The 115,343-nt window shown below is 33.6% G+C and carries 109 protein-coding genes (2 of these 109 cut by a window edge); 48 read left to right on the forward strand and 61 right to left on the reverse strand.

The genetic code is table 11. The features are described 5' to 3' along the window. Nucleotides 1-1,228: the 3' portion of a D-arabinono-1,4-lactone oxidase gene (locus F6P99_RS10110; protein WP_152287358.1), read on the forward strand. Its footprint begins 77 nt before the window's first position; only the last 1,228 of its 1,305 coding nucleotides appear in the window; the start codon falls outside the window, past its left edge; the stop codon is at nucleotides 1,226-1,228. Further along, the gene (locus tag F6P99_RS10115; RefSeq protein ID WP_152287359.1) at nucleotides 1,218-1,895 is read left to right on the forward strand and encodes an HAD family hydrolase; all 678 of its coding nucleotides are present in this window, start codon (nucleotides 1,218-1,220) and stop codon (nucleotides 1,893-1,895) included. The genes F6P99_RS10110 and F6P99_RS10115 overlap by 11 nt, the downstream gene beginning before the upstream one ends. On the opposite strand, the gene F6P99_RS10120 is transcribed toward F6P99_RS10115, so the two are convergent. Next, nucleotides 1,888-2,367: a hypothetical protein gene (locus F6P99_RS10120; RefSeq protein ID WP_152287360.1), complete on the reverse strand. Its 480-nt coding sequence runs from the start codon at nucleotides 2,365-2,367 to the stop codon at nucleotides 1,888-1,890. The genes F6P99_RS10115 and F6P99_RS10120 overlap by 8 nt on opposite strands. Nucleotides 2,368-2,480: 113 nt before the next feature. Continuing rightward, nucleotides 2,481-2,642, reverse strand: coding sequence for a hypothetical protein (locus tag F6P99_RS10125; RefSeq protein WP_193316058.1), 162 nt, complete (start codon nucleotides 2,640-2,642; stop codon nucleotides 2,481-2,483). A gap of 242 nt (nucleotides 2,643-2,884) precedes the next feature. Between F6P99_RS10125 and fumC the strand changes: the two genes are divergently transcribed. Next, the gene (gene fumC / locus F6P99_RS10130) at nucleotides 2,885-4,282 is read left to right on the forward strand and encodes a class II fumarate hydratase (protein ID WP_152287362.1); all 1,398 of its coding nucleotides are present in this window, start codon (nucleotides 2,885-2,887) and stop codon (nucleotides 4,280-4,282) included. 233 nt (nucleotides 4,283-4,515) lie between these two features. Here the strand turns inward: fumC and F6P99_RS10135 are convergent, their stop codons facing one another. Further along, a complete protein-coding gene (locus tag F6P99_RS10135; RefSeq protein WP_152287363.1) occupies nucleotides 4,516-5,124 on the reverse strand; it encodes an alpha-ketoglutarate-dependent dioxygenase AlkB family protein in 609 nt (202 codons plus the stop codon). Between the two features lie 6 nt (nucleotides 5,125-5,130). Then, nucleotides 5,131-7,227, reverse strand: coding sequence for a S9 family peptidase (locus F6P99_RS10140; RefSeq protein WP_152287364.1), 2,097 nt, complete (start codon nucleotides 7,225-7,227; stop codon nucleotides 5,131-5,133). A gap of 132 nt (nucleotides 7,228-7,359) precedes the next feature. Here F6P99_RS10140 and F6P99_RS10145 point away from each other — a divergent pair, with 132 nt between their 5' ends. Next, on the forward strand, nucleotides 7,360-7,671 hold the full coding sequence (locus F6P99_RS10145) for a YbaB/EbfC family nucleoid-associated protein (protein WP_152287365.1): 312 nt from the start codon (nucleotides 7,360-7,362) through the stop codon (nucleotides 7,669-7,671). Here the strand turns inward: F6P99_RS10145 and cmk are convergent. After that, entirely contained in the window at nucleotides 7,668-8,366 is a 699-nt protein-coding gene (cmk, locus tag F6P99_RS10150) for a (d)CMP kinase (RefSeq protein ID WP_152287366.1), read from the reverse strand. The two genes, F6P99_RS10145 and cmk, sit on opposite strands and share 4 nt — an antisense overlap. Before the next feature lie 4 nt (nucleotides 8,367-8,370). Beyond that, nucleotides 8,371-9,384, reverse strand: coding sequence for a type IX secretion system protein PorQ (gene porQ, locus F6P99_RS10155; protein ID WP_152287367.1), 1,014 nt, complete (start codon nucleotides 9,382-9,384; stop codon nucleotides 8,371-8,373). A gap of 183 nt (nucleotides 9,385-9,567) precedes the next feature. Between porQ and mnmE the strand changes: the two genes are divergently transcribed. After that, nucleotides 9,568-10,959 carry a tRNA uridine-5-carboxymethylaminomethyl(34) synthesis GTPase MnmE gene (gene mnmE, locus F6P99_RS10160; protein WP_152287368.1) on the forward strand — a complete coding sequence of 464 codons (1,392 nt, stop codon included), beginning with the start codon at nucleotides 9,568-9,570 and terminating at the stop codon, nucleotides 10,957-10,959. Nucleotides 10,960-11,150: 191 nt separating this feature from the next. On the opposite strand, the gene F6P99_RS10165 is transcribed toward mnmE, so the two are convergent. The 3 genes from F6P99_RS10165 to F6P99_RS10175 all read right to left on the reverse strand — a co-directional run bounded on the left by F6P99_RS10165 (nucleotide 11,151) and on the right by F6P99_RS10175 (nucleotide 15,349). Beyond that, on the reverse strand, nucleotides 11,151-11,813 hold the full coding sequence (locus tag F6P99_RS10165) for a class I SAM-dependent methyltransferase (RefSeq protein WP_152287369.1): 663 nt from the start codon (nucleotides 11,811-11,813) through the stop codon (nucleotides 11,151-11,153). A 137-nt stretch (nucleotides 11,814-11,950) separates the two neighbouring features. Next, nucleotides 11,951-14,551, reverse strand: a complete 2,601-nt coding sequence (locus tag F6P99_RS10170; protein WP_152287370.1) for a chondroitinase-B domain-containing protein — start codon at nucleotides 14,549-14,551, stop codon at nucleotides 11,951-11,953. Between the two features lie 150 nt (nucleotides 14,552-14,701). After that, nucleotides 14,702-15,349 carry a DsbA family oxidoreductase gene (locus F6P99_RS10175; protein WP_152287371.1) on the reverse strand — a complete coding sequence of 216 codons (648 nt, stop codon included), beginning with the start codon at nucleotides 15,347-15,349 and terminating at the stop codon, nucleotides 14,702-14,704. Between the two features lie 168 nt (nucleotides 15,350-15,517). Here F6P99_RS10175 and F6P99_RS10180 point away from each other — a divergent pair, with 168 nt between their 5' ends. Next, nucleotides 15,518-16,201 carry a pseudouridine synthase gene (locus F6P99_RS10180; RefSeq protein WP_152287372.1) on the forward strand — a complete coding sequence of 228 codons (684 nt, stop codon included), beginning with the start codon at nucleotides 15,518-15,520 and terminating at the stop codon, nucleotides 16,199-16,201. A gap of 58 nt (nucleotides 16,202-16,259) precedes the next feature. Here the strand turns inward: F6P99_RS10180 and F6P99_RS10185 are convergent, their stop codons facing one another. From F6P99_RS10185 to F6P99_RS10200, 4 genes are all read right to left on the reverse strand, one after another. Then, nucleotides 16,260-17,222, reverse strand: coding sequence for a family 16 glycosylhydrolase (locus F6P99_RS10185; protein ID WP_152287373.1), 963 nt, complete (start codon nucleotides 17,220-17,222; stop codon nucleotides 16,260-16,262). 2 nt (nucleotides 17,223-17,224) lie between these two features. Beyond that, entirely contained in the window at nucleotides 17,225-19,765 is a 2,541-nt protein-coding gene (locus F6P99_RS10190; protein WP_152287374.1) for a sugar-binding domain-containing protein, read from the reverse strand. 173 nt (nucleotides 19,766-19,938) lie between these two features. After that, nucleotides 19,939-20,790 (reverse strand): AraC family transcriptional regulator, encoded by an 852-nt coding sequence (locus F6P99_RS10195; protein ID WP_152287375.1) that lies wholly within the window; start codon nucleotides 20,788-20,790, stop codon nucleotides 19,939-19,941. Between the two features lie 8 nt (nucleotides 20,791-20,798). Then, on the reverse strand, nucleotides 20,799-22,412 hold the full coding sequence (locus tag F6P99_RS10200; protein ID WP_152287376.1) for a sulfatase: 1,614 nt from the start codon (nucleotides 22,410-22,412) through the stop codon (nucleotides 20,799-20,801). 197 nt (nucleotides 22,413-22,609) lie between these two features. On the opposite strand from F6P99_RS10200, the gene F6P99_RS10205 reads away from it, so the two are divergent. Continuing rightward, nucleotides 22,610-23,260, forward strand: a complete 651-nt coding sequence (locus F6P99_RS10205) for a hypothetical protein (RefSeq protein WP_152287377.1) — start codon at nucleotides 22,610-22,612, stop codon at nucleotides 23,258-23,260. Between the two features lie 44 nt (nucleotides 23,261-23,304). Here F6P99_RS10205 and F6P99_RS10210 read toward each other — a convergent pair whose 3' ends face one another. From F6P99_RS10210 to rpsF, 8 genes are all read right to left on the reverse strand, one after another. After that, a complete protein-coding gene (locus tag F6P99_RS10210) occupies nucleotides 23,305-23,571 on the reverse strand; it encodes a heavy-metal-associated domain-containing protein (RefSeq protein ID WP_152287378.1) in 267 nt (88 codons plus the stop codon). Next, entirely contained in the window at nucleotides 23,572-24,978 is a 1,407-nt protein-coding gene (locus tag F6P99_RS10215; protein ID WP_152287379.1) for an MBL fold metallo-hydrolase, read from the reverse strand. 1,250 nt (nucleotides 24,979-26,228) lie between these two features. Continuing rightward, nucleotides 26,229-26,897: a TrmH family RNA methyltransferase gene (locus F6P99_RS10220; RefSeq protein ID WP_152287380.1), complete on the reverse strand. Its 669-nt coding sequence runs from the start codon at nucleotides 26,895-26,897 to the stop codon at nucleotides 26,229-26,231. A 6-nt stretch (nucleotides 26,898-26,903) separates the two neighbouring features. Beyond that, nucleotides 26,904-27,380 (reverse strand): DUF6495 family protein, encoded by a 477-nt coding sequence (locus F6P99_RS10225; protein ID WP_317162582.1) that lies wholly within the window; start codon nucleotides 27,378-27,380, stop codon nucleotides 26,904-26,906. Between the two features lie 17 nt (nucleotides 27,381-27,397). Then, nucleotides 27,398-28,018 (reverse strand): hypothetical protein, encoded by a 621-nt coding sequence (locus F6P99_RS10230; protein ID WP_152287381.1) that lies wholly within the window; start codon nucleotides 28,016-28,018, stop codon nucleotides 27,398-27,400. A 71-nt stretch (nucleotides 28,019-28,089) separates the two neighbouring features. Beyond that, entirely contained in the window at nucleotides 28,090-28,536 is a 447-nt protein-coding gene (rplI, locus tag F6P99_RS10235) for a 50S ribosomal protein L9 (RefSeq protein ID WP_152287382.1), read from the reverse strand. A gap of 15 nt (nucleotides 28,537-28,551) precedes the next feature. Next, nucleotides 28,552-28,848, reverse strand: coding sequence for a 30S ribosomal protein S18 (rpsR, locus tag F6P99_RS10240; protein ID WP_152287383.1), 297 nt, complete (start codon nucleotides 28,846-28,848; stop codon nucleotides 28,552-28,554). 5 nt (nucleotides 28,849-28,853) lie between these two features. Continuing rightward, the gene (gene rpsF / locus F6P99_RS10245) at nucleotides 28,854-29,195 is read right to left on the reverse strand and encodes a 30S ribosomal protein S6 (protein WP_152287384.1); all 342 of its coding nucleotides are present in this window, start codon (nucleotides 29,193-29,195) and stop codon (nucleotides 28,854-28,856) included. Between the two features lie 339 nt (nucleotides 29,196-29,534). Here rpsF and pepT point away from each other — a divergent pair, with 339 nt between their 5' ends. From pepT to F6P99_RS10285, 8 genes are all read left to right on the forward strand, one after another. Beyond that, complete coding sequence (gene pepT / locus F6P99_RS10250; protein ID WP_152287385.1) at nucleotides 29,535-30,761, forward strand: peptidase T; 1,227 nt, start codon at nucleotides 29,535-29,537, stop codon at nucleotides 30,759-30,761. Between the two features lie 153 nt (nucleotides 30,762-30,914). After that, nucleotides 30,915-32,120, forward strand: a complete 1,206-nt coding sequence (lysA, locus tag F6P99_RS10255; RefSeq protein ID WP_152287386.1) for a diaminopimelate decarboxylase — start codon at nucleotides 30,915-30,917, stop codon at nucleotides 32,118-32,120. A 455-nt stretch (nucleotides 32,121-32,575) separates the two neighbouring features. Continuing rightward, complete coding sequence (gene thrA, locus F6P99_RS10260) at nucleotides 32,576-35,026, forward strand: bifunctional aspartate kinase/homoserine dehydrogenase I (protein WP_152287387.1); 2,451 nt, start codon at nucleotides 32,576-32,578, stop codon at nucleotides 35,024-35,026. Nucleotides 35,027-35,091: 65 nt separating this feature from the next. After that, nucleotides 35,092-36,015, forward strand: a complete 924-nt coding sequence (locus F6P99_RS10265; protein WP_152287388.1) for a homoserine kinase — start codon at nucleotides 35,092-35,094, stop codon at nucleotides 36,013-36,015. 76 nt (nucleotides 36,016-36,091) lie between these two features. Beyond that, complete coding sequence (thrC, locus tag F6P99_RS10270; RefSeq protein ID WP_152287389.1) at nucleotides 36,092-37,390, forward strand: threonine synthase; 1,299 nt, start codon at nucleotides 36,092-36,094, stop codon at nucleotides 37,388-37,390. An 84-nt stretch (nucleotides 37,391-37,474) separates the two neighbouring features. Beyond that, nucleotides 37,475-38,557 (forward strand): glycine cleavage system aminomethyltransferase GcvT, encoded by a 1,083-nt coding sequence (gene gcvT / locus F6P99_RS10275; protein ID WP_152287390.1) that lies wholly within the window; start codon nucleotides 37,475-37,477, stop codon nucleotides 38,555-38,557. 10 nt (nucleotides 38,558-38,567) lie between these two features. Further along, nucleotides 38,568-39,257 carry a helix-turn-helix transcriptional regulator gene (locus F6P99_RS10280; protein ID WP_152287391.1) on the forward strand — a complete coding sequence of 230 codons (690 nt, stop codon included), beginning with the start codon at nucleotides 38,568-38,570 and terminating at the stop codon, nucleotides 39,255-39,257. 67 nt (nucleotides 39,258-39,324) lie between these two features. Beyond that, the gene (locus F6P99_RS10285) at nucleotides 39,325-39,783 is read left to right on the forward strand and encodes a GyrI-like domain-containing protein (protein ID WP_152287392.1); all 459 of its coding nucleotides are present in this window, start codon (nucleotides 39,325-39,327) and stop codon (nucleotides 39,781-39,783) included. A 25-nt stretch (nucleotides 39,784-39,808) separates the two neighbouring features. Here F6P99_RS10285 and F6P99_RS10290 read toward each other — a convergent pair whose 3' ends face one another. From F6P99_RS10290 to F6P99_RS10300, 3 genes are all read right to left on the reverse strand, one after another. Continuing rightward, complete coding sequence (locus F6P99_RS10290) at nucleotides 39,809-40,075, reverse strand: hypothetical protein (RefSeq protein ID WP_193316054.1); 267 nt, start codon at nucleotides 40,073-40,075, stop codon at nucleotides 39,809-39,811. Continuing rightward, the gene (locus F6P99_RS10295; protein ID WP_152287394.1) at nucleotides 40,062-41,111 is read right to left on the reverse strand and encodes a flavin monoamine oxidase family protein; all 1,050 of its coding nucleotides are present in this window, start codon (nucleotides 41,109-41,111) and stop codon (nucleotides 40,062-40,064) included. Before F6P99_RS10295 ends, F6P99_RS10290 begins: the two co-directional genes overlap by 14 nt. 64 nt (nucleotides 41,112-41,175) lie before the next feature. Beyond that, nucleotides 41,176-42,294, reverse strand: coding sequence for a DEAD/DEAH box helicase (locus F6P99_RS10300; RefSeq protein ID WP_152287395.1), 1,119 nt, complete (start codon nucleotides 42,292-42,294; stop codon nucleotides 41,176-41,178). 95 nt (nucleotides 42,295-42,389) lie between these two features. On the opposite strand from F6P99_RS10300, the gene F6P99_RS10305 reads away from it, so the two are divergent. Beyond that, complete coding sequence (locus F6P99_RS10305; protein WP_152287396.1) at nucleotides 42,390-42,911, forward strand: cyclase family protein; 522 nt, start codon at nucleotides 42,390-42,392, stop codon at nucleotides 42,909-42,911. A gap of 45 nt (nucleotides 42,912-42,956) precedes the next feature. Here the strand turns inward: F6P99_RS10305 and folE are convergent, their stop codons facing one another. The 7 genes from folE to nadC all read right to left on the reverse strand — a co-directional run bounded on the left by folE (nucleotide 42,957) and on the right by nadC (nucleotide 50,310). After that, nucleotides 42,957-43,643 carry a GTP cyclohydrolase I FolE gene (folE, locus tag F6P99_RS10310; RefSeq protein ID WP_152287397.1) on the reverse strand — a complete coding sequence of 229 codons (687 nt, stop codon included), beginning with the start codon at nucleotides 43,641-43,643 and terminating at the stop codon, nucleotides 42,957-42,959. Nucleotides 43,644-43,665: 22 nt separating this feature from the next. Further along, nucleotides 43,666-45,042 (reverse strand): histidine--tRNA ligase, encoded by a 1,377-nt coding sequence (gene hisS / locus F6P99_RS10315; protein WP_152287398.1) that lies wholly within the window; start codon nucleotides 45,040-45,042, stop codon nucleotides 43,666-43,668. Nucleotides 45,043-45,205: 163 nt separating this feature from the next. Next, nucleotides 45,206-46,600, reverse strand: a complete 1,395-nt coding sequence (locus F6P99_RS10320; RefSeq protein WP_152287399.1) for an NAD(P)(+) transhydrogenase (Re/Si-specific) subunit beta — start codon at nucleotides 46,598-46,600, stop codon at nucleotides 45,206-45,208. 48 nt (nucleotides 46,601-46,648) lie between these two features. Next, nucleotides 46,649-46,957, reverse strand: a complete 309-nt coding sequence (locus F6P99_RS10325; protein WP_152287400.1) for an NAD(P) transhydrogenase subunit alpha — start codon at nucleotides 46,955-46,957, stop codon at nucleotides 46,649-46,651. A 10-nt stretch (nucleotides 46,958-46,967) separates the two neighbouring features. Beyond that, a complete protein-coding gene (locus F6P99_RS10330; RefSeq protein WP_152287401.1) occupies nucleotides 46,968-48,068 on the reverse strand; it encodes a Re/Si-specific NAD(P)(+) transhydrogenase subunit alpha in 1,101 nt (366 codons plus the stop codon). Between the two features lie 470 nt (nucleotides 48,069-48,538). Then, on the reverse strand, nucleotides 48,539-49,432 hold the full coding sequence (locus tag F6P99_RS10335; protein ID WP_152287402.1) for a YihY/virulence factor BrkB family protein: 894 nt from the start codon (nucleotides 49,430-49,432) through the stop codon (nucleotides 48,539-48,541). Between the two features lie 20 nt (nucleotides 49,433-49,452). Next, on the reverse strand, nucleotides 49,453-50,310 hold the full coding sequence (gene nadC / locus F6P99_RS10340; protein ID WP_152287403.1) for a carboxylating nicotinate-nucleotide diphosphorylase: 858 nt from the start codon (nucleotides 50,308-50,310) through the stop codon (nucleotides 49,453-49,455). A gap of 131 nt (nucleotides 50,311-50,441) precedes the next feature. On the opposite strand from nadC, the gene rlmH reads away from it, so the two are divergent. Then, on the forward strand, nucleotides 50,442-50,915 hold the full coding sequence (gene rlmH / locus F6P99_RS10345) for a 23S rRNA (pseudouridine(1915)-N(3))-methyltransferase RlmH (protein ID WP_152287404.1): 474 nt from the start codon (nucleotides 50,442-50,444) through the stop codon (nucleotides 50,913-50,915). Nucleotides 50,916-50,921: 6 nt separating this feature from the next. Here rlmH and F6P99_RS10350 read toward each other — a convergent pair whose 3' ends face one another. Continuing rightward, on the reverse strand, nucleotides 50,922-52,163 hold the full coding sequence (locus F6P99_RS10350) for a glycosyltransferase family 4 protein (RefSeq protein WP_152287405.1): 1,242 nt from the start codon (nucleotides 52,161-52,163) through the stop codon (nucleotides 50,922-50,924). Further along, nucleotides 52,160-54,451, reverse strand: coding sequence for a DNA topoisomerase 3 (locus F6P99_RS10355; protein ID WP_152287406.1), 2,292 nt, complete (start codon nucleotides 54,449-54,451; stop codon nucleotides 52,160-52,162). Before F6P99_RS10355 ends, F6P99_RS10350 begins: the two co-directional genes overlap by 4 nt. A gap of 183 nt (nucleotides 54,452-54,634) precedes the next feature. Between F6P99_RS10355 and F6P99_RS10360 the strand changes: the two genes are divergently transcribed. Continuing rightward, complete coding sequence (locus F6P99_RS10360) at nucleotides 54,635-55,309, forward strand: hypothetical protein (protein WP_152287407.1); 675 nt, start codon at nucleotides 54,635-54,637, stop codon at nucleotides 55,307-55,309. Here F6P99_RS10360 and F6P99_RS10365 read toward each other — a convergent pair whose 3' ends face one another. Continuing rightward, complete coding sequence (locus tag F6P99_RS10365; protein WP_152287408.1) at nucleotides 55,310-55,858, reverse strand: TlpA family protein disulfide reductase; 549 nt, start codon at nucleotides 55,856-55,858, stop codon at nucleotides 55,310-55,312. 119 nt (nucleotides 55,859-55,977) lie between these two features. Here F6P99_RS10365 and F6P99_RS10370 point away from each other — a divergent pair, with 119 nt between their 5' ends. The 3 genes from F6P99_RS10370 to F6P99_RS10380 all read left to right on the forward strand — a co-directional run bounded on the left by F6P99_RS10370 (nucleotide 55,978) and on the right by F6P99_RS10380 (nucleotide 58,499). Then, nucleotides 55,978-56,610: an NUDIX hydrolase gene (locus F6P99_RS10370; RefSeq protein WP_152287409.1), complete on the forward strand. Its 633-nt coding sequence runs from the start codon at nucleotides 55,978-55,980 to the stop codon at nucleotides 56,608-56,610. A 51-nt stretch (nucleotides 56,611-56,661) separates the two neighbouring features. Further along, the gene (locus F6P99_RS10375) at nucleotides 56,662-57,471 is read left to right on the forward strand and encodes a lysophospholipid acyltransferase family protein (protein WP_152287410.1); all 810 of its coding nucleotides are present in this window, start codon (nucleotides 56,662-56,664) and stop codon (nucleotides 57,469-57,471) included. Between the two features lie 83 nt (nucleotides 57,472-57,554). Continuing rightward, nucleotides 57,555-58,499 (forward strand): hydrogen peroxide-inducible genes activator, encoded by a 945-nt coding sequence (locus F6P99_RS10380; protein ID WP_152287411.1) that lies wholly within the window; start codon nucleotides 57,555-57,557, stop codon nucleotides 58,497-58,499. Between the two features lie 44 nt (nucleotides 58,500-58,543). Here the strand turns inward: F6P99_RS10380 and F6P99_RS10385 are convergent, their stop codons facing one another. The 4 genes from F6P99_RS10385 to kdsB all read right to left on the reverse strand — a co-directional run bounded on the left by F6P99_RS10385 (nucleotide 58,544) and on the right by kdsB (nucleotide 60,602). Continuing rightward, nucleotides 58,544-58,738, reverse strand: coding sequence for a hypothetical protein (locus F6P99_RS10385; RefSeq protein WP_152287412.1), 195 nt, complete (start codon nucleotides 58,736-58,738; stop codon nucleotides 58,544-58,546). Nucleotides 58,739-58,846: 108 nt separating this feature from the next. Beyond that, nucleotides 58,847-59,113 carry a hypothetical protein gene (locus F6P99_RS10390; protein WP_152287413.1) on the reverse strand — a complete coding sequence of 89 codons (267 nt, stop codon included), beginning with the start codon at nucleotides 59,111-59,113 and terminating at the stop codon, nucleotides 58,847-58,849. A 65-nt stretch (nucleotides 59,114-59,178) separates the two neighbouring features. Then, entirely contained in the window at nucleotides 59,179-59,883 is a 705-nt protein-coding gene (locus tag F6P99_RS10395) for an HAD family hydrolase (RefSeq protein ID WP_152287414.1), read from the reverse strand. Then, entirely contained in the window at nucleotides 59,874-60,602 is a 729-nt protein-coding gene (gene kdsB, locus F6P99_RS10400; protein ID WP_152287415.1) for a 3-deoxy-manno-octulosonate cytidylyltransferase, read from the reverse strand. Before kdsB ends, F6P99_RS10395 begins: the two co-directional genes overlap by 10 nt. 258 nt (nucleotides 60,603-60,860) lie before the next feature. On the opposite strand from kdsB, the gene aqpZ reads away from it, so the two are divergent. The 5 genes from aqpZ to F6P99_RS10425 all read left to right on the forward strand — a co-directional run bounded on the left by aqpZ (nucleotide 60,861) and on the right by F6P99_RS10425 (nucleotide 64,640). Continuing rightward, nucleotides 60,861-61,544 carry an aquaporin Z gene (aqpZ, locus tag F6P99_RS10405; protein WP_152287416.1) on the forward strand — a complete coding sequence of 228 codons (684 nt, stop codon included), beginning with the start codon at nucleotides 60,861-60,863 and terminating at the stop codon, nucleotides 61,542-61,544. Nucleotides 61,545-61,561: 17 nt separating this feature from the next. After that, nucleotides 61,562-62,170: a DUF975 family protein gene (locus tag F6P99_RS10410; protein ID WP_152287417.1), complete on the forward strand. Its 609-nt coding sequence runs from the start codon at nucleotides 61,562-61,564 to the stop codon at nucleotides 62,168-62,170. A 437-nt stretch (nucleotides 62,171-62,607) separates the two neighbouring features. Then, a complete protein-coding gene (locus F6P99_RS10415; protein ID WP_152287418.1) occupies nucleotides 62,608-62,976 on the forward strand; it encodes a hypothetical protein in 369 nt (122 codons plus the stop codon). 85 nt (nucleotides 62,977-63,061) lie between these two features. Then, nucleotides 63,062-64,312, forward strand: coding sequence for a DEAD/DEAH box helicase (locus F6P99_RS10420; RefSeq protein WP_152287419.1), 1,251 nt, complete (start codon nucleotides 63,062-63,064; stop codon nucleotides 64,310-64,312). Between the two features lie 136 nt (nucleotides 64,313-64,448). After that, a complete protein-coding gene (locus tag F6P99_RS10425) occupies nucleotides 64,449-64,640 on the forward strand; it encodes a cold-shock protein (RefSeq protein ID WP_152287420.1) in 192 nt (63 codons plus the stop codon). Between the two features lie 64 nt (nucleotides 64,641-64,704). Here F6P99_RS10425 and F6P99_RS10430 read toward each other — a convergent pair whose 3' ends face one another. Together F6P99_RS10430 and F6P99_RS10435 are read right to left on the reverse strand one after the other, a co-directional pair. Beyond that, entirely contained in the window at nucleotides 64,705-66,303 is a 1,599-nt protein-coding gene (locus F6P99_RS10430) for an ABC transporter substrate-binding protein (protein WP_152287421.1), read from the reverse strand. Nucleotides 66,304-66,307: 4 nt separating this feature from the next. Further along, nucleotides 66,308-66,625 (reverse strand): antibiotic biosynthesis monooxygenase family protein, encoded by a 318-nt coding sequence (locus F6P99_RS10435; protein ID WP_152287422.1) that lies wholly within the window; start codon nucleotides 66,623-66,625, stop codon nucleotides 66,308-66,310. A gap of 104 nt (nucleotides 66,626-66,729) precedes the next feature. On the opposite strand from F6P99_RS10435, the gene mtaB reads away from it, so the two are divergent. Genes mtaB through F6P99_RS10460 form a run of 5 tightly spaced genes read left to right on the forward strand, consistent with a single transcriptional unit; the run spans nucleotide 66,730 to nucleotide 70,463 of the window. Continuing rightward, complete coding sequence (mtaB, locus tag F6P99_RS10440) at nucleotides 66,730-68,049, forward strand: tRNA (N(6)-L-threonylcarbamoyladenosine(37)-C(2))-methylthiotransferase MtaB (RefSeq protein WP_152287423.1); 1,320 nt, start codon at nucleotides 66,730-66,732, stop codon at nucleotides 68,047-68,049. 21 nt (nucleotides 68,050-68,070) lie between these two features. Beyond that, a complete protein-coding gene (locus F6P99_RS10445) occupies nucleotides 68,071-68,724 on the forward strand; it encodes an alpha/beta hydrolase (RefSeq protein ID WP_152287424.1) in 654 nt (217 codons plus the stop codon). 60 nt (nucleotides 68,725-68,784) lie between these two features. Continuing rightward, a complete protein-coding gene (locus F6P99_RS10450) occupies nucleotides 68,785-69,675 on the forward strand; it encodes a lytic transglycosylase domain-containing protein (RefSeq protein WP_152287425.1) in 891 nt (296 codons plus the stop codon). Nucleotides 69,676-69,688: 13 nt separating this feature from the next. Further along, nucleotides 69,689-70,060, forward strand: coding sequence for a TSUP family transporter (locus tag F6P99_RS10455; RefSeq protein ID WP_152287426.1), 372 nt, complete (start codon nucleotides 69,689-69,691; stop codon nucleotides 70,058-70,060). A 4-nt stretch (nucleotides 70,061-70,064) separates the two neighbouring features. Then, complete coding sequence (locus F6P99_RS10460) at nucleotides 70,065-70,463, forward strand: sulfite exporter TauE/SafE family protein (protein WP_317162583.1); 399 nt, start codon at nucleotides 70,065-70,067, stop codon at nucleotides 70,461-70,463. Nucleotides 70,464-70,471: 8 nt separating this feature from the next. Here F6P99_RS10460 and F6P99_RS10465 read toward each other — a convergent pair whose 3' ends face one another. The 4 genes from F6P99_RS10465 to F6P99_RS10480 form a co-directional block, all read right to left on the reverse strand. Continuing rightward, the gene (locus tag F6P99_RS10465) at nucleotides 70,472-71,410 is read right to left on the reverse strand and encodes an NAD(P)H-dependent flavin oxidoreductase (protein WP_394349541.1); all 939 of its coding nucleotides are present in this window, start codon (nucleotides 71,408-71,410) and stop codon (nucleotides 70,472-70,474) included. Between the two features lie 36 nt (nucleotides 71,411-71,446). Next, on the reverse strand, nucleotides 71,447-73,066 hold the full coding sequence (locus F6P99_RS10470; RefSeq protein ID WP_152287427.1) for a S8 family serine peptidase: 1,620 nt from the start codon (nucleotides 73,064-73,066) through the stop codon (nucleotides 71,447-71,449). 84 nt (nucleotides 73,067-73,150) lie between these two features. Beyond that, on the reverse strand, nucleotides 73,151-75,607 hold the full coding sequence (gene lon, locus F6P99_RS10475; protein ID WP_152287428.1) for an endopeptidase La: 2,457 nt from the start codon (nucleotides 75,605-75,607) through the stop codon (nucleotides 73,151-73,153). Nucleotides 75,608-75,776: 169 nt separating this feature from the next. After that, nucleotides 75,777-77,096, reverse strand: coding sequence for a PDZ domain-containing protein (locus tag F6P99_RS10480; RefSeq protein ID WP_152287429.1), 1,320 nt, complete (start codon nucleotides 77,094-77,096; stop codon nucleotides 75,777-75,779). A 134-nt stretch (nucleotides 77,097-77,230) separates the two neighbouring features. Between F6P99_RS10480 and F6P99_RS10485 the strand changes: the two genes are divergently transcribed. From F6P99_RS10485 to F6P99_RS10495, 3 genes are read left to right on the forward strand one after another with little or no spacing between them, the layout of a single operon-like run. Then, nucleotides 77,231-78,427: a pyridoxal phosphate-dependent aminotransferase gene (locus tag F6P99_RS10485; protein ID WP_152287430.1), complete on the forward strand. Its 1,197-nt coding sequence runs from the start codon at nucleotides 77,231-77,233 to the stop codon at nucleotides 78,425-78,427. A 7-nt stretch (nucleotides 78,428-78,434) separates the two neighbouring features. Then, a complete protein-coding gene (gene murB, locus F6P99_RS10490; RefSeq protein WP_152287431.1) occupies nucleotides 78,435-79,442 on the forward strand; it encodes a UDP-N-acetylmuramate dehydrogenase in 1,008 nt (335 codons plus the stop codon). 1 nt (nucleotide 79,443) lies between these two features. After that, nucleotides 79,444-80,631, forward strand: a complete 1,188-nt coding sequence (locus F6P99_RS10495; RefSeq protein WP_152287432.1) for a BaiN/RdsA family NAD(P)/FAD-dependent oxidoreductase — start codon at nucleotides 79,444-79,446, stop codon at nucleotides 80,629-80,631. Here the strand turns inward: F6P99_RS10495 and F6P99_RS10500 are convergent. The 6 genes from F6P99_RS10500 to sucD all read right to left on the reverse strand — a co-directional run bounded on the left by F6P99_RS10500 (nucleotide 80,628) and on the right by sucD (nucleotide 85,068). Then, a complete protein-coding gene (locus F6P99_RS10500; RefSeq protein WP_152287433.1) occupies nucleotides 80,628-81,461 on the reverse strand; it encodes a prohibitin family protein in 834 nt (277 codons plus the stop codon). The genes F6P99_RS10495 and F6P99_RS10500 overlap by 4 nt on opposite strands. Nucleotides 81,462-81,507: 46 nt before the next feature. Further along, nucleotides 81,508-81,750, reverse strand: coding sequence for a hypothetical protein (locus F6P99_RS10505; protein WP_152287434.1), 243 nt, complete (start codon nucleotides 81,748-81,750; stop codon nucleotides 81,508-81,510). 32 nt (nucleotides 81,751-81,782) lie between these two features. Beyond that, nucleotides 81,783-82,250 carry a MaoC family dehydratase gene (locus F6P99_RS10510; RefSeq protein ID WP_152287435.1) on the reverse strand — a complete coding sequence of 156 codons (468 nt, stop codon included), beginning with the start codon at nucleotides 82,248-82,250 and terminating at the stop codon, nucleotides 81,783-81,785. A gap of 18 nt (nucleotides 82,251-82,268) precedes the next feature. Further along, complete coding sequence (locus F6P99_RS10515) at nucleotides 82,269-83,252, reverse strand: type I phosphomannose isomerase catalytic subunit (protein ID WP_152287436.1); 984 nt, start codon at nucleotides 83,250-83,252, stop codon at nucleotides 82,269-82,271. Nucleotides 83,253-83,315: 63 nt separating this feature from the next. Further along, nucleotides 83,316-84,065 (reverse strand): 3-oxoacyl-[acyl-carrier-protein] reductase, encoded by a 750-nt coding sequence (fabG, locus tag F6P99_RS10520; protein WP_152287437.1) that lies wholly within the window; start codon nucleotides 84,063-84,065, stop codon nucleotides 83,316-83,318. A 130-nt stretch (nucleotides 84,066-84,195) separates the two neighbouring features. Further along, nucleotides 84,196-85,068 carry a succinate--CoA ligase subunit alpha gene (gene sucD / locus F6P99_RS10525; protein WP_152287438.1) on the reverse strand — a complete coding sequence of 291 codons (873 nt, stop codon included), beginning with the start codon at nucleotides 85,066-85,068 and terminating at the stop codon, nucleotides 84,196-84,198. Nucleotides 85,069-85,365: 297 nt separating this feature from the next. On the opposite strand from sucD, the gene F6P99_RS10530 reads away from it, so the two are divergent. The 7 genes from F6P99_RS10530 to F6P99_RS10560 all read left to right on the forward strand — a co-directional run bounded on the left by F6P99_RS10530 (nucleotide 85,366) and on the right by F6P99_RS10560 (nucleotide 92,620). Then, nucleotides 85,366-86,544, forward strand: coding sequence for a hypothetical protein (locus tag F6P99_RS10530; RefSeq protein ID WP_152287439.1), 1,179 nt, complete (start codon nucleotides 85,366-85,368; stop codon nucleotides 86,542-86,544). A gap of 104 nt (nucleotides 86,545-86,648) precedes the next feature. After that, nucleotides 86,649-87,878, forward strand: coding sequence for an ABC transporter permease (locus F6P99_RS10535; protein WP_152287440.1), 1,230 nt, complete (start codon nucleotides 86,649-86,651; stop codon nucleotides 87,876-87,878). A gap of 10 nt (nucleotides 87,879-87,888) precedes the next feature. After that, nucleotides 87,889-89,124: an ABC transporter permease gene (locus F6P99_RS10540; protein ID WP_152287441.1), complete on the forward strand. Its 1,236-nt coding sequence runs from the start codon at nucleotides 87,889-87,891 to the stop codon at nucleotides 89,122-89,124. 15 nt (nucleotides 89,125-89,139) lie between these two features. Next, nucleotides 89,140-89,832, forward strand: a complete 693-nt coding sequence (locus tag F6P99_RS10545) for an ABC transporter ATP-binding protein (RefSeq protein WP_152287442.1) — start codon at nucleotides 89,140-89,142, stop codon at nucleotides 89,830-89,832. Between the two features lie 4 nt (nucleotides 89,833-89,836). Continuing rightward, nucleotides 89,837-90,952, forward strand: coding sequence for an efflux RND transporter periplasmic adaptor subunit (locus F6P99_RS10550; protein ID WP_152287443.1), 1,116 nt, complete (start codon nucleotides 89,837-89,839; stop codon nucleotides 90,950-90,952). 1 nt (nucleotide 90,953) lies between these two features. Next, nucleotides 90,954-92,273, forward strand: coding sequence for a TolC family protein (locus F6P99_RS10555; protein ID WP_152287444.1), 1,320 nt, complete (start codon nucleotides 90,954-90,956; stop codon nucleotides 92,271-92,273). Between the two features lie 2 nt (nucleotides 92,274-92,275). Continuing rightward, nucleotides 92,276-92,620, forward strand: a complete 345-nt coding sequence (locus F6P99_RS10560) for a DUF1801 domain-containing protein (RefSeq protein WP_152287445.1) — start codon at nucleotides 92,276-92,278, stop codon at nucleotides 92,618-92,620. A gap of 239 nt (nucleotides 92,621-92,859) precedes the next feature. On the opposite strand, the gene F6P99_RS10565 is transcribed toward F6P99_RS10560, so the two are convergent. Beyond that, complete coding sequence (locus F6P99_RS10565) at nucleotides 92,860-93,444, reverse strand: RNA polymerase sigma factor (RefSeq protein ID WP_152287446.1); 585 nt, start codon at nucleotides 93,442-93,444, stop codon at nucleotides 92,860-92,862. A 278-nt stretch (nucleotides 93,445-93,722) separates the two neighbouring features. Between F6P99_RS10565 and uvrA the strand changes: the two genes are divergently transcribed. Beyond that, a complete protein-coding gene (uvrA, locus tag F6P99_RS10570; protein ID WP_152287447.1) occupies nucleotides 93,723-96,542 on the forward strand; it encodes an excinuclease ABC subunit UvrA in 2,820 nt (939 codons plus the stop codon). 53 nt (nucleotides 96,543-96,595) lie between these two features. Here the strand turns inward: uvrA and guaB are convergent, their stop codons facing one another. Together guaB and F6P99_RS10580 are read right to left on the reverse strand one after the other, a co-directional pair. Continuing rightward, nucleotides 96,596-98,062 carry an IMP dehydrogenase gene (gene guaB, locus F6P99_RS10575; protein WP_152287448.1) on the reverse strand — a complete coding sequence of 489 codons (1,467 nt, stop codon included), beginning with the start codon at nucleotides 98,060-98,062 and terminating at the stop codon, nucleotides 96,596-96,598. Nucleotides 98,063-98,205: 143 nt separating this feature from the next. Further along, a complete protein-coding gene (locus tag F6P99_RS10580; RefSeq protein WP_152287449.1) occupies nucleotides 98,206-98,436 on the reverse strand; it encodes a VF530 family protein in 231 nt (76 codons plus the stop codon). Between the two features lie 52 nt (nucleotides 98,437-98,488). On the opposite strand from F6P99_RS10580, the gene F6P99_RS10585 reads away from it, so the two are divergent. The 5 genes from F6P99_RS10585 (at nucleotide 98,489) to F6P99_RS10605 (ending at nucleotide 102,626) form a co-directional block, all read left to right on the forward strand. Then, entirely contained in the window at nucleotides 98,489-99,805 is a 1,317-nt protein-coding gene (locus tag F6P99_RS10585) for a DEAD/DEAH box helicase (RefSeq protein WP_152287450.1), read from the forward strand. Next, entirely contained in the window at nucleotides 99,805-100,962 is a 1,158-nt protein-coding gene (gene argE / locus F6P99_RS10590; RefSeq protein ID WP_226913058.1) for an acetylornithine deacetylase, read from the forward strand. Before F6P99_RS10585 ends, argE begins: the two co-directional genes overlap by 1 nt. A gap of 5 nt (nucleotides 100,963-100,967) precedes the next feature. Further along, nucleotides 100,968-101,255 (forward strand): hypothetical protein, encoded by a 288-nt coding sequence (locus F6P99_RS10595; RefSeq protein WP_152287451.1) that lies wholly within the window; start codon nucleotides 100,968-100,970, stop codon nucleotides 101,253-101,255. Next, complete coding sequence (locus F6P99_RS10600; protein ID WP_152287452.1) at nucleotides 101,248-101,586, forward strand: hypothetical protein; 339 nt, start codon at nucleotides 101,248-101,250, stop codon at nucleotides 101,584-101,586. The genes F6P99_RS10595 and F6P99_RS10600 overlap by 8 nt, the downstream gene beginning before the upstream one ends. 71 nt (nucleotides 101,587-101,657) lie before the next feature. Beyond that, nucleotides 101,658-102,626 carry a sterol desaturase family protein gene (locus F6P99_RS10605; RefSeq protein WP_152287453.1) on the forward strand — a complete coding sequence of 323 codons (969 nt, stop codon included), beginning with the start codon at nucleotides 101,658-101,660 and terminating at the stop codon, nucleotides 102,624-102,626. Nucleotides 102,627-102,690: 64 nt separating this feature from the next. Here the strand turns inward: F6P99_RS10605 and F6P99_RS10610 are convergent, their stop codons facing one another. From F6P99_RS10610 to F6P99_RS10625, 4 genes are all read right to left on the reverse strand, one after another. Further along, nucleotides 102,691-103,140, reverse strand: a complete 450-nt coding sequence (locus F6P99_RS10610) for a heme-binding domain-containing protein (protein WP_152287454.1) — start codon at nucleotides 103,138-103,140, stop codon at nucleotides 102,691-102,693. Between the two features lie 11 nt (nucleotides 103,141-103,151). After that, on the reverse strand, nucleotides 103,152-105,614 hold the full coding sequence (locus F6P99_RS10615) for a TonB-dependent receptor domain-containing protein (RefSeq protein ID WP_152287455.1): 2,463 nt from the start codon (nucleotides 105,612-105,614) through the stop codon (nucleotides 103,152-103,154). Nucleotides 105,615-105,685: 71 nt separating this feature from the next. Next, a complete protein-coding gene (locus F6P99_RS10620; protein ID WP_152287456.1) occupies nucleotides 105,686-106,804 on the reverse strand; it encodes an imelysin family protein in 1,119 nt (372 codons plus the stop codon). Nucleotides 106,805-106,905: 101 nt separating this feature from the next. After that, nucleotides 106,906-108,174 (reverse strand): DUF4856 domain-containing protein, encoded by a 1,269-nt coding sequence (locus F6P99_RS10625; RefSeq protein WP_152287457.1) that lies wholly within the window; start codon nucleotides 108,172-108,174, stop codon nucleotides 106,906-106,908. A gap of 247 nt (nucleotides 108,175-108,421) precedes the next feature. Between F6P99_RS10625 and F6P99_RS10630 the strand changes: the two genes are divergently transcribed. Beyond that, on the forward strand, nucleotides 108,422-111,712 hold the full coding sequence (locus tag F6P99_RS10630) for a DUF4955 domain-containing protein (RefSeq protein WP_152287458.1): 3,291 nt from the start codon (nucleotides 108,422-108,424) through the stop codon (nucleotides 111,710-111,712). Between the two features lie 35 nt (nucleotides 111,713-111,747). On the opposite strand, the gene F6P99_RS10635 is transcribed toward F6P99_RS10630, so the two are convergent. The 4 genes from F6P99_RS10635 to pheT form a co-directional block, all read right to left on the reverse strand. After that, nucleotides 111,748-112,563 carry a beta/alpha barrel domain-containing protein gene (locus tag F6P99_RS10635; RefSeq protein WP_152287495.1) on the reverse strand — a complete coding sequence of 272 codons (816 nt, stop codon included), beginning with the start codon at nucleotides 112,561-112,563 and terminating at the stop codon, nucleotides 111,748-111,750. A gap of 357 nt (nucleotides 112,564-112,920) precedes the next feature. Beyond that, the gene (locus F6P99_RS10640; RefSeq protein WP_152287459.1) at nucleotides 112,921-113,418 is read right to left on the reverse strand and encodes a ferritin; all 498 of its coding nucleotides are present in this window, start codon (nucleotides 113,416-113,418) and stop codon (nucleotides 112,921-112,923) included. A 71-nt stretch (nucleotides 113,419-113,489) separates the two neighbouring features. Next, nucleotides 113,490-114,521: a quinone-dependent dihydroorotate dehydrogenase gene (locus F6P99_RS10645; protein ID WP_152287460.1), complete on the reverse strand. Its 1,032-nt coding sequence runs from the start codon at nucleotides 114,519-114,521 to the stop codon at nucleotides 113,490-113,492. A gap of 248 nt (nucleotides 114,522-114,769) precedes the next feature. Beyond that, on the reverse strand, nucleotides 114,770-115,343 hold the final stretch of the coding sequence (pheT, locus tag F6P99_RS10650) for a phenylalanine--tRNA ligase subunit beta (protein ID WP_152287461.1). The gene runs 1,853 nt beyond the window's last position; the window shows 574 of its 2,427 coding nt (coding positions 1,854-2,427); its start codon lies beyond the right edge, outside the window; it ends in the stop codon at nucleotides 114,770-114,772.

The following is a 115,343-nucleotide window of genomic DNA, read 5'->3' on the forward strand; positions in this document are numbered from 1 at the left end:
TCAAACTGAAAAAGAGCTACAAGAAGTTGTAGAAAAATCTGAAAAATTAAGAATCTTCGGGAACAAACAGTCTTCAGCAGACATCAGTGCTGGGCTAGAGACACTAGTCGATATTCGAAATTATAATAAAATACTTTCTTACGACGATACAAAATTACAAATTACTGTAGAAGCAGGTATCACGCTAGAAACACTTATAGAAGCAATTGAAAATAAAGGGTGGTGTATACCATGCTTACCTGATATCAATACTGTTACTCTAGGAGGAGCTTTGGCCACAGGTACACACGGAACAAGTGGAAAAATCTTAGCACAATACGTACAATCGTTTCGAATCGTACTCGCTGATGGTACATTGAAAGAGGTAATCGATGGAGATGAATTGATGGATGCATTGAGAGTTTCAATGGGGGTATTAGGCGTCTTTTCTACGATTACAATAGCCTGTGAACCTAATTATACACTTCATGTAAAAGAAGCTCCACAAAAGGATGCCATTTGGACAAAAAATTTAAAAGAAAAAATTGATCAATATGACTTTTTAAGAGTCTTATGGATGCCTCATACTGATAAAGGATATGTGATTACTGGTGATAAAATTGCACCAGAAAAAAACATCATAGAAAAAAATGGACCATCCTACTTAAAATATCGAAGAGATGTTTCCAAAATTTTATACAAACACACACATACCTATCCGTGGTTCACATCAGTAGCCAATAAAATACTGGCCCTTGCTTTTTTCAATAGCAAAAAAGAACACAAAGGTAGTTTATATCAAGCAACTGTAACCAAATCGAGAGGATCTACCTTAGAACTAGCAGAATGGACCATTGCCTTAGATGATTTTCAAAAGGTTTTTGAAGAACTCAAAGCTGAGATCAACAAATGGAGCAACAAATCGTTTATCCATATTCCAATGGATGTTCGATTTATAAAAGCCGACAACTCTTGGTTAAGTTACGCTTACAAACAAGATACCGTTACCGTAGGCTGTGTCTCTAGAAATGCACAAACTGCTGATAGCTATGAAGCCTTTAAAACAGTTGAAAACATTTTCATCAAACACGGTGGTCGCCCGCATTGGGGAAAACGTTTCAAAGCGAGAGATCCTGAAATGGAACAACTCTACCCTAAATGGAATGATTTCAAAAATTTAAGAAAGAAATTAGACCCAAATAATAAATTCTTAAACACCTATTTAAAAGAATTATTCGATGAAAAATAATGATTTTCCTGTTGGCTTTTTATTTGATTTTGATGGCGTTATAGTCAATAGTGTAGATAGCCATGTCAACGCTTGGAAAGAAGCCTTTGAAAAAATATTCCATAAAAAACTCACTTATTTTCCGCACGAAGAATTGGCTGGAAAATCACCACATTTGATTTCAGAGCATTTAGCAAATGCAGCTGGCTCTATTGAAAAAAGCCTTGAACTGTATTTATTAAAAGGCGATATTTTGCATAGTAGTAACACACCTCCTATTCTATTGCCTGGTGTCAAAGAAATACAACAATTTTTAGCTAATAGAAGTATTCCACATGGAATTGCAAGCAATGCTACTCGAATGTTTGTAAAAAACAGTGTGGCACAACTTGATTTAGGTTTCAAACATATTTTCGGATTAGAGAATTACAAATTTCCAAAACCAAATCCTGAAGCCTATATCACTTTAGCAAACCATTTAGAGATTCCGGCTAGGGAATACAAAAATGTTTGGGTTTTTGAAGATAGTCTTACAGGAACAAAAGCTGCCGTAGATGCAGGAATGGTTCCTATTGGAATTTTAACCATGAACACGAAAGAACAGATGGAGGCAGCTGGAAGTAAACACACCTTCCCTACACTATTGGAAGCATTTGAGTATATAGAAAACCCGGCAAATTTTAATTAAAATACAACTCTTTTAACTGTTGATTGTATTCGAATTGTAAGTCTTCGTGTACCACTTTAATTTTTTTCTCTAAACTTAACAGCTCTCGGTTGTATAAATTCTTTAAAACCAAACTATGCCGAATAGAAGGTTTTACATTTTTTAAAGATTCACAAAAATAAAGAAGTAGCTCTATCTCTGTAGGTTTCTTTTTTGAATAACGTATGTTTGTTTTCACCATTCTTAGAATCTTTCGAACGGTCTTTTTCATGTAAAAATAGCTGCTGGTATTTATCGTTTCAAACAAAGCGTCCATTTCTGCTTGAACGGTTTCAATATACCCCTCTTCGTTCTCTGCTTCTAGCAAAAGATATGTCAATAATTCCTTATTTTCTTTTTTAAATTTTGCCAAATGCAAACAAATCTGCAACAACTCATCTTGAGTGGCATGAGATAATTCTGACTTTAATTCTTTTAAACTCGCTGCTTTCATAAATTCAATCCGATAAAAGTTGTAGCATTGAAATGTACCTAAACTATTTCACAAAAAAAAGGGATTGCAATCCATTGCAATCCCTTTGTATATTTTTTTTTGGAAAACTCTATTTACTCTTTAGATTTTTCTTGTTTTTTCAACATTAAGTTTTCAAATATTGTTCCTCCAATCCAATAAGGAACTACAAAAGTCAATAAGAAAATTAACAACCAAAAACCTGCTGTAAAAACAAAAAGAAATAATAAAAATCCTAAATATTGAGAAACGTCCATAATAATTTTATCTATGTAATAATTTATTCGCAGCAAAAATAATATTTTTTTCAGAGTATGCCTATTTTTTACAACATATTTTTAGAGGTCAATAAAAGAGTAATTCATCTTAAAAAAAGACTTGTTTGGCAATGTAAAAAGAGGCTGATTGCTTATATTTGTGTGGCTTTATAAAATGGGTTTTTCGTTTATAGAAAAGCACATTTGTTAAGACCTCTATCGCACAATAAAATAATAGTATTATGGAATATAGAATTGAAAAAGACACCATGGGTGAGGTTAAAGTACCTGCCGACAAATATTGGGGTGCACAAACAGAACGTTCAAGGAATAATTTTAAAATTGGTCCTGCTGCTAGCATGCCATTAGAAGTGGTTTATGGTTTTGCTTATTTGAAAAAAGCTGCTGCTCATGCCAACAGTGAATTAGGCGTTTTATCTGAAGAAAAAAGAGATTTAATTTCTGCTGCTTGTGATGAAATTTTAGCTGGAAAACACGACGATCAATTCCCTTTGGTTGTTTGGCAGACAGGTTCTGGAACGCAGTCAAACATGAATTCGAATGAGGTAATTGCAAATCGTGCACAAGAATTGGCAGGACGTGTAATTGGTGAAGGCGAAAAAGTAATTCAACCTAATGATGATGTAAACAAATCACAATCATCTAACGATACTTTTCCAACAGGAATGCACATTGCGTCCTACAAAATGGTTGTCGAAACTACCATTCCTGGTGTTGAACAATTAAGAAATACTTTAAAAGCTAAATCAGAAGCTTTCAAAGATGTTGTAAAAATTGGACGTACGCATTTAATGGATGCAACTCCTTTGACAATTGGTCAAGAGTTTTCTGGTTATGTTTCTCAGTTAGATCATGGCTTAAAAGCCTTAAAAAACACGCTTCCGCATTTAGCAGAATTAGCTTTGGGAGGAACGGCTGTAGGTACAGGTTTGAACACACCTGCTGGATACGATGTATTAGTAGCTGAAAAAATTGCTGAATTTACTGGGTTGCCTTTCGTAACAGCTGAAAATAAATTTGAAGCTTTGGCTGCACATGATGCCATTGTAGAAACTCACGGTGCATTGAAACAAATTGCTGTTTCTTTAAACAAAATTGCTAACGATATCCGTTTGATGGCCTCAGGTCCAAGATCTGGTATTGGTGAATTGATCATCCCAGCAAACGAACCTGGATCTTCAATCATGCCAGGAAAAGTAAACCCTACTCAATGTGAAGCTATCACCATGGTTGCTGCCCAAGTAATGGGAAATGACGTTGCTATTGGTGTGGGTGGTTTACAAGGACATTATGAATTGAATGTTTTCAAACCAGTTATGGCAAAAAATTTGATTGAGTCTGCAAGGTTGATCGGAGATGCTTGTGTTTCTTTTGATGTAAACTGTGCGGTTGGTATCGAACCAAATCATCCAGTAATTGAAAAACTATTGAACAACTCATTGATGTTGGTAACTGCATTGAATACTAAAATTGGTTACTACAAAGCTGCTGAAATTGCAAACACAGCACATGCTAATGGAACAACATTGAAAGAAGAAGCTGTTCGTTTGGGTTATGTAACAGAAGCTGAATATGACGAATGGGTAAAACCAGAAGACATGATCGGAAGTATGAAATAATACTTTTGTATTCTTATATACCAAAACCTCCTGATTCTTATCTAGGAGGTTTTTTTATTTAAAAACGAGGCTTCGACATGCTCAGCCTCCTTTATTATACCCTGATTCAAATATTTAAACTGAATTCCCAACCTTGTCCCCTTCGACGCATGTTTAGCTTACTTTTTTATCCTGAATCCCATATGTTATACCCTGTATTAACCACCTCGTACCCTGATCCTGTCGAAGGGTACTTAGTCAAATTTATGGATTGATCTGAATGTCAAATTAATTCTAGGGAATTTCACTTTTTTAGATTTAGGTAAACTATGCAACCATTGCTCTTGTGTTGAACCTTTCATCACCAATAAATCGCCTTTTTCCAATGTAAAAGTTACTTTATGTTTGTTTTCTTTATGTTTGAAAACAAAATTTCTTGCTGCCCCTAAGCTCAATGATGCGATTGCAGCATGTTCTTTCATTTCCTTTTCACCATCAGAATGCCATCCCATTCCCTCTTCTCCTGAATGATATAAATTCAACAAACAAGAATTATAAGACGTACCTGTCTTCGTTTCTACCAAAGATTTCAATTCCAAAAGTTCTTTAGTCCACGGTATTGTATGCCTTTCTACACCAGCATAGGTATAAGTTAAACTCTTTTCAGAATACAATGCTACCTTTCTGTCTAACGTAATTTTTTTTCCGAACAACACAGAAGAATCCCTTTTCCATGCAATTTTTGAAAGCAATATATCAAAATAATTCAATGCTTCTTTTTGACTTAGTATCGCTCCATGATAATACACCTCTCCATCAAAAGGTAATTTATTTGATAATGGGTTGCTATCAAACAAATCCATCAGTAATTAGTTTGTTTTCCCTTCTAAATCTAAAAAGAAAGAATAATCACGTGCCACTTCTTTCAAAGCATCAAAACGTCCAGATGCACCACCATGCCCTGTTTCCATATCTGTATGCATCATAAGCTTGTTAGTACCTGTACTGTATTCTCTTAATTTTGCAATCCATTTTGCAGGCTCCCAATATTGCACTTGTGAATCGTGCAAGCCAGTAGTAATAAATAAATTTGGATATGCTTGTCTCTTCACATTGTCATAAGGAGAATATTGACGCATATAATCGTAATATTCTTTGACATTCGGATTTCCCCATTCATCATATTCACCTGTAGTTAACGGAATCGTTTCATCAAGCATCGTAGACATTACATCTACAAAAGGTACTGCAGCAATAACCCCGTTGTACAATTCAGGGTTTAAATTAATCACAGCTCCCATCAACAAGCCTCCTGCTGATCCTCCCATCGCATATAAGTGCTTTTCAGAAGTATAATTCTGTTCTATCAAATATTTACTACAGTCGATGTAATCGTAAAATGTATTCAGTTTGTTGAATAACTTTCCGTCTTCATACCATTCACGGCCTAAATATTCACTTCCACGAATATGTGCAATTCCATATACAAAACCTCGATCTAACAAACTGAGACGAGTTGTGCTAAATCCAGCATCAATTGTATGTCCATAAGAGCCATAGGCATATAATAAAAATGGTGTGTTTTGATTTAGCTCCGTATCTTTTCTATACACCAAAGAAACAGCAACTTTTTTACCGTCTCTAGCGGGAACCCAAATACGTTTCGATTGGTAGTTTTCTTTATTGAATTTTCCTCCTAGAACTTCCTGTTCTTTTTTTATTTCTTTCGACTGATCGACCATGTTAAAATCAATCACAGAACTAGGGGTTGTCATAGAATTGTATCCATAGCGAATGGTCTCTGTATCAAATTCAGGATTTGCATAAACATATGCTGAATAGGTTTCTTCTCCGAAGTCTAAATAATAGTCTTCGCTACCATCCCATTTTTTAATTCTGATACTGTTCAATCCATTATTTCTCTCCTCTAAAACCAAATGATTTTTAAAAATAGAAATATCTTCTAACAATACATCTTCACGATGCGCAATTACTTCCTCCCAATTTTCTTTGGTTGTTTTTGATATTGGTGTACGCATCAACTTAAAATTCTTTGCATTGTCTTTATTGGTAACAATGTAAAAGTGCTCATCAAAATGAGATATACTGTATTCTAAATCTCTTTCTCTTGGTTGAAAAACGCGAAAAGTTCCATTTGGATTATCGGCCTCTAAAAACTGATATTCTGTAGAAACAGTGCTATACGAACCAATCACTAAATATTCATGAGATTTCGATTTTGTAACATAGGTGCTAAATGTTTCATCTTTCTCTTCAAAAACGACAACATCATCCTTCGCCTCAGTTCTTAATTCATGTTTTTTTATTTGTGAACTTCGAAGTGTTTCAGGATCTTTTTTGGTGTAAAAAAACGTATTGTTATCATTTGCCCAAACTGCACCACCAGTAGTGTTTTCAATGGCATCATTAAATACCTCTCCAGAAATCAAATCTTTCACATATAAGGTATATTGGCGTCTACTTACGGTATCTACAGCAAAGATAGCTTTTGTATTATCAGGACTAATAGACAATCCACCTAATGCATAATAATCATATCCTTCTGCCATGACATTCACATCAAAAAGCAACTCTTCTTCTGCATCTAAACTCCCCTTCTTTCTAGTGTAAATAGGGTATTGTTTCCCTACTTCATATCTCGTGATATAATAATATCCATTCTTTTTATAAGGAACAGAAGCATCGTCTTCTTTGATTCTCCCCTTCATTTCTTCAAACAACGCTTCTTGAAAATCTTCTGTATGCTTTGTCTCTTCTTCAAAAAATGAATTCTCCGCATTTAAATAATCTAAAACTTCTAGTGTTTGTTCATCTTTAACCTCAGCATTTTTCTGTTCATCAGTTAAACGCATCCAATGGTAATTGTCTACACGTACATCTCCATGCTTTTCAAAAGTAGTTGGAATCTTCTTTGCTACCGGTGCTTGAGTACTAATTTTAGTCATGTTATTTTTATTACAAGAGAGCACAAAAATAAGACTAAAAAGCGCCAAACCTAAATTTATTTTATACATTTATGCTATGGTTATTGGTGTTCTACCAATTTAGTTATTATTACTCGAAAAAAACTTCACACTATGGAAAAAAATGCAAAGGAAATATTATCAGAATTAGAAAAAACACAGGCTAAAATCGTTAGTAAAAAAGAACATTTAAGAACTGTATTTATCGATGGAGAATCAGGTAATGGTTTGGTAGTAGCGACGATTACAGGAAACAAAAAAGTAGTGAATATTGCAATTGACGACAGTGTTTTAAACAACCGATCGGTATTAGAAGAGCATCTAATTACTGCTTTGAATGATGCATTAGACAAAGCATCTGATATTCGTGAGAAAGAAATATCAAATATTAAAAAAGAAGAGTTTCCGTATGTCTTAAATTTTTAAGACTGTATGGCTGTTAAAGCCAGTTGGTAAATTTTATCAAACTGTTCTTCTCTTGTGAGATTTGAATTGTCGATCTCAATGGCATCTTCTGCTTTTACAAGAGGAGAGTCTTTTCGTGAGGTATCTTGTGCATCTCGAGAAGTTACATTTTCTAATATAGCTTCAAAAGTTACATCATCTCCTTTCGCTATCAGCTCATCATATCTTCTTTGCGCTCTAGTTCGAGCTGAGGCAGTCATAAATAATTTTAATTCTGCTTCTGGAAAAACAACGGTACCTATATCTCTACCATCCATTACAAGCCCTTTTTGCTGACCTAATCTTTTCTGAATTTCAACCAGCTTAGCACGAACCTCAGAGACTGATGCTACTTTGCTTACAAACCCAGAAATCTGTAACGAACGTATTTCTGACTCAACATTCACATCATTCAAGTACGCTTCAGCAAACCCTACCTTTTCATTAAAAATAAAATTTACGTTGATTTGATCTAGTAGTCCCACTAATTTTTCAACATCAAAAGTATTGTCATCTATGCAATTGTTTCGAAAAGCATACAAAGCCACCATTCGGTACATCGCACCAGTATCTACATACACATATCCTAGTTTATTGGCCAACTCTTTCGCTACTGTACTTTTACCTGTTGAAGAAAAACCATCTATAGCAACTATTATTTTTTTATTTTGACTCATGCAATTAATTAAGATTGACTACCAAACTAAATGTGTTCGAGTTCGCACTCGGATGATATTTAGTCACAGCATAATTGAAGGTGATTTTTTTTAAATTCAAACCGAATCCGTAAGAAAAACCTCCATAAGAATTCGTTCCATTTAAAGCCAGCTCTTTTCCTCTTCTAAAGTTATACCCGCCTCTAATAGAGATCTTTTTATCAGAAAACAACTCTGCTCCCACAACCAAATGACGTAAAGCGTTGTCTGCAAAAGAAATTTCTTCAGCAACAACATTTTGATCGATATCGATAATTTCATTTGACGGGTTAGGTTCAGAAATATTCCACTGTTGTAAATTATCGATGTTCAAATACCATGTCAATGGCAAATGTTCTAATTTTGATGAAACTCCAAAATTTATTTGCATCGGTAACTCTTCTTTCAATCCATCGTAGGTTTTTAGCTGCGTTCCCAAATTTCTAACTGTTAAAGAAATAAGTGTTCGCTCGTTAGAGTGACGATACAAAGCAGCAAAATCCGCTGCGATACCCAATGACGAATATGTATCAATTCGAGAACTAATAAATTTCACATTTGCTCCTATGGTAAAATTACTCGCTTTTGAGGTGTAAGCATATCCAACATTCAATGCCAAATCTTGTGCACTAAATTCTCCGATAATACTTCCGTTTTCATCTGCTCGTGTGAAAGTCCCGTAATCTAAATACTGAACTCCTCCATAAAACAATCCAACTTTCTCGTTAAATTGAGAAACAAAACTTACAGACCCAAGAGAAATTCCAGCCAAATAAGACGTATAATTAACTGCAAATTTATTTTGTAAAGACGCATCTATCATCGCAGGATTCCATAAAGGAATATTCACATCATCTTCAATTGTATTGGCTGCACCTCCAAGAGACATCTGATGTGCCGATGAGGGTAAATTTAGAAAACTATAGACTTTCTCTCCTCCGACCTGAGCATAGCTGAGGCATGAGATTGACAAAAGAAAGATTAGTAAAAGTTTTCTCATTAAAGTAGTCGTCTTGTATGGCTTATAAACAAGAACGTAAAAATACTATATTATTTTAAAAAGGGAAGTAAAAAAAGAGATTCTTACATATGTACACGAGTGATGCGACAAATAGTATCTTACTATCAATTCAACTTATCATAGGCATCAATTGAATCAAAATAAAAAGTTATTTTTGCAGCTATGAATCATAAAGATACCATTGTTGCCTTGGCTACAGCATCTGGAGTGGGTGCCATTGCCGTTATTCGTGTTTCTGGACCGAAAGCTATTGAAATTGTAAATAACAATTTTCAATCCATAAAAAAACAGAAATCACTTACAACACAAAAATCACATACCTTACATTTAGGCCATTTGGTTAGCGAAGGAAAAACGATAGATCAAGTATTGGTATCTGTGTTTAAAAACCCTAATTCTTATACAGGTGAAGATACCATCGAGATATCTTGTCATGGATCGAGCTATATACAACAAGAGATTATTCAGTTATTGCTGAAAAATGGTTGTCGTATGGCAGATGCTGGTGAATTTACTTTAAGAGCATTTTTGAACGGAAAATTAGATTTAAGTCAAGCCGAAGCCGTTGCAGATTTGATCTCTTCAGACTCTGAAGCTTCTCATCAAGTAGCCATGCAGCAAATGCGAGGTGGATTTTCTAATGAAATTCAACTATTAAGAGAACAACTTTTAAATTTCGCTTCTTTGATAGAATTAGAATTAGATTTTGCTGAAGAAGATGTTGAATTCGCAGACAGATCTGAATTCAAAACTTTAATTGCAAGAATACAATTGGTGTTAAAACATTTGATAGATTCTTTTGCTGTGGGTAATGTAATTAAAAACGGAATTCCAGTAGCTATCGTAGGAGAACCCAATGTTGGTAAATCAACCTTATTAAATGCTTTATTGAATGAAGAAAGAGCAATAGTATCTGACATTGCAGGAACTACGAGAGATGCGATTGAAGATGAAATAATAATCGACGGTGTTACCTATCGCTTTATCGATACAGCAGGAATTAGAGAAACATCGGATGTTGTTGAAAATATCGGGATTCAAAAAACTTTTGAAAAAATTACTCAGGCACAAGTGGTGATTTATTTATTTGACTCAGAGAAATACAAAATCAAAAGTGATATTTTAAAATTGGAGTTGGAAGTAATCAAAAACAAATATCCACAAAAGCAATTGATCATTATTGCCAATAAGGCTGATAAAATATCTGATAAGGAACGTGCAAAAATTGAAAATGAAATCCCTGAAATTATTAGCATTTCGGCTAAAGAAAAATCAGGTATTGAGACCTTAACCAATGAACTAACCAAGTTAGTAAACATTGGTGCTTTGAATAATAACGATACCATTGTTACCAACTCTCGTCATTATGATGCTTTGCTGAAAGCCTTGAATGAAATAAACAAAGTTGACGAAGGAACACAATTAGGAATTTCTAGTGACTTATTGGCTATAGATATACGTGAAGCTTTGTACTATTTTGGATTAATTACTGGTGAAGTTACCAATGATGAACTGCTAGGGAATATTTTTGCAAATTTTTGTATTGGAAAATAAACTTCAGAATCCAACTAATTCAAACAGCGAAATTCCAAATATCCTCACTTATACCCTATTATTGTTGAAGGGTGCGCCATATGGATACCTTTACTGAAGTGAGACTTCGACAGGCTCAGTCTCCATTCTTAAAAAACATCTTAAAATTTGTACCCTGAGCTCGTCGTAAGGTACGATAGACTGCATACATCTCAACTCAGAAATAAAGTCGTTACAATACTTCCTTTGTTATTTTCTAAATCAACAGAACACAATACTTTTGTTTCTGAGAATTTCAAATCAAAAGGAGCTTTCATCAAGTCTACTCCACTCTGTTTTTTCAAACGAATACCTTGACCAGAAATGATATCTAAATTTGGTACAAATATTCCATTAGGAAGATGTTCTGTAATAATAAGATATTTATATTTTGACAATTTTTGAGTCACCGCTTGAATTTCTCTATTCGACAAATGTTGCAATACTTGCCTTAAAACAACACAATCACCATCAGGTAAATCGTCCTTTGCAATATCTAAACATAGAAACTCTAAATGATCCTCCTTAAAACGCGATTTGTTATGTTCAATTAACCTAGGTACGATATCTACACCAATATAGTTTTCAGCATAGCCCATCAGTTGTCTACCAATATTGAAATCACCACAACCTAAATCACAAATAGTGATCGCTCGGTCAAATTCAGATAAAAAATTTTGAACGGCTTGTATATAGGGTTCTACAATTTTTAAATCATGTGAGCCCTCACCTGAATAAAACTCATACGCATTACCACCCCACAAATGCTTGTCGTAAATTTGTACCATAGCATCTTTTGTTGGCCAAGGAGTTTTCTCTTTCTTTGGTTTATTCATCTAAATCATGAGTTTCGTACAAATTAAATGACAATATGATGAAACTAAAAACCAATCATCATTTTTTTTCCTGACCAAAAAAGAAAAAGCATCCAAATCGAAAAATGGATGCTTTCTTTCAAAAAAATAATACGTTTCTATTTTTGAATCAAAATCAAACGAGATACTTGTGTGTTGTTTGTAAGTAACTGAACAACATAAACACCACTCGCAAAATCAGCAACGATTAAAATACTTCTCGTAGTTTCCACATTTTTCTCTACAAGTTTCTTCCCCTCAATACTATATAAAGCGTAAGAATTTACGTTTGATAATTGGTCTAAATGTAAGCTTTCGTCAGCAGCAACATAATAAATAGAAACTTCTTCTAATTGATTCGACGAAGTTGACAAATTTCCGTTTTTTGAATAAAAATCAATTTCAGTTATCGTATTCCATTTACTCGGTCTTTTCGGTTGTCCAAACCCAAGGTATTTAACATATTTCGCACCAATAATCGGACTTGACAAAAGGAATGATTTATAAGAGCCATCACTATTACTCTCTAAGTTTCCGCTTGCATTTTCTTGATCTGTAAATGGATTTACAAAATCACCAGCTGCAGTTCCTGAAGTTGACACCCAAAACTGAAATTCATAGGTTTTACCATTTGTAGCGGCAAGGTCAATTAAACTTAAATCATGTGAACCTCCTAAATCAAACAATACCTCACCTCCTGTTTCGTAATCTACAGATTCACCAGACCATTGCGTAGAAAGGTTTTTATCGAGCATATTACCAGCTACATTATTTTTTGTAGCAGTAACTTCTTCTGCAAAGAAATACGCAATACTTACATTGTCATTTTCAGATGCATCATTAATTAATGTCATATTATCTTTCGGGTCAGCTGCTTGTTGCGTAATTGTTAGTGACTTTACTATATCGTCACCACCTGTCACTTCAGAAAAAGTAACGGTTCCTGATCTTGTTGTATAAGCCGTATTTTTTGCCACCGTAATTGTTACGGTTCCATTATCTGTACCAGAAGTTGGACTAATTGAAATCCAATCATCATTTGATTCTGCCGTCCAACTCACATTTGCTGATACTGCAGCATCACTATTCCCGCCATCTGCTGAAAATTCCGGAACACTCGCTACTGTTAAAAAATTTCCTTGCTCAGGAATAACAATGGTACAATCACCATCGTTAATTGTTACTCCGGCATAGTCAACAAAGCAAGCACCAATTCCATACCCCACATCAGCATCTGTCGCTGGCAAATAACTTCCCATATTTGCACCTTTCCCAGAAGTATTGGTAAACGTAAAAATCTCACCACTAGCTGTGGCTGAAATTGCATTATCTTCGCTAAAACCGGTATTAGTCGCTCCAAGAGTTGTCCCTTTATAAACATTTCTCTCGTAGGTTAAAGCAGTTCCTAGACTACTATATTCACCGTTAATTACATCGGTAATATTTGCGTTTCCATTTTCAAAATAAATTAAGTTATCACTAAAATTCCCTAGAGGATCTGTTGAGCCTTTATCTGTATTGTAATACAAAGGTGCATTTGTGTTGATTATTGTATTGTTGATTACCTCAATATCTTCTGTTTTCTGATATCCGTTTGAAACATCCGTTGATGTACATTCAACAGATGAATTTGCAGATCCTCCAATAAAAGTAATTCCATTGTTCCATTTCGCTTGATTGATTACAGCGATACAGTCTTGAATGTAATTGTTCTTGACTAAATGGTCGCTATCCGTTATTCTGATCCCTCCTGTACCATCTACATTTTGTCCTAAAAAATAGTTTTGCTCTACTGTTGCATGAGATCCATGACGTAAAACTAGAGAACCTCTACAACGTCTAAATGTGTTTTTAAAGTATTTGTTGTTTTTACTTTTGTTGGTAATGATTTCATTTTCACCATCTGATTGAACAAAGTAATTGTTGCTTACAGTTGCACCAGAATTTACCATTTGATACTCACTAGTACCGATACGGATGGTTTCACTATCTCCAGCATTACTTAAACTAGAGTCCATTTTCTCAAAGTTATAGAAGTAATTGTTACTGATCGTATGCCCTACCAATTCACAACTATTATTAACTTCTGGCTCTCCATCAGGAACATTTGGAAAAGCATTGTATGAATATTCTGCTAAAATAAGTGCTCCTGCTGTAGTTTTATTCATAAAAGAACAATTGATAACAGTATTATAAGTACCATATAATACAATCCATCTATGTTTTGTAATCTGACCATCTGCCAAATCTTCTGCAAGTTCTGAAGGTTCTGCAGCTAACCCATCAATTACACAATTTTGAATCGTACTGTGGTGTGCGTAATCGTAACCATTCCTAAATTCAATAAAGTTACTAGCACCATAACCACCTTTCCAATGAAAGCCATCAACGATCAAATATTCTCCGGTGGCATTTATTCCGTCGTCCGTTTCTCCCCCTATGGTTAATCTAGGTCCACCTGTAAAAATAACACCTCCAGGTGTTTCAGCTCGAAAAGTTACTGGATTTTCTTCGGTACCTGAACCTAAGAACCTCATACGTTCATCGGTAGTATAGGTCCCGTTTTTTAAAATGATTTCATCTCCAGGCTGATAAAAAACGTTTCTTAAATCTTCAGGATCATCGATTAAATAAGTTTTGTTCTGTGATGTTCCAATGAACGACACAAACAATGTACTGAACAACGTCAATACTAACAATTTTTGGTAATGGTTTTTCATATGAGTTTAGTTTTTGGTTTTCCAATTTGGTGAACCAAACTGGAAAACCAAAAATATAAAAAATATCATTCAAACCAATACAATCATCAAAAAAAACACTCTTACCAACTGACTGTCATTCTACTACCTTAAATTAAACGCAAAATTACTTTACGATTGTTGCAACTGCTCTGACAATACTTGCTTGAAAACAGCAATAGGTTGTGCTCCCGTTACGGCACTTTTTCTATCAAAAACAATTGTAGGAACAGAGTTAACCCCTAAACTTTTCCAATAATTTTGTGCATCCGCAACTTGAGTCCTTTTTTCATCAACATCTAATTGTTTTAATGCTTCGTCAGCATCTAACCCAACCTCTAGTAACGCTTCTTTTAATACCTCTCTTTTCGAAACATTTTTCCCTTCACTAAAATAAGCGGTTGTCAAACGCATTTTTAATGCTGTTTGTTTGCCGTATTTTTTAGCATATTCTAACAATACATGTGCTTCGAATGTGTTCACAATCTTCATTCCGTCAAAATAATCAAACTTAAAACCAAGATCTTCTCCAGCTTCTACCAACATATTCTTTGATGCCTCTAGTTGATCACTCGTAGATCCATATTTCTCAGTTAGATGTTCGTTTAAATCTTGTCCTTCTATAGGCATGTTTGGATTCAATTCGAATGGTTGCCATTCAATTTCTATTTGATCTTCTACACCCAATTCTTGGATTGCTTTTTCTAACCTTTTATATCCGACTGTACACCATGGACAAACCACATCTGATACAATATCTATTCTTAATTTTTCTTTCATCTTTTTGTTGTTATTCTAATTATGTATGAATTGTCGTATGTTGTCAACTAAACTTACCATTTTTCATAATGATTAACATTGTACAATCTTTCAACACTAAAACCTAAAAATTAACATTATTTTTGAGCGGCAACATTCAAATTGAATGTTAATTCTTTTTATACAGTTATGTTACAAATAATTTATGAAGACCCTTATTGTATTGCGATCCATAAACCAAACAATGTATTGGTTCATCATTCGGTAATGGCAAACAATCAGTTGGATGAAAAATCTATGGTTCAAATGTTAATGGAGCAACTTGATCGCAAATTGTACCCCGTGCATCGTTTGGACAGAAAGACTTCAGGAATTGTTTTATTCGCTACTAAAAAAGAATATGTAAAAAATTTTCAAGAACTGTTTTTAAACAATTTAATTGAAAAAACTTACATCGGTTTGATAAGAGGGTTTATTCCTGAATCTGGTACCATTGACAGTCCTGTAAAAGGTAGAGATGCAAACAACCATAAAGATGCACTTACACTATACGAAAGAATTGAAACCTTTACCATTCCCATTTCTGTGGGGCCGTATAAAAATTCACGTTATAGTTTGGTAAGACTGCAACCCAAAACTGGAAGATTGCATCAATTAAGAATTCATATGAATAAAATAAGTCACCCTTTGATTGGAGATGCTAAGTACGGGGATCGCTTTCACAATCGTATGTTTGAAAAAGAATTTCAAAACGAAGCTATGTTTTTGCATGCAAAAACTTTGTCCTTCATTCATCCATTTACTTTAGAAGCAATTGAATTGGAAACTGATTTCCCTGAAAATTGGAAACGAATTATTAATTTATTAAAATAAACAGGTACCAATGGTTTTTGATATTAGATGTAAACACAAAAAAATCTAATTATCAAAGTCATTTTTTTTGCCATACTCTAACATAATCAATAGAAAAATCCATACGTCCATTTCTCTTTTCTTCTTCAGTACCGTTTAATGTTAGCTCTTCTTCGGATTTAGGAATCCCATGCCAAGGAAATATTTCATTATCCAACCAAATGCTTATTGAATTGACAGCAACATATCCGTCATATCCTTTTTCAATTTTCCTGTTTTTTAGTGCCCATTCTGTAGCTTGTGCAGCAGTTACCGAAGAAAACAACTTTCCATCAACATAGTATTTAATACCATCTTTACTCCAATCAATTCCATACACATGAAAATCATCTGCCCCTCTAAAACCAAGATTTTTTCTTTCGGTATAAGAAGGTTTACCTCTTAATTTTTTCCAATCACGTATTGACCACCAAAGTTCACTATCTAAATGTTCTTTGTTCTTTTTCCTTCCATCTCCATACATCTCGAAAAAATCGAACTCTAAATTTTTTCCCATAGACCAAAACCCACTTGTAACCTCAGCATCTGCGGCTTTGCTTCTAATTTCTATATAGCCATACTTAAAATATTTTCTACCAATAAAACATGCTGTAGTAATATTTTCATAGGGCAATGGTTCTCCAAAAACAGGAATCCTAATTTCTTCTATAAACGGGAAATCTGGTTCCCAACGTGTTTCTAAATGTAACATTCCATCTTGCAACCTATAATTTCGACCTGAAAATTGAGAAGGAGCTCTACCGGTCCAAACTTTTTTATTTGGTTTGTCTGGATGCTTATAAAAAGGTTTTCCGTCTTTGAATTTCCCAACAATATACCATCGATTTTCATCAATTTCATCAGAATTAAATTCGTCACTAACTTCAGTGTTTATAACCCATCCTTCTTTATTTTTTGGATCTGATTTTGGATAGATTTGCGCAGTAACTTTTTGAAAGCTTATTAAAGTCAGTATTATGCCTACAATATTTCTGTGCTTCATTTTTAATTAATTTTTATTCTTAACGGTTCTGAAATTACATTCCCCTTTTTGTTCTTAGCAATTACGGTAACTGTACCAGCATTTTTCGTAGCTTGAATCATCAATAAACTCCTACCAAATACTGTAGGTACTGATTTGTTTTTAAACGAATCTAATTTTCTAGTATCTCCGCAATCCGTTCCTAAAAACCTATAACGTCCTTGTATTTCAAATGAAACCTCATCTTCAACATGTTTGACCTCATGACCATTTTTATCTATCAATTGCGCTACAATATGAGCTACATCTGTATTATTAGATTTCAATTGACTTTTATCAACAGTTAATCTAATTGCTACAGGTTTCTTCACGCTAGTCAACTTTATCGAAGCTTTTTTATGCCCCTTTTTTCCTTTCGCTTCAAGTTTTCCCTTCTTATAATCTACAGCCCATTTATAGGTATAATCTTGTTGATTTTTCAAATATTTTTTACCCAATGATTTACCGTTTTGGTAGAGTTCCACTTCTTCACAATTTGAGTATACCTCTACAATCGTTCTTACACCTTCTTTGTAGTTCCAATACGGGTTTACTTCTTGCCATTCTCGAGGAGCCAACTTCCAATAATCTTTTTTCTTCTCAACCACTTCTCCATTTGTAGCTAATTTATAGATTGATTTTTGTTCGGTTTGTGTATACATACTGATGACAGCTAAATCATTTCTCCACAATGATTTGAACATATAAAATGACCCTCTCGGAAAACCCGCGATATCTAATGGACCATGAGGTGTAACCTTCTGTGGCCAAAAATCCGCCCTGCATTCACCCATATAATCTACTCCGGTCCATAAAAAAAGTCCAGCTATAAAATCATGCTCCATCACAGCTTTCCATTCATAATAGCGAGGAACGTTTTCTGTTCCCATCATGCATTTATCAGGATAAGTTTCTTTGAAATATTTATATTTATGAGGTTTGTAACTAAAACCTACTACATCTAAGACATCTGTATAGCCAGTTTCAAAACTAGAAGTAGGTAAAATACAATTGGCTGTGACAACTCTGGTTGTATCCATTGCTCTCGTCCAATCTGCCAATTTTTTAGCAGTTTCTCCTATATTGAAAGTTTGCTCAGGAAATTGTTCCCAAAAAGCTCTTACCTGCTTTGGACTGTGCGGTGGAATCTTTGTTCTCCACAATGTCCAATCCATTTTATCATCCTTATTAGTTTCTTTAAATATTCCGGTTGCTCCACGATTTCCAGGATACGTCCATTCTATTTCATTACCAATACTCCACTGAAAAATGCAAGGATGATTTCTACTACTTTTCATTGTGTTTTTTAGATCTTTCTCAGCCCATAATTGAAAATGTTCTGAATGCCCTCTCGTAATATAATCCACTTCTTTATCGTGCATATTATATCTTTTGTCTTTTGGTAAATCCCATTCATCATAAAATTCGTTTTGCACTAAAAATCCAAGTTCATCGCATAAATCTAAAAATTCATCAGAAGCAGGATTGTGTGAGGTTCTTATTGCATTGCACCCACCTTCTTTAAGTTTCAACAATCTTCGTTTCCAAACATCTTTAGGCACGGCAGCTCCAACCACTCCAGCATCATGATGCAAACAAACTCCTTTTATTTTCATGTTTTCCCCATTAAAGAAAAAGCCCTTATCCTTGTCAAAACGAAAAGTTCTAATACCAAAGCGCGTTAGTCTTGGAGCTTTATCAATTCCCTCAAAATATGTTTTTACGGTATACAAAGTGGGATTGTCAATTTTCCATAATTTTGGTTTTGACACGACAAAGCTTTGGAATATTTTACGAGTTGTTTTCCCAGATAACAGAACTTTATTTCTTTCTGTTGCGACAATTTCCCCTCCATCATCAATTATTTCAGAAATCACAACAGCTTCTTTATCATGTTCGTAGTCATTTTTAAGCTCTAACTCAATTTTAACTTGAGCTTCTTTTTTACTAACTTTAGGGGTAGTTACAAACGTTCCCCATGCCGGAATATGCAATTTATCTGAAATCAACAATTGAACGTTTCTATATATCCCTGAACCTGTATACCATCTAGAATCTGCATACCTACTATGATCCACCCTAACCGAAATTCTATTGACCTCTCCTTTTGGTTTCAAGTAATTTGTTAAATCATAAAATATAGGAGCATATCCGAAGGGATGATTTCCAATTCGATAACCATTCAGCCAAAACTCCGCATTGTTGTAAACACCATCAAAAATAATATAACACTTTTCATTACTGGTAATTGGTGTTCTGAAATTCTTTGAATACCAACCAATTCCACCAGGCGTAAATGCGGTTGCTCCTTCTAATTCTTGAGAAAAACCTAGTTCAATCGTCCAATCATGTGGAAGATCCAATTTCCTCCAATGAGAAATGTCGTAGGTTGTCAATGCATAATTTTTGGAATCGGAAAGCGTAAAAAACCAATCATCATTAAAACTCAATAGTTGATTCTTTTGTCCTTGACTTATCAACGTTGCAAAAACTAGAAATAAGGTAAATAATTGGGTTCTTCTCATATCATAATATTTTTAGTAAACTGTGTTTTTTTGTTTCAACAACAAATGAATTACAAAGATTAGCATTCAAAAAGACTCATACATAAAGTATATTCACATAAATATGAACTATTATGTTGTTAGCTTCATTAGTTATAACTAACTATTAGTTCCTACAAAAAATGAAAACGACTTCAAGTCAAATATTGATCATTCGAATGAATTTTTCGATACTTATAAGGTGTCACATTCTGAACTTTTTTAAACTGTTTGTAAAAAAAAGATAAGGATTCGTAACCACAAGAATAACCTATTTCTGAAACAGTTTTATCTGTTTCAACCAACATTCGAGTAGCCATATTAATTCTATATTCATTCAAATACGTAAAAAAGGGTCTCCCCATTAGTTTACTATAAAACCTAGAAAAAGATTGCTCAGACATCCCTACAACATTGGCTATTTGCAATAAACTAATTCTCTCTTGAAAATGTTTTTCGACATAATTGTGAATCTTAACAATTCTATTTTGTTCGTTCACAACTGTTAGATCGTCAAAACTATTCTGAGACAAAGAGCTACCTTTTTCTTTTGATAGAAAAATCAATACTTTGAGAAGTCGTACGTATTTTTCTTGCTTATCAAGTGATAAGATTTCCATCAAATCTTGTTTCAATTTTCTTGCTGTGCTTTTAGAAAATAAAATTCCCTTATTTGCTTTCTTCAACAAATCAAACACTTTAGTTAACTCAGGTCTTTGCGCAAATGCGTCACTACTCCACTGAATAACGATTGATTCACACAAATCTTCATCACTATGTGTATTCCTCCAAAAGTGAGGAAGATTACCTCCTAGTAAAACGAGTTCCCCTTGCTCGTAATCTCCAACAAAATCACCAATAAACTTTGTTCCCTTACTTTGTACAATATAAATTAATTCCAACTCTGGATGCACATGCCAAGGAGTAACAAAGTCCGTGGCAACATATTTAAAAGCCTTTATTGAAGACTCTCCATCTGTATTTATATTTTCTAGAATTGGTTTCAAAAAAAATTCTATTTTCCTTGCCAACCCGACTTTTCCATTCGTTCTAACAATTTGGCGACCAACTCGGGATTATTCTCTGCAATGTTTGTTGTTTCATTCGGATCTTCTTGATGATCATATACTTCAACAAACAAAGGTTTCTCTTCTGGTTTTCTTCTGTCTTTCCATACCACGGTTCTATAACGATCTGTACGCATCGCATACCCCATTACAAACTGTTCAAAGGTTTCTCTATTCCATTTATCTCCCATTTGAGCAGCAATTCGATCTTCAATTTTAACAATTAATGGAGCATAGAATGCAGTTCTAAAAGGAGGCGTAAAAGGACGAGCAGCCCACTCTCTTAATGCTGGTGTCGGAAAAATGCTAAAGGCATCTTCCTTCCATTTTTTTGAAGGTTTTTTCAATAATGGTACTAAACTAGTTCCTTCTAAATGATTAGGTTTCTCTAAATCCGCCAAATCACACAACGTTGGAAATAAATCTACCAATTCAACCAAAGCATCTGATTTCTGACCTTTAACTTTATTTGAAACCTCAGGAGCAACTATAATAAAAGGAACTTTCGTCGCCACTTCATAATTCGTCGCCTTTCCCCAGTAGCCCATTTCACCAAGATTAAATCCATGATCCGACCATAAGACGATAATGGTATTCTCATATGCGCCTGATTCTTTCAATGCCTGAATCATGTTTCCTATCTGTGCATCAATGTAGCTAGTACATGCATAATAGCCATGTCTTAATTTTTTTTGTAAAGCTTCTGAAAACGGTGCTGTTTTCGGCATATCTGCTGCAACACGGACTTCCATTGACTCAGACAAGCCCATAGCAGCACCATTTATAGGAGCTTTTGTATGTGTTGCAAGTGGAATTGCATCTCTATCGTACATGTCCCAATACTTTTTAGGAGCAATCCAATCTAAATGTGGTTTTTTAAACCCTAAACCTAAAAACCAAGGTTTTTCATTTTCAACCAATTCATGTAACGTAGCAATTGCTGCTTTTGTATTATAACCATCTTCATAAGTATCGTCAGGTACGTCTGCACATTCGGTTACGGGTCCTTTCGCCAACCAGTTTTCTCTAATAACCTTAGCACCGTATCTTTCTTCTAGAGCTTTTTTATTTTTTATGTACAATTCTTGACTTTCTTTCAAAACATATCCTCCTTTTGTTTCAGGGGCATTTGCACTTCGTTTAGGTTTCAACGCTTTTCTAGACCATGACATTTCATCATCTGTATACTTACCGTGAAAAACTTTACCTGCATATACAGTTTCGTACCCATTTTCTCTAAAGTGCTGTGGGATTGTTTTTATGCTAGGAACATTTGCCCTAAAATCTTGGAATAAATCTGTAACATTAATTGATTCTGGTCTCGCTCCGGTCATAATACTAGCTCTAGATGGACCACAAATGGCTTGCTGACAATAAGCTCTGGTAAATAAAACTCCACTTTGAGCAAGCTTATCAATATTTGGTGATTTTACAATCTCAGATCCATAACAACCTAATTCAGTTTTCAAATCATCTACTGCTAGAAACAATATATTTTTCTGTTGTTGCGAATGCGCAACCATTGTAAAACCGATAGCTAGTAAAATAAGTAATTTCTTCATGAAACATTTTTTAATTTGTTAAACAAAAATAAGAAGTCTAGTTTCTTTTGATTGGAATATATTACCAAATACAACTACTATATTACCTGTTTTATACCCTAATTCTACCCAATTATTTCAATAATTGTAGATTGATTTTAAAGTAACCTTGACAAACTAAAGCATTGTTTGTATTTTTACTACAAACCTATTTATCTATGAAAAATCTAATTGCCTCTGTTTTAATGTTAGGAACTCTTAGCATTTTTGCTCAAAACGACACCACTGCTACAACTATTGAAGTGCCAGACAATCAAAACAACACACAAAATGAGCAAGTTGAAGCACCGCCAAAACAGACTACCGCTAAAGATGAAAATGATAAAAAGGCGGCTGTTCCTTTTCTAAAAAAAATATATGTAGGTGGAACATTTGGTGCAACATTCGGAAATTATACATCCATAACCGTAGCTCCCACAATAGGCTATAGATTAAAACCTTCTTTATATACTGGGCTTAAGGTATACTATACTTATTCTACACAAAAAATTCAAGGTCAAAAATACGACTACCACAATTATGGGTTTGGTACATTTTTACGTTGGTTCGCATTTAGTGACTTGTATGTACATATTGCCCCAGAAATCTATAGTTACGAATATTTAAGTTTAGATAACAATGCCAATGTAACCTCTACTACCGAGTGGGTGCCTTATTTATGGGCAGGTGCCGGTATTAGAAAAAGAACAAGCAAACGTTCATGGGTATCTGTGCACGTGCTGTTCGATTTGTTAAACGATAAAAATTCTCCGTTTGAACAATGGGAACCAAATGTGGTAATTGGAGCTGGTACAAGCTTTGGTAGATAAACTTAGCGCATTAATCTAACTAGGTTAAATCGTCAAAATGATCCTTACAGCGTTGTTTTTCCAATTGCACAACTAACAAATGATTTAACTTTTGTAGTCGTTGCGTTGGCATCTCCCTCTTTTGGGTACCCGGCTTTTAATAACATTTCTTCTACTGAGACAATGGTGTTATCATTGCTATATTGAAAAGTAATGGTACTTTCTTCTATATTGATGTTAATATCTGAAACATCTGCATGCGCAATCTTTTTACGAATGGTATTGGCACACCCATTACATTTTAAGTTTTGAACTATAATTTTTGCTTTCATTTATTTAAGTGCTGAAGGGCAAACAAATGCCGTAGTTTTAATAGCTGTTTTTTGTATTGCTGCAAAGCCTCCTTTTACATCAATAAAGTTATGAATACCTCTTTGTTTCAATATTGAAGCCGCGATCATACTTCTATAACCACCTGCACAATGCAAATAAAAAGTTTCAACTTCTGGAAATTCTTTTAAAAATGAATTCAAATTACTCAAAGGTGTATTTTTAGCGTTTTCAATTCGCTCAGATGCAAATTCAGTTTCTTTACGTACATCAAATATTTTTGATTCCGAAGCTACTTCTGAAAATTTAACAGCATCTATACCTTCTACTTTTTCTACTTCTTTCGATGCATTTTCCCAAGCTTTCATTCCTCCTTTCAAAACACCCAAGGTATAATCAAAACCTACTCGTGATAAACGTGTAATAGCTTCTTCTTCTTTCCCTTCTGGAGCTACTAATAGTAGTGGTTGTTTTACATCACCAATTAAGGCACCAACCCAAGGTGCAAAACCACCATTTAATCCGATGAAAATAGAATTCGGTATATGGCTGTTTGCAAATTCATCTTGCGTTCTAACATCCAAAATCAAGGCATGACTATTTTCAGCAATCTCCTGAAACTCATCAGGTGTCAATTCATGTGTCCCTTTTTCAATAACTTCAGAAATATCTGCATACCCTTCTTTATTCATTTGAACATTCAATGGAAAATAAACTGGAGGAGCCTGTAACCCAGTAGTCACTTCTTTTACGAACTCTTCTTTTGTCATATCCGACCTCAAGGCATAGTTAGTTGCTTTTTGATCACCGAGTAAACCAACAGTTTCTTTACTCATATTTTTTCCACAAGCAGACCCTGCACCATGACCCGGATACACCAAGACAGAATCTGGCAAGGTCATAATTTTATTTCTCAAACTATCGTATAATGTTTCAGCTAACAATTCTTTTGTCATACCCGAGGATTTTTGAGCTAAGTCTGGCCTTCCTACATCACCCAAAAACAGCGTATCTCCAGTAAAAATCGCATGTTCTTTTTTAGCTTCATCGAAAAGTAAGAAAGTACTACTTTCCATTGTATGTCCTGGAGTGTGTAAAACCTTTATGACAATATTACCCAATGTAAATTCTTGACCATCTCTTGCAATTACTGCATCGAAATTAGTTTCGGCATTTGGTCCATAAATAATTCTAGCTCCAGTTTTATTTGCCAAAGTAACGTGCCCACTAACGAAATCAGCATGAAAATGAGTCTCGAAAATATATTTAATTTTCGCACCATGAGTCGTTGCCTTATCCATATATGGATGTACTTCTCGTAGTGGGTCAATAATTGCCACCTCTCCATTACTCTCGATATAATATGCTCCTTGTGCAAGGCACCCCGTATAAATCTGTTCAATTTTCATTTGTGTCATTTTTTATACTACAAAGTTACAATTCAAAATTCTTGTAACTTGTAACCTTTGTTACACTTGTTGTTTTAAAACAAAAAATCCCAGTTAAATTAATAACTGGGATTATTACATTAAATGTTTCTATTTTTCTATGCATCAAAGGAACCTAACAACCTTTGAAGCAATCATCAAAGAAACAGAAACAATTTAAAAACTAACCAACCTAACTTTATTTCTTATGATACTTCAAAGATACTCCTAACCTCTCTTCACAAATGCGCAAACTAAGTGAAACGTCTTTTTTGATAGGTGAAACGACTTATGAGATAATTGAAACAAATTATAAGAAAAAACAAGCTCTTTCTACCTAACTTTTAGGCATAAAAAAAATCCTGGAACCTAACAACCAGGATTTTTTTACTTTAAAATTCTTTCTGAAAATTCTATGAAAAACAAGAACCTAACAACTTCTTTTTCAATTCTCAAACAATCAGTGAACCTTAAATACTAAACCAATCTAAATATGAAAATTATTATTTTTCTATACCCCAAAGATATTTCTAACTTCTCTTCACAAATCTATAAACTAAGTGAAACGTCTTTTTTGATAGGTGAAACGACTTATGAGATAATTGAAACAAATTATAAGAAAAAACAAGCTCTTTCTACTTCACTTTTAGGCATAAAAAAAATCCTGGAACCTAACAACCAGGATTTTTTCACTTTAAAATTCTTTCTGAAAACTCTATGAAAAACAAGAACCTAACAACTTCTTTTTCAATCCTCAAACAATCAGTGAATCTTAAATACTAAACCAATCTAAATATGAAAATTATTATTTTTCTATACCCCAAAGATACTCCTAACCTCTCTTCACAAATGCGCAAACTAAGTGAAACGTCTTTTTTGATGCGTGAAACGACATTTTTAACATCCGAAGCGATTGAAACAAAAAATCTCTAAAAAAGAGAAAAGACCTAACAAAAATTTGCTCGGCCTTTTCGGTCTCAGGGTAGTTTAGATTGTTGTAATAGTACGATCTAACAGCATAATAAAACACCTTCTCTAAACCATACTAATCCTGAAAAAAATCAACTAATATTAACTTACAAAAATGACCTCAACTAAAAATCAGATTTGTATTTTAAAGATACAATAGTCTGTAACTGATCTTTCGGATTCTAATATGAAGTGGATAAAAAACCTGATGAAACACCCTTTTGGCAAGGCAAAAAAAATCCACTCAATGAAGTGGATTTTTTTTAATTTGTTTCTTCGTAACGTTTCATTACACTGTCGATACTTTTAATAGACTTCTTGAGCCAATTCAAGTAGATTTCTTCACTTTCTTTTTCAGACAATTCCCAATCTACGCCACTTTTTCTCATCCTAGTTGAAACATCTTGCAATACAATAGCAGCAGCGACTGATACATTCAAACTCTCGGTAAAACCATACATAGGTACTTTTAAATGACCGTCTGCTTGTTCCAACATCATTTTAGAAACACCTTCTTTTTCAACACCAAATACAAAAGCAGATTTTTTTGTAACATCAAAATCACCAACAAATCTAGAAGTTTCATGTGGTGTTGTAGCAATGATTTGATAGCCCTGTGCCCGAACAGCATCTATACAAGCTTGTGTATTGTGTTCTTGTTGGTTGTACCTATGAAATGTCAACCATTTTTGTGAACCTTTACCTACTTGATTCGAAACATAGGTTTTGTACTTATTTTCTATAATATGCATGTCTTGAATTCCGAAAACCTCGCAACTTCTAGTAATAGCACTTGTATTGTGTTTTTGGTACAAATCTTCCAAAATTACAGAAAAGTGACGCGTTCTATTTTTCAACACTTCCTGAAAAATTTCTTTGCGTTCTTCTGTAACTAAATCCTCTAAAAAAGCAGTTAATTTCTTAACATCCATTCGAACTTATTTTTTTATTATTTGAGCAATTGATTTGTATAAATGTCCTTTAGTCATAATCCCTCCTTTTTCAACCAAATCAAACAATTCTTCATTTCGTTCTTTGGTATAATTTTTATGCGCGTAGAAATACTCTAAACTTGTATCACCTGCATTTTTGCTCAACCATTCAATGCCTTCTTTTTTCAAAAAATTTATAGAAGAATTTGTTGTTTTCACCATAATACGTTCTATTAATGTAGACTGACATTTAAATAAATTGATACTCGTTTGCGAATAATGCTCAATAAATTCTGTTTTGGTCAACACATCATCCCAAACAACATCGCTAAATATATTCAATTCTTCTTCAGCAACTTCTGGCTTTTCTATTTTAATGGTATCCCATTCTTTTACGTCAATTTTTTGAGACGCTAAAAACCTTGCAAACTCCTCATGTAGTTCTTCAAATTGTTCTTTGGTTAGTTGTCTATATTTCATCATTCTTATTTATTAACGTCTTATTTCAGTTGTTTTAAAATTGTTTTTACTCCATAAGCGGGACTTGTGTAAATTTCTTTACTATACCCCTTAGCTTTTTCTATAGCACCCTCCATTGATGCTTGTGCTAAAAACACTACGTCCACGGCATCTTGTTTTTCCAATAAACATTTTGCTATTTCCGATTCATATCGTTCAAAATCATTCTGCAGGTAATAGGTCCAAGCAGAAGAACAATCTATAGGGATAATCTCTATTGATTTACCCTGAGATTTAGCTGCTTCAGATAGTAAAACCGTACTTGCTAATTTGGTTGAATTCGCTGTGAATGCCAATCCGATTTTTTTATAATTCTCCGATAAATAATTTGCAATGGGTCTATCGATTCGATGTACATTTTGTGTTGCGTCACAGGCAGTTCCTAAAGTTGAACATGTGCAAATAACCAACATTGGATCTGTTTTTTCAATCTTATTAATTTGATCTACAAATTTTATTTGATTGACTTCACCCATTTCTATCGCTTCAGCAAGTAAGGACTCATTTACAAAATGCTGTATCTCAATATCAGAATTGAATTCTCTAACTAGGTTTTCGAATTTCGGAATGTGAATTTTAGAAGTATGTAGAAATGCTATCATAACTATGTCAATATAAATAAAAAATCCACTAGCTCAATGAGTAGTGGATTTTTATATGATGTAATGTAAAATTACTCAGCGATGATATCGAAAGTAAACTCAGCAATAACAGTTCTGTGCAATCTTGCAACAGCATTGTATTTACCAGTTCTTTTGATCAATCCACCAGTTACTTTGATGAATTTTTTATCGATCTCAACACCTGCTTTAGAAATTGCCTCAGCAACATCTATATTAGAAACAGAACCAAATAATTTAGTTCCCTCACCAACTTTAGCAGCAATTTTAATTTCTAATCCTTTGATAGCTTCTGCTACTTTCGCAGCTTCTTCTACAACTTTAGCCTCTTTAAAAGCACGTTGCTTTAAGTTTTCAGCTAATACTTTTTTAGCAGATCCTGTTGCTAAAACTGCATGTCCTTGAGGAATCAAAAAGTTTCTTCCGTATCCGTTTTTCACAGTTACGATATCATCTTTAAATCCTAAGTTTTCTACGTCTTGTTTTAATATAACTTCCATGTCGTATCTACTATATTATTTTAATAAATCTCCAACATAAGGCATTAAAGCCAAGTGACGAGCTCTTTTGATAGCTACAGAAACTTTACGTTGGTACTTTAAAGATGTTCCAGTCAAACGACGAGGTAAAATTTTACCTTGCTCATTTACTAAATACATTAAATAATCTGCATCTTTATAGTCAATGTACTTAATTCCATTTTTCTTAAATCTACAGTATTTAGATTCTTTTTTAGTATCGATATCTAATGGAGTAAGGTATCTTACATCACCTTGTTTACCTCCTTTTGCTTGTTGATCAATTGACGCCATAATTCTTATTTTTTAGCAGATTTAACACGTTCTCTTCTTTTCTCAGCCCAAGCAGCAGCGTGTTTGTCTAACTTTACAGTTAAGTAACGCATAACGCTATCATCTCTTCTGAATTCTAATTCAAAAGCAGCTAAGTTAGCTCCTTCTAAGTTAAACTCAAATAAGTGATAAAACCCACTTTTTTTCTTTTGAATTGGGTAAGCTAATTTCTTAAGCCCCCAGTCTTCTTTGTGAATCATCTTGGCACCTTTAGAAACAAGATAGTCCTCAAACTTCTGTACTGTTTCCTTTACCTGAACATCAGATAAAACGGGATTCAAAATGAAAACAGTTTCGTAATGATTCATAATTAATTAATTTAATATTATTTTTAAGGCTGCAAATATAGTGAAGTTTCTTTAGTTAACAATACCCAAATACAAGTTTTTATTTCCCAATTCACCAAAGGACAAATCTCATAGAAATCAGTGCGTTACCCAAAAGGTCGGGCTTTCACTACTCGCTTTTTATAACATGGTCACTTCGACAGGCTCAGAGAACAGATTATAAAAGAGCTCAAACACAACGTTCAATCCCTAACGCAAAAAGAACTCCCTATAAAACCAATGGACACTGAGCTTGCCGAAGTGACCATGCTATAAATCACCAATGATTCCTTATTTTTGACAAAAATTAAATTCCATCACATGCAAGCGATATTAGACCGTTTTATAAAATACATAAAAATAGATACGCAATCAGATCCTAACAATCCTGAATTCCCGAGTACTAAAAAACAATGGAATTTAGCAAAATTATTAGTTGAAGAATTGAATTCTATTGGCATGACTGATGTTACACTTGACAAAAACTGTTACATCATGGCTACACTGCCTAGCAATATCGAACACACGGTACCAACCATCGGTTTCGTGGCGCATATAGATACGAGCCCTGATTTTTCAAGCACAAACATCAATCCTCAAATCCATGAAAATTACGACGGAAAAGACATTGTACTCAACAAAGAACAAAACATTATTCTTTCTCCTGATTATTTTGAAGATCTGTTATTGTACAAAGGTCAAACACTGATCACGACAGATGGTACTACTCTACTGGGTGCCGACGACAAAGCAGGAGTCACGGAAATTGTTTCTGCGATGGAATACCTTATCAAACATCCAGAGATCAAGCATGGAAACATAAGAATTTGTTTCACTCCAGATGAAGAAGTCGGAAAAGGCGCTCATTTATTTGATGTAGAAAAGTTCGGAGCAGATTGGGCATACACCATGGATGGTAGTGAAATCGGAGAATTAGAATATGAAAATTTTAACGCAGCGAGCGCCAAAATAACAATACACGGTAAAATTGTACATCCAGGATATGCCAAAGATAAAATGGTAAATGCAATTACACTCGGCAACGAATTCGCATCAAGACTTCCACAAAACGAAGTACCTGAAAAAACGACTGGTTACGAAGGATTTTTCCATCTTCATACATTCAATGGCTCTATAGAAAAAACAGTTTTAGAATATATTATTCGAGATCATGACAACGATTTGTTCGAAAACAGAAAAGCATTGATACGTAATATTGCAAAAGAAATGAATACAGAAAACGATTCAGCAACTATCGATATTGAAGTAAAGGATCAGTATTTCAATATGAAAGAAAAAATAGAACCCGTAATGCATATAGTCACTATTGCAAAAAACGCCATGGAACAAGCAGGCATTAAACCAATTATAAAAGCCATTCGAGGCGGAACAGATGGTTCACAGTTGTCTTATAAGGGATTGCCTTGCCCTAACATTTTTGCAGGTGGACATAATTTTCATGGCAAATATGAATATGTACCTGTAGAATCTATGCTCAAAGCAACCGAAGTAATTGTAAATATTGCACAAATAGTAGCTCAGCGATAAATTTAACACATCAATCTGCGAATACAAATTAAGACTCAAAAAATCACTTGTTTAAATTTCAACATTCTGTGTTATTTTGATAAAATCAGCTAAAAACACGTTATATTTTAAAGAATAGTTGAATCTTTGCATAAGAATTACAATTATATAAAAATGGAAAATCAACACCTTTTATCTTTAGTCGAAAAATATGGAGCACCTCTTTATATTTACGATGCAAACAAAATTGAATCACAGTATAACCGCATGATGAATGCATTTTCTGGGGTAAAAAATGTAAAGATAAATTATGCGATAAAATCAAATACAAATATCAATGTATTAAAAATATTAAATCGTTTGAACTCAGGTACAGACTGCGTTTCTATTCAAGAAGTAAAATTATGTATCCATGCAGGTTTTGATGTCAAAAATATTTCTTACACGCCTAACGGAGTTTCGTATGAAGAAATCGTAGAAGCAAAAAATTTGGGTGTAAAAATTACTTTGGACAACTTATACAGCTTAGAAAAATTTGGTAAAGATTTTCCAAACTATCCTGTTGCAATTAGAATGAACCCACATGTGATGGCAGGTGGAAATGCGAAAATTTCTGTAGGTCATATCGATTCTAAATTCGGAATCTCGGTATCTCAAATAGATACTATTTTAGAAGTAGTTTCTAGAACCGGAATGACAATCAACGGAGTGCATATGCATACTGGATCTGATATTTCAAATTTAGAAGCTTTTGTAGAAGCAACAGAAGTTTTATTAGGAATCGCCAAAAGATTTGATACCATTGAGTTTGTAGATCTAGGTAGTGGATTCAAAGTACCATACAAACCAGGTGACAACGAAACAGATTTAGAGCAATTGGGTGTATTACTAGGTACTAGTTTTAATGCATTCTGCGAAGCATATGGAAAAGAATTGACTTTGATTTTTGAACCTGGTAAATTCTTAGTGAGTGAGGCTGGTAAATTCTTGGCTACAGTAAACGTAATCAAAGAAACACCAAACATTACTTTTGCAGGTATTGACAGTGGATTAAACCATTTGATTCGCCCGATGATGTATGATGCATACCAACATATTACAAATATTTCTAACCCTGAAGGTGAAGAAGAAGAGTACTCTGTTGTAGGTTACATCTGTGAAACTGACACCTTTGGTGCAAAAAGAAACTTAGGCAAAGTTACAGAAGGTGATGTTTTGTGTATTCACAATGCTGGAGCTTATTGTTTTTCTATGGCTTCAAATTACAACTCTCGTTTTAGACCTGCTGAAGTAATGGTTTACAACGGACAAGATTATTTGATACGTCAAAGAGAAACGATGGAAGACATCCTTAAAAATCAAATAGAAGTTGCTTTTTAATAGCCGATTCTATATAAAAAACACAAGCGACTAAAATCGAATTTTTAGTCGCTTTTTTTATTTATACACTTGTTTTTACTAGAATTTCAAACGCAAACTTTCCATTTGTATTTTATTCTTTAGAAAAGGATATAATTATGTACATATTTTTCAAGTATAAAAGTGCATTTTTAATAGATTTATTTATATTTGCATCATGATTTTTTCAAAAGAAAACATACTTACTACAAACACTCCTAATACGTTAGGAAATATTTCTACATTTTCTACTAGAAATACGATTACCCTTTGGGGTTAATTCATCATTACATATCAATAAATCCTGCGTCTATATCGTTAGACTCACGTGTTAGCACAGGTGAAATACTTAATGAAACTATTCATCGTATTTCTTTCAAAATCAATGCAAATTCAAATACTCTTTCTATTTTTGAGGGAGTTAAAAAAAATAAAAAATGAAAGTTTTAAAATTCGGAGGAACTTCGGTAGCAAATGCAGAAAACATATCAAAAGTAATCAACATCCTTAAAGATAGTGCTCAAAAAGATAAACTAGTTGTAGTTGTTTCAGCACTAGGAGGAACTACAGATACTTTGTTAGAAGCAGGAGATTTTGCTCAGAACGGAAACAACGCTTACAAAGTTAGTTTCGAAACGATCGAAAAAAGACATATTGAGGCAGTTCGTGAATTGATTCCTATTGACAAACAATCTGGTGTCTTAGGAGGATTGAAAAAAATCTTAAACGAATTAGAAAGTACCTTAGAAGGCGTTTCATTATTAAAAGAGCTATCAAATAGAACACACGACAAGTTGGTTAGCTTCGGAGAACGTTTATCTTCTTATATAGTTATAAATGCACTTCAAGTAGAGGTTGAAAATGCCGAACTAAAAGACAGTAGAGAGTTAATCATTACAAACGACGATTTTACTCAAGCTATCGTAGACATTGATACAACAAATAAAAACATAGAAGTTTTCTTTAACAAAAACAATGCTCAAATTGTTGTTATGCCAGGTTTTGTTGCTGCAAATAAAGCAGGAGACACAACTACGCTAGGTCGTGGAGGATCAGATTACACTGCTGCCATTGTTGCATCTGCTTTGAATGCATCTATTTTAGAAATTTGGACGGACGTGAGCGGAATGTTCACTGCGAATCCTAAAATTGTAAAAGGAGCTTTCCCCATAGAAAATATTTCATACCAAGAAGCAATGGAATTGTCTCATTTCGGAGCCAAGGTTTTGTACCCACCAACAGTACAACCAGTTTTAAAGAAAGAAATTCCTATGGTAATCAAAAATACTTTTGATGCGACAGCTCCTGGAACTTATATCTCTAAAAACAACAATGTTAGTAAAACTTTGATCAAAGGAATCAGCCATATCAATGAAGTAAGTTTGATTACTCTTGAAGGAAATGGAATGATTGGTATTCCTGGTTTTTCAAAACGTTTATTTGAAACACTATCTCAAGAAAAAATTAATGTTACGTTAATTACGCAAGCTTCATCTGAACATTCGATTTGTATCGGAATCAATGATGCAGATGCTGAAAAAGCGAAATTAGTGATTGACGAAGCTTTTGCATACGAAATCGCGTTGGGTAAAGTAGAGCCTTTATTGGTTGAAAGCGGATTGGCAATTATTGCTTTGGTTGGTGACAATATGAAAAACCATCAAGGTATTAGTGGACGTATGTTTAGCACACTAGGAAAAAACAATGTAAACATCAGAGCAATTGCTCAAGGTGCGTCTGAAAAAAATATTTCAACGGTAATTTCAAGTAAAAACATCCAAAAAGCATTGAATTCTTTACACAATGAATTTTTTGAAAACCAAATAAAACATTTAAACTTATATGTTGTAGGTGTAGGTAATGTTGGTGGTAAGTTAATTGAACAAATTGCTGCTCAAGAATCATACTTGTTAGAGAAATTACAATTAAAAATAAATGTAATTGCCCTTTCTAACTCAAAGAAAATGTTATTCAAGCAAGAAGGTATTGATCTTTCTGATTGGAAAAACGATTTGTTAGAAAATGGAGTTTCGTTAGACATGGAGCAATTCAAAGCGAACGTGGTAGAATTCAACTTAGCCAATAGTATTTTTGTTGACAACACAGCAAACTACGACATTGCTCAATTATATGCAGGGTACCTAAAAGAAAGTATCGCAATTGTTACTTGTAATAAAATTGCTGCTTCTTCTGATTACGAAATTTACTCAGAATTAAAATCTTTATCTCGCGAATACAACGCTCCTTACCTATTCGAAACAAATGTAGGTGCTGGATTACCGATCATTAACACATTGAACAACTTGGTTCAATCAGGTGATGTCATTAAAAAAATCCAAGCGGTAGCCTCTGGTTCCCTTAATTTTATTTTCAACTCTTTTGTGGGTGATGCTGACTTTGCAAAAATTGTTGATGAAGCTGGAGAACTTGGATTTACCGAACCAGATCCAAGAATTGATTTAAGTGGTGTTGATGTAGCTCGTAAGATTTTAATTTTAGCTCGTGAGAGTGGTACGAAAATGAATCTAGAAGATATCGAAAACATATCTTTCTTGCCTAAATCTAGTCTTGAAGCAGATTCTATTGCCGACTTTAAAAAGACATTGATTGCAGAAAAAGCGCACTTCGAAGCAATCAAAGAAAAGGCTGCAGCAAATAATGCAGAATTAAAATATGTAGCTGAATTTGTAGATGGAAAAGCAAATGTTTCTTTACAAGAAGTAGACAACAAACATCCTTTCTCTAACTTACAAGGTAGCGACAATATCGTGTTGTTCTTTACTGAAAGATACCCAGAATTCCCTCTTATAGTAAAAGGTGCTGGTGCAGGAGCCGACGTTACTGCATCGGGAATATTTGCAGATATCATTAGAATTGGAAGAGGATAAAAAAGAAATTCTTTTGAACCCTGAGCATGTCGAAGGGTACAACAAGAATATAAAGTTGATTAATTATGGAAGAAATTAAATTATTCTGTACAGCAACGATTGCAAACGTTTCTTGTGGTTTTGATGTATTAGGACTTGCATTAGACAATGTTGGTGATGAAATGATCATCAGAAAAGTAGCAAAAAAAGGAGTTACGATTACAAAAATTGTCGGTCAAGACTTGCCGCTTGAAACACATAAAAATGTTGCTGGAGTAGCCGCCTTATCGATGCTTTCTAAAGTAGATACAGAATTTGGTTTTGAAATTGAAATCTATAAAAACATCAAACCAGGAAGTGGTATCGGATCAAGTGCTGCAAGTAGTTCTGGAGCTGTATTTGGTATCAACGAACTATTAGGTCGTCCTTTTTCAAATCACGATTTAATAGAGTTCGCCATGCAAGGTGAGCGCCTAGCGAGTGGTGTTGCGCATGCCGACAATGTTGCCCCTGCCCTTTTAGGTGGCTTTACTTTGGTTAAAACTACTGAACCCTTAGAAGTTTTAAAAATTCATACTCCTAGCGAATTGTATGCAACGGTAATTCATCCTCAAATAGAAGTGAAAACATCTGACGCAAGAGAAATATTAAGAGGATCTGTTCCTTTAAAAACTGCCATCAAACAATGGGGTAATGTAGGTGCTTTAATTAGCGGCTTATATACAGAAGACTACGAATTAATCGGTAGATCTTTGGAAGACCACATCGTAGAACCGATTCGCTCTATTTTGATTCCGGCTTTCGATGCTGTAAAACAAGATAGCATCAAAGCAGGTGCTTTAGGTGCAGGTATTTCTGGTTCAGGACCTTCTATTTACGCACTTAGCAAAGGAGAAGAAACAGCCAAAAAAGTAGCTGATGCAATGAAAAAAGTGTACGAAAATGTGGGTATCGATTATGATGTACATATTTCAAAAATCAACACAGAAGGAATAAAAGTTATTCAATAGAATTCGAAAAACTAAGCATCCAAATAATTACAAACAATCGCTCCTAATAAATTGAGGAGAAAGAAATATACATACTATGAACTATTTTAGTTTGAACAAAAAAGCCGCTAATACAACATTTGAAAACGCTGTCGTTAAAGGACTCGCTCCTGACAAAGGGCTTTATTTTCCAGAAAGCATCACTCCGCTATCAAAAGAGTTTATTGATAATATTGAAAACTACAGCAACAACGAAATTGCCTTCGAAGCAATCAAACAATTCGTTGGTGATGAAATTCCTGAAAAAGAATTAAAAAGAATTATTGAAGAAACATTATGTTTCGACTTTCCAGTAGTTCCTGTTGATGAAAACATCTCTTCTTTAGAGCTATATCATGGCCCTACAATGGCATTTAAAGATGTTGGTGCACGTTTTATGGCTCGTTGTTTAGGCTATTTCAATAGTCAATCTAAAACGCCTGAAGATGTAACCGTTTTGGTAGCTACTTCTGGTGACACAGGTGGTGCCGTTGCAAGCGGATTTTTAGGTGTTGATGGAGTTGATGTTGTTATTTTATATCCAAGTGGAAAAGTCTCTGATATTCAAGAAAAACAACTGACTACGCTCGGACAAAACATCAAAGCTTTAGAAGTAAACGGAACTTTTGACGATTGTCAAGCAATGGTTAAAAAAGCATTTTTAGATAGTGATCTTACGGATTACATGAAACTTACCTCTGCAAATTCAATAAACATTGCACGTTGGTTACCGCAAATGTTTTACTTTTTCTTCGCTTACAAGCAATTAAAAGACAAATCGAAAAAATTAGTATTCTCTGTACCTAGTGGAAATTTTGGTAACATTTGTGCAGGAATGATGGCTCAAAAATTAGGATTACCGATAGAACATTTCATCACCGGAACGAATGTAAACAAAGTTGTACCTGATTATTTGGCAACTGGTACATACGAACCAAAACCATCTATTCAAACAATTTCTAATGCCATGGATGTCGGGGCACCGAGTAACTTTATCAGAATAGAAGAAATTCATAACAATAATCTTGAAGCATTAAGAGCAAATCTATCGGGTTATAGTTATACAGACGAAGAAACAACTGCTGCAATGGGTCATTTATTGAAAAGTTGTAATTATGTAGCTGAGCCTCATGGTGCTATTGGATATTTAGCTTTAAAAAATTATTTAAAAACGAATACCGATACCCAAGGGATTTTCTTAGAAACTGCACATCCTGTAAAATTCTTAGATGTCTTATATCCGGGTGTTGCTGAAAATATAGAAATTCCTACTCAAATTCAAGCTGTGATAAATCTTGAAAAAGAGGCTACTGAAATTTCTGAATACGAAGAACTAAAATCTTTCTTAAAAGCCTAGTTTACAAATCAAACATTAAGTCAAATAATATTTCATACGAATTTTTGTTTGGCTATTTTGTAATTTACTTTGATATTAAAAAACATGAAAAACATTCAACTACACAATGTTCACGAAGCTCTAGGAGCAAAAATACTTCCTTTTGCTGGGTACAACATGCCTATTCAATATGAAGGTGTAACTATTGAACACGCAACTGTAAGAAACGGTGTGGGTGTATTTGACGTTTCTCATATGGGAGAATTTTTGGTAGACGGACCTGCTGCTCTCAGTTTGATTCAGAAAATAACATCAAACGATGCTTCAAAATTACAAATTGGCGATGCACAATACAGCTGTCTACCAAATGATATTGGTGGGATTGTAGATGATTTATTGGTTTACAAGATAAAAGAAGAAACCTACTTATTGGTTGTCAATGCCTCAAACATTGACAAAGACTGGGATTGGATCAACAAACACAATACAGAAGGAGCTACATTAAGAAATCTTTCTGACGATTATTCTTTACTCGCCATCCAAGGTCCTAAATCTGTAGAAGCAATGCAAAGTTTGACTTCAGTAGATTTGAAGAGTATTCCTTTTTATAAATTTAAAGTCGGTGACTTTGCAGGAATCGAGCATGTGATTATTTCAGCTACCGGATATACAGGTTCTGGTGGATTTGAAATTTATTGTAAAAATTCAGAGGTTGAACAGATTTGGAACAAAGTTTTTGAAGCTGGAGCCGAGTTCAACATCAAACCTATTGGTTTAGCCGCAAGAGATACATTGCGTCTAGAAATGGGCTATTGTTTGTATGGTAACGATATCAACGATAACACATCTCCTATTGAAGCAGGATTAGGATGGATTACTAAGTTTAACAACTCATTCATTAATTCAGAGAATTTAAAAATTCAAAAAGCAAATGGTGTTTCTAAAAAACTAGTTGGTTTTGAATTAGTAGACAAAGGAGTTCCTAGAAAAGATTATGAAATCGTTGATCAAGAAGGAAACCCAATCGGAATTGTGACTTCTGGAACCATGGGGCCATCCGTAAAAAAAGGTATTGGTATGGGTTATGTTTCGACTGAATTTTCTACCGTGGATAGTGAAATTTATATTCAAGTACGTAAAAAACAACTGAAAGCTACGATTGTTAAATTGCCTTTCTACAAAGGATAAAACTTTTTTTATGGAAGAAAAACCAAGATTAGCGCGTCTGACTTCCATAATTACGCAATTACAATCTCGTAAAATTACTACTGCCACAAGTTTGGCTCAAAAGTACCAGGTAAGTGTTCGAACCATTTATAGAGATATTAGAACACTTGAAAAATCTGGGATTCCTATTTTCACAGAAGAAGGTAAAGGATACGCTTTGATGGAAGGTTACAAACTTCCTCCAGTCATGTTTTCTGAAGAAGAAGCCAATGCACTAATTACTGCAGAACAACTGATTCTAAAAAACAAAGATGCCTCCTTATCGAAGCATTACAGTGAAGCCATTTTAAAAATAAAATCCACACTTAGAACTAGCCAAAAAGAGAAGTCAGAATTACTTTCAAATAGAGTGTATTTTAATGCCAACGAGCAACACAGAAAAACGAGTAACTATCTTATGTTACTTCAAACTGCAATCACAAATTTTGAACTTCTTGATATTGCCTACACTTCTCTAAAAGGAATTTCTTCTAACAGAAAAATAGAACCTTTTGCCTTATATAGCACTCAAGAAAACTGGCTCCTTATTGCTTTTTGCAGATTGCGGAATGAATTTAGAATGTTTCGTATCGACTGTATTCAAAAAATTTCACAGACTCAGGAATATTTTGAATCACACAACATGACTTTAGAAGAATTCTATAAAAATCATTATTCATAAACTACCCCTGACACACCTCTGTCATTACACTCCTTTATTTTTGAATTCAAATATAAAAATCTAACAAATGAATTCACTCACGAAAGAAACACTTACGATTGTAGGTATCAGCACAAGAACATCTAACGCCCCAGGAAATGCAGAAAATGACATACCAAAGTTATGGCATGAGTTTATGGAAAATCAATCTATTAAATCGATTCCAAACAAAACAAACGATACGATGTATGCTTTGTATACAGATTATGAATCTGATCACACAGGTGCATACACCGTTTTGTTGGGTTATGAAGTAGATAGCTTAGATCAAATACCTGAAGCCTATACAGTCAAGATTGTTCCTAAAACAAAGTATCAAAAATTCACGGCGAAAGGTGATCTAACCAAAGACGCGGTAATCAATGCCTGGAAAGAGATTTGGAGTAAGGACTTGAAAAGAACTTATACCACAGATATTGAAGTATACGGTGAAAAGGCGATGAACCCAAAAAATGGAGAAGCCGACATTTATATTGCAGTCGAATAATATTTAAATCTGCGTAGTCTCGAAACTACGCAGATTTTTTTATTTTATATGTATATAGCCACATCAAAGTAAAAGTTGGAACAAAATCTATTGGTAAAGCTTCTTCAATAAAAGAAATGACACCAGCCACTTTTCCATCTGTACCTTTGTACATTTTCACCATGATATACAATGATAATGGAGCCCAAACAACATCAAAAAACTCGCCCGCTCCAGGAATTAGATACGATCCCATTCCGATTATATCACAAATAATTCCGATTATCAATTTATTCGTTTTATGAAATTTCATTTGAAAGAATCTTAAATGCATTGATACCACTTCTTACTGCTCCCTCTAAATATCCTCCAAAAAAATCAGAGGTTTCAGTACCTGAAAACAATAGTTTTGATTCGAAAAATAATTTCTGAAAAATTGGATTGCCATATTGAGGACTTAAATAATAAGATTTCAATTGCGCTACAGAGGTAAACATATCTTGCGACCAATCTTTTTCTTGGTATCTAATATAATTACGAATCTCTTTCCCAAAATATTTCTCTAAGAAATTAATTATTTTTATTTTCCTCAACTCTGGTGACAATTCTCTCAAACTTTCATTTACAAAGCCTTTTAGTACAAATATATCTGATGCAAAGTTCGTATGATCATATAGTTCAACTAACGGACTTGCTTGCCCAATAATTGTACCTGACAAACCTTTTTCTCTCCAAAATGGAGTTTTGAATTGAATCCCAACCTTTATCGCATTACTCATCCATGTGTGTGTACCTTTCATAACTTCAATCAAACGATCCGGAAGATTAGGTACATATGTAACCTCTGAAGCCAACAATGGCGGAAGCGTACATACTACTTTTTCCCCCTTTAGTTTCAGGTTTTTGGTTTCCAAAAGAACGGAATCACCTTGATCATGCATAGCTACTACTTCTTCATTGAGCACTATTTTTTCCTTGACTTTGTTATACAAACCATCAAGCAACGCTTTCGTCCCTCCTACTATTCGTTTTGACGAAGGCTGAGAGGTATCCATTTCAAAATAATGGGCAGGTGACATCGAACTGTACACCAAAACACTTTTCCCTTTAGAATACTGTTCAAACGTATGTACATTTAACTCTTGAAGTAACTGAAGCAATTCGGTGTGAGAGTTTTGTAACCATGTTGCTCCTAAATCGATATGATTGTTGGTGAAAATTCTTCCTCCAACCCTCGATCTTGACTCTAAAACAATAAAATCTTCTTCACCGTTTTGAAGTAATTTATAAGCTGTTACCAATCCTGACAAACCAGCACCAACTATAATGTATTTGTATTTTTTCACCATTTTATCTAAGATACAAAAAGCCCGTTTATTGGATAAACAGGCTTTTTTATAGTCGTATTTAAACTTAGAAACTAACTTGTTGTGCTCTAATATCTAAATCTCTTTCAATTTCTCTTAATCTACCTAATTCCGTTGCTGTAACCAAAGCCAATGAAATTCCTTTTTTTCCCGCTCTAGCCGTTCTTCCACTTCTATGAGTATAATACTCTAATTGTTCAGGTAGTTGGTAATGAATTACAAATGCCAAATCTTTTACATCTATTCCTCGAGCTGCAACATCTGTAGCAACCAAAATTTGTCGACTTTCATTTTTAAACGCTCTCATCACTTTATCACGATCACGCTGTCCCATATCACCTTCTAACCCACCTACAGAAAATTCATCCTCTTTTAAATATTCTGTCAGATTTTGTACTCCTGCTTTCGTCTTGCAAAAAATAATCCCTCTACCGTTTGGATTTTGCTCTAAAAACGATACAAGGTTGTCATATTTTTCTTTACCATTAACAACGGCATATTGGTGTGTAATATTCTTGTTAACTAAGGTATCTACATCTACACTCACTCTATGCGCATTCGGAGACATATAGGTGTTTATAATTCTCTGAATACCCTCTGGCATCGTTGCAGAAAACAACCATGTATTTCTAGTACCATTGGTATAGTTTAATATACGATTCAAATCTTGCTTGAATCCCATACTTAACATTTCATCAGCTTCATCCAATACAATGGTGTTAATTTTTGTCAAATCTAAAGCTCCACGTTCTATCAAATCTACCAACCTACCTGGAGTAGCAACAATGAAATGTGTTGGTCTTTTCAAACGTTCTATTTGAACATCTATTTTTACACCTCCATACAACTCTTCAGAAAATATCTTTGTAGTTGCATATTTCGTAAATCGAAATAATTGCTTATTTATTTGTTGTACCAACTCTCTTGTAGGTGACAAAATCAATGCTTGAATTTCGTTTTTTGTTGGATCAATATTTTGCAAAATCGGCAAGCCAAATGCTGCTGTTTTTCCTGTACCTGTTTGTGCCAATCCGATAAAATCAGTTTTTTGTTTTAGCAGTAATGGTATCGCTTTTATTTGGATATCGGTAGGAGTAATAATAGTGTTCTCTTTTAATGCCTTCTGAAAATCTTTAGCAACTCCTAAACTTGAAAATGTAGTCAAAATAATATATTTTTAGACTGCAAAGATAGTTTTAATTAAAGGTTTATGATAGAATTCATAAAAAAATAATCTGAGGCTTGACTATATATACAGCTATGAAAATAATTGATTTAAGTTTGCCTATTTATTCAGGAATGCCTGTTTACCCTGGAGATCCAGAATGCTTTATCGAACCTGTTTTTACTCTTGAAAAAGATAATTGGAACATGCATCGACTGCACATAAACACGCATGATGGAACACATGTAAATACACCTAGTCATTGTTTTAAAAATGGAAAAACCATTAGTGACTACCAGGTAGACGAATTCCAGGGTGATTGTATCTTGTTTGAAAAACTATCGGATATTTCACATGAAAAAGGTGTACTATTCCAAGAAAAAATCACACAAACTATATTAGCTAAACTCATTCAGAGACGGCCAAAATATATTGGAACAAGTATAACTATTGACGAAAACATTGAACGTTTGTTGCTTCAAAACGATTTTTTAGTCTATGAGAATCTTTACAACCTAGAACAACTACCCAAAACTTTTTACTTTTCAGGAGTCCCATTACATATTAAAAACGGAGATGGAAGTCCTGTTCGTGCCTATGCTATTATTAACACATAAAAAAAGCCGCAATAATTGCGGCTTTTTATTATTTTAAAAATATGATTATACGTTTGTTTCTAACTTGATATAATCTAACAATTCTCTTCGTACTTCTTTCTTTTTGAATGCACCACCATACTCTGCTGTTACCGTACTACTTTCGATATCTTGAATTCCTCTTGAATTAACGCATAAATGTTTCGCATCAATTACACAAGCAACATCATCTGTACCTAAAGCTTCTTGCAACGCTTGCACAACTTGCATTGTCAAACGCTCTTGCACTTGAGGTCTTTTCGCAAAATGCTCAACGATACGATTCATCTTAGACAAACCAATTACTTTACCTTTTGAAATATAAGCTACATGAGCCCTACCGATAATAGGCAATAAATGGTGCTCACATGTTGAATAAACAACTATATTTTTTTCAACCAACATTTCTCCATACTTATAGGTATTTTCAAAAGTTGACAACTCTGGTTTATTTGCTGGATTTAACCCTGCAAACAACTCATTTACAAAAGCTTTAGCTACTCTCTTTGGAGTTCCTTGTAAGCTATCATCTGTCAAATCCATACCTAAAGTAATTAAGATGTCTTTTACTTTATCTTGAATTATTGAGATTTTTTCTGAATCAGATAGTTCAAATGCATCTTCACGCAATGGTGTTTGCGCAGATGTTGCAATATGATTTTCTCCTATCTCATCAATATTATCGATACTCATTCCGTTTTTACCTTCAAACATTGTTCTTAATTATTTTGCAAATTTACGAATTAATCACCACTTCAAGTAATTCTTGTAAACTACATTCATGTTGTTCTCCGCTTTGCATATTCTTTACTGTATATGTATTTGCTTCTATTTCTTTTGAACCTACCAAAATCACATATGGAATACCTCTTTTATTGGCATAGTTCATTTGTTTTTTCATTTTCGCTGCGTCAGGATACAATTCTGATTTTATTCCTTTTGCACGTAATTCTTTTATTGCTTTGGTCGCATATAAAGCTTCCTCATCACCAAAATTGATAAACACCACTTCAGGTCTAGGTTGTTCGAACTTATCGAACAAATTCAATTCTTCTAAAACCAAATAAATTCGATCCAATCCAAATGAAATACCGACACCACTCATGTTTTTCAAACCAAAAATACCCGTTAGATCGTCGTAACGACCACCTCCTCCGATCGAACCCATTTTTACACCTTCTGGAGCCGCTACTTCAAAAATGGCACCTGTGTAATAATTTAGTCCTCTTGCCAACGTTACATCAACATCTAATTTGGCAGATGACAACCCTAAAGTATCTATTTTCTCTACAATGAAACGCAATTCTTGCACACCTTGCAAACCTTCTTCAGATCCTGCTAGCATTTCTTGCAATTGTTCTAGCTTCTCTGAACTTGAACCATCAAAAGAAAACAAAGGAGCTACTTTTTCAATAGCTGCTTCAGAAATCCCTTTTGAAATCATCTCGTTTGTGACACCTTCTGCTCCAATTTTATCTAGCTTATCTAAGGCAACTGTAAAATCAATTAACTTGTCTTTTGCTCCAATAATTTCAGCGATACCTGCCAAAATCTTTCTATTATTCATTTTGATAGTCGTTCCTGCAAGACCTAACTTACTAAAAACGGTGTCATACAATTGAATAAACTCAACTTCTTGCCATAACGACTTACTCCCAACTACATCTGCATCACATTGATAAAATTCTCTAAAACGACCTTTTTGAGGACGATCGGCTCTCCATACAGGCTGAATTTGAAATCTTTTAAAAGGCAATTCTAAATCGTTTTGGTGCTGCACAACATACCTTGCAAAAGGCACTGTTAAATCGTAACGCAAGGCTTTTTCAGAAATCTGAGTCGTAACTTTAGTGCTTTGCTTTTCTGCTAACAAAGTAGCATCTGCTTTTTTTAAATAATCACCAGAATTTAAAATTTTAAATATCAGACGGTCTCCTTCTTCACCATATTTCCCCATCAGTGTTGATGAATTTTCAAATGAAGGAGTTTCAATTGGTTGAAAACCGAATGTCTGAAATACTTGTTTTATGGTACTAAAAATATAGTCGCGTTTTGCAACTTCAACAGGAGAAAAATCTCTAGTTCCTTTTGGAATACTTGGTTTTTGTGCCATCTTAAAAAAATAAGCTGCAAATATCCGAAAAAATCAGATGTAATACACCAAATAACACATGAAAATTTTGAGAGTTTATCTTTCTAAACTCTATATTATTTCAAAAGAAAAACCCGATAAAACAAAAGACTTATCGGGATCTAAAAAGTTTTGTATTTTTCTATTACATTCCTTTCAACTCAGCGACTAAATCTGTCAAAGCATCTTTAGCATCACCGAACAACATAGATGTTTTAGAATTGTAAAATAATTCGTTTTCAATTCCAGCATATCCAGCTTTCATACTACGTTTATTTACTACAATATGTTTTGCGTTTTCTACATCTAAAATAGGCATTCCATAAATCGGACTCGACGGATCATTATGAGCCGCTGGATTCACCACATCATTGGCACCAACTACCAATACAACATCTGCATTGTTAAATTGTGGATTGATATCATCCATCTCTGCCAACAAACTATACTCAACATTAGATTCTGCCAATAATACATTCATATGACCTGGCATACGACCTGCTACTGGGTGAATGGCATACTTCACATTCACTCCTTTACCTGTCAATAACTCTTCTAATTCGTGAATAACATGCTGCGCCTGTGCTACTGCCAAACCATATCCCGGAACAATAATTACGTTTTGAGCATAATTCATCATAATCGCAGTATCACTGGAAGTTGTTTTCTTAATCGTACCCAATGTTTTATTCACTCCTTCTTCTCCTACAGCTGTTGCTCCGAAAGAGCCAAAAATAACTGAACCTAAAGTTCTATTCATCGCTTTACACATAGCAACTGTAAGAATTATACCTGCAGAACCCACTAAGATACCTCCTACTAGCATTACCATGTTATCGTATAAAATACCTGTAATAGCAGCAGCAATTCCTGTCAAAGAGTTCAATAACGAAATCACAACTGGCATATCTGCTCCACCGATTGGCAATACAAATAAAACACCATATAAAAGACCACTTGCTAATAACCCATACAATAATATTTGATTGTCATTACCGGTTACAACAAAATAAGCTGAGAATGCAACAATCCCAATAATCACTAGGTTGTTGATGATATTATATTGAGGAATTTTAACAACACTCTTCAATGATCCATTTAATTTTCCCCAAGCGACCAAACTTCCAGAAAACGTAATGGCGCCAATTGCAATTGCCGATAATATTGTTGAAACAATCGTTGCTTCTGTTCCTGCTATGTTATCATTTCCAATAAACTCAACAACTCCGATCAAAGCAGCACTAGCTCCTCCAAAACCATTGAACAACGATACCAATTCAGGCATTTTTGTCATCTCAACCTTCATGGCAATCAACCAACCTAAAACAGCTCCAACTGCGATTGCAACTCCGATCAACACATAAATAATTGTTGGCACTTCAATATCATTGATAAAAATTGTTCCAACAATTGCCAATCCCATACCAATTGCTGCAATTAAATTTCCACTTTTTGCAGTTTCTGGATGTCCTAACTTTTTCAAACCGACGATAAACGTAACCGTCGCGATTAAATATATTATACTTAATAAAACACTCATATTTCTATTTTTTTATGATACTTATTACTAAAACCTTAGCTGTATCTTTTATTTTTTCTTCTTAAACATTTCTAACATTCTATCGGTAACGGCAAAACCACCAACTACGTTTAGTACACCAAGTACCACTGCGACAAAGCCTAATGCAAGCGCAACATAATCTTCAGGATCTGAATGTAACATCACCAAAATTGCTCCGACAATCACCACCCCACTCAATGCATTCGCACCAGACATCAAAGGTGTGTGCAAAACTGCAGGTATACTTTTTATCACTTCGATTCCAACAAAAGTTGCTAAAATTAATATGTAAGTAATTTGTAAATTATTGCTAATAAATTCTATCAATTCGTTCATAATGTAAATTTTATTTTTTTCTAATAGTTCCGTCTTGCACGATAAGAGTTTCGTCTGTAATTTCTTCTTCTAAATCCCATTTAAATTGGTTTTCTTCAGTTAAATGGATCAAGAAATTATATATATTTTTCGCGAATAACTCACTGGCATTTGTTGAAACACTTTCCGGGGCAATGGTTGTACCGATTACTTTCACACCATTTTTTACAATAGTCTTGTTCATTTCACTTACTTCACAGTTTCCACCTTGTGCAGCAGCCAAATCAACGATAACCGCACCGTTCTTCATTTGATTCACTTGTTCTTCTGTGATCAAGACCGGTGCTTTTCTACCAGGAATATTTGCTGTAGTAATCACCAAATCTGCTTGAAACAAAGATTTATCTACTGCTACTTTCTGTCTTTTAGCATAATCTTCAGATGCTTCTTTTGCATACCCTCCTTCAGATTCTTCACCTGAATTATCGACTGAAATAAATTTAGCCCCTAAAGACTCCGCTTGTTCTTTTGTTTCGGTACGTATGTCCGTTGCTTCAACAACAGCTCCTAAACGTTTTGCTGTAGCAATGGCTTGCAAACCTGCTACTCCTACTCCATATATTAAAACCTTTGAAGGAGTAATAGTACCAGCAGCCGTCATCATTAATGGAAATATTTTTGTCATTTCATAAGCTCCAAGAATTACTGCTTTGTAACCAGCTAGATTGCTTTGAGAACTTAGTACATCCATATCTTGTGCTCTGGAGATTCTTGGAATTGCATCCAAAGAAAATGCAGTTGCACCTTTTTCTGCAATAGCATTGATTAAATCTGGACTTGATTTGTGATACAATTGACTGATCAAAACTTGACCTTTATCAACCAGTTTTAAATCTTCTTCGTCAAAAGGGTTGATTTTGACCAAAACATCAGCATCTTTAAATACGACACCTCTTTTTTCTACCTTGACATCTACATCACGATAGTCAGAATTTTTATACGAAGAGCTTTTCCCTGCATTTTCTTCAATGATAACATCAAATCCTATGGCTACTAACTGCTTTGCTATATTTGGAGAGATTGCAACGCGTTTTTCACCTTTTTGTGTTTCCTTCAATATGCCTATTTTCATATTTTCTGGTAGTTTAGTTTTAATTAATATTTATGTTTAATTCAATGATTTCCGAAATTGACCTTGCTGATTTTTTAAATTGGGTAATTTCGAGAGTAACATGGATAAAATCCATTTATTTTAAGTTGGCTAAGTTAGCTAAAATGAAAACACAGCAATAAGCGTGATTGATTTTTACGGAAACTTCAAAAACAATCAATTTTAGATATAAAAAACTCAAAAAACCATCAGATAACGGTAGATTCTTAGAAATATTTATAAAAGAATTGAAATATCAAAAAACCAAAATACAATCGATTGGCATAACTACATCGATTTCGAAAACTAGCAAATATTCCGAAATTCTCAAAACTTGAAAATTCTTGAAAAACTAGTTCAACAAAAAAATGTCATTTTTCAATGAAAAAATTAAAATTCTAGTATTAGATTATTCGATAGAAGTATCATTCATCGAATTGAGATTACCTTCTCTAAAGATCAACGTCTCTTGTTGTCTTTTTCAACTTTGTCATACTCGCATTGAGTTCAAAACCTAGCAACAGAATTATTGAATTCAACCAAATGAACAACATCATAATCAAAAGTGTACCAATAGAGCCATACAATTCGTTGTATTTAGCGAATTTTTCAACATAAATTCCAAATCCGTAAAACGTAAAAATATACAGCAAAGTCGTTAAAATAGCTCCCGGAGAGAAAAACGAAGAATGTTTTCCTTCTTTCGTGCCAAAATAATACAACAGTGACACTGTAGTAAAAATCATAAAAAGAAATATGAGGTACCTAATATTCTCTAACCATAAAAAATCACTGCTAATCCAATCTTTTTGAATCATTAAATCCAAACCAAATTTAAATGATATCGTTACAACTACAGTAAGAATTAACAACACAGACATCAACAAGGAGGTTCCTAATGAAACAACATAAGCTCTTACAGCACTTCTAACTTCTGTAACATGATAAGAGTACTCAAAACCACCAAAAATTGCATTCACACCATTTGTCATCAAAAATATCGACACTAAAAAACCGAATGACAGCAAACCTCCATATTTATTGGTAGCAATATCATTAAAAATAGGCACAACAGCTTCATAGGTTTTTGGAGGTACGGCTTCAGAGATCATCTCCATGAAACTCTCTTGAAAACCATCTACCGGGATATAAGGTATCAGTGTCAGCATAAAAAGCATGAAAGGAAAAATTGCCATAAAGAAACTATATGAAATTCCTCCAGCTCTAGAGGTCAATCCACCTCTAATGATTCCCAAGACATACATATGCAACAAATCGTACAAAGACATTCCTTCAAGTCCCGGAACTTTAATTCTCTTTCCTATATCGAAAATTTTTTCTAGCATATTTTTTTTAGAATCTTGACCTACATTGCTTTTAAACTTAAATCCATATTGTACACAGAATGTGTCAAAGCACCAGATGAAATAAAATCCACACCACATTCTGCATAAGAACGTAATGTCTCTTCATTGATACCTCCTGAAGACTCCGTTTGGCATTTTCCATTAATCATCATTACAGCTTTTCTTGTGTCTTCAAAAGTAAAGTTATCAATTAATATTCTGTGAATACCATCGGAGTTCAAAATTTCACGTATTTCCGTCAAATCACGCGCTTCTATAATAATCTTCAAATCTTTGCCCGTTTCTTTTAAGTAGGCATGTGTTTTATCAATTGCTTTGGTAATTCCACCTGCAAAATCAATATGATTGTCTTTCAACATAATCATATCATACAAGGCAAAACGATGGTTCACTCCACCTCCTATTTTTACTGCCCATTTTTCAAGAGCTCTAATACCAGGTGTAGTTTTACGTGTATCTAAAATTTTTGTGTTTGTACCCGACAACAAATCAGTATATTTTTTGGTTTTTGTTGCGATCGCACTCATTCTTTGCATCACATTTAACACCAAACGTTCGGCTTTTAAAATGGCATGTGACGTTCCTTCCACTGTTAAAACAACATCTCCATACTTAACAACAGTGCCATCTTCAATCAATACGTTTACTTTGATCGAAGGTTCAACATATTTAAAAACTCTTTCTGCGAATGCCACACCTGCAATAACACCTTCATCTTTTACCAATAACTGTGCTTTACCAGTAACTGAAGCAGGAATACAAGCTAAAGAACTATGATCTCCATCTCCAACATCTTCACGAATTGCGTTTTCAATTATTAATTCTAATTCTTTTTCAAATTGAGCTTCAGTAATCATAGGTATTAATTTAAGAGTAACAAAAGTACATTTTCTGTTTGAAGTCTGAAAAAGAATTACATGTCAAAATTCAAACTTTTATTCGAGTTATTTTAACTTCAAAATTTTGATTGATTTTCTATCTTTGTGGCATGAAAATAAAACTTTTGGCCATCGGTAAAACAGATGATAAAAATCTGAATACTTTGATTACTACCTACCAAAACCGTCTCAAACATTATGTAAAGTTTGATTTGGAAATTATTCCTGATATAAAAAATGTCAAAAATTTATCTGAAAGCCAACAGAAAGAAAAAGAAGGTGAACTCATATTAAAAAAATTACAGCCTACCGATCAGTTGATTTTATTAGATGAAAAAGGAAAAGATTTTCGTTCATTAGAGTTTGCGAATTATTTGCAAAAAAAAATGAATTCTGGCATCAAACAGTTGGTTTTTGTTATTGGAGGTCCTTACGGTTTCTCTGAAGCAATTTATAAAAAATCTATGGGAAAAGTTTCTTTTTCGAAAATGACTTTTTCACATCAAATGATTCGATTGTTTGTTGTAGAGCAAGTTTATAGAGCTTTTACAATTTTAAAAAACGAGCCCTATCATCATGAATAAATAAACCTATTGTTTTTTATTCTTCTCTTCTATCCACCTGGACATAAATTCTGTACTTCGCATGCTATGAAACAAAAGCATTGAACCGATAAAATTTGAATTTCTATGCCTTTTTATGTCTTCTTGAATTACAGAAATATTTTTAAGCAACTCTTTTGAAAATTTCTCTTTAGAATAGCATTGTTCAATAATCTTGAAACCTTTTTGTTGAGCTTTATTCCAGTTCTCTTCGTCAGTATATAAATTTTCAGCAGCAGAGACGATAGTAACGATTTCGTTTTCTACAACTCCACACCAAGGTAAATTCTCATGCATCGCTTCTGCTCCAATTTCTGTGGTAACGCTCGGCAAACCATTTTGCATGGCATCTACAAATTTTCCCTTTAAACCTGCCCCAAATCGCAAGGGAGCTAATAAAACTCGTGCAGATTTTAAAACTTCTGAAGCGTCTTCTGCCCAGCCCTTAATGAAAAAATTTTCTGAAGGTTTGTGCAACTGCATCGCCTTTTCAGGTGGATAAGATCCGTATATATGCATTTCCGCCTGAGGCAGCTTTTTTCTCAAAACGGGCCATATTTCTTGCTTTATGAACAAGACACTATCCCAATTGGGCTCATGTCTAAAGCTACCAATTGTCACAAAATGAGCTCTCTCTTCAAATTCAGGCAAGTCACTTTTTTGATGCTCATCTATAGCTTCCAGTAAAAATGGAACATAGCATATTATAGATTTCGGCACATGAAAAAAACCGTGTAACAAATCCATTTCGTAGCTAGAAATCATCAAAGACAAATCACTTCGAAAAATACTAGCAACTTCTCTTTTTGCGATATCTGAATTTAAATCTTCTAGAGAAAATTTTCGCTGTTCTTTGGTTGCTAATTGTCTTGCTTTTCTAAGGCAATGCAAATCTTCTGTATCTAGAATCCTAATTGAATTAGGACTGTTTTTTTCAACACGCCAACCAAATTGTTCTTCAGTCATAAATCGATCGAAAAGGACCACTTCTGGATCTAAATTATTTACATAATCATCAAAGCTAATATCGTTTAGTTCAATTTCCTTTATTGATACACCTAACTCTTCTAGTGGATATCTGTATGTGCTTTCTGCAGTTGCCGTTGCAAATATAACAGCATAGCTCTCTTCAATGAATAGCTGAATCAACTGCATCATTCGGCTTCCAGCAGCCGAAGAATTTGGCTCTGGCCACACACTGCCAATTATGAGTACCTGTTTATGATTCATACGTTGGCTAACAATAACTTTTCTACTAGTTCTTTGGTGATTTGTTGATCTCCGGCATTGGTTCGAATTGCATCAAAAGGATAACGATAATCACAGCCATCTTTGTAACCAGAACAACCATACGAAGAACTTCCTTTGATAATTTCTCCTTTTTTACATTTAGGACAAATCAACGCGCCTGATTTCGTGTGAGTTTTTTGTTGTTCTTGCTGGAGTGTCAATTCAAATGCATCATCAAAAGCAACCGAACCATTTATTTTTTTCCCTTCAATTTTAAAACCTTTTAAAACAACAGTAGCTCCTTTCGTCAATAATCTTTTTAATTGATTTTCAGAAATTTTCTTACCTGCGAATTCAAAAGGCAGTCGAAATTTACAGCCCGATTTGTATGCTGAACATCCATATGCACTTGTTCCTTTTAACAGACTACCTTGTTTACATTTAGGACATTCTTTACCGATTAAACCAGCATTGGTACTTTTCTTTTTGGTGGCAACTACTTCCACCGGATCAGTCGAGAACCTTCGTACGTTTTTTTCCATTCGAACTTCAACAACCAAGTCATCTACCATTTTTTTCATCTCATTGATAAACTGGCCTGCACTATAAGCACCTTCTTCAATTTCTTTCAATTTCTTCTCCCACTGACCTGTAAGCTCGGCAGATTTTAGCAATTCATTTTGTATGGTATCAATCAGCTGAATTCCCATTTGCGTGGGTAATATTTGCTTTTTATTTCGTTCAATATATTTTCTTCTAAAAAGAGTTTCAATAATATTTGCGCGTGTCGAAGGTCTACCAATTCCATTCGCTTTCATCAAGTCCCTCAATTCATCATTTTCAACTTGTTTTCCCGCAGTTTCCATAGCTCTCAACAAAGTTGCTTCAGTATAATTCTTTGGAGGTTTTGTCGTTTTTTCAAGAAACGAAGGACTGTGTTTTCCAGATTCACCTTTTTCAAAAGTAGGCATCAATACTTCATCTTTATTAGAAACTTTAGATTTCTCCGTTTTAAAGACATCGCGCCATCCTTCAGACAAAATTTCTTTTCCGGTTGCTTTAAAATTAATTTTTGCGGCTTCACCAATCACTGCCGTATTTGAAACTTCACATTCTGGATAAAAAACAGCAATAAATCTTTTTACAATAATGTCATATACATTTTGATCGTATTCACCCAATTGCGATTCAAACCCTGTCGGAATAATTGCATGGTGGTCAGTGACTTTTTTCGAATCGAAAACTTTTTTCGATTTTTTTAGAGGACTACCTTTCAAAGGAGCTGTTAAGGCAGCATATTGCGTTAGTTTACCCAAAATACCCGGTACTTTAGGAAAAATATCATCAGGTAAAAATGTTGTATCAACTCTTGGATATGTAACCAGTTTTTGCTCGTATAATTTTTGAACAATTTTTAAAGTCTGTTCTGCCGTATAACCAAATTTCGTATTGCAATAAACCTGCAATCCTGTTAAGTCGAAGAGCTTGGGAGCGTATTCTTTTCCTTTCTTTTTGGTTACAGAACTAATTGTAAAATCCGCATCTTTTACTTTATTCAAAGTTGCTTCACCATCTTCTTTCTTTAGAAACCTACCTTGTTCGTTGTTGAAAATAGTTCCTCTATACTCTGTTTGCAATTCCCAATATGGCTGTGGTTTAAAATACGTTATTTCTTTATAGCGGTTTACCAACATTGCCAAAGTCGGAGTCTGTACGCGACCAACAGACAACACTTGCTTTTGTGCACCATATCGTAAAGTATACAAGCGAGTTGCATTCATCCCTAACAACCAATCACCAATCGCCCGAGAACTACCTGCATAATACAACAAATCGTAATCTTCACCATTCTTTAAATTTTCAAAACCTTCTTTTATAGCTTCTGGAGTCAATGATGAAATCCATAATCTCTGCACTTCTCCGGTGTAATTCGCCTGTTTTATTACCCAACGCTGAATCAACTCCCCTTCTTGCCCTGCATCACCACAATTTATAACAACCGTAGCTTTGTCGAACAAGCTTTTTATGGTATTGAATTGTTTTTGTACTCCCTCATTTCCAACTAGTTTTATGTCGAATTTTTCTGGGAGCATCGGTAAAGTATTCAAGTCCCAACGTTTCCAATGCGGCTTATAATCATCCGGTGTAAACAAAGTACACAAGTGACCAAATGTCCAAGTTATCTGATAACCATTCCCTTCGAAATACCCGTCATGCTTTTGATTTGCGCCTAAAATAGCAGCAATTTCTCTTGCAACACTTGGTTTCTCAGCAATACACACCTTCATAAATAATTGGATTTATTTCTATTGGGAAAGTCACAAACTTACACAACTATTTTGAAATAGAAAACTATTCATTTTTTCAAAAAATAAGAGCAGTAATAACGTAGTTTCTTTTAAAGTTTTTGATATTCTTAACGCGATTGAAAATTCTATAGCTTAATTTTGTCTCTTGAAAACAATTGTCTTGTGAGAACATACCTTACATCATTATATTTAATGCTATTCTTTTTGGGTACGCAATATTGCGCATGGTCACAAATCGAATCTATGCGTCCAGGAACAGGAGCAGATAACTCTGACTTCGTGATTCCCTCTATTCCAAACAGCCCGAATGCAACATTTGACTTTATCAATCCAGAAAATGAAGAAGAGAAATTTGAAAATGCTTTATTTCAACGTTTACAACAACAAATTGCTGCTGAAGAATTAAAAGCCTTAAACAGCAAAGGAATTGTAGATAAAGAAAAATTTTACAAACAGCGAATGAAAGCTGAAATGGATGGTTTAACTGGTAAAATGCCCATTATAGATAAAGATCTAGGAGGTTTTAGTACCACGAGTAAAACTATAACAATATTATGTAGAGATTTTTCTGCCCCAGACGGAGATGTAGTGGCTATTCTTTTAAATGAAGAAACCATCATTCGACATATTGAGCTTACCACTAGTTACCAACAATATACAATCCCGTTAAATGTTGGATTGAATACGGTTTCATTTTTAGCTCTAAATCAAGGGCAATCTGGTCCAAATACAGCTGCTTTTTCTGTATTTGACGAATCAGGAAACTTGTTATCATCAAATATGTGGAATCTAGCGACCGGTGCCAAAGCGTATTTAAGCATCGCGAGAGATCAATGACTATTGAGCAATCAACTGATCAAATAGTTCAAATGAATCTTTGCTATCCCAAGCGGCAGCACCTGTTTTTGAAATTACAATATTCCCTCTTTTATCGATCACATACGTTGCTGGAATACTGTTTGTAGTATTTAACTGAATCGGAACTCTACTGCCAGAGTTGTATACAGGCAAATCATATCCATAATTTTCAAAAAAAGTGGCTACTTTATTTTTATTCTCTTGTGTGACAAATAAAAAAACTACATCGTCTTTGTATTGATTGTACAAATTCTGTATCGCAGGCATTTCAGCACGACAAGGTGGACACCATGTAGCCCAAAAATTGACAAACACTACTTTACCTTTAGCGCTAGAAAGTAATACATCTTGTGTATTGACTCCTCTTAATTGCCATTGGTAATTGTCCAATACTACGGACTCATCTGTTAGGGATGGTGATAATGCAATAGTGCGTAACAAAACTTCTTTAGAGGTTGGATGCAATACCAAGCCCATCGCAATTACAAAAACTATATTACTCCAATGTTTTTTAATAAATTTCTTCATTTCACAAAATTACATCCATTCAAGTGTGATTAGTGTAACATAGATTACATTACTTACAAAAAGTTCTTCATTAAAAATGGTAATTAGTAAATTTGAATATTCGATATTTTACAATCAATATGCAACATCTTAAATTTTTAAATTTAAAAACAGACATACAAAACATAGCACTTGGAGGTTCGACAGCTCAGAATAAAATGGTACCTGATGAACGAAAAAAGAGTCTTTTAAAAACTCCTGTAACCAAAAAAACAAAAAAGGCAGCAGTTTTGGCACTTTTTTACCCCAACAGCCATGGAGAAACCTGCTTGGCTTTAACCTTAAGAGCGAAATACAAAGGCACGCACTCAGCTCAGGTTAGTTTGCCAGGAGGAAAAGTAGAACCTTCGGATAAAAACTTAAAAGAAACCGCGCTTCGAGAAACTTTTGAAGAAATTGGCATTGAACAACATAAAATTCATGTGCTACGAGAGATTACAAATGTATACATACCACCGAGTAATTTTTTAGTAACACCATTTATAGGTGTCATTGATTTCCATCCAAAATTTATTCCCAATCCAGAGGTTGATAAATTGATTGAAGTACCTCTAAAAAACATTCTCGATGAGAAACTCGTTCTTATGGATGAGAAAAAAACCTTTTATGCCGAAAACATAAAAATTCCATATTATAATTTTGAAAATCACATGGTTTGGGGAGCTACTGCCATGATAATCAGCGAGATTAAAGAACTACTAAAAAGACTTTGAAAACCATTTCTTTTTGGTAAATTTGTTGCCACTAAAACTAAACACTTCTCGATGAAACTCATTAAAAAAAATCCTTTTGGTCATATTTTATTTTTAAAAAAATGGCTCATTAGAATCGTTGGGGTTATCTCACATAGAAGATACAATAAGTTTAATAAATTACAGATAGAAGGCTCTGAAATCATAAGAGACTTGCCTGATTCCAATGTGCTTTTTGTAGCCAATCATCAGACTTACTTTGCTGATGTTGCTGCCATGTATCATGTTTTTAATGCATCCTTAAAAGGTAGAGTCGACACTATCAACAACATCGGATATATTTGGAAACCCAAATTGAATATGTATTATATCGCAGCTGCGGAAACAATGAAAGCTGGTTTCTTACCAAAAGTTTTTGCTTATATGGGTTCCGTTTCTATTCAAAGAACTTGGAGAAGCGAAGGTAAAGACATCAAGAGACAGGTGAAGATGTCTGATATTAGCAATATAGGTACTGCACTTAATGATGGTTGGGTTATTACCTTTCCTCAAGGAACCACCAAACCTTTTAACCCGATTAGAAGAGGTACTGCACACATCATAAAAACCTACAAACCGATTGTAATACCAATTGTTATTGATGGTTTTAGACGCTCATTTGACAAAAAGGGTCTTTTGATCAAAAAACGTGGTGTATTACAGAGCATGGTGATTAAAAAACCATTAGATATTGATTACGAAAACGATTCTTTTGATGACATCGTAAAACAAATAGAATTTGCTATTGAGCAACATCCTTCTTTCCTGAAAGTACTCTCTTTAGAAGAATACAAAAAACAAGAAGACGAACTCAATAAACAACGTGAATTTTGGCAATCTTAATTTACTAAATCTTTGATCTTTTTTTGATATTTGATAGATGAAATCAATAGTTTTGTTTATTTTTATCGCAAAAAATTATCAAGATGACCATCACACAACTTAAATACATTCTTGCCGTTGCAGAGCACAAGAATTTTACTGTAGCTTCTGAGCATTGTTTTGTTACACAGCCTACTCTTAGTATGCAAATACAAAAGCTCGAAGACGAATTAGATGTGGTAATTTTTAACCGTACAAAAAAACCAATTACACTTACTGATATTGGTGAGAAAATTGTTTTTCAAGCAAAGACAATCGTAGAAGAAAGCAATCGAATTAACGACATTGTGGACCAACAAAAGGGCTATATTGGAGGCGAGTTTAAAATTGCTATTATACCTACTATCATGCCCACCTTGTTACCGATGTTTTTAAAAACGTTTAACAAAAAGCACCCCAAAGTCAACCTTCAAATAGAAGAACTAACAACTGAAGAGTGTATCAAAAAATTATCCGATGGATATATTGATGTTGCCATTGCTGCAACTCCACTTGAAAACCCAAATATAAAAGAACGCCCATTGTATTATGAACCGTTCATGGGATTCGTACCTGATTCTAACAAATTGGCTTCTAAAAAATTATTATCTGTAGATGAATTAGACTCAGATGATATTTTATTATTAAAAGATGGTCATTGTTTCAAAGAAAGCATTTTAAACATGTGTGGCTCGTTTGCTTCTCCAAATGCAAAGTCATTTCGTCTGGAAAGTGGAAGTTTCGATACATTGATCAAATTAGCCAAAGAAAATTTAGGGATGACATTATTACCATACCTACATAGTATGGATTTATCAGAACCTGATAAAAAATTCTTGCGTGAATTTGAAAAACCCGTTCCGGCTAGAGAAGTGAGTTTGTTGTATCACAAATCTCAACTAAAGATGCATATGATAGAAGCTTTAAAAGATACTATTGATGGAATTGTTAGAGGTGCCATCTCTTTTAGCGATGTCAAAATTATCAGCCCACTTGCAAGTAAAAAATAACTGAAATAAAAAAGACTATAGAATAAACTATAGTCTTTTTTATTTTATGCTACCAACGATAAGCTTTGCCTTAACTCTGGTTTTCCATGCGTGTATTCATTTAACCAAATCTTAAGCTCTTCTACTTCGTAAGGCAACAATTTCTTCAACGCTTTTTCTAGTTCCTTCTGAAACAATTCAGCATTGAAGCTTACCTTTTGTAAAACTTCTTTTGTGTAATCAAATACTGCTCTTGCCATCTTTATTTTTTTTGGGGTATTGTACTTTTTCAACACCCAAATATAATCAAAAAAAAAGCCAGAATAATTGTCTGACTTTTAATTTTAACATATTGTTATTAACATTTGTTATAATGCATTGATTTTTTCTGCAAGTCCGTTCGAAACCGATATCAATTCCGCCTTAATAGCTGAAAAATGTGCTTTTTTACTTTCAACATCTTTCACGTGAATTTTATCCATTAAACCATCAAAAGAAGCAATTGCTTCGTTGATAATCTCTTGTGCTTTTGAAGCATCTGCATCTGGATTGTCAAATTCCCAAACATAACATGCTTCGATCAAATCACCTAAGATATTATGTATGTCTTTTTTTAAATTTTTAATTGCTGCCATATTGTATGTTTTTATTTAATGCGTAAAATTACGTCTTTTATCTCATATAGTTGTACAACGAACCGTTAAGGTATTATTTTTAAAAGTTCATGAATAGACTTAAAGGTTTTAAAAGAACCTTCTTTACAGTCTGAAGAAGCAACCTGTTCGTGTAACCAAGTGGTATGATAAGGAATATGAATAGCAGATGCACCGATAGAAACCAACGGTAAAATATCAGACTTTAACGAGTTTCCAATCATTAAAAACTCCTCTGGTTTGATATCTAGATGTTTCACAATTTTCAAATAATCCGACTCCTTTTTATCACTCATTACTTCCACATGGTGAAAATAATTCAACAAGCCCGACTTTTCTAGTTTCCGTTCTTGATCTAACAAATCTCCTTTTGTCGCAACAATCAACCTGTATTTTTTATGAAAAGTTTTGAGCACTTCTTCTACTCCATCTAACAACTCTATCGGTTTTTGCAACATGTCTTTTCCCAGAGCAACGATTTCTTCAATTACCGAAGCGGGTACATTTTTGTTAGAAATTTCAACAGCCAATTGAACCATCGATAAAATAAAGGCTTTTACACCGTATCCATATATTGGCAAATTATCTATTTCTACTCTATACAATTCTTGCCCGATTTTATTTTCTGTTTCGTACGGAGACAACAAACGGGCTACCTCGTGTTCGGCTTCTCTAAAATAGGGTTCATTAACCCAAAGCGTATCGTCAGCATCAAAGGCAATAACTTTTATTTTATCAAAATCTATTTCCATAATTTATTTGCTGTAACTAAATCCTCTTCTGTATCAATCCCGATCACTTTGAAAGGAGTTTCTACCATTTTTATTTTTTTACCATACTCTAAAAATCGAATTCCTTCTAACTTTTCTGTAGCCTCGTTTTGCTGCATTGGCATTTGAGTAAATGCCGTGAGCGCCGATTTACGAAAAGCATAGATACCTATATGCTTGTAATAAGTTGAGTTTATTTCTTTGTTTTGTGGGTAAGGAATTGGGGATCTAGAAAAATACATCACGCAATTTGAAGAATCCATCACTACCTTTACGTTGTTAGGGTTTTCAATTTCATCCCATGTATTCATAGGATGTACCAAAGAGGCAAGGTCTATTTGTTTCTTTGGATCAGCTTTGAAAACGTCAATCAAATCCCTCAACGGCTCCATTCGTGTAAAAGGTTCGTCTCCTTGAACATTTACAACAATATCAACATCTAGGTTTTCGGCAGCTTCAGCAATTCTATCAGAACCTGTTTCGTGCTCTTTGAGACTTCTAAAAACCTTTCCTCCAGCAGCAGAGACTTCTTTCTCTATCACATCACTATCAGTCACCACATATACCTCATCAAAAAGTTTTGTTGCTTTTACAGCCTCATAAGTTCTTACTATTACGGGTTTGCCTGCCAAATCTTTCAATAATTTCCCTGGAAACCTAGAAGCTCCATACCGAGCAGGAATCATAGCTATAACTTTCATAAAAATATCTGTCTACCTGAGTTAAATTAGTCTTTCTATATATTTTTCAAAGATAAAGAAAAGGGAAACACCTCAGTTAATTGTAATCGTAAATAAAGTAAGTATCTTTTTTTTTGTACTTTAGAGCAGTATGAAAAATTAAAAACCTAAAAATGGTTGTCTTCAAAAATTGTTATCATCATACTTTTAATTTCAAAATTAACAGGCATTTTGACATGTCTGAATTTTCGTTTACAACCTTAACTTAACATTTATTTTATGAAAAAATTAGTAGCAGAATTTATCGGAACTATGTGGCTTGTATTAGGAGGCTGTGGAAGTGCAGTTTTAGCAGCAGGCTATCCTGAATTAGGAATTGGTTTTGTAGGAGTATCGCTTGCATTTGGTTTAACCGTTGTAACCATGGCCTATGCCATTGGACACATCTCAGGGTGTCATTTAAATCCAGCTGTTTCAATCGGTTTGTGGATGGGAGGTAGATTCGAAGCCAAAGAATTAGTCCCTTATATAATTTCACAAGTTTTAGGAGGAATTGCTGGTGCAGGAATTTTATACATCATTGCAAGCGGAAAAGCAGGATTCGAATTGAACGGGTTTGCTTCAAACGGGTACGGTGCACATTCACCAGATGGTTATGGTATGACAGCTGCATTAGTTACAGAAATTGCTATGACATTCATGTTTTTAATTGTAATTTTGGGTGCGACACACTCTAAAGCTCCAAAAGGGTTTGCTGGATTGGCGATTGGATTGGCTTTGACTTTGATACATTTAATAAGTATCCCTGTTACCAATACTTCTGTAAACCCTGCAAGAAGTACGAGTCAAGCGATCTTTAATGGTGGCTGGGCGATGGATCAGTTATGGCTGTTTTGGGTTGCTCCAATTATTGGTGCTATTTTGGCAGGAGTCGTTTATAAATATTTATCACCTGAAGAATAACAACTAATCTAACAAAAATGAACATCGACCTTACAGAGTTAATGAAATCTTCTAAAGACAGTTTAGAAGGGAAATGGGGACTTGCAATTGGTACCTTTTTAGTATTTATTTTAATTTCTACCGGATTACAACTATCCGCTGAAAAATATCCTATGTCTGGATTCATAACTTTATTGATATCAGGACCATTCGGAGTTGGTTTATCTGGTTTCGCGTTAAAACTTTCAAGAAATGAAGAAGCTCGATTTGAAGATTCTTTCGCGGGTTTCTCTAATTTTCTGAATTCGTTTTTAGCATACCTCTTGATTTTAATCATCGTTGCTGGAGGAATCATTCTATTTATTATTCCTGGTATCATTGCAGCTATGGCTTTAAGTATGACCTATATTATCCTTTCTGAAGACCCAAATATATCTGCTTTAGACGCATTGAAAAAGAGCCATAAAATGATGGATGGCTACAAAATGAAATATTTCTTTTTATCATTAAGATTCTTCGGGTTAGGACTTTTATGTATACTAACATTAGGTATAGGATTTTTTTGGCTGATGCCTTATATGTACGTTACCAATGCCAAATTTTATGATCAAATCAAAGATGTACACACTATAGAAATCATTGATTAACAAATTAACTAACGTTTATCTTTTGTTAAAAAAAGCATAGATAAGCTATGGGTAACAAATAAATTCATTACATTTGAATCACGATGAAAGAAATCTTTAACATAGCACAACTTCAACAAGTCGTTTTAACCGCATTAAAAGCAATTTTTAATATGGATAAAAAAACTATGTCTCCTATTTGTATTAAAGTAGAAAAACAAAAAAGCCCTTTCAATCGCTTCGATAGATAATATATAATTTATACAACAATATAAAGGTGCTTTTTTAACGAAAAGCACCTTTTTTTATTTCATTAATTTAAAACAACAAGTATGAAAACAACAATTCAAAAAATCAAAATCACCATGAAAAATTTTATTGCAACGGTATCCTTATTACCTAATTACACTGAATACAAATACCTAAAAATCTACAATTCAAATTGAAAATAAAAAATTATGAAAACAACATTTGCAACTCAAAGAAATACCTATTCGTTTAACATTACTAAAAATGACGTAAACGAAAATAAAAAACTAACACCTTCTGTTCTTTATACAAAAATGCAAGCTATTGCAACCAATAGCTTGAAAGAATTAGAAGCTGACAAATCTATACATCAATATCTCTTTAAACTAAATATGCTAAAAAATGCATCGTTAAGAGATAGACTGAAAATCACACATACAGTGCAAAAATACAACGACACTGAAATCGTGTTTTCTGTGCGTGTTTCAAAAGAAAACAGCAAGGAAAACCCTCTTATTTGTGATGCAATATTTGGATTCAAATTACTAGATAAAGTCGCATTACATAGTGCTTCTTAATATAAAAACCGATGTACAGTACATCGGTTTTTTAATTTTTAACTGTTACTTTTGAATAGCCTATCTTTGCAGCTTAATAAAACATATGACATTCAAAGATTTAGAGATCGTTGCTCCTATTCAAAAAGCATTAGACTCAAAAGGGTACACACACCCAACCCCCATTCAACAACAAGCTATCCCGTTATTATTAGAAGGACAAGACTTATTGGGTTGTGCGCAAACGGGAACTGGTAAAACAGCTGCATTTGCTATTCCAATCATACAAAAGCTTTTCAATAGCTCAAATACAAAAAAACGCCCAAAACGCATAAAAGCTCTTGTGGTAACACCCACTAGAGAACTTGCCATTCAGATTGAAGAAAATTTTGAAGAATATTCTAAACATACCCACCTAAAAAACACTGTTATTTTTGGTGGTGTAAAACAAGGAACACAAGTAAATCGGTTAAAACAAGGTGTAGATATATTAATTGCTACTCCTGGCAGATTGTTAGATTTGATCAACCAAAATATTATCTCTCTTCGATATATAGAATATTTCGTTTTAGATGAAGCAGATCAAATGTTAGACATGGGATTTATTCATGATATCAAACGAATCATAAAACTATTACCCGAAAAGCGACAATCCTTATTTTTTTCAGCCACGATGCCGCAAAACATCAAAGAATTGTCTGAAACCATATTAAACAATCATCAAACAATTACGATCCAACCTAAACAAGCTACTGCAGAAAAAGTTGGACAATCTGTTTATTTCGTCAAAAAAAGCGACAAAATAAATTTACTGATTGAATTATTACAAAAAGAACCTAAAGCGACCACCATTGTTTTTTCAAGAACCAAACACGGTGCGGATAAAGTGGTAAAAAAATTGATGAAAGCAAATATAAAAGCTGCTGCTATTCATGGGAATAAGTCACAAAATGCACGTCAAAGAGCTTTAGGAGCATTTAAAAAAGGAGAACTCAATGTTTTGATTGCAACAGATATTGCAGCCAGAGGCATTGACGTCTCTGATTTGGCATTCGTTATCAATTTTGATTTGCCAAATATTCCTGAAACTTACGTACATCGGATAGGAAGAACTGGTAGAGCGAAAGCAAGTGGTGAAGCTATCTCATTCTGTGATATGGAAGAAAGAGCTTATTTAAGAGATATTGAAAAACTTATCAATCAAAAAGTACCGGTAATCTCTGATCACTCTTTTGTTGATGATTCTAAAGAAACCAACGAAAAGAAAAAACCTTCAAAACAAAAACAACAATTTAGAAGAAAAGGTAATGTAAATAAAGGCAAACCTAAGAGATCTTCAAATGGACCAAGAGGTTAACGACAATCTTTTCCATTAAAATATTTGTAAAGTTTAAGTTAATCTATTAGCATTTTTACAATGTTTTAAATATTTATTAGTTTTTTTAGCAATATAATACTACATTTATAGCAACTAAAATTAATTATTACAAAAAATGAGCAAAGGAACAGTAAAATTCTTCAATGAAACTAAAGGTTTTGGTTTTATTACTGAAGAAGGATCAAACAACGAACATTTCGTTCACGTAACAGGTTTAATCGATGAAATCCGTGAGGGTGACGAAGTAGAATTTGAATTACAAGAAGGAAGAAAAGGTATGAATGCAGTAAACGTAAAAGTTATCTAAGCACATATTTTAAAGTATTAAAAAAGCCTATCAAAATTTGATAGGCTTTTTTATTGCTTTTGACTTACAGCTTCTTAACACGCTTCAACGACAAATGATTGATAGGATTCATACCTAAACCACGCACATTTTTCTGAGTAAAACGAACAACCTCATCATAATACAATGGAATCACGGGGGCTGATGACATCAACAAACTATCCATTTTTTGATACAACTTCTGACGCTCTTTTTTATCTACAGTTTGAATAGAAGTTTCAAACAGTTTATTAAAATCTTTATTTTTGTAATGGGTATAATTAGGGCCATTCGGAGAAAATTTATCGCTATGAAAAATAAACAAATAATTTTCTGCATCAGGGTAATCGGCGACCCAACTCCCTCTAAAAACACTTAATTGACCATTCACTTTAGTTTGACGTAAAGTCGAAGGCGGCATCACATCTATCTCTATATTCAAACCTGTTTTTTCAACCTCTCTTTGAATGTATTTACACAAATCTAAATATTGACTATTCGTACTAATCGTAACTGAAGGTTCCCTAGCTCCTGTTTCTTCCATATACGACTTCACTAATTCTTTTGCTATTTTCGGTTGATAATCATACCCTTTCATATTACAAAATGAAGGAAGTCCTTTAGGAATAAAACCATTGACTGCAGGAGTACCTATGCCATTTCTTAAATACAGAATCATTTTTTCACGATCAAAAGCATAATTGAGCGCTTTTCTAATCTTTAGTGACTGCACTTCATCTTCCTCAGAGTCTAAATAAACACCTAAATATTCTGTGTTCAAATACGGACCTCTCATCATATAAATTTTATTCTTGTAACGCTCCGTTAAACTTCCATCAGTCGTTAACAAATCATCTTTATAAGAAGCATCGATGCTATTTAAAAAGTCAAGATTACCTTGAACAAATTGTAAAAATTCACTTTGTTTATCAGATAAAAAACTAATCGCTACAGCTTCCATGTATGGCAAACGATTTCCTTCTTGATCTCTTTCGTGGTATTGCTGATTCTTTCTGAAAACCAATTTCGTATTTTCTACCCATAATTTAAACTGAAACGGACCTGTACCTATCGGGTTTGATCTAAATTTATCTTTGAAAAAAAGTATTGCTTCCTCCGGCACAACTGCACAATATCGCATACTCATTAAACTTAAAAATGGCGGAAAAGGTTCGTGTAACTCAACTTTAAAAGTGAAAGAATCCAACGCCCGATACTCTTTTACGTGTTCTAACACCCATTTTCCAGGTGAGGCAACAGATGGATCTTTCAATCTGTTAAAACTATACACAAAATCTTCTGCAACAACTGTCCGCGTAGAATCTGAACCAAACAAGGGATGCTTATGAAATAACACATCAGTTCTTAAATGAAAAATATACGTTTTACCTCCGTTTAAAACGTCCCAAGAACTTGCAATATCGGGCAGCACTTCTAAAGAATCATTGAGTTGAACCAAACCATTGAACAATTGATTTGTCGCCCATATAGTTCGTAAATCTTTTGCAAAAGCAGGATCTAATGTAGTTATATTGGATGCCTCGTTGTACCTAAAAACTTTATTTAAATTGTTCTTTTTTTTATTCGTCGAGCAACCTACTACAAATAGCGTTATCGCAAAAACCGTAAGAAATCGCTTCATCATATATTTACAATCCAAAACCATAGTCTTTTTCAACTTTACATATTCTCACCTTAAAAGACTTGTACCACAAATCACGACCTTTATTTCTAGCCACTGAATGTTCCTCTTCCTCTTTCCATTTTTTTATAGCTTCTAAACTCTCCCAGTAAGATACGGTAATTCCTAACTCTTCACGAGCAGATTCAAACCCTAAAAATCCCTTTTGTTTGTTTACCAGCACCTCCATTCTTGAAGCCATGTCGCCATAACCTTCAGTAGTATCAGTAAGTATACTTGTAAAAATCACAGCATAATAGGGTGTATTCAGCGTCTCAGCAATCATATAATTCTATTGTTTTTTAATTTCTACATGCAAATATTTACTCTATAATCTTGCAAAAAAATTAAGTTTAAAGGCGTACTTTTGTACTCGCTAAAAGTACAAGAATGAATGCACAAAAAAAAGTAGCATTTTACACCTTAGGATGTAAATTAAATTTTTCTGAAACATCGACAATTGCAAGAAGTTTCCAGAACGAAGGATTTGATCGTGTCGAATTTGAAGAGAAGGCTGATATCTACGTGATTAACACTTGTTCAGTTACCGACAATGCTGATAAACGTTTCAAATCTATCGTAAAAAATGCCTTGAAAAAAAACGAAGATGCTTTTTTAATCGCAATTGGTTGCTATGCTCAATTAAAACCTGAAGAACTGGCAAATGTAGAAGGAGTTGATTTGGTTTTAGGTGCTACTGAAAAATTTAAAGTGACAGATTATATCAATGATCTATCTAAAAACGACCTAGGTGAAGTACATTCTTGTGAAATTGGAGAAGCTGATTTTTATGTAGGCTCTTATTCTTTTGGTGATCGAACGAGAGCTTTTTTAAAAGTACAGGATGGATGTGATTATAAATGTACTTATTGTACGATTCCTTTGGCAAGGGGAATTTCAAGAAGCGATACTTTAGAAAATGTATTAAAAAATGCTGAAGAAATTTCTAAAAAGAACATCAAAGAAATTGTACTAACAGGTGTAAACATTGGAGACTACGGAAAAGGTGAATTCGGAAACAAAAAGCACGAACATACTTTTTACGAATTGGTGCAAGCATTGGATGAAGTTGATGGTATTCACCGATTGAGAATTTCTTCTATTGAGCCGAATTTGTTAAAAGATGAAACTATCGATTTTGTTTCAAAATCTAAAACCTTCGTTCCTCATTTCCATATTCCTCTGCAAAGCGGAAGTGATACTTTATTGAAATTGATGAAACGCAGGTACCTTAGACAGGTTTATACAGACCGAGTTACCAGCATCAAAGAAAAAATGCCAAATGCTTGTATAGGAGTTGACGTAATTGTTGGATTCCCTGGAGAAACAGACGAACTTTTCTTGGAAACCTACAACTATCTAAATGAATTGAACATCTCGTATTTACATGTATTTACCTATTCAGAAAGACCCAACACTGAAGCAGAACACATGGAAGGTGTTGTACCTGCAAATGTTCGAAAAAAGCGAAGTAAGATGCTACGCGGGTTGTCTGTAAAAAAGAGACGTGCCTTCTACGAGAGTCAACTTAACTCTGAACAAACTGTTTTGTTTGAGAGTGAAAACAAAGAAGGATACATTCAAGGTTTTACCGAAAATTATGTCAAAGTAAAAACACCTTGGAACCCGAGTTTAGTCAATACAATTCACGCTGTAAAATTAACAGAAATTGATGAAGACGGACTCGTTAGGTTTGATTGGATGTCATAATTTTTTCTGTAACTTACCAGAATGAAAAAGCATGTTTATTTTGTTCCCGGTACCGCTGCCAATTCAAAAATATTTGAAAGGATCGCATTGCCGAAAGAACAATTCGAAATGCATTTTCTCGAATGGATTTCACCCATTTCAAAGAATGAAAATTTGGTCTCTTATGCCAAACGCTTTTCTGAACGAATCAGACATAAAAATCCAATTATAATAGGTGTTTCATTCGGTGGTGTACTCACACAAGAAATTAGCAAAATTTTACCCTGTGAAAAAGTTGTTATCATTTCAAGCATTCAAAACAAATACGAATTACCTGCTAGACTTAAATTAATTAAATTTTCTAAACTCTATCGATTAGCCCCGATAAAACTTATTGACCCTATAGAAAAATTAATTGCATTATTGTACGGAAAAAAAGCAAAAAATAGAATCGACGCATACAAAATGTACTTGTCTATTCGAGCCCCATTATACTTGAAATGGGCAATACATGCTGTTCTAAATTGGGAACAAAAAATCTCTCTGCCGAATACGATCCATCTACATGGAACCAATGACAAAATATTCCCTATAGAAAATATACATCATTGCATCCCGATTCAAAAAGGATCTCATATCATGATTATCAACAAAGCGCATATAATCAATAAAATTTTATTAGAAAAACTTCAATAATGGCTCGAAATTTGTAACTTTAAAAATAGTGACAATACCATTTTTTCAATTACTTACACCATGACTACGTTTAATAAAATTCTTTTTGCCTTTTTACTGATTTGTACCACATCACTGCTGTTTATAAATAGTACCAATGAACCCGAAAAAAACACGAGTGATTCGTATCAGATAAAAGCCTTAAAAATTCCGAATAATATCGATTTCTGCGGAGAAAGAGTTCCACTAGAAAAAAAAGATATTCGAGAACGAATGGATAAAGAATTATTGGTCAATACATATTGGCAATCAAATGCATTGTTGTTGATTAAAAGATCTCATAAATACTTCCCAATCATTGAGCCTATTCTAGAAAAACATGGTATCCCAAATGATTTTAAGTATTTGGCTGTTATTGAAAGTGGACTAGAAAACGTTACCTCTTCAGCAGGTGCGAAAGGTTTTTGGCAATTAATGCCGCATACTGCTAAAGAAAGAGGACTAGAAGTAAATAGCAATGTTGATGAACGTTACCATATAGAAAAAGCTACGGAAGCTGCATGTATGTATCTAAAAAAATCAAAAGAACTATTTGGAAATTGGACCATGGCTGCAGCTGCTTACAATGCTGGAAATAGAGGAATTACTCGAAATTTAGAACAACAACAAGTGAATGATTATTACGACTTACTGTTAAGTTCAGAAACCCAGAGATATGTACCTCGAATTATCGCTATTAAAGAAATTTTGAGCTACCCAGAACATTATGGTTTTGTTTTTGAAAAGGAAGATTTGTACCAATTGGAAAAAACAAAGTTGGTTCGCGTAGATACCGCAATTTCGAATATCGCTTTGTTTGCTAAAACTATGGACTGCAACTACAAAGAATTAAAACTGCACAACCCATGGTTGCGAGAGAATAAACTACACAATAAATCAAGAAAAGAATATTTAATCAAAATACCTCAATAAGTAAAAAACATACATGACAGTAACAACAACCATCTTAATACTCATCTTTATAGGGTTGTCGGCAGGTATAATTAGTGGACTTGTTGGAATTGGTGGTGGAATTATTATGGTTCCTTTATTCGTCTTCTTACTTGGTTATACCCAACATAATGCTCAAGGTTTGAGTTTGGCAATTATGCTGCCACCTGTCACCTATTTTGCAGTCGCTAACTATCACAAAGCAGGTGAAGTCAATTGGAAGTATACAATAATTGTTGCCCTTTTCTTTACAGTAGGTGGTTTTCTAGGTTCAGAAATAGCTTTGAGTATTGACCAGGTCTCTCTTAAAAAAGTTTTTGGGGGAGTGATGTTTCTTGCAGGTATAAAAATGCTTTTTGGTAAATAAATCGATGATGCTACAAACGAAATCTAAAAATACATCAGATTACAAACGTATTCTAATTCTCATTGGAATTGGAATACTGGCTGGTATCATGAGTGGACTAGTTGGAGTTGGTGGTGGCATTGTCATGGTGCCATTATTTGTATATCTACTAAATTTCACCCAACACAACGCACAAGGATTAAGTTTGGCCGTAATGTTACCTCCAGTAACTTATTTTGCTGTGAGTAACTACAACCATAATGAACCTATCAATTGGTATTTTATGGCTGCCATCGCCATCTTGTTTTCGATAGGAGGTTTTATCGGTTCAAAAATTGCACTAAGGATAAACCAAAAGTCACTAAAAAAAATATTCGCTGTACTTCAACTTATTGTAGCAACAAAAATGATTTTCGATTTTTAAGGCAATTATCAAAATAAAGGACTACTTCTAATAACATTGTATTCTTCAATCATATCATTAATTATCGCTTCCGCTGATTCTACATTTTTTATCATCCCCGCTATTTGACCTATTTCTAACATCCCGTTTTTTAAATCACCCTCAAACATTCCTTTTTTCAATCTTCTTCTTCCAAGAAACTCTTTCAGTTCTTCTACGGAATGACTTTTTGCATAAGCAACCAATTCTTGATAAAACTCATTCTTAATCATTCGTACAGGAGCAATTTCTTTTAAAGTTAACATTGTCTCTCCTTCTCGCGTTTCTACAACTTTATTTTTAAAATTTTCATGTGCTGAAGATTCTATGCTAGCTGCAAAACGACTTCCAACTTGTACTCCATCAGCCCCCAAAACCATAGCAGCCAACATACCTCTTCCGGTAGCAATACCTCCTGCAGCAATAAGAGGTATTTTTATTTTACTTTGAATAAGTGGTATCAAAGTAAATGTCGTACTCTCTTCTCTCCCATTATGCCCTCCTGCCTCAAAACCTTCAGCAACGATAGCATCAACACCTGCTTCTTCTGCCTTGAGCGCAAACTTTAAACTACTAACTACATGAACCACAATAATACCATGTTCTTTTAAACGCTTTGTATACAATTTGGGATTCCCTGCAGATGTAAAAACTATTTTTACATTTTCTTCAATGATAATATTGATCAACTCCTCGATATTAGGGTAAATCATTGGGATGTTTACACCAAAAGGTTTATTCGTTGCTTTTTTACATTTTTGCACATGCTCTCTAAACATGTCTGGATACATCGAACCTGAACCGATCAAACCTAATCCACCTGCATTGCTAACTGCAGCCGCCAATTTATATCCACTTACCCACACCATACCACCTTGAATGATAGGATATTTTATTTTAAATAATTCTGTTATTGTACTCTTTATCATTGCTACAAAAATAAGAGATGATGTTAGAACTGTTAGCTATTTCTTCACTATTTTTACAAGCCTTTTTTCTCCATACAATTTAAACTCAACAAAGTAAATATTGGGAGTCAGCTCACTAATATCTATAGTTTGATCTGAAGGATGGTTCACAATCACCTTGATGGTCTTACCTAACACATTTCTTATTAGTATCGAGTCGTACACAACAGGCGTTTCAGTTGAAATAATAAACTGACTATCAACTGGATTTGGAAACAGTTTGTTTTTTTTGGAAGAAGTATTGGAAACGGATAATGAATTATACACTGATTGAAAATCAGGTACGCCATACCCTTTTTGGTCGGTAGGATTCTGAAATAAATCTCCAGAACTTACAATCAATTGTTTGATTTGCTCTGCTGTTTTATTTGGAAAAGCTTCCCATAAACAAGCAGACATTCCTGCCATGATAGGAGAAGAAAACGAAGTTCCATTTGACAAAGCAATATTTCCTAAACTATTGATGACATATACATTTCTTCCCTGTGCCAAAACTTCTGGTTTTACCCTCATATCAGCTGTAGGTCCAAAAGAACTAAAACTAGCAATTATTTCATTGGCATCTACCGCACCAACGGTTAATACAGATGCCACATCAGCCGGAGCAGAAATAAATTTCCATGAGCTATTACCTTCATTACCTGCTGAAGTAACTAATAACATTCCCTTCGACCCTGCAACGCTAGCACCTCTTGAGATAAACGTAGTTGCACCATTCATATCAGCATAGGTATAATTGTAGGAACTATCGTCGAAAGTAGTATAACCTAAAGAAGTATTAATAATATCAACTCCTAAACTATCTGCTTTTTCCGCAGCCTCTACCCATAAACTCTCTTCTAAAGTAGATTCTGAACTAGGATTTTCTGTTACAAACAAATAAAACTGTGCATCTGGTGCTGTCCCAACAAATTGATTTTCTAAAAAACCTGCTATTGTCGACAATACAGATAGCCCATGAGTACTTCCCGTATTTACATAAAAATTATTTGTACGATTCAAATAATCGAATCCACCCAAAATCTCACCATTATCCATATTGTTATCATGCAGCTTTGAAAATGCTGCAAATGACTCTACTCCCTTAAAACCTGCATCTAAAACTGCTATTTGTAATCCTTTTCCAGTATACCCAAGTTCATGCAAGAAATCTCCCTGTAGCATCTCAACTTGATTTTGGGTAACACCATAATCTATTGAAGTGTTTTCAACTGTTTTTTCTATTAAAAACTTATTCCTTTTTTTGAATTGCGCTTTGTTTAATGATGTGTCACAAAACTCAACAAGACTCACAATATTTAACGATAAAAGTGCTTGAATATCAGATTCCGTTCCTTGAATATGTAGTGCATTGAGCCATTTAGATTTTGCCTTTACTACTATTCCTGAGGCAGCCGTAATTTGATTTATATAACTCGATTCAACAGGAACATCCTTACTGTCAATTGCAATTCCTTGTTTCACCCTTCTATCGATAGAGCGTTGCGACAACATTAAAATTGGGTTATTCAAAAAACTTGCCTCAGACGGTTTGTCTTTAAAATACACCCATGCATCTTCGGTTTGGGAAACGCCAAAATAACAACTGAATAAAAAGACATATACAAGAGACTTCATCAACACAAAATACAATTTTATTGTGAAAAAAAAATACCCTTCGACTAGCTAAGGGTACTTTTAATATTATTATCAGATTGTTACTTAAACCAACTTCTTGGCATTTTTTACCTTTTGTTTGGTCAATGCAATTTCAATAACATCTTTCATTTCAGTAACATAATGAAACTTCAAACCTTTCAAATACGATTCTTTAATTTCATCTATATCTCTTTTGTTTTCAGCGCAAAGAATAATTTCTTTGATATTTGCTCTTTTCGCTGCAAGTATTTTTTCTTTGATACCTCCCACAGGTAAAACTTTACCTCTTAAAGTAATTTCTCCGGTCATTGCAAGATTTGATTTCACTTTCTTTTGCGTTAATACAGACACCAAAGAAGTCAACATCGTAATACCTGCACTTGGTCCATCTTTTGGTGTAGCACCTTCTGGTACATGGATATGGATTTTATAATCATCCAGAACTTTTTGATCAATACCGAATTCCTCAAGATTTGCTTTGATATATTCAAGAGCAATCGTAGAAGATTCTTTCATTACTTTTCCAAGATTTCCTGTTATCGAAAGCTCTCCTTTCCCTTTAGAAAGAATTGATTCGATGAACAAAATATCTCCTCCTACACTCGTCCATGCCAAACCGGTAACAACGCCAGCTACACTATTATTTTCGTATTTATCTCTTTCTAAACGAGAAGCTCCTAGAATGGTTTCTATATCCTCGTCTGAAAGTTTTACGTTGTATTCATCTTCCATTGCGATTGACTTTGCAGCATATCTCACAACTTTCGCAACTTGTTTCTCTAAAGTTCTTACTCCAGATTCTCTTGTGTAACCTGTTACAATTTTCTCTAACTGTGCTTTACCTACTTTTAAATGTTCCGTAGTTAAACCGTGTTCTTTTAATTGTTTTGGAAATAAGAATTTTTTGGCAATTTCCGTTTTCTCTTCAATCGTATATCCTGAAACATTGATCAATTCCATTCGATCTCTTAGCGCCCATGGAACTTCACCAATGTTATTTGCAGTTGCGATAAACAAAACTTTTGATAAATCGTATCCAACCTCTAAATAGTTATCGTAAAACTCTGTATTTTGCTCTGGATCTAACACTTCTAACATCGCCGCAGAAGGATCTCCGCTATGACTTGAAGCCAATTTATCAATTTCATCTAAAACAAAAACTGGATTTGAAGTTTTTGCTTTTTTCATATTCTGAATCAACCTACCTGGCATTGCACCTATATAAGTTTTTCTGTGACCTCTAATCTCAGATTCATCTCTCAAACCACCTAAAGACATACGAATATATTTTCTTCCCAATGCCTCAGCAACGGACTTCCCTAAAGAAGTTTTACCTACACCAGGAGGGCCATACAAACAAATAATTGGCGATTTCATATCACCTTTAAGTTTCAAGACAGCCAAATGCTCGATAATTCTTTCTTTTACTTTTTCCAATCCGAAATGATCTCTATTCAGAATTTTCTCAGCACGCTTTAAATCAAAATTATCTTTAGAATATTCATTCCAAGGCAACTCTAGCAACAACTCTAAATAATTTCTTTGGATAGAATATTCAGGCATTTGAGGGTTTATTCGTTGCAAACGAGAAACCTCTTTATCGAAACGTTCTTGCACTTCTTTGCTCCACTTTTTGTCTTTCGCTTTGGCTTTTAACTCATTCAACTCTTCGTCATGCGAAACACCACCCAATTCTTCTTGAATTGTTTTTAATTGCTGTTGCAAATAATATTCACGTTGTTGTTGATCCATATCAACACGTGTTTTAGATTGAATATCGTTACGCAAAGCCAAACGTTGCAATTCTTTATTCAACTCTTTTAAGGTAGTAATCGCACGTTCTTTTAAACTGCTCTTCTCTAATAAGTTTTGCTTTTTCTTCACACTTAAATTCATGTTCGAAGAAATAAAATTCACCAAAAAAGATTGACTTTGAATATTTTTAATCGCAAAACCAGCTTCAGAAGGTAAATTCGGATTTTCTTTAATCACTTCAAGCGCAGACTCTGTTACAGAAGCCATAATTTCTTTAAATTCTTCTGTGTCTTCAATAAAACTATCCTCTAAAAAGTCTTGTGTCGTTGCTTTTAAATAAGGTTCTTCTTGAATCACTTCCTTAATTTGGAATCGTTTCTTACCTTGAATAATAACGGTTGTATTTCCATCAGGCATCTTCAATACACGCAATATTTGTGCAACTACTCCAACTTTATGAATGTCTTTTTCTGTAGGTGTTTCAATAGAATCATCAATTTGAGATACAACTCCCAATACCTTATCTCCTTTGTTAACATCTTTGATCAACTGAATCGACTGGTCTCTACCTGCTGTAATCGGAATTACAACTCCAGGAAAAAGCACAGTATTTCTCAAAGGAAGAATAGGCAATACTTCAGGGATTAACTCTTTGTTGATTTCTTCCTCATCTTCAGCCGTCATCAATGGAATCAATTCAGAATCTTCATCCAACATATTTTGTAAAGACAAACTGTCTATTTTTATTACTTTAGAATTACTCATAAGCGTATTTTACTGTCAAACTGACACTATATTTATATTCAAAAAAATCGCTCAACGAATCACATATTCGTTAAGTCCTTATAAAACAAAGGCTTTACTAAAAAGCAGTCTTATGTTACATTAAGTATTTCAATTCTCGTGCCAATTACAAAAGACCAATGCGCCCCTCCTAATCTAATTCATCTACTAACTGAAATTCAAAAAGCAATTCTTCATCGTTTCGTTCTATTAACAAATCAACATTTTTATTTTTCTTTTCATAAAAATGCTCAATAATATCAGCATATGATTTTTCATGAACAGGAATTCCATCTATCTCAAGCAAAACATCTCCTTCTTTAAGTCCACCCAAATCGCCCGGAGATCCTTTGCGGACATTTGCGATAACATAAGATGGTTTCAATGCAAAATAGTAACCCAATGAGATCGTTTGTCCATTTTCAAGTGTTGTGCGTCCGTTTTGTAAAAATTCAAGCACCATCACACTACCATTATAATTAATTTCTAATCCACTCATGTTGTAATAAAACGCATCTCTATAATCAGAATTTTTTTTCAAATACATTTTTTGCAGTCTATAATCAAACCATACGGTAAAACGTTTCAGAATTCCTGCACCGACAGTACCACTTCTTCCTTTGATTTTCTTTGCCCTTTCTGCTACATCTTCATTTAAAAATGAAACAATTGGATTACCGAAACTATAACCTCCAAATTCAAAATTTTCAATTCTTGACTTATCTCCATGCAAACTTCCTGTAAGACTTTCCCCTAAGAAATCAGTAAAATACTTTGGTGGCAAGGTTTGAAATTTACTCGCATCTTTGAACAACCATAGTGCATCTGTACCTCCGGTATCTATCAATAACTTCACTGGTACATCAGTGGAATCTGACTCATGAATTTGCACTTTACCTTGCAGGTACGGTTTTTCGTTATGAAAAACCAAAGGCACTGATTTTACTTTATCTTCTTTGAACTTTTTTTTGTAAAAATAAGATCTATCATACACGGTAAGTTTTTTAGATTTATAATCGATTTTGACAACATTATTTCTAAAAAAATCAGACCCAATCAAACCGTGAATGGCGATTCCTGTTTTTGCTGAAAAATTAAGTTTATCGTCTTTCAACAAGAAGAAATTTTTATTTTTCAACTCCATTCTTTTATAAGAAATTGTATTTCCGACAGACACAAAAGCGGGAATAGGATCACCGTAGCCAAAACCACGTAATTTGACTTCTTTCAAAGAATCGTTGATATGAAAGTTTTGATTTTCACCTAAGAAAATAATATTTCCTCTGACACCAGTATCTAAAATAAAATCACCTTGAACTCCATTTATTTCTAGTGGTAGAATAATTAAATTGTTTATAAACTTAAAATGAATATGTTGCCATCTCTTACCAGAGACCAGATTACTTTTTTGTTGAGCAATCAAAGAAAAAGCAAACAAGAAAAACCCAAAGTATAACAGTTTTGTTTTCAATACAATTTCTATTTAAAACCAATTTACAAAAGATTTTAAGCATTAAGAAAAAACTAAGTCATTATTAAAGAAATTAACATTATATATAGTAAATTTGTCGCTGTTTTATCAATATTATTTAACCATTAATAAACATGCCTGAAATATCTAAAAAAGGAATATTAACTCCAGAATCTCCAATAAGAAAATTGGTTCCGTATGCAGAAGCGGCTAAAAAAAATGGAGTTCATATATACCATTTAAATATTGGGCAACCTGATATTAAAACACCTCAAGTTGCTTTGGATGCGGTTAAAAATAATAATGTAGAAATATTGAGTTATTCTACCTCTAACGGTTCTGAAGCATACCGTCAGAAGTTAGCTGACTATTACGACGACAATGAAATCGACATCAACAAAGATAATATCATTGTTACTACAGGTGCCTCAGAAGCATTATTATTTACGATTGCATGTATCACAGACCCACATGATGAGATCATTATCCCTGAACCTTTTTATGCAAACTACAATAGTTTCGCCATTGCAGAAGGGGTAAATGTTGTGCCAATAACTTCTACCATAGAAGAAAATTTTGCCTTGCCTAAAATTTCAGATTTTGAAAAAGTCATTACTTCAAAAACCAAGGCTATTTTAATTTGTAACCCAGGAAATCCAACTGGTGTTGTTTATTCGAAACAAGACATTCATCAATTAAAGGAATTAGCTCTCAAATACGATTTGTTTTTGATTGCAGATGAAGTATATCGAGAATTTGTTTATGACGGCAAAGAGCACTATTCTATTTTAAGTGAGTCAGGCATGGAACAACATGCTATTATGATTGATTCAATCTCCAAAAGATACAGCATGTGTGGGGCAAGAATCGGTTGTATTGTTTCTAAAAACAAAGACTTTTTATTTACAATTATGAAAATGGCTCAGTCAAGATTGAGTCCACCTACCTATGCTCAAATTGCAGCGGAAGCCGCTTTAGACACTCCAAAAAAATATTTTACCGAAGTTGTTTCTGAATACACCCAACGCAGAAATATATTGGTAGAAGCACTTCATAAAATTGATGGCGTAACGGTATTTACACCCCAAGGTGCATTTTACTGTATTGTACAATTACCTGTTGATGACACAGATATCTTTGCACAATGGATGCTTGAAAAATTTTCTGACAACAACGAAACGTTGATGGTAGCTCCTGCTAGTGGATTTTACACGACTGAAAATATTGGTAAAAAGCAAATAAGAATTGCTTATGTGTTAAACCAAAAAGATTTGATACGTTCGGTGGAAATTCTTAAACTAGCATTAGAAAAGTACCAACAAGAAAACTAGCACTTGCATGCACCAACAAAAAAATATATCCCTAAAAGAGTTCAATACTTTTGGAATTGATGTAAAGGCAAAAAGCTATATATCGGTTACATCGAAAGCTGAACTTGTAGAAGTTTTATCTAAAAACAAAGATGTATTTATTTTAAGTGGAGGAAGTAATTTATTGTTGACTAAAGACATTGATCAACTTGTCGTACATCTCAATACAAAAGGTATTCTTGAAGAAAACAAAACACCTTCTGAAACAATAGTAACGGTTCAAGCTGGTGAAAACTGGCATGACTTTGTTTTATGGTGCATTGGCAAGAATTACGGTGGTTTAGAAAATTTATCATTAATACCGGGAAATGTAGGAACCTGCCCTATCCAGAATATCGGAGCTTATGGTGTTGAAGTAAAAGATTGTATTAACTCTGTTGAAGCTATTGAAATTGCTACAGGGAAAACAAAACATTTTTCAACAGAAGAATGCGAATTTGGATACAGAAACTCTGTTTTTAAAAACGAACTAAAAGGTAAATATGTTATTTGCTCGGTGAGTTTTATATTGAAATCTAAGGAGCATGAATTGAATTTCTCTTACGGGGCGATTCAAAATGAATTGCATGCAAATGGGATCAAAGAACCTTCAATCAAAAACATCAGCGATGCTGTAATTTCGATTCGAAATTCTAAACTTCCAAATCCGAAAGAGATAGGAAATAGTGGTAGTTTTTTTAAAAACCCAATAATTTCTAAAAATCACTTTATCGAACTTCAAAAAAAGTTCCCGAATATTCCTTCGTACCCAGTTTCAGAAACTGAAATAAAAATTCCGGCCGGTTGGTTGATTGAACAAAGTGGCTTTAAAGGAAAACGAATTGGAAACACAGGTTCACATAAAAACCAAGCGTTGGTTTTGGTGAATTATGGCAATGCGACAGGCAAAGAAATATTTGAACTTGCACAAAAGATTCAAAAAACGATCAAAACTAATTTTGATATAGATCTTGAAATTGAGGTAAATGTAATCTGACATGTCAACTTCTATACAAAGAAAAAAAATTGTTATCGTCGGTGGTGGACCAGCAGGTATGATGGCTGCCTTAGAGCTAAGCAAGCATCATGAAGTACATTTGTTCGAGAAAGGAAAAACGCTCGGAAGAAAGTTTTTAGTCGCTGGTAAAGGAGGCTTTAATTTAAGTAATAGCAAACCTCTAACACCAAACTATTTCCCCCAAGGCTTATTCGATTCAATTTTACAAAAATTCAATGCTACCGATTTACAAACCTGGCTCGATAAACTTGGCATACCTACTTATATTGGAACAAGTGGAAGGATCTTTCCTGAAAAAGGCATCAAACCTATCGAAGTCCTTAATGCTATAAAGACGAACTTGTTAAAAAACAACACACAGCTTTATTTTGAACATGAGTTTGTTGATTTTGATACTACAACAATCACCTTCGAAACACCTCATCAAAGAAAAGAAGTTCCTTTTGACTATTGTGTTTTTGCACTAGGTGGAGCTTCGTGGTCGGTTACAGGATCTAAAGGTGACTGGAAAACTATCTTTGAAAACAAACATATCGAAACCAAAGAATTCGAAGCTTCAAATTGTGGTTTAGAAATCAATTTTTCAGACACAGAAATCTCAAAATTCATCGGATATCCATTAAAAAATATCGAAATCACCTGTAACGATAAAAAATATAAGGGTGAAGCAGTTATAAGTAATTATGGATTGGAAGGAAATGCCATATACCCAATATCTCGAGTTGTTAGAAATGAACTCAAGGAGCAAGAAGCATTTATAGAAATAGACCTCAAACCGCATAATTCTGAAGACGACTTGATCAAAAAAACAACGGCGAACACCCAACCAAAAAATTACGGATACCTCTTTCATTTAAACAAATGTCAGCTATCTATAATCAAAGCTTTTACTGACAAGGCAACCTATTTGGACTCAGAATTATTTGCGAAATCCTTAAAAAAAATTAAAATACCTGTAAAAAGACTTAGACCGATTGAAGAGTCTATTTCAACAGTTGGAGGCATCTCTCTAGAAGCACTTAACTCTGATTTATCGCTAAAAAAAATCCCCAACGTATATATCGCTGGGGAAATGTTTGATTGGGACACCATTACCGGTGGCTATTTATTGCAAGGATGTTTTGCTTCAGGTTTTTCCGTAGCAAAATCAATAACAGAAAGAAATTAATTATTCCCCAAAATAAGAGGCAGTCCATCTTTTCCTGCACCAACTACAATCACCTTAGAGTTTGGTGATTTTGCCAATTCTATGGTAGCTTGAATTCCCTTTTCTTTCAAAATATTCGTTGTCAAAGATTGATTCAAAATTCTGTTAGCCGCTGCTTTACCCTCTGCATCTATTCGTTGTCTTTCAGCTTCTTTTTGTGCTTTTTGAATGGTAAACTCATATTCCAAGAACTCTTGCTCTTGTTTTAATTTATTTTCAATTGCAGTTTTAATTGTTGGAGGTAACGTAACATCTCTTACCAAAACTTCGTTTAATTGAACAAACTGGTCATCTAGAATAATTTTTGTTTCAGCAAAAATTTCTTCTTGAATTGCATCACGTTTACTAGAATAAATTTGCTCAGGAGTATAACGTCCAACAACACTTCTGGCAGCAGAACGAATGGATGGCTTAATAACTCTATCTAAATAACTTTGACCTTTTTTCTGATGTAGCAATCCTAACTGATCTGTTTGGGGTTGATACCACGCACTCAATTCTAATAATATATCAAGACCATTTGAAGAAAGCACCTTCATTTTTTCAAGTAATTCTTGTTGACGAACTTCGTAAACAATTACCTTATTCCAAGGTGCCACTAAATGAAATCCTTCACCTAATGCTGGTTCATCAGTTACAACTCCTCCTCCGAAAGTTTTATACAAAACCCCTGCTTCTCCTGAACCAATTGTTACGGTTGCTTTCGAAAAAAATATTACTGAAAAAACTGCTGTGATAATAAAAAATATTCCTCCTTTTGGAAAACGAATATCTATTTGACCATTACTCATGTTAGTTGATTTTAAAGTGAACTCAAATTTACAATTTGAAAATTTATTAATCGATTACTTCGAAGGAAGTTTCAGATATTTTTATTTTTTTTCGCAATCGGGTAAAATCATCACCCCCAGGAATAAAGCAGCAACCTGCCACTTCACAATCGTATAACAATTCAATATCAAAGATCGTATATGTTTCTTCTTTTGTCTCGCTAAACACTTTTACCGACAAATTATCAAATTTTGGCCAACCTCCATTCGGACAAAAATCAGAAATGGCGAATACCTTAATATTCGCCATTATTATTTCTTTTAAATTCAAAAGATGTTATTTTAATTCGTAAAGGTATACAAGAATATAATATCTCCTTGAGCAGCAGGCTTTCTCTCTCCTTTTATTTCGATCGTTACATTTAAAACAGCTTTTGATGTACCACGTAAGTTTACGATAGATTTCAATGAAGCGACCAATCGAATTTCACTATCTACCAAAACTGGTTTGATAAATTTAAAATTTTCAATCCCGTAATTCACCATCATTTTGTTATTTCGAACCTCAGCAATTTGTTCCCATAAATAAGGTAAAAGCGACAAGGTTAAATACCCATGAGCGATGGTTGTTTTAAATGGACTTTCTTTTTCTGCTCTTTCTTTATCCAAGTGAATCCACTGGTGATCAAGAGTTGCATCTGCAAATTGACCTATTTGATCTTGTGTGATTTTAATATAATCTGAAGTTCCAATTTCTTTCCCTTCAAAAGCTTTGTATTCATCAAAACTATTAATTATTACTACACTCATTTTAATTTATTTTGCTTGTTAATACGACACTTCTAAAAGCTCTACACTTTGTTTAGGCAAGATAGTCAAACTTTTTTCATTTGCAGGTAAAAAAATGATCTCACCTTTCATTATCTTTTCCTGATGCCCCTCAATGGTCAACACTGCACTTCCTTCAGTACAGATGAAAATTTTAAACGACTGATTTTCTGCGTATTTTAATTCTGTTTGGGCATCAAAATTGATGTAATTCGTTTTAAAAAAAGGCGTATCTATCATCGTATTTGATACGTTTTTCTCTTTGGGATAATTCGTGCCATAATTATCGACCATTGAAAAATCAATTGCATCTACAGATTCCTCAACATGTAATTCTCGTTTTTCACCTGTTGTTTTATCAACTCTGTCGTAATCATATACTCTATATGTTACATCAGAAGTTTGCTGAATCTCTGCAAGCATAACACCCGAACCGATTGCATGTACTCTTCCAGCTGGTAAATAATATAACTCTCCTTTATTAACTTGTATAGAATTAATCACCTCCATCAATTCACCATTTTGGACAGCATTCTTAAACGCTTCTTTATTGAGCTGTTTCTTGAATCCAATTAATAAATTAGCGTCTTTGTCGGCATCCATTATATACCACATCTCATTTTTTCCCAAACTGTTGTGTCGTTCTTTCGCCAATTCATCATCAGGATGAACTTGTACCGATAATGCAGTGGCAGCATCTAAAAATTTAATCAGGATAGGAAATTCATCACCAAATGCTTTAAAGCACTTCTCTCCTACAAGTTGATTCTCAAATTTATTGGTTAAAGTAGCCAATGTTTCTCCTTTCAAACTACCCGTCAAGACCTCAGTTTCATTACCCGGAACACCAGATATCTCCCAACTCTCGCCAATATTTTCTTCTGAATAATTCTTATGAAGTACAGTCTTCAGCTTATCTCCTCCCCAAATTCTGTAGTGAAAAATGGGTTGAAATTTTAAAAGACCTATTACATGTTTTTTCATAGAGATATAAAAAATAAAGCTACTGCAAAAATACAATAGCTTTCAATTTATTCATTTATAGAATTATGCGGTAATCATACCACCATCTACATTTAATGTTTGTCCTGTAATATAAGCAGACATATCAGATGCTAAAAACACACATGCATTTGCAATATCTTCTGGAGAACCACCTCTTTTTAATGGAATTGCTTGCCTCCATCCATCAACAACTTTTTCATCTAATTTCGCTGTCATTTCAGTTTCGATAAATCCAGGAGCAATAGAATTACAACGAATATTACGAGAACCTAATTCTAAAGCAACAGATTTCGTAAACCCTAACATCCCAGCTTTTGAAGCAGCATAGTTGGTTTGACCTGCATTCCCTTGAACTCCCACAACAGAACTCATATTGATAATAGAACCTGCTCTTTGTTTCATCATAGGACGAATTACAGCTTTTGTTAAATTGAAAACTGATTTTAAATTCACTTCAATTACGTTATCAAAATCTTCTTCGCTAATTCGCATCAACAGATTATCCTTCGTAATACCTGCATTGTTTATTAATACATCAATAGTTCCAAATTCTTTCAAAACATCAGCAGCCAATTCTTGTGCAGCATCAAATTTTGCAGCATTTGATTGGTATCCTTTTGCTTTAACACCTAACTCTTCTAATTCTTTTTCTAAAGCTTGTGCTGCTTCTACTGAAGAGCTATATGTAAACGCTACATTTGCACCTTGTTTTGCGAAAGTAATCGCAATTCCTTTTCCAATTCCTCTGGTTGCACCTGTAATTAATGCCGTTTTGTTTTCAAGAAGTTTCATTTTCAATATTTTTAATTTGCAAGCAAATATAAATAATACCTATTAAATGGACTCTTATTTAGATATAAAAACAAAAAAAGGTCTGCACTTTTATAAAGTAACAGACCTTTTTAGGCGATTTAAAACCTAATTATTTCAATACACTAGCAACCATTTCTCCAATTTTCGCAGGAGAATCTACTACGTGAATTCCATTTTCTCTTAAGATGGCCATTTTGGCTTGTGCTGTATCATCGGCTCCACCAACAATTGCACCAGCATGTCCCATTGTTCTACCAGCTGGAGCAGTTTGACCAGCGATAAATCCAATAACAGGTTTTTTATTTCCTGTAGCTTTGATCCATTTTGCAGCATCTGCTTCTAACTGACCTCCAATTTCACCAATCATCACAATTGCCTCTGTTTCCTCATCGTTCATCAACAATTCAACAGCTTCTTTTGTAGTTGTTCCAATAATTGGATCTCCACCAATACCAATAGCTGTTGTAATTCCAAATCCTTGTTTTACAACTTGATCAGCAGCCTCATATGTTAAAGTACCTGATTTTGATACAATACCTACATTTCCTTTCTTAAAAATGAAACCTGGCATAATACCAACCTTTGCTTCTTCTGGAGTAATTACACCTGGACAGTTTGGACCAATTAATCTAGCTTCTTTACCTTCTAAATAAGCTTTTACCTTTACCATATCTCCAGTAGGAATTCCCTCTGTGATACAAATAATAACTTTGATCCCGGCATCTGCAGCCTCCATAATTGCATCAGCACCAAATGCTGGTGGAACAAAAATCAATGTTGTATCTGCTCCTGCTTTTTCAACTGCATCAGCAACTGTATTAAAAACTGGTTTTCCAAGGTGCTCTTGACCACCTTTACCTGGAGTTACACCTCCAACAACATTTGTTCCGTACTCTATCATTTGACTTGCATGAAAAGTTCCTTCTTTTCCTGTAAATCCTTGAACAATAATTTTTGAATCTTTATTTACTAAAACGCTCATAGTAGAAGTTTTGTTTATTTTTAGTTTGTGAGAACACAAAAGTATCGATATTTTCTATAACTATGACACTCTGTTGTTATTTTTAGACGAATTTGATTTCTTGTTGTTTATTTCTAAGATTTATTGATTTTTGAATAGATTATTTTCGTTTTATGTAAAATTCTAATAGTCTCTCACACCTGTGTTCAATATAAAGACCTAAGACTCTTCAAATACATTTCTCTAATTTTTTTTAAATGTCTTTGGCTTTTAGCGGCACACTTATTGTTGACTTAACTATACCCTTATAATAAAAACATGAAAAAACTCTTTTATCTTATTTTTCTCATCTGTTTTTTTGCTAATGCTCAAGAGAAAGAAATCACACTTCTAGATCAAACAACCTCTACTCCTATTAGCAATGTACATTTGTATTACAAAAATGCTCAACAAGGAACAATTTCAAACCAAGAAGGACGTACAAAAATCATGCTTCAAGATGCAACCTTATCGGTTCAGCACATCAATTACACAGCACAAAATATTCCAAAAAACGATTTATTAAAACTTGATACTATTTGGCTTATGCCAATTACAAACACCTTAACTGAAGTTGTAATTAAAAACATTAATTTAAAAGCCAAACTACAAACTACTCTTAACAACTATACAAAATTATATGTCAATTACAGTACTTTAAGAGAAGGTACTTTTAAAGAATCCTTTTTATTTGATGATGATATTAAAAGACTCTTTTTAACAGACATAAACTACTGGTCAAAAAATGCATTTTATAATTATAGGAAAAAACCAGAGGATTTTTTCAAGCTACAACTTGGACAAATTCATTATAACAGAAAAGAAAATTTAAACCTCGCCGAAGGAGAAATAAAATACCCAGCACTGATCACAAAAACTTATATTCCTTTTTTATACCTCAACCACTCCATTAATACTTTATTGAATTCTAACTTAGAAACAACACATTGTTCTGTTCAGAACGAAACTCAAAAAACGATCACTATTTTATATGATTTAGATTGGACCTCCTTAAAAAATGGTATTTCTACAAAACGCGCTGGTCAAATAGTATTTGAAAAAGAAGAAAATGCTATCATTCAATTGTTAGACACCATTTATTATAAAAATCACATCCAAAAAAAGACATTTAGCAAAACTAACAAAACGGGTACAAAAAATTACAAAAACCAAATCAATCAATATCAATTCGCAAAAAACAGTTCAAACAAATGGTCACCAGTATATGTCAATGTAGAATTAAACAGTGATTTAATTTATGAAAACATTACACATAAAATTCAACTTACAAACACTTTGGTAATTACAAAAGAGACAAAAAAGAAAAAAATCAAAAAGAAAAAAATAATAAACCTAGACCTACCTATTCATGAAAACCTTCCATCAGAAACCTTAACAAATTCAAATACGATTTTACTAACTCATAAAGAACAATTATTTATAGAAGCTAATAAGTAATCATATTTTTTTTAACAAAACTTTACGCAAAAAAAAATAGTACAACATCAAATATCCCTATTTTTATTGTGTCCTGAAAAACAAACTAATAGACCTAACTAATTATGCTAAAAAAAGACCTTTGGACAGAAATCTTCCAAAGCATTAACAAAAATAAACTTAGGAGTATCTTGTCTGGTTTTACCATACTTTTTGCAATCTTAATTTTTACGTTATTGTCTGGTATTTCTACAGGACTACAAAACACATTTACTTCATTTTTCGTAGATGATGCTGCAAACACTATTTTTATTAGAGCTGGTAGAACTTCAAAACCATATAAAGGTAATAAAAGTGGAAAAAAAATAAACTTCACCAATGCAGAGTACGATTATATTAAAGAGACTTATGATGATAAAGTACAATATATTACTGCACGTGTATATAAAAATTTTGTAGGATCGTACAAAGACAAAAAAAACGATTATAAAATTAGGGCTGTACATCCAGATCATCAGTACCTAGAAAACACAAAAGTAACTTATGGAAGATATCTAAATCACAATGATATTGATACTCGACAAAAAAATGTTGTAATCGGTAGACTTGTTGTAGAAGATTTGTTTGGAACCATCAACCCTATTGGTAAATACATAAACTTACAAGGAATCGTTTTTAAAGTAATTGGAGTTTTTGAAGATGATGGAGGGGAAAATGAAGAACGCCTAATTTATATGCCTGTGACAACAGCGCAAAGTATTTTTTCTAACAAAGATTACATCAATGAAATTAGGTTGACTTATAACCCAAAATTAAATTTCAATCAAGCAATTGCTTTTAGCACCAAACTTTCCAAAGATTTCAAAAACAGGTTTTCTGTAGCTCCAAATGATCAACGTGCCATTCGAATGGTAAATTATGCAGAAGAAAACAAAAACCTTAGTATGATGTCTATGGTAATAGGCTTAATGGTATTATTTATTGGCTTTGGTAGTCTGATTGCTGGTATTGTTGGAATTAGCAATATTATGGTTTACATCGTAAAAGAAAGAACGAAAGAACTTGGAATCAGAAAAGTTTTAGGAGCAAAACCCAGTTCCATCGTTTCACTAATTTTATTAGAATCCATTGTAATCACATCTATTGCTGGTTATATAGGAATGCTAATAGGAATCGGTACTTTGGCTTTAATTGGAAACAGCTTAGAAGAATATTTTATTACCAACCCAAGTGTCAAAACAGGAACGATAATAAATGCCATGGTTATTTTAATAATAGCAGGTTGCATTGCTGGTTACCTACCTGCAAAACGTGCCGCCAGAATTAAACCAATCGTTGCTCTAAGAAATGACTAAATTTTAAAAAATGAAATTTCTATTTGAAAGTGATACCTGGAAAGAAATTTACGAAAGTATTCGTAAAAACAAACTACGCACCATTGTAACCATCATAGGTGTTACTTGGGGTATCTTTTTATTGGTTAGTCTATTAGGAGCCGCTAGAGGAATGGAAAACTCTTTCAACCGACTCTTTGGTGATTTAGCAACCAACAGTGTCTTTATTTGGCGTACCAAAACATCCATGCCTTTTAAAGGCTACCAAGAAGGGAGACGTGTAGAAATAAAAAGAGCTGATATTCAAAAAATAAAAAATGAAATTGATGGTATTGAATTCATCGTTCCTAGATATTACAGAAACGGTACCATTACAAAAAACTTTGAATCCGCTATTTTTTCGGTATATGGAGACTATCCCTTATTAAATAAAGTTCAGAAAAAAAACCTAAGTTACGGTCGTTTTATCAATGAAATAGACATCCAAGAAAAGAGAAAAGTTGTTGTAATTTCGGAAGAGGTATACAAACAACTTTTTGACAAAGATGTAAAAGCTGTCGGAGAAAATATTTTGATTAACAAAATAAATTTTACTGTTATTGGTGTTTTTAAAAGTGGCCAATTTGATGATGAAAATAGTGTACACATTCCGTTTACTACATTACAACGCATGTACAATACAGGAGACACCGTTGGTTGGGTAATGGTCACCGCTAAAAAAGATGCAGATATCAATCAAATTGAAATAGATACTAAATTATTACTTAAAAACCTTTGCAAAGTACACCCTAACGATCCAAGAGGATTTGGAAGCTTTAATCTTGGTAAAGAATTTGCTAAAATGATGGGATTTTTAAAAGGAATGCAATTTTTAACTTGGTTTGTTGGTATTGCCACATTAATTGCAGGTGTATTTGCTATTGGTAATATCTTATTGATTACCGTTAAAGAAAGGACACAAGAAATTGGTATTAGAAGAGCACTCGGAGCGACACCTATTGTAATAAAAAGACAAATAATTTTAGAAGCTGTAACTCTTTCTCTTATTGCTGGGATACTCGGAATCATAAGTGGTGGACTTGTCTTAATCTTAATTGACACCTTATATGGACAAGGAGATGATGCTGTACTGGTAAACGCATCCGTATCCATACCTATAGTTCTTATTGCCGTTCTAGCATTAACTATACTTGGTACACTAATTGGATTAATTCCTGCTAGTAGAGCTACAAGAATAAAACCTATTGAAGCCTTAAGTGATGAATAAAAAGACTTTTAAACGATGATAAAAATTGAACAACTACATAAATCATATCCTGTTGGAAATGATTCACTACATGTATTAAAGGGACTTGACTTACACATAAAAGAAGGTGAGTTTATCTCTATTATGGGAGCTTCAGGTTCTGGAAAATCAACACTGCTAAATATTTTGGGACTATTAGATGTTCATGATAGTGGAAAATATTATCTCAACCAAGAAGAAATAATAAACCTAGACGAGAAAAAAGGAGCAATTCTTAGAAATAAATTTTTAGGTTTTGTTTTTCAATCATTCAATTTAATTTCATACAAAACAGCACTTGAAAATGTTGCACTGCCTTTATATTATAGAGGTATAAAAAAAATAGAACGAGAAAAAACAGCCTTGGAGTATTTAGAAAAAGTTGGATTAAAAGACTGGGCTACTCACCTACCTAATGAATTATCAGGTGGTCAAAAACAACGTGTAGCCATTGCGAGAGCATTGGTAACAAAACCTAAAGTTATTTTAGCTGATGAACCTACCGGAGCCTTGGATTCAAACACCACCAATTCGGTAATGGATATTTTACGTGGTATCAATCAGGAAGGGATGACCATTGTAGTAATCACACACGAAGAAGATATAGCTGAGCAAACCCATCGACTGGTTCGATTAAAGGATGGAGTTATTGTAAGCGACGAATTAATGAAACATAACACAAATTCATAATAGCATGAAAAAAGCAATCAAAATAATTATCGTAATTGTAATTCTTGGTCTATTAGGCGGAGTCTTATACTATTTTAACGAGAAAAACAGCAAAGCAGCAGTCGATTTTAAAACTGAAAAAGCTTTTATTACCTCAATTGAAAAAAAGTCTGTTGCTACAGGTAAAGTTACTCCCGAAGATGAAACAAATATCAAACCTCAAATTTCAGGAATTATAGATCATATTTATGTAGAGGAAGGAAATTTTGTCAAAACAGGAGATTTGATTGCAAAAATTAAAATTATTCCAGATGAAAAAGCATTGAATAGCGCTCAAGGAAGAGTAAAAAAAGCGGAATTAAATCTAGAAAATGTTAGCATTGATTATAATCGAAATAAAAAATTACTTAAAAAAGGTGTTGTTTCAATCCAAACCTATAATACTTCTGAATTAAAATATAACCAAGCAAAACAGGAATTTGAAAATGCAAAAAATGATTATCAAATTATCAAAGTAGGTTCTGCTAATTCTTCTTCTTCTGCCAATACCAATATCAGATCCACGGTTACTGGTACTATTTTGGAAATCCCTGTAAAAGAAGGACATCAAGTCATTGAAAGTAATAATTTCAATGCAGGTACTACTATTGCAACAATTGCCGATTTGACAAAAATGATTTTTGAAGGTAAAGTTGACGAATCGGAAGTTGGAAAACTATCAGAGGGAACACAACTAGAAGTTACAATTGGAGCCTTTGAAAACGTAAAATTCAAAGCGAGATTGAATTTTGTAGCTCCTAAAGGAACAGAAGATCAAGGTGCGGTATTATTTAAAATAAAAGCAAATCTTACACTAAACGATTCTGTATACGTACGTGCAGGTTATAGCGCAAATGCTGAATTGATACTTGATAAAAAAACAGATATTCTTGCCATCAAAGAATCTCTTGTTCAATACAACAGAGAAACAGACAAGCCGTTTGTAGAAGTTGAAACCGGAAATCAGAAGTTTGAGAAAAGAGATATAAAATTAGGAATCTCAGACGGAATCGATGTACAAGTCCTTTCTGGCGTTACTAAGGAGGATAACATAAAAGTTTGGAATAAAGCCTCTAAAGAAAATAACAAAAAGAATAGATAACATGAAAAACATTGTACTCATCGGGCTCTTATGTTGTTCTTTTTCAACATTTGCCCAAAAAACCTGGTCTCTAAGTGATTGTATTTTGTATGCGATTGAAAACAACATTTCAATCAAACAATCAAAATTAGATTTAGAAACCTCAGAAATTGACAAAAGAGGTGCAGTTGGTAATTTTTTACCAAACCTTAACTCGAACTTAAGTCACAGCTGGCAAAACGGTCTGACAAGTGGAGCCAATAATGTAAATCTCGTTAGAAGACAGCAGAATTCAAATATCGGTATTAGTACTGAGGTTGTATTATACGATGGTTTGAGAAATATTCGTCAATTGCATCGAGCGAACCTAGGGATTTTAGCAAACCAATATCAATTAGATGACATGAAAGATAATATTACATTAAATATTATCAATGCATATTTGCAAGTAGCATTTAATAAAGAGACACTTAAAACTGTAAAACGACAATTTGAAATTAACGAAGCTGAATTTGATAGAAGTAAAGAATTGGCAGCTGCAGGAACTATCCCTCAAGGTGATTTATTAGAATTAGAATCAAACCTTGCTACTCAATCACAACAAATTATAAACGCAGAAAATCAAGTGAGAATTGCTCAGATAAACCTGGCCAATATACTTTCAATCGTTGACTATAAATCTTTTAAAATAACAGACTCCATAGCAATTACTTCCACAACAATTTTAGAAAAAACTCCGTTTCAAATTTATTTAAAAGCTCTAGAAACAAGAAATGACATCAAAAATGCTGAAGTTGCAGTGGGAATCAATGAGGATAATTTAAGACTCTCTAAAGGAGTCTACCATCCTACACTTTCTGGAGGATATAATTTTCGAAGCAACTACTACAATGACAACATAGACAGACCTACTGAATTGCCACAATTTTGGGATCAATTAAACGATAATAAATCACACAATTTCTATTTGAGTCTTAGGATACCTATTTTTAATAGATTACAAAACTCAAATGGTGTAAGACGTTCAAAAGTTAACTTAGAAAAAAGCAAATTAGCCTTAGAGCAAGCCAAAATTGATTTGAAAAGCAAGGTCAACCAAAGCTATAACGATGTTTTATCTGCTTTTGCAGTATTTGAAGCTTCAGAAAAAACACTCGCAGCAAGAAAAGAATCCTTTCGATACTCTCAAGAAAAATTTGATTTAGGTTTGATGAATTCTTTCGATTATAGTCTCGCCAGATTGCGCTACGAGAATGCCGAAAACGATGTTATAAAATCAAAATACGACTATTTTTTTAAGGCCAAAGTACTTGAGTTTTATTTCGGGATTCCATTGTATTAGTTATGAAAGAAAAAATTGAAGCCTATTATTTAAGACAGACAGAACCCAACAAAAGTTGCTTACTAGCACTAAGAGACATTATTTTAAATTTTGACGATCGAATAACAGAAGAATGGAAATACGGACTACCATCGTATTACTACAAAAAGAAACCTTTTTGTTATATCTGGAGAGATAACAAAACACATGAACCTTATATTGGTATTGCTAGAGGCTTTAGGATTGACCATCCCGCATTAGTTCAAGGAGACAGAACACGGATAAAGATCCTTCCAATAGTCCCTACAAAAGATATCGACATTGAATTGATATACGAAATATTTAATCTGGCAAAAGCAGTTTATTAAAAAAAGCCTGAATCTAGATTCAGGCTTTTTTTTTAATTTAAATTTAAATTTAAATCAATCTGATTTTCATTTTTTTTCAAATCAACTACATGAAGTGACTTGGAGTAATTTAAAATAAACTCCACCGTTCTGTCGGAAGGTGTCATAGGTTCGTAGGATTTTTCTTTAGTTGAGTAATCTTTTATCATATAGTAAAATTTAGTAGTTTCTTTTAAAACGATAAAAAATTAAACTTAGTATCAATTGGTTAAAATAATTTCTTTTTTATCTACCAATTTTCTCAAATTAATGAGTGCATATCGCATTCTACCCAACACCGTATTGATACTTACATCTGTTTGCTCAGAAATCTCTTTAAAACTTAATTCACGATAAATTCGCATATTTAATACCTCTCGCTGATCAGATGGTAAAAATTGAATTAAGCCAGTTATTTGATTGTATAACTGTTCTTGCATAATAGAGGATTCTATATTCTTGGTATCATCTTGTAATACTGAGAAAATGTCAAATTCATCTGTTCTGTTGAATTTCGGCAATCGATTTGACTTTCTAAAATAATCAATCACCAAATTATGAGCTATACGCATCACCCATGGCAAGAACTTACCTTCATCGTTATACTTTCCTCGTTTTAAAGTTTGAATTACTTTGATAAACGTATCTTGAAATATGTCTTCTGCTAATTGTGTGTCAGTCACTTTAGAGTAAATAAACCCAAACAATTTTTGTTTGTGTTTTTGAATTAATACCTCTAGAGACTTTTCATCTCCATCTATATAATTACTTACTAAAACGCTGTCAGATTGGTTTCTCATCTGCATAATAATCCTCTTTTTATATTCGCTAGGTTCAACAAATATGTATTAAAAAAAAGTAGTTTTATTCTATATGCAGTTGATTTTGTGGTTATAATAAGTAACAAATATTGCATAATAATATGTTAAGAGCAAGAAATTTTAAATGTTTTTTTGAAAAATTAACATTTGTAAAAGTAATTTTTAATGATATCATGCGTTGAAACCCTCCTAAAACTTGTCCCAAAGTCAACCCATTTTTTAATAAGTATTGATTAATTTTACAGTTCATATTTTCGACACACATGACTAAAAATATTTCATCTTTAGATCCCAAAAAAAACATACTAATCAAAGGTGCTCAGCTTCACAATCTAAAAAATATAGATGTAGCCATCCCCAGAAACAAACTCGTGGTGATCACGGGTTTATCTGGATCAGGAAAATCGAGTTTGGCTTTTGATACCTTGTATGCTGAAGGTCAAAGACGTTATGTAGAAAGTTTATCTTCTTATGCCCGTCAATTTTTGGGAAAATTACACAAACCGAAGGTCGAATATATTAAAGGTATTGCACCTGCAATTGCGATAGAACAAAAAGTTAACTCAACTAACCCTCGTTCGACTGTTGGTACTACCACTGAAATTTTTGATTATTTAAAATTACTTTTTGCACGAATTGGAAAAACGTATTCTCCCATTTCAAACAACGAAGTAAAAAAACATACTGTCGCAGATGTCGTAAACTTTATTAAAAGTCTAAACTCAAAAACAAAACTATTATTACTTGCTCCTATTTATTTTGACGAAGATAAAGATCCAGAAGTTGTAATCAAACTTCTTACTCAGCAAGGCTATGCAAGGATAAAAGTGGATACTAAAATTGAACGTCTTGATGAAACATTTGCAACAAAATATGGCGGTGAAACATTAAAATCTTTTTCTACTAAAAACAAATTGCAATTGGTAATAGATAGAATTGTAGTGAAAGAAGATGAAGATTTTTACAACCGATTAGCAGATGCGATTCAAACAGCATTTTTTGAAGGAAAAGGCGTTTGTTCAATTGAAAATTTAGCTGATGCTTCTCTTCAAGAATTTAGTAATAAATTTGAACTAGACGGCATAAAATTTTCTGAACCCAACACCCATTTTTTTAGTTTTAACAACCCGTATGGAGCTTGTCCAAAATGTGAAGGATATGGAAGTACTATCGGTGTGGATGAAGAATTAGTGATCCCAAATACCACACTTTCTATATATGAAGATGCTATTCTTCCTTGGAAAACAGATTCATTCTTAAAGCACAAAGATGCATTGATAGATCATGCTTATAAATACGACATTCCAATTCATAAGCCATGGTTCGAACTTACCGACGAACAAAAAGATTTGGTATGGAATGGCACAAATTCTTTTTTGGGTTTGAACGAATTTTTTGAGTATTTAGAAAGTAAAAGTTATAAAATTCAATTCCGCGTACTCCTTTCGCGTTATAGAGGAAGAAGTAAATGTAAAACTTGTAACGGTCGTAGATTACGCAAAGAAACTAACTACGTAAAAATTGCAGGAAAAAACATTTCTGACTTGGTGGATTTGCCTATAGATGAACTAGCATTGTTTTTTGAAAACCTAAAGCTTTCAGAACACGATGCAGAAATTGCAAAAAGATTATTGGTAGAAATCAATAGTAGGTTGAGTTTTCTTAACAATGTTGGATTGAATTATCTCACACTTAATAGAACCTCAAACACATTATCTGGTGGTGAAAGTCAACGCATCAATTTAGCTACATCATTAGGAAGTAGTTTGGTAGGGTCAATGTATATATTAGATGAACCAAGTATCGGATTGCATCCGAAAGACACTCAAAAACTTATCGGAGTTTTAAAAACGTTACGTGATTTAGGAAACACCGTAATTGTGGTAGAACACGATGAAGATATCATGCGAGAAGCTGATGCCATTATCGATATTGGTCCGGAAGCAGGTACAAACGGAGGGAACATTGTTGCTGAAGGAACTTTTGAAGAAGTACTAAAATCAGATTCTCTTACAGCACAATACCTTACTGAGACCTTGCAAATAGCCGTTCCTGAAAAAAGAAGAACCTCAACTAAAAAAATTAAAATTGTAGGTGCGAGAGAAAACAATCTTAAAAACATCTCTGCTGAGATACCTTTGAATGCCCTTTCTGTAATCACTGGTGTTTCTGGAAGTGGAAAAAGTACTTTAGTAAAAAAAATTCTGTACCCTGCTCTTCAGAAAAAACTGCAAGGACATGGTGAAAAAATAGGAGAACACACCTCTGTTGATGGTGATTTTGAAACCTTGAAAAATGTTGAATTTATTGACCAAAACCCAATAGGTAGATCTTCACGTTCGAATCCGGTAACCTATATCAAAGCCTACGACGATATTCGAAGTCTTTTTTCAAATGAAACTTTAGCGAAAGCCAGAAACTACAAACCAAAGCACTTTTCTTTTAATGTAGAAGGTGGTCGTTGTGAAAAATGTAAAGGTGAAGGAGTCGTTACGATTGAAATGCAATTTATGGCAGATGTCTCGTTGGAATGCGACGAATGCAAAGGGAAACGCTTTAAAAAAGAAGTTCTAGAGATAAAATTCAAAGAAAAAAACATAGACGACATTCTCAATCTCACCATAGAAGATGCCATACAATTTTTCACGGATTACCATCAGAAAAAAATAGTTCAAAAATTACAACCATTGTTAGATGTTGGGTTGGGTTATGTGCAGCTAGGACAGTCATCTTCTACTCTATCTGGTGGAGAAGCGCAACGTATCAAACTAGCATCCTTTTTAGTAAAAGGTGTTACCAAAGACAAAACCTTATTTATATTTGATGAACCTACAACAGGCCTTCATTTTCATGACATAAAAAAATTATTGGCTTCTTTGGAAGCGCTGATATCAAAAGGACATACCATTGTATTGATCGAGCATAATATAGAATTGATTAAATGTGCAGATCATATATTAGATTTAGGTCCTACTGGAGGAAAAAATGGAGGAAACTTGTTATTCTCTGGAACTCCTGAACAACTTGTCAAAGAAAAAAACTCTTTTACCGCAGAGTTTTTAAAAGACAAACTACAAGCATAAAAAAATCCCCTTCAAAAACTGAAGGGGATTTTTAATATAATCTAAGCTAAAAATTATCTAGAATAATTAGGAGCTTCTTTAGTTATTGTAACATCATGTGGGTGACTTTCTGCTATACCAGAAGCAGTAATCTTCACAAAAGATGAATTGTTCTTTTGCGCTTCAATTGTAGGCGATCCACAATATCCCATACCTGCTCTTAAACCACCAATAAATTGATGCATCGTAGCATACAACTCACCTTTATAAGGCACACGTCCTTCGATTCCTTCTGGTACTAATTTTAAGCTATCATCTTCTTTACCTTGAAAATAACGATCTTTTGAACCATTTTTCATTGCTTCAACAGATCCCATACCACGGTAAGATTTAAAACGACGACCGTTGAAAATAATAACTTCTCCAGGAGCTTCTTTCGTTCCGGCCAAAAGAGAACCCAACATAATTGAATCTGCACCAGCAGCAATTGCTTTAGGAATATCACCTGTGTAACGAATACCGCCATCTGCAATTACCGGAACTCCTGTTCCTTTTAATGCATCAGCAACATTCATAACAGCAGACAATTGAGGGTATCCGACACCTGCAACAACACGTGTTGTACAAATTGACCCAGGTCCAATTCCAACTTTTACACCGTCAGCTCCAGCCGCAACTAAGTCTAATGCAGCTTGTTCTGTTACTATATTTCCGGCTACAACATCTAAATTAGGAAAAGCGGCTTTTACCTCTTTTAATTTATTTAAAATATTTATTGAATGTCCATGAGCTGAATCTAACACAACTGCATCTACACCTTCTGCAACCAAAGCAGTTACACGGTCGATACAATCAGGTGTTACACCAATTGCAGCAGCTACACGCAATCTTCCATATTTATCTTTATTTGCATGAGGATTTTCTCTTACTTTGATAATATCTCTAAAAGTAATCAAACCAACCAATTTGTTATTTTTATTTACAACAGGTAATTTCTCTACTTTATTGTCTTGCAAAATAACTTCAGCTTCTTTTAAAGAAGTCCCCTCTTTCACTGTGATAAGATTTTCTGAAGTCATTACCTCAGAAATTGAACGCTTATTATTTTTTTCAAAACGCAAATCACGATTGGTTACAATCCCAACTAAATCATCTTGATCATTGATTACCGGAATTCCTCCAATTTTATGTTCAAACATTAAATTGTTCGCATCAAAAACTGTTTCATTTGCTTTAATGGTAACCGGTTCTAATATCATACCTGCTTCTGAACGCTTTACTTTTTTCACTTCTAAAGCCTGTTCTTCAATAGACATGTTTTTATGCAATACCCCTATTCCTCCTTCTCTTGCCATAGCAATAGCCATAGAGGATTCTGTAACCGTATCCATCGCTGCTGAGATGATAGGTGTATTTAAAGTTATATTTCTTGTGAATTTCGAGCTGATGTCAACCGTATTTGGTAACACTTCTGAATATGCCGGTACCAATAGTACGTCGTCATAAGTAAGCCCTTCGTTGATAATTCTAGATGTAGCCATGTGCAATAAATTTATCATTTAATTGCGTGCAAATATACGTTTTTTATTCGGTACATAAGCAATCGTAAAACCGAATCTCACATTTAATGTTTTCTTAAAATTAATCGATTTGTTTTCAATGGCTTATTCTAACAAATCCAACATTAAGACTGCGTCGTTTTTCGATGCATTTCGATATACAATGCCTCTACTTTACTTTTTGCCCAGTTGGTTCGTCTTAAAAAGGTCAAACTAGAACCAATCGACGGATTGTTTCTAAAACATCCTATTTGAATTTTATGGCCCAAATGTTCCCAACCGTAATACGCTACGAGCTCTTTTAAAATTTGATCGAGTTTTTTTCCGTGGATCGGGTTATTTGGTTGTGCTTCCATTTTTTTGAAATACTTTTGAAGTGCTTAAAGATAGTTGAATTACCTTTGCCGAATGGATAATTTTAAAACGAATCAAAAAGTATTATTAAAAAACCTTGGGTTTGATGCTTTCAACAACATGCAAAACGATACGCTTACTTCTAGCGATCAGCATGCTAACTTGTTGTTACTAGCACCTACAGGAAGTGGAAAAACAGTAGCATTTTTATTACATGCGCTTTCTAAAATTAATACTTCAGACAATGTTCAAATATTGATTCTAGCTCCGACAAGAGAATTGGTCTTGCAAATCGAGGCAGTTGTCAAAAAAATGAAACTACCTTTCAAAACAAATGCTTGTTATGGTGGGCATCCTTTTTCGGTGGAAAGAAAAAATTTCTCAACACCTCCTACGATATTAATTGGAACTCCTGGTCGCATTGAAGATCATATAAAACGTGAAACCTTCGATACATCAGATATTTCTCATGTAATTTTTGACGAGTTCGACAAATCTTTAGAGTTTGGTTTTATCAAGCAAATGGAATCAATCATAAAAAACGTTCCGAATAGAAAAGGTCATTTGTTAGTATCTGCAACAAATGCAATTGACATTCCAGATTTCTTAGAAATTTCAAACATTCATACACTCAACTATTCTTCAGATAAAAAAACAGCATTAACTCAAAAACAAATCATTACCCCCGTAGATGAAAAAGCTGAAAAACTTATTGAAGTTTTAAAAACTTTTGACACAAACAACAATACCATTGTTTTTTGTAATCACCGTGAGGCTTGTGACCGCATTTGTGATTTATTGGACGATGAAAAAATTGAATATGCTATTTTTCATGGTGGATTAGAACAACCTCAACGCGAGTTAGAGTTGTTAAAATTCAGAAATGGTTCTGCTCAATTTCTTATTGCTACAGACATTGCTGCCAGAGGTATCGATATACCTGATTTAGATTATGTAATTCATTACCAATTACCTAAACAAGAAAGTACATTTACCCATAGAAATGGACGTACAGCAAGAATGAAAGCTACGGGAACTAGTATTTTAGTTCGTACTGAAACTGATTTTTTACCCGAATACATTGCCGCTGAACCTAAAGAATTTATAGCATCTATAAAACAAACAATCCAGAAACCTGAATGGATTACCATTTACATAAGCAAAGGTAAAAAAGACAAAATCAATAAAATGGATGTCGTTGGGTTTTGTTTGCAATTTGACTTTATGAAAAAAGATGATTTAGGCTTGATCGAAGTAAAAGATTATTCTGTCTATGTAGCCATTAAACGTAATAAATCGAAACGTTTATTGACAGTAGCAAAAACTAGAAAAATTAAAAATAAAAAGGTTAAAATTGAAATAGCACGCTAATGATGACTGTTGAACAACTCTTAGAAAAACTAATCTCTTTTCCTGTTTTAGGAGGCGAAAGCAACCTGTCTATCATTCAATGGATCCAGACATATATAGCATCTTTTGGAATAAAAACTACATTAGTCCCAAACGACAGTAACACAAAAGCTTCCTTACATTGCAAAATAGGACCCGATGTAGATGGAGGAATCATACTTTCCGGACATACCGACGTAGTTCCGGTTCAAGGTCAAAACTGGACGAGTAATCCGTTTGAATTAACAGATAAAAACGATGGAAACTTATACGGACGTGGTACTTGTGATATGAAAGGTTTTTTAGCTTGTTGTTTGGCAGTACTACCCAAACTTTCTAAAGCGAAATTAACCAAACCTATTTACTTTGCCTTTTCTTATGATGAAGAAATTGGTTGTTTAGCGGCACCAGAATTAATTCAAAATTTACTTAGTTCTTACTCAGAAAAACCTCAATTTGCATTGATTGGTGAACCCTCATTAATGCAACCTATTATCGGTCATAAAGGAATTTCGCTATACGATACTTATGTGTCTGGTTCAGCAGGACATAGTAGCGGTATCTTAAAAGAAGTAAGTGCCATTCACGAATCAGCTCGTTTGATTTTATGGATAGAAGCTAAAATGAAATCGCTTATCGAAGCCGGTAGTATTGACAATCGTTTCACACCACCCCATACTTCTCTTCATGTCGGACAAATAAACAGTGGTATCGCAGCAAACGTAATTGCAGATAAAGCTCATTTTTCATGGGATGCTAGAGTAATACCTCAAGACTCATTAGATCAAATAATTACAGATTTTAGAGCGTATTGTAATGAAAGAGAGGAAATCTTGCAAAAACGCTATCCTGAGTTTTCTATTGTAACAAAAGAGCAACATCCACCAGTACCTGCACTTGATACAGCAGACACCACTTCTATTGTACAGTTATTGAAAAACATCAACCCAATTCATAATTTAGGGACTGTCGCTTATGCTGCTGAAGCAGGACAGTTTTCTGAAGCAGGGATAGAGAGTATTATTTGCGGACCAGGATCTATAGGCCAAGCGCATCGGGCAAATGAATATGTCTCAAAAGAAGAATTATCAAAATGTATAACCATGCTAGAAAACCTGATCGCTAGCTTTTCGAAATAACACAAATGACAGTAGAAGAATTTAGAAATGATTATATCTTAGGTTTTGGATACGATAAAAAAAGTAAAACCAAAAAGTTTAGATTGGTTGTATTGTATCGTGAAACGATGAATATTGCAAACGAAGTTTTAGAAAATGATAACAATACCTGTTTCAAACAGTTTTTAGAAGGCAAAGACATCAACAAAGCCATACTGAAATTTAAAACGGATGCAATCGAAGAAATACTTGTACATCATAAAGTTGACAACTACAATCTCTCTGAATCAGAAATAAACAAATATTTTGAGTAAGCACAACCACGAACATCACGATCATGAACATCACCATCACGATGATGGAAAAATTATGACAATAAAAGAGTACCATCAATCTAATTTGATGCTCTTTAACATAAAAGAATTACTAACAACCGACACTGCTGTCTGTACATTAACTTCTATAGATAGATTTACGTTTTTAGCAAACGGAGTAGAACACCATGAATGCAAAGTATCGATACTAGATGATTATTACAAAGAACTTGTGAAAAGAAATCTGATTGCTCATTTTTTTGATAAAATAGAAATTGAGCCTTTTGATGCCTTAGATGCAAGTATTGATGTTGATTTTCTTTTTGAATAAGCACACCTTTTTTATTTAAAATTATTCTAAATAGATTCTTTAAATAAAATGCTGCTTCGTAAATTTGCAGTATGGAGTACAAAGAAATTATCGCTTTTCTTAATGATGGTTTACAACTAGTAATTAACTATTTAACCTCACCTGGTAAAAGAACGTATTTTCTATATTTAATAAGTTCATTACTACTGGCTGCGTACGTTTTTTATCGAAGTAACAGAAAAGGTTCTTTTCTAAATTACATTTTAAATAAAAAAGTTTGGTTGAGTAAATCTGCCTTTGTTGATTATTCGCTGATTATTTTTAATAGTTTTTTCAAACTTGCTTTAATAGCACCGTTTTTACTATTCGGGTTGAAGCTTGCATTCAATACAAATGACTTTTTATTGAGTCATTTTGGTTATGCCAGCTTTAGTTTATCTACTGCACAAACACTCATTTTATACACAATTAGTCTTTCCGTGTTGAATGATTTTATGACCTATGTAGTACATCTCATTTTTCATAAAGTTCCTTTTTTATGGGAGTTTCATAAAATTCATCATTCAGCAACGAGTATGAATCCATTTACACAGTACAGATTGCATCCGATTGAATTGTTAGCCAATAATATAAAAGGTATACTTGTATTTGGAGTAACTACAGGTATCTTTGATTATTTATCTGATCATCAAATAAGTAAATGGACCTTTTTAGGAGTCAATGTTTTTAGTTTTGCCTTTTATGCTTGGGGAGCTAACTTAAGACATTCTCATGTTCGTTTAAAGTTTTTCAACTTTTTAGAATATATATTTATAAGTCCTGTTCAGCATCAGGTTCATCATAGTGACAACCCAAAACATTTCGATAAAAACCTAGGATCAAGATTGGCTATTTGGGATTGGATGTTTGGAACACTCATTCGTTCAAACCAGGTAGAAAAAGTTACATTCGGTCTAGGTAAAGAAGACAATAAAAACTACAACTCTTTTCTAAAAAACTTATGGATGCCGTTTAAAAACATCTATAAACTACTATTTGAACGTAAGTCAAAAGTATTGTGAAATAAAAAAGTACCCTTCGACAAGCTCAGGGTACTTTTTGAAATATTTTTTTAAAAAAAATTAATTATTCTCTCAAAGATTTTACCCACGAAATCAACAATTCTTTGTCTTCTTGAGAAAGTTTTGCCTCACCGTGTACAATGGTATAAGATTCTAAAGGCATTTCACCTTCTTCTACTTCTTCATAAAACTCTTCTAATTTATGGTCAGCTTTTTTATCTGAATAATCCGCCCATTTAGAAAAATTCAAATGCTCTTTTCCTTCTTCAATATGATGACCAACCCACCAAGAAACAGGAGCTACATTCGTATACCAAGGATAATTTGTTTGGTTTGAATGACAATCGTAACAAGAAGTTTTAATAATTTCTGCAACTTTTGCAGGTGGTTGCGTTACACTAATAAAATCTTTAGTGGTATCGACCGGTGTTGTAGTTTTATCAATCGTAAAAAACTGAATGATTACCAATAAAGCAACGATAACTTTTAAAATGTTTTTCTTGTTAAATTTCATATTTACTTTTTTTAAAGTTTAAATTCAAATGTAAAATAATAGCCTCGAGGATCTGATGTAATAATACCAGGCCCCGGGTATCCAGTAGCTCTACGAGTAAAATAAGAATTATTCAATAAGTTGGTTACTCCGGTTTCCACACGTATTTTTTTGTAAACATACGAAAAAGAAAGGTCCAAAATATCATATGCAGGTATTGCACCTTCTACCGAAGTTGCATTGTTCGGATTATAAGGAGCATTGGTAACATCTGTATATTGCTCTGAAAGATAGGTATATTGAACACCGACCATAAAGTTTTTATATCCAAAATTTGTTCCTGTTTTTAAATTTACCAAAGGCACAAATTCTACCTTTTTCCCCTCAACTCCATTCAATTCAGACTTATAGTATTGAGAATTCGTAAACGCTGTGTTTATAAATACATTATTCTTTATCTGCTTGTAATTTTCCCAAAAGATATTTTTCAAATTAAAATCGAACAATGATTCAACCCCATAAATGAAAGCATCTCCAATATTCGAGCGCTCCCAACCCACACGATCTGTAAAATTAGTTCCTATTTTCCCTAAGTATAACAATCCGAAAACACTGGCATCGTACGACAAGTTCTTTCCGACTTTTCCACGAACCCCAACATCACTGGTATACCCTTTTTCATCGGTAATATCTTCTGATACGACGAAAGAAGGACTTGTAGTTCGGATATCACTAAATGTAACCGAACGGTAGTTTTGAGATACATTTCCGTACAATTCAAAATAATTGTCGGGCTTATAGCTCGCCCCTATACCCAATAAAAATATATTCCTATTAAAACTTCTATTATCTGGAACGAACTCGCTAATTGTATTGTCGAGATATTCTCCTTCAGAAGTTGTTTTGATATATTCAAATCGAAATCCTGGAGTAATCGAAAAACTATCTGAAATATTAAATATATTTTCTCCGAAAACGGCTGTATTAAAATTTGGATAGTTAAAACTAGATTGATTTGGATATTCTGGATATCTGTCTGAGTAAAAGTTAAAATCAGCATCAGTTCCTTTACTTCCAGGACCTTGTTGAGAGGTATTATTTGCATTGTAAATTTTCGTACCAATTAAGAATACAGATTCTCTGTCATTGATATCATAATGCGTTAACAATCGAGCTTCGGCTCCCCAGTTTCTAAATTGCCCAACTAATAAATCACGTTCATGAATAAAGTTTCCTTCATTGTCTTGCTCATCAACATCTAAAAAAGGATTTGGCTCAGAAAAATTATAATTTGCAATGAATCCAATAGCTTTTCTACTTGCATTCAATCCAAAAACGTTCAGACTTAACTCTGTTTTAGATGTAAGTTTGTGCTCTAATTTTAAAGCCAATAAATTCCAATTTACAGCAAACCAGTTTCGTGTTCTGTTGCTTTGTCTTGGATCTTCTAAAAATTGTACATCTGACAAACCTCCAGACTGTTTGGCTAAATATTCTAAATAAGTAGATTCAAACGAAATTTTAGTTTTTTTATTGAATCGATATTCTAAATGTGCAAACGCATTGTGCGAGTCAAAATTTGAATTTTCACGGTATCCATCACCACGTTTGAAATTATAATATGCGTAATAACTAAATTTTCCTATACTACCGTTTACACTCGTAAAATTAGTATACAAGCCAAAAGAACCCACCGTATTCCTAGACACCAATTCTATTTCTTTGTTGATTTGAGGTTCTTTTAGTTTAAAATTAATCAAACCACCAAATTGGGTACCGTACTGCAAAGATGCCGCACCTCGAATCACCTGTATTTCAGATAGAGCTTCGTTTGCCGGAGTATAATAACTTTCAGGATAACCTAATACATCAGCGCTAATATCATACCCATTCTGACGCGTATTAAAATTTGCAGTTCTATTTGGGTCTAATCCTCTACCTCCTACACTCAATTGCAAACCTCCATCACCAGCGTCAAAAATATTCATCCCTACAACTTGAGACATGACTTGTCGGGCATTGTTAGTAGCCAATCCTCCGATCACCTGTTCCACCAAAACTACTTCGGTCTTTTTACCTGCATAAATTGCAGTACCTTCAACAGGTTTCAATCTTTTTAGGTTAAAAATTTCTTTTTTATGATTGTCTAGCTCTACTTCGCTCAATACCTCGCCAAGAGGAGTCATCTTAAAAATTATTTCTTTATTGTTTGACGAGATCTCTACTTGTGTCTCTAAAATTGCATACTCATATGAAAAAATGACAAAATATGTTTTCCCCTCATGCATACTTTCTATTTCAATACTTCCCTCTGCATCTGTAACTCCTAATTCTTTTCCAGACGACAATAAAACTTGGGCCAAAGCAATCGGCTGATTTGTTTCGATATCTTTTACAGATACACGAATCTTATTTAATATTTTTTGAGCTGACAAGTGCTGTATTGACAGAGCAACACAGATGAAATAAATAAAAGGTATGAATTTGAATTTCATAAATATATTTTGCAAAAAAAGTTCAAAAATTAAAATTTTTGAACTTTAGATAAATTGTATTTTTAAGAGAACTAATCACCATCTGAATCGTTATAATCGGCTTTGATACCCAATGCGGAAATCATATTGGTTTTTAAAACTTCAATAATACTATGAATTCTGTCTCTCGTGATTTTATACTTCGTACGATCAGATTGAATTCCCATGTAAAAATCGTCATCCAATGTTTCTGCTTGTGCGATTGCGGCATCGTATCTATCGTTGATTACAACACTTAAAAGTTTACCTCCTGCTTCGATTTGCAATTCATCCAAATACGATTTTAAACTTTCTCCTTCTTCTTCAGTATTAAAAAACTTCCCATTGAATAAATCTTGTGAAGCTTTGATAGAAGCAATCAATAATTCTTTTGAAACATTTTGTTTATAAAGCGCCTCTACTTTTTCTGGAGCTATCATTGGTGGCTGACCAAAAAAATCAATTGGAATTCCAATTTTAGCAGCTCTTGTAACCTTTTCTAAATTGAAAATCATATCATTTGTCAATTTATCTACTGAAGCCGTAGAAGACGAACAGTCATTGGCTATAAAAATACCTCGATAAGTTCCTTTCCAATCTGTTTGTACGGAAATCGCCATTGATTTCAATCTTGAAACAACATCTGATAAATACGCTTTATAGTTCGTCGCATTTGGGTCTGAACTATATTTCACTACTATATCGGCATCTGTCGCTGCTATACCATTCAACAAATAATCTAAAGCAGGCAACCCTTGTGCGGCTATATTTGTTGAAAGTTCTAAATTATAATTCCCAGAAGAAATATTACTTTCTACCAAAGTAGCTTCCAATGGATAGGTGTTCGTATAATCTCGAAGTCTCGAAATTTCGGCTTGTCCAATCTCGTAAATTGAAACATTTTGCCAAGTAGTGTAAACTGCTAACCAATCAGCTCGTAATGTTTCTAACTTTTGAATATCTGGACTTGCTATAAACGCATTAGATGTAGCTTCTAAATCCATTAATTCGCTTACATATAGATCATAAGATGGAATGATAATATTATCCGCCCAATTCGTCAATAAAGCACCTCTATCAAAAGAGTCTTTCGTACAATCTTCCATAGCTCCTTCTGTTTTACAAGAAACCAAAAAAACTACTAAAACCAGGGTGTAAATAACATGTTTCATCTCAAAAATATTTTTCTCTAAGAGTTTGCAAATTTAAGGAAAGTGATTGTCTTAATAGTTAAAGACAATCACTTTTATTTTATATAATTTTTTATATCTAATTAATCTGCAGCTTGCGCTGTAGTAAAGTCAAATTTTGCAGAAATAGTATCAGAAACTTCATCTAAAACAGTTCCATCAGTTAAGTCCCAAAATCCATTTCCTGCTTCTAATTTAGCAATCAAAGAATTTACTTCAGAAGCACTTAAATAAGGAGCATCCGTCTCTGGATTTCTTGTGAATTGTAAGCTATATACAAAACCGTATCCTTCAGATAAATCATGAAATGCTCCACCGAAATCTTGTGCCGCTAAAGCGTTTTTACCAGCTTGTAAATAGTACACAGCTCTAACACCAATTACTTTTGAAATCTGGTACTGCAATACTGTAACCGCATCTTTTAACACATCGTAATCTTGAGCTACAACCGCTGCTCTACCAATTCTAAATGCTTTAAAAATCTGCTCTTGAATTCCTGAAAAATCAGTATCTGACTCAACTCTAGTGATATACTTGAATAAAAATGAATCGCTTTCGTAACTAATTGGGCTTTCAAAATCTACTGATGGATCTCCATATACATACCCAAAAGCTTCATCATAGTGGTGCTCATATTTCGTATAGTTTTTCCCTTCTTCTAAAGTTTCTGCATCATTTTTAGAAATATAGTCTTCGTTATTGATTCTAGTAGTACCTAAATAGTTGTTCAATACTTGATCAACGATTAAAGCCCCTATAGAACCTTTTGCAAAAGCTTGATTGTATTCTAATCCTTTCCCATTCACATAACGTGTGCTGCTTCCATCAGCAATCATTCCAGCATTACCTTCAGTAGCAGTATTGTCTTTGTTAGGAACGACATCAGCTACTTGACTCGCTATATACGCTGAAAATACGGCTTGAATAGCTTCTTTTGCAACAGCATCACTTCCAAACAAATCGTCAGAAGCTGCAATTTTACTCTTTACATTTTTAGATGATGCATTCAATCCTAAACTACCAGCATCAATAAAATCATTATTTCCTGCCTCGTGTGCAAAAGCAGCCTCTATTTCAGCTGTAGTTTTCCCTGAAGTAACAGAGAAATAGCTCAAAATTTCTTTGTTCATCGCCAATCTCTGTGATTGTCCAGAAAAACTTACAGTAGTTTCATTATTTCTTTCAAAAACATACGTTGATGGTACATTGAAATCATACTCAATATCATTTACGTTTGTGATGACTCCTGTATCTCCATTTCCATCTCCTAAATCATTACCATCATCTTTACAAGCTGTAAACAATAATACCATTCCAGCTAAAATTCCTGCCTTGATTAAATTCTTTTGCATTTCTTTTTATTTAGATTTATTACAAATAGTTAATTTTCTTGCCGCAAAGATACACAAGAATGCGATTTAACAAAACTTATTTAGAATAAATTAAAATAAAGATTTAAAATATTTTATTATAAAATAGCTCTATTTCGTTTTCAAGCTTAATTATGAACACTTTAACCTCTTTATTTGAGTGATATACCCCTTAAATTATATTCGAATAAAATTGAACTTTCACCAACCAAACTAAAATCAAACCAACATGAAAAAAACAAAACAAAGAGTATTGCTCATTGCTGTCATGCTATTAATGAAAGTTCAAACAACTCATTCTCAAACCTCTACATTATATGAAGATTGGGTAAACCATCAATATGATGGAACTTCGACTCTTCCAACATTTTCATATGCTGGATATGCCTATGGCGACAAATCAATACCAACAATTGCTGAATTAACCTCTGATGGAGCAAAAATATTTTTAGTCGCAGCAGATGGTAATGACATGATCGATGACAAATTAAAAATTCGAGAAGCAATTACCGCGGCTGAGAATTATATAAAAGAAAATCCGCAAAATAAAGCCATTGTAAAATTCCCACCCGGTAAGTTTTATGTAAACACAACAACAGATAACAGCTCTATCATTTCTATAACTGAAAACAATATTGTGATACAAGGAAGCGGATCTGGAATAGGTGGAACTGAATTGATTCATTCTCAATATTTAGAGTCTACCAATGGAGCAGATTACAATTGCCCATATTTGTTTCAATTTAAATCAGATGACTTTTGGTTTTCTTCTCAAAAGAAAATTGCTACTGTCACGGGTTCTGCCAAATTAAATTCCTTTTCAATTGAAATTTCACAAAGTGATATCGATGCAAACCATGCTGAATTACAAATCGGGGAATGGATATCCCTAAGAACCATTGATAATTTAGCTTTAGTTACAGAAGATTTGAGTCCGAAAACTGTAGACAATATATACGAAGACGATTTTGATTTAAGTATCAAGAAAAAGGGGTCTAGCTCGATTGAATATCACAAAATCAAAGACATTCAAGGCAACAAACTTATTTTTCATGAACCTATATTAAAACCAGTTTCAGGAAACGATTGGGGTATTTATAGTTTCAACGAACTTAAAGAAGTTGGCATTCAAGACTTGAAGTACACTGGTGGTTTTACCTCTAAACACATGCATCATAGCACATCAAGTAAAACATTAATTGATTTAGGAGAAACTGTTAACACTGCAAACAGAAAAAAATATTCCTACCTCGGAACTTCTGGTTGGAGCGGGATCGAATTTAACGGAGTTGTAAATGGATGGATAAAAAATGTAGTATTCTCACAAATGTCACAATGTGTACTTTTTAAAAATTCTGCAAATTGTACAGCTATCAACAACGAATACACAGGAGATTACCCTGGTCACAATTTCATAACAGCTGCAAGTTCTACTAAATGTTTGATCGCCTTAAATGAAGACAATTCAACGGGGAACAACATCGCTGTTGACAATGCTGACTCTGGCAGCATATTTTTCCGAAATAATGGTAAAGGAATTTGGCATGGAGCTGGTGTTAGTAAACAATCCATAGGAAATGTAATATACAGAAATACACATCCTATGGATGGACATACAGGAATGGAAATGCATGCCAGTCAACCCAGAGCGAATTTATTCGACAATTGTAAAGGAGGTATATTCTTTCACGCAGGAGGAAATGAAACCGAAGTCCCCAATCATTTAAAAAAATTGGTCTTATGGAATTTTGAAGGTACAGGTAATGATGCTGGACGGGGTGAAACAGGAGCTATTGATTTCTGGGTGAACAATGAAAGATACAATACAATGGCAATTCAGCCGATACTAGTAGGAACCAAAGGAATCACTTTTTCCGATCCAGATGACTGTGAAATCATTGAATCCAATGGAACGAAAGTTACTCACGCTATTATAGGAGATAAAAACCACAACATTGAGTCAATTTACGAAGCGCAATTAGCATATCGACGAAACAATAATTTACCCGAATGGATGTATGACTCCTTAGATCATTTAGAAAACCAGGAATACTTAGAGGATTTTGAATTGTCTGAGGCTGATGACTCATGGGGAGGCACACTAATCGGAAGAAATAATGTTACTTGGAGCTTAACCGACACTAAAAAAACAAGTGGTACCTATGTAAATGGTAGCAAATGTATTTACATACAATCCCTGAATAAACCGAATAACCAAATAGAATCTTCTTCTATTGAAGGTGGTATCAGCAGTCTATCTATAGATTGTAAATCGCTGTGGGGAACTCAAAATAATACTCGAAAAATTTTGGTAATGATTAACGATAAAATTATTGATACCTTGACTTTTGAAAATGAAGCTACCTTGAATATTAACTCCTTACAGGTTTTTGGTGATTTTACATTAAAATTAAAAAATATTTCAGACCCAAATAACACGATAGCAATAGATAATATAAAATGGACCAATTATTCAGGATTTACAAAAAACGAAACACCTCCTTCAAATATCAACAACCTGAATGCTATAAAAACTACTACCGATAGCAGTATTTTGATTTGGACACCTTCATATGACGACTCAAACATCGTGACTTATGATGTATTTGAATTAAATAATGCTTCGCCAATTGCTACTACGTCAAGTACTTCATATCACTTAACAAACCTATCAGAAAACACGCAACACACCTATTTTATTCAAGCAAAAGATAACAACGGAAATAAATCAGCAAAAAGGGAAATCAAATTCAAAACAGAACAAGAATTCTTAGAAAAATTTGACGATTCACCAGCCGACAATAGTTGGAATGGAACTATCTCAGGAATAGAAAGTATTGTTTGGAGCTTACAGGATGTAAAAAAGACTAGCGGAAAATACATTGATAATAGCAAATGCGTTTATATGTCTGGCTTAAGTAAACCTAACAATAGCATTGAGTCAAGTACGATTATTGGCGGTATCAGTTTTCTTTCAATCGATTGTAAAAGTCTATGGAAAAATATCGGTGGAGAAAGAAAAATTCAAATAAGTATCTTACAAAATAACAACACTGTAAAAGATACCGTGATGAGCTTTTCTGGTACAGCGAGTACAAATCTAGTCTTCGATAACATAAACATTTCAGGAGATTTCAATCTGCATATTAAAAATGTCTCTTCAGCTACGGATAGTAACACCATGGCAATTGACAATATAAAATGGAGAACCTATTCTGCAAATCAAAATATATCACCATTAGCAAAAACCTTAAGCCTTCTTAAACAAAGTACTTACGAAAAAAACACACTTGAAGTGTATCCTAATCCATTTTCAAATAAAATTTGGATCAAAACGAATAAGCATTTTGAAAAAATATTACTGCTAAATAATTTCGGGCAATTAATACAAATTGAGCCCACCAGCTATGACAATTTACTTTTGTTTGATTTTTCTTCAAATAATATATCTTCAGGCATATATTACCTGAAGCTATTCTCGGATGATGAAATTATCACAAAAAAAATAATCAAGTTGTAATAAATCAAAAAGCCTAACATCCTGTTAGGCTTTTTTTAAATAAAAACTTCTAACGAAGCATTATATGCACTTTCAAAACTCATTGGTTTTGTATGAGTTATAATATTTTTAGAAGTAAAGTATGACAAAAGTTTTTCAGTAGGCATATTTCCTATTAATTCATCTTTCGCCATTGGACACCCTCCAAATCCCTTAATGGCACCGTCAAATCGTCTACATCCTGCTAAGAATGCAGTATCAATTTTATCGAACCATGAGTCGTATGTAGTATGTAAATGCGCTCCAAATTCAATTTCTGAATAAGCAGGAATTAAATTTTCGAATAAATATGTTATCGTATCAGGTGTTGCGCTTCCAATAGTATCAGATAACGATAAAATTTTCACTCCCATTTGAGACAATCTTTCCGTCCATTTTGCAACTACCTCAACAGACCAAGGATCTCCATATGGATTTCCGAACCCCATAGACAAATAGGTCACTACTTCTTTATTAGAATTTGCAGCAATAGATATGATTTCTTCTAAAACTTTAACTGATTCATTGATCGTTTTGTGCGTATTACGCATCTGAAAATTTTCAGAAATAGAAAATGGAAACCCTAGATAAGATATTTCTTCGAAACTTGCCGCTTGCATCGCACCTCTTGTATTGGCAACTATGGCCAGCAATTTACTTTCAGTATCTTGTAAGTCTAATAATGACAAAACTTCAGCTGTATCTCTCATTTGCGGAATCGCTTTTGGAGACACAAAACTTCCGAAATCAATCGTATCAAAACCAACATTTAACAAAGCGTTGATGTAGTTGGCTTTTTTATTAGTGGGTATAAACTCTTTTATCCCCTGCATCGCATCACGAGGACATTCAATAATTTTTACCTTATTATTAGTTTCAGTAATCAAAAGCTTTGAGAAATTTAAATCCAAACAAATATAACCAACGTATTCTAGAGTTAGAACCTTCTTAAACCAAAAAAATCTAGCTGATGCTAGATTTTAGGACAACGTTTACAGTTGGTTTTTCCACTTTTTTTATATTTTTTACAACACTTGTTCTTTTTCTTCTTACCACAAGAAGTTGCACAATCTCCGCTAATAACACAAGGAGAAATCAATACTGGCCCCATATAAATTGTTCTTATTTAGAATAAATAAAGACAAAAGTATAAAATATTTTTCTAGTAGCCAGTATTTTAACAAAAATAATTATTCGGTAGCAGTTGCAATCGTATTGATATCTCTATCAAATAAGTAATGTCCGGTTTTATCGCTTCCAATAATATTAAGTTTGTCTAGCAGCGTTCTAGCTGTAGATTCTTCTTCTAATTGCTCAGTAACATACCATTGCATAAAGTTATGAACGTTGTAATCTTTTAATTGTAAACATTCAAAAATAACCTTGTTAATTTGTTCAGTTACAAACATTTCACTTTTGAGAAAATGTTCGAAAAGCGCATTGAGGTTTTCAAATCTATCCAATGGTTTATCTAATTGAGGAATTGTAACTTCTCCTCCTCTTTCATTGACAAACTTGACCAATTTCGTCATGTGTGCTTTTTCTTCTTCAGATTGTGCATAGAAAAAATCTGCTACACCACTAAATCCTTTATTATCTGCCCAAGAAGCCATTGCTAAGTACTGCATAGAAGCGCTTGCTTCGTATTTTATTTGATCATTTAATAGATCTTGAATCTTTGTTTTCATCTTAAATAATTTTAAATCCAAGATATAAAAGAAAGTTCAAAAAAATAAATATTAAAATTCTTTTTTTTTGATTAAGAATTTAAAATTGCTTTGTTGATTTTTTTAATCAAACTTGGTCCCTCATATATAAACCCTGTGTAAATCTGAACCAAATCAGCGCCAGCTTTGATTTTATCTAATGCATCAGTAGCAGAATGAATTCCCCCTACTCCAATAATTGGAAAAGCTTTATTCGATTTATCTGCTAAATATTTTATTGTTGCGGTACTTCTTTCAGCAATTGGTTTACCGCTCAAACCTCCGTTACCAATTGTGTCGAGCTGTTCATCCGTTGCTTTCAACCCCTCTCTATTCGTAGATGTGTTGGATGCAATTACTCCGTCAATCTTAGTTTCTGCCACCAAGTCAACAATTTCATCCAATTGACGATCATTTAAATCTGGTGCAATTTTTAACAAGATTGGTTTTTGAATGGCTTCTTTATTATTCAAATCTTGTACAGCTTCAATTAATTCAATCAAATAATCTTTGTCTTGTAATTTAGCATGACTTCCTACATTTGGACAGCTTACATTTAACACAAAATAATCTACATATGGATGTAAACCTTTAAATACTTCACAATAATCTTGCGTGTATTGCTCCGTCGGAATATCTGTATTCTTACCAAGATTTCCACCGATGATCAGTTTGCCTTTGTTCTTTTTAAGGTTTTCAATAGCTGCTTCTAATCCTTCATTATTGAACCCCATTCTATTGATAATTCCTTGATCATCTTTCAAACGAAACAATCTCTTTTTAGGATTTCCTGCTTGTCCCTTAGGAGTTACAGTACCTATCTCAATAAAACCAAAACCGAAATCCGCCAACTCATTATACAATACTGCATTTTTATCAAATCCAGCAGCTAATCCAACTGGGTTCTTAAATTTCAAACCAAACAATTCTCTTTCTAAACGTACATCGTTTACCTGAAACATTCCTTTTATCAATGCAGATATTCCAGGGATTTTTGAAATATTTTTTATCACAGAAAATGTAAAGTAATGTACTTTTTCTGGGTCGAATTGAAAAAGTATAGGTCGTATAATCGATTTGTACATAGATAACTTCTTTAGAAGATTTCTTAATTATTTTAAGAACGCTGCAAATTTACGAAATAACCATCAGAGAGCCAATTTTCAAAACACTTGATGTCTTTCAATATTTAATCATCTGAAACTTCGCTACACAAAGAACCAAAACCTGGGAGACAACGTCTTTTTAAATTTTAATACCAATGGCTTCACATAAAAAAACGTACCCTGAGTCAAGCTCAGGGTACGTTTTTTTTTAAAAGACTTATGATATATTATCTCAAACTAGCTTCTACATTCTTTTCAAATGTTGCTTGTAGTTTTTGCATTATTTTGTCGATTTGCTTATCGTTCAATGTTTTCTGCTCGTCTTGTAATAAGAAACTCACCGCATACGATTTTTTATTGGCAGGAAGTTTATTACCTTCATAAACATCAAATAAATCAACTTCTTTCAATAATTTTCTTTCTGATTGAAAGGCTAAATTGTAAATCTCGCCAAAAGTCACCGTACTATCAACTAACAACGATAAATCTCTTTTCACAGCTGGGAATTTTGGCAATGCTTTTACCTTGACCCCTTTTTTGCTAGAAATTTTCAAAACATTATCCCAGTTAAAATCAACATAGATAACCTCTTGTTTGATTCCAAAAGATTTTAAAATAGTTTGTTTTACAATTCCAACATCAGCCAATTTAATTTTTCCAAGACTCAAAGTAATTCCTTCAGAAAAAACATCATTTTTAGTAGGAGTCGTTTTTAATGCAGTTGCCCCTAACCTAGCCAAAACAGAATTTACTACACCTTTAACATAAAAGAAATCAGATGTTTTATTCGTTTTCAACCAA

The organism is Flavicella marina, from assembly GCF_009193215.1.
Taxonomy (GTDB): domain Bacteria; phylum Bacteroidota; class Bacteroidia; order Flavobacteriales; family Flavobacteriaceae; genus Flavicella; species Flavicella marina.

Bases quoted from the DNA above. Each gene is read 5' to 3' on its own strand.
- F6P99_RS10505 (WP_152287434.1), bottom strand. From the start codon at position 81,750: ATGGCGAATATTAAGGTATTCGCCATTTCTGATTTTTGTCCGAATGGA.
- F6P99_RS10585 (WP_152287450.1), top strand. From the start codon at position 98,489: ATGGATAATTTTAAAACGAATCAAAAAGTATTATTAAAAAACCTTGGG.
- F6P99_RS10630 (WP_152287458.1), top strand. From the start codon at position 108,422: ATGAAAAAAACAAAACAAAGAGTATTGCTCATTGCTGTCATGCTATTA.
- pepT (WP_152287385.1), top strand. From the start codon at position 29,535: ATGCAAGCGATATTAGACCGTTTTATAAAATACATAAAAATAGATACG.
- F6P99_RS10125 (WP_193316058.1), bottom strand. From the start codon at position 2,642: ATGGACGTTTCTCAATATTTAGGATTTTTATTATTTCTTTTTGTTTTT.
- F6P99_RS10595 (WP_152287451.1), top strand. From the start codon at position 100,968: ATGACAGTAGAAGAATTTAGAAATGATTATATCTTAGGTTTTGGATAC.
- thrA (WP_152287387.1), top strand. From the start codon at position 32,576: ATGAAAGTTTTAAAATTCGGAGGAACTTCGGTAGCAAATGCAGAAAAC.
- F6P99_RS10350 (WP_152287405.1), bottom strand. From the start codon at position 52,163: ATGAATCATAAACAGGTACTCATAATTGGCAGTGTGTGGCCAGAGCCA.
- F6P99_RS10460 (WP_317162583.1), top strand. From the start codon at position 70,065: ATGATGCTACAAACGAAATCTAAAAATACATCAGATTACAAACGTATT.
- F6P99_RS10265 (WP_152287388.1), top strand. From the start codon at position 35,092: ATGGAAGAAATTAAATTATTCTGTACAGCAACGATTGCAAACGTTTCT.
- uvrA (WP_152287447.1), top strand. From the start codon at position 93,723: ATGACTAAAAATATTTCATCTTTAGATCCCAAAAAAAACATACTAATC.
- rpsF (WP_152287384.1), bottom strand. From the start codon at position 29,195: ATGAATCATTACGAAACTGTTTTCATTTTGAATCCCGTTTTATCTGAT.
- F6P99_RS10175 (WP_152287371.1), bottom strand. From the start codon at position 15,349: ATGAAAGAAAAATTAAGAATAGATATTGTATCAGATGTGGTTTGTCCA.
- porQ (WP_152287367.1), bottom strand. From the start codon at position 9,384: ATGAGAAAACTTTTACTAATCTTTCTTTTGTCAATCTCATGCCTCAGC.
- hisS (WP_152287398.1), bottom strand. From the start codon at position 45,042: ATGGCACAAAAACCAAGTATTCCAAAAGGAACTAGAGATTTTTCTCCT.
- F6P99_RS10530 (WP_152287439.1), top strand. From the start codon at position 85,366: ATGAAAAAACTCTTTTATCTTATTTTTCTCATCTGTTTTTTTGCTAAT.
- F6P99_RS10165 (WP_152287369.1), bottom strand. From the start codon at position 11,813: ATGAATAAACCAAAGAAAGAGAAAACTCCTTGGCCAACAAAAGATGCT.
- lon (WP_152287428.1), bottom strand. From the start codon at position 75,607: ATGAGTAATTCTAAAGTAATAAAAATAGACAGTTTGTCTTTACAAAAT.
- F6P99_RS10295 (WP_152287394.1), bottom strand. From the start codon at position 41,111: ATGGTGAAAAAATACAAATACATTATAGTTGGTGCTGGTTTGTCAGGA.
- folE (WP_152287397.1), bottom strand. From the start codon at position 43,643: ATGTTTGAAGGTAAAAACGGAATGAGTATCGATAATATTGATGAGATA.
- F6P99_RS10425 (WP_152287420.1), top strand. From the start codon at position 64,449: ATGAGCAAAGGAACAGTAAAATTCTTCAATGAAACTAAAGGTTTTGGT.
- F6P99_RS10435 (WP_152287422.1), bottom strand. From the start codon at position 66,625: ATGATTGCTGAGACGCTGAATACACCCTATTATGCTGTGATTTTTACA.
- F6P99_RS10430 (WP_152287421.1), bottom strand. From the start codon at position 66,303: ATGATGAAGCGATTTCTTACGGTTTTTGCGATAACGCTATTTGTAGTA.
- F6P99_RS10135 (WP_152287363.1), bottom strand. From the start codon at position 5,124: ATGGATTTGTTTGATAGCAACCCATTATCAAATAAATTACCTTTTGAT.
- F6P99_RS10230 (WP_152287381.1), bottom strand. From the start codon at position 28,018: ATGATAGCATTTCTACATACTTCTAAAATTCACATTCCGAAATTCGAA.
- F6P99_RS10280 (WP_152287391.1), top strand. From the start codon at position 38,568: ATGGAAGAAAAACCAAGATTAGCGCGTCTGACTTCCATAATTACGCAA.
- F6P99_RS10545 (WP_152287442.1), top strand. From the start codon at position 89,140: ATGATAAAAATTGAACAACTACATAAATCATATCCTGTTGGAAATGAT.
- F6P99_RS10380 (WP_152287411.1), top strand. From the start codon at position 57,555: ATGACCATCACACAACTTAAATACATTCTTGCCGTTGCAGAGCACAAG.
- F6P99_RS10285 (WP_152287392.1), top strand. From the start codon at position 39,325: ATGAATTCACTCACGAAAGAAACACTTACGATTGTAGGTATCAGCACA.
- F6P99_RS10325 (WP_152287400.1), bottom strand. From the start codon at position 46,957: ATGAACGAATTGATAGAATTTATTAGCAATAATTTACAAATTACTTAC.
- F6P99_RS10365 (WP_152287408.1), bottom strand. From the start codon at position 55,858: ATGAAGAAATTTATTAAAAAACATTGGAGTAATATAGTTTTTGTAATT.
- F6P99_RS10205 (WP_152287377.1), top strand. From the start codon at position 22,610: ATGAAAAATCTAATTGCCTCTGTTTTAATGTTAGGAACTCTTAGCATT.
- F6P99_RS10485 (WP_152287430.1), top strand. From the start codon at position 77,231: ATGCCTGAAATATCTAAAAAAGGAATATTAACTCCAGAATCTCCAATA.
- F6P99_RS10640 (WP_152287459.1), bottom strand. From the start codon at position 113,418: ATGAAAACAAAGATTCAAGATCTATTAAATGATCAAATAAAATACGAA.
- F6P99_RS10355 (WP_152287406.1), bottom strand. From the start codon at position 54,451: ATGAAGGTGTGTATTGCTGAGAAACCAAGTGTTGCAAGAGAAATTGCT.
- F6P99_RS10445 (WP_152287424.1), top strand. From the start codon at position 68,071: ATGAAAAAGCATGTTTATTTTGTTCCCGGTACCGCTGCCAATTCAAAA.
- F6P99_RS10170 (WP_152287370.1), bottom strand. From the start codon at position 14,551: ATGAAAAACCATTACCAAAAATTGTTAGTATTGACGTTGTTCAGTACA.
- rpsR (WP_152287383.1), bottom strand. From the start codon at position 28,848: ATGGCGTCAATTGATCAACAAGCAAAAGGAGGTAAACAAGGTGATGTA.
- F6P99_RS10580 (WP_152287449.1), bottom strand. From the start codon at position 98,436: ATGGAAGCACAACCAAATAACCCGATCCACGGAAAAAAACTCGATCAA.
- F6P99_RS10470 (WP_152287427.1), bottom strand. From the start codon at position 73,066: ATGAAGTCTCTTGTATATGTCTTTTTATTCAGTTGTTATTTTGGCGTT.
- F6P99_RS10500 (WP_152287433.1), bottom strand. From the start codon at position 81,461: ATGAGTAATGGTCAAATAGATATTCGTTTTCCAAAAGGAGGAATATTT.
- F6P99_RS10180 (WP_152287372.1), top strand. From the start codon at position 15,518: ATGTTACAAATAATTTATGAAGACCCTTATTGTATTGCGATCCATAAA.
- sucD (WP_152287438.1), bottom strand. From the start codon at position 85,068: ATGAGCGTTTTAGTAAATAAAGATTCAAAAATTATTGTTCAAGGATTT.
- mtaB (WP_152287423.1), top strand. From the start codon at position 66,730: ATGAATGCACAAAAAAAAGTAGCATTTTACACCTTAGGATGTAAATTA.
- F6P99_RS10395 (WP_152287414.1), bottom strand. From the start codon at position 59,883: ATGGAAATAGATTTTGATAAAATAAAAGTTATTGCCTTTGATGCTGAC.
- rlmH (WP_152287404.1), top strand. From the start codon at position 50,442: ATGAAAATAAAACTTTTGGCCATCGGTAAAACAGATGATAAAAATCTG.
- F6P99_RS10415 (WP_152287418.1), top strand. From the start codon at position 62,608: ATGAAAACAACATTTGCAACTCAAAGAAATACCTATTCGTTTAACATT.
- thrC (WP_152287389.1), top strand. From the start codon at position 36,092: ATGAACTATTTTAGTTTGAACAAAAAAGCCGCTAATACAACATTTGAA.
- F6P99_RS10185 (WP_152287373.1), bottom strand. From the start codon at position 17,222: ATGAAGCACAGAAATATTGTAGGCATAATACTGACTTTAATAAGCTTT.
- F6P99_RS10320 (WP_152287399.1), bottom strand. From the start codon at position 46,600: ATGAGTGTTTTATTAAGTATAATATATTTAATCGCGACGGTTACGTTT.
- F6P99_RS10220 (WP_152287380.1), bottom strand. From the start codon at position 26,897: ATGGATGTTAAGAAATTAACTGCTTTTTTAGAGGATTTAGTTACAGAA.
- F6P99_RS10215 (WP_152287379.1), bottom strand. From the start codon at position 24,978: ATGAAAATTGAACAGATTTATACGGGGTGCCTTGCACAAGGAGCATAT.
- F6P99_RS10120 (WP_152287360.1), bottom strand. From the start codon at position 2,367: ATGAAAGCAGCGAGTTTAAAAGAATTAAAGTCAGAATTATCTCATGCC.
- F6P99_RS10615 (WP_152287455.1), bottom strand. From the start codon at position 105,614: ATGAAATTCAAATTCATACCTTTTATTTATTTCATCTGTGTTGCTCTG.
- F6P99_RS10535 (WP_152287440.1), top strand. From the start codon at position 86,649: ATGCTAAAAAAAGACCTTTGGACAGAAATCTTCCAAAGCATTAACAAA.
- F6P99_RS10420 (WP_152287419.1), top strand. From the start codon at position 63,062: ATGACATTCAAAGATTTAGAGATCGTTGCTCCTATTCAAAAAGCATTA.
- F6P99_RS10515 (WP_152287436.1), bottom strand. From the start codon at position 83,252: ATGAAAAAACATGTAATAGGTCTTTTAAAATTTCAACCCATTTTTCAC.
- F6P99_RS10330 (WP_152287401.1), bottom strand. From the start codon at position 48,068: ATGAAAATAGGCATATTGAAGGAAACACAAAAAGGTGAAAAACGCGTT.
- F6P99_RS10610 (WP_152287454.1), bottom strand. From the start codon at position 103,140: ATGAAATTTAACAAGAAAAACATTTTAAAAGTTATCGTTGCTTTATTG.
- F6P99_RS10290 (WP_193316054.1), bottom strand. From the start codon at position 40,075: ATGAAATTTCATAAAACGAATAAATTGATAATCGGAATTATTTGTGAT.
- F6P99_RS10145 (WP_152287365.1), top strand. From the start codon at position 7,360: ATGGAAAAAAATGCAAAGGAAATATTATCAGAATTAGAAAAAACACAG.
- F6P99_RS10115 (WP_152287359.1), top strand. From the start codon at position 1,218: ATGAAAAATAATGATTTTCCTGTTGGCTTTTTATTTGATTTTGATGGC.
- rplI (WP_152287382.1), bottom strand. From the start codon at position 28,536: ATGGAAGTTATATTAAAACAAGACGTAGAAAACTTAGGATTTAAAGAT.
- F6P99_RS10200 (WP_152287376.1), bottom strand. From the start codon at position 22,412: ATGAAGAAATTACTTATTTTACTAGCTATCGGTTTTACAATGGTTGCG.
- F6P99_RS10410 (WP_152287417.1), top strand. From the start codon at position 61,562: ATGAACATCGACCTTACAGAGTTAATGAAATCTTCTAAAGACAGTTTA.
- F6P99_RS10305 (WP_152287396.1), top strand. From the start codon at position 42,390: ATGAAAATAATTGATTTAAGTTTGCCTATTTATTCAGGAATGCCTGTT.
- F6P99_RS10495 (WP_152287432.1), top strand. From the start codon at position 79,444: ATGTCAACTTCTATACAAAGAAAAAAAATTGTTATCGTCGGTGGTGGA.
- fabG (WP_152287437.1), bottom strand. From the start codon at position 84,065: ATGAAACTTCTTGAAAACAAAACGGCATTAATTACAGGTGCAACCAGA.
- F6P99_RS10465 (WP_394349541.1), bottom strand. From the start codon at position 71,410: ATGATAAAGAGTACAATAACAGAATTATTTAAAATAAAATATCCTATC.
- fumC (WP_152287362.1), top strand. From the start codon at position 2,885: ATGGAATATAGAATTGAAAAAGACACCATGGGTGAGGTTAAAGTACCT.
- F6P99_RS10385 (WP_152287412.1), bottom strand. From the start codon at position 58,738: ATGGCAAGAGCAGTATTTGATTACACAAAAGAAGTTTTACAAAAGGTA.
- guaB (WP_152287448.1), bottom strand. From the start codon at position 98,062: ATGGCTACATCTAGAATTATCAACGAAGGGCTTACTTATGACGACGTA.
- F6P99_RS10510 (WP_152287435.1), bottom strand. From the start codon at position 82,250: ATGAGTGTAGTAATAATTAATAGTTTTGATGAATACAAAGCTTTTGAA.
- F6P99_RS10605 (WP_152287453.1), top strand. From the start codon at position 101,658: ATGGAGTACAAAGAAATTATCGCTTTTCTTAATGATGGTTTACAACTA.
- F6P99_RS10645 (WP_152287460.1), bottom strand. From the start codon at position 114,521: ATGTACAAATCGATTATACGACCTATACTTTTTCAATTCGACCCAGAA.
- F6P99_RS10550 (WP_152287443.1), top strand. From the start codon at position 89,837: ATGAAAAAAGCAATCAAAATAATTATCGTAATTGTAATTCTTGGTCTA.
- F6P99_RS10555 (WP_152287444.1), top strand. From the start codon at position 90,954: ATGAAAAACATTGTACTCATCGGGCTCTTATGTTGTTCTTTTTCAACA.
- aqpZ (WP_152287416.1), top strand. From the start codon at position 60,861: ATGAAAAAATTAGTAGCAGAATTTATCGGAACTATGTGGCTTGTATTA.
- kdsB (WP_152287415.1), bottom strand. From the start codon at position 60,602: ATGAAAGTTATAGCTATGATTCCTGCTCGGTATGGAGCTTCTAGGTTT.
- F6P99_RS10450 (WP_152287425.1), top strand. From the start codon at position 68,785: ATGACTACGTTTAATAAAATTCTTTTTGCCTTTTTACTGATTTGTACC.
- F6P99_RS10625 (WP_152287457.1), bottom strand. From the start codon at position 108,174: ATGCAAAAGAATTTAATCAAGGCAGGAATTTTAGCTGGAATGGTATTA.
- lysA (WP_152287386.1), top strand. From the start codon at position 30,915: ATGGAAAATCAACACCTTTTATCTTTAGTCGAAAAATATGGAGCACCT.
- F6P99_RS10375 (WP_152287410.1), top strand. From the start codon at position 56,662: ATGAAACTCATTAAAAAAAATCCTTTTGGTCATATTTTATTTTTAAAA.
- nadC (WP_152287403.1), bottom strand. From the start codon at position 50,310: ATGATTACTGAAGCTCAATTTGAAAAAGAATTAGAATTAATAATTGAA.
- argE (WP_226913058.1), top strand. From the start codon at position 99,805: ATGATGACTGTTGAACAACTCTTAGAAAAACTAATCTCTTTTCCTGTT.
- F6P99_RS10635 (WP_152287495.1), bottom strand. From the start codon at position 112,563: ATGCAGGGGATAAAAGAGTTTATACCCACTAATAAAAAAGCCAACTAC.
- F6P99_RS10390 (WP_152287413.1), bottom strand. From the start codon at position 59,113: ATGGCAGCAATTAAAAATTTAAAAAAAGACATACATAATATCTTAGGT.
- F6P99_RS10335 (WP_152287402.1), bottom strand. From the start codon at position 49,432: ATGCTAGAAAAAATTTTCGATATAGGAAAGAGAATTAAAGTTCCGGGA.
- F6P99_RS10455 (WP_152287426.1), top strand. From the start codon at position 69,689: ATGACAGTAACAACAACCATCTTAATACTCATCTTTATAGGGTTGTCG.
- F6P99_RS10140 (WP_152287364.1), bottom strand. From the start codon at position 7,227: ATGACTAAAATTAGTACTCAAGCACCGGTAGCAAAGAAGATTCCAACT.
- F6P99_RS10565 (WP_152287446.1), bottom strand. From the start codon at position 93,444: ATGCAGATGAGAAACCAATCTGACAGCGTTTTAGTAAGTAATTATATA.
- murB (WP_152287431.1), top strand. From the start codon at position 78,435: ATGCACCAACAAAAAAATATATCCCTAAAAGAGTTCAATACTTTTGGA.
- F6P99_RS10620 (WP_152287456.1), bottom strand. From the start codon at position 106,804: ATGAAACATGTTATTTACACCCTGGTTTTAGTAGTTTTTTTGGTTTCT.
- gcvT (WP_152287390.1), top strand. From the start codon at position 37,475: ATGAAAAACATTCAACTACACAATGTTCACGAAGCTCTAGGAGCAAAA.
- F6P99_RS10190 (WP_152287374.1), bottom strand. From the start codon at position 19,765: ATGAGAAGAACCCAATTATTTACCTTATTTCTAGTTTTTGCAACGTTG.
- F6P99_RS10540 (WP_152287441.1), top strand. From the start codon at position 87,889: ATGAAATTTCTATTTGAAAGTGATACCTGGAAAGAAATTTACGAAAGT.
- F6P99_RS10560 (WP_152287445.1), top strand. From the start codon at position 92,276: ATGAAAGAAAAAATTGAAGCCTATTATTTAAGACAGACAGAACCCAAC.
- F6P99_RS10210 (WP_152287378.1), bottom strand. From the start codon at position 23,571: ATGAAAGCAAAAATTATAGTTCAAAACTTAAAATGTAATGGGTGTGCC.
- cmk (WP_152287366.1), bottom strand. From the start codon at position 8,366: ATGAGTCAAAATAAAAAAATAATAGTTGCTATAGATGGTTTTTCTTCA.
- mnmE (WP_152287368.1), top strand. From the start codon at position 9,568: ATGAATCATAAAGATACCATTGTTGCCTTGGCTACAGCATCTGGAGTG.
- F6P99_RS10370 (WP_152287409.1), top strand. From the start codon at position 55,978: ATGCAACATCTTAAATTTTTAAATTTAAAAACAGACATACAAAACATA.
- F6P99_RS10225 (WP_317162582.1), bottom strand. From the start codon at position 27,380: ATGATGAAATATAGACAACTAACCAAAGAACAATTTGAAGAACTACAT.